The sequence below is a fragment of the Acinetobacter sp. P8-3-8 genome, assembly GCF_000214135.1.
Taxonomy (GTDB): Bacteria; Pseudomonadota; Gammaproteobacteria; order Pseudomonadales; family Moraxellaceae; genus Acinetobacter.
Genome location: NZ_AFIE01000005.1, coordinates 1 through 115,343, shown reverse-complemented (window position 1 = coordinate 115,343; position 115,343 = coordinate 1). Strand labels below are relative to the sequence as shown.

The window sequence follows — 115,343 nt, the reverse complement described above, 5'->3', positions numbered from 1 at the left end:
TTTGACTATACCATCATCATCAGCGTATACAGGCAACTCCATTTTCATTGCTTCAATAATGGCAATGGTTTCGCCTTTTTTAACAGTCTGACCTGTTTCGACAAAAATCTTCCAAATATTCCCTGTCATTGAGGCATTTAAAGGCAAGTAATCACTATAGTCAGTATTGTCCACACACATTTCAATTTCAACAGGTACATCAAACTCATCTTTCCAACGTTCTACTTCTGTCGTAAAGGCTTGTTGTTGCTGCGCTTTAAATGTCGCAATGCTATCTTTTTCATTCTCTAAAAATTGCGTATAAGCAGCGAAATCAAACTCTGTTTCTTCAATTTTAATTTCTGCTACACCATTGGCAAAGTCAGCTCGAAATTGATCTAACTCAACTTCTGATACTGGATAATATTTGATTTGATCAAAGAACCTCAAGAACCATTGTTGATCTCCAAACTGTTTATTTTTCTTAAATTTATTCCAAATTGGCACAGTTCGACCAATGAGCTGGTAACCACCGGGAGAATCCATTCCATAAATACACATATACATTCCACCGATACCTACAGTCCCTTCTGCTGTAAAAGTCCGTGCGGGATTATATTTTGAACTGAGTAAACGATGGCGAGGATCAATCGGCACGGCACAAGGTGCTGTTAAATAGACGTCCCCCAGTCCTAATATAAGATAATGTGCATCAAAAATAATCTCTTTAACTTGTTCACGACTTTGTAAGCCATTAATTCGTTGGATAAAATCAACATTGTTCGGTAACCACGGCGCTTTTGCACAAACACTTTCTTGATACCGCTCAACTGCACCTAATGTGGCTGAATCTTCAAATGCCATCGGTAAATGAATAATACGTGAAGCAACTTTAATTTGACTCAAATCTCCCATACGTTCTTCAAGACTGAATAGGAATGCAAGCAAATCCTGTTGAGAAAATTTTAAACCATCATATTTAATTTGAAGCGAACGTACTCCGGGAGATAATTCTAAAATTGCCTCAATTTGTGCCTCTTCAATCATTTGTATTAAACGATGCACACGTAACCGTAGCGCAAGATCTAAAATATTTTCGCCATATTCCAACAAGATATAGCTGTCCCCTGCCTGACGATAAATCGCTTTTGGTGCAAGTGTGGTCGCTTCTCGTACTGCTAGAATGCTCTCATATTGAGCTTCTTCAATTTCAAGATTTGGTAATTTTGGTGCTGTAGCAAAATTTTCAATTCGATCAATTTGTTGTAGTTCTAAATGATTTGCTTGCTCAACATTAAGTGGGAAGAAACTGATCGTATCATCTGCCTTTAATTGCCCTACTTTCCATAGCTCTGCTTTGGCAATGGTTACAGGACAAACAAAGCCCCCTAAACTTGGGCCATCTTTGGCTAAAATCACAGGAAAATCACCTGTAAAATTAATCGCTCCAATCGCATATTCGCAATCATGCACATTTGAAGGATGCAAGCCTGCTTCCCCTCCATTTTCACGTGCCCAACTTGGCGTTGGACCGCTCAAACGTACACCTAGACGATTTGAATTAAAATGTACTGTCCATGATGATGCAAAAAATTCTTCAAGATATTCAGGTTTAAAGAAATCTGGAGCGCCATGTGGTCCGTATAAAACTCCAATTTTCCAATTTTTTGGATAATGAGGAATTAAATCTTCAGTCAACGCTAGTGGTTCAGCTATTGCCAATGGTAAATGCTCTGTTGGCAAATCTACATTCACCATTTTGATCATATCACCTGCACGTAAGGTGCGCCCCGCATGCCCACCGAAATTCCCCAATGCAAAAGTAGAACGGCTACCTAAATATTCAGGAACATTTAATCCATTTCGAACTGCTAAATAGGTACGACACCCTGATTCAACTTGTCCTAATTTTAAAGTTTGTCCAGCTTGAATATAAATAGGTTTCCAAAAATCAACCTCCACACCCTCTACACTTGCCTGACAAGGTGCACCAGTCAATGCCACAATATTTTCAGTATGAAATTTTAAAACTGGTCCTTGTAAAGTGAATTCAAAGCCTGCCGCTGCAGTATCATTTCCTACAATTTTATTTGCCAATTGGAATGCATAATCATCCATTGGGCCTGAAGGCGGTACGCCAATATTCCAATATCCAACACGTCCCGGATAATCTTGAATTGAACTTTGTGTGCCTGCCTGTATGACTTCGATGACATTTGGAACATAGCTAAAATCATCGAGCATCCGTGTCCAAATTTGCATGTTTGCAAAACGCTCATCTTCAACCACACTCAATGCGTAGTCTAAATTGGTACTGATTCCACTCAAGCGTGTTTCTGCAAGTGCTCGTTTTAACTTAGCAATCGCAGCTTCACGGTTTTCTGCATGAACAATAATTTTGGCAATCATGGGATCGAAATATTGTGAAACTTCAGTACCCGTAGAAACCCATGTATCGACTCGAATATCTTCAGGAAAGAAAACGTCTGTGAGTACACCTGGACTAGGTTGAAAGTTTTTCGCTGGATCTTCTGCATAAATCCGAACTTCAATCGCTGCACCTTGCGGTTGGATATTTCCCAATTTTTCCCAGTCTAATGCATCACCCGCAGCAACTTTTAACATGCATTCGATCAGATCTAAACCTGTCACCATTTCAGTCACAGGGTGTTCAACTTGTAATCGTGTATTCACTTCCAAGAAATAGAATTCATCACGTGCTGCATCATAGATAAACTCTACCGTGCCTGCACTGCGGTATTTTACCGATTGCCCAAGTTGAATAGCAGCTTGGTGTAGTTTTTGACGTGTCTGTTCTGGTAAATGAGCAGCAGGTGTTTCTTCTACGACCTTTTGATTACGGCGTTGTAATGAACAATCACGTTCACCGAATGCAACCACTTGACCTTTGCCATCACCAAAAATTTGCACTTCGACATGCCGTGCTTTATCAACAAATCTTTCTAAAAAAACGCCTGCATCTTTAAAGAATTGTTCCCCTAAACGCTTTACACTTTCGTATGCTTCTTTGAGTGCATCCGCATCATCACAACGTGTTAAACCAATACCACCACCGCCTGCGGTACTTTTTAACATGATTGGGTAGCCAATATTTTCAGCCGCTTGTAAAGCCTCATCTAAACTATTCAGTAATCCAGTTCCGGGTGTCATCGGTACATGAGCGAGTGCAGCCAATTCACGAGCACGGTGTTTCAAACCAAATTCTAAAATCTGTTCTGCTGTTGGCCCCATAAATGCAATTTGATTCTGCTCACATGCACGAGAAAAATCAGCACTTTCAGAAAGAAAACCATAACCTGGGAAAATAGCTTCTGCGCCCGAATCTTTAGCCGCTTGAATTAATTTTTCGATACTTAAATACGTATCCGCAGGTTTCACGCCACCCAAAGATATTGCGATATCTGCATCTTGCACATGTTGTGCATAACGGTCAGTTTCAGAATAAACAGCAACACTGGTAATGCCGAGCTTTTTTAAAGTACGAATAGCACGAACAGCAATTTCACCACGGTTTGCAATTAATACAGTTTTAAACATTGAATTTCCCCTAAATTTATCGTTCTTGATTTTTTGCTGGGTTTAAATTTAATTAGGTGTTTTTTTCAGTCACAGGTTGATTGAGCGATTGGATATAAGCACGCCATCCTCCGAAAGCACTGATGTCTTTGGCATCATTCAAACCATATGGTTCACAAATAAAGCCTTTCACCCATCGCCCGTCTTCTAATTCGACATTGCCCATGCCCAAAGGTGTTGGAATCTCAGCAACAAATTCGCCAAAACGTGCTTTTGGAACATCCCATAATTCAACAATGATCTTTTTCCCCGAAGCATCATCTTTACGAGCTAATCCGGGTTTAGGCGGAACTGTGCCATTCAATGCATAAAGTGCATATTTGTCTGAAGTCGCTGTGGTTTCGATATGTACAGCATTGCGTGTTGTCAGTTGAAAATTGAGTGGCATACCTGTGAGATGTGCGCCAACGACAGCAACACGAATATATTGGGTTGATAATGGCGCAGGCGTATTTTGTAAGTTTTGCAAGCTTTGAAATTTTTGTAATTGCAGTGCTTGATCCAATGCGCCTAAAGGCAAACCCAACTGTTGTTGCCATGCTTTGCCAAAATGCGCCAAAGCAGCATCATGCCAAGCAGGTGCAATGAAGGTGATTCCAAAAGGCAAGCCATCTGCTCTAAAACACGCTGGAACGGCCAATGCGCTTAAATCCGCCAAATTGGTAAAATTGGTATATGTTCCAAAGTGTGAATTATTTTCAATCGGTGCTTCTGCCATTTCTACAAGTGTATGAATTGTTGGCGAAGATGGGACAATTAAGGCATCGAATGATTCTAATTGTGATTGAATCTGCCGTGCCAAATCTTGCTTTAAATACTCAGCTTGATAAGCATCTATCGCTGAATATTCAAAACCTTTTTGAATGATTGTAGAAACCGTTGGATCAAAAGCATCTGGATGTGTCGCTAATAAATTTCCAACAGCAGCCGTTCGCTCTGCAACCCATGCACCTTGGTAAAGCTGTGCAGCCAATGTTGTGAATGCAGAAAAATCAATACGAGTAATCTTGGCATTCATTGACTCAAGTTGTGTTAAAGCCTGTTTAAATGCTGCTTCAGATTGTTGATCGCCAAAAAATTCAAGCTGATCAGGAATTGCAAATTTGAGCTGCGTTGAGAATCGAGCTGGTGCAAGACTTGGATTTTTACGTGAATAGCTATCTTGTTCATCATAGTGTTCAAGAATATTTGCAGTAAATTCAGCATCTTTTACTGTTAGTGCAAAAATTGAAATGCAATCTAGGCTTTTACAGGCAGGCAATAAACCTGTATTAGAAAAACGCCCTTTGGTCGGTTTTAAGCCGACAATATTATTAAATGCAGCAGGAACTCGCCCAGAACCTGCTGTATCTGTACCCAAAGAAATCGGAACTAAACCACGTGTAACCACACTTGCAGAACCTGAGCTCGAACCACCGCTGACATAATCTGAATTAAACGTATTCGGCACAGCGCCATACGGAGAACGTGTTCCCACTAGACCTGTAGCAAATTGATCTAAATTGGTTTTGCCAACAATGATTGCGCCTGCATTTTTCAACAAATCAATCACAAATGCATCTTTTTGCTTCACGCCTAAAAGCGATTTACATGCGGCAGTGGTTGCAAAACCTGCAACATCAATGTTGTCTTTGACCGCAACTGGCACACCAAATAAAGGCAACTCAAGGCCCTGCACACGCTTTTGTTTTAAAATTTGAATTTGTTGGTCGAGTATTTCAGTCGTTGCAATAGAGATCCATGCAGGGTCAGTTGGATTAAGACTCTGAACGAGTGTATAAATATTATCTAAAGTTATCGTTTGGCTTAGGTATGCATTTTTCCAATCTAAAATGCTCCATCCAGTTGTATTGATTTTTTGCATTACTGTATCCAATCTTGTATCCAAGTTTGAATTTGATAATGCAGAAGTTATGCCAACCTACCTAAACACTTATAAACAAAAGAATTAGACCGCTAAAGCTCAGCCAAGTAAGTTTTATTGCAGATCATAAATGAACCATTTTGAATCACCTTTGATCCATCAGTGCCACAAAATGCGCTCAAACGAACAGTGCTTTCTCATGCTGCAAACACGTTTGCATATATTCAGAATAAACAGAAAGTTTTTCAACAATATGCTCTGAATAAAACATATCCTCGATCAAATGTTTGGCTTGATCAAAATTATATTGATCACAATGTTGTAAAAGTTGCGCATTAATCTGAGAAAATTGACTACATAAATCACTATAAAGCGCATTTTTATTTTTAAACAATAAATGATTGATGTTGAGTGTCGAACTGTCTGGAATATATTGTTCTGCAAAAGTCTTGATTTGAATAATTCTCACATTAAAAAAAGATTCGATTTCTAAAACTTTGTGATGGTCTAACTTTAAATCTGTTATTAGAAAAATCGTTGAAACGTCTGCTCGACAGAGTGCTTTAATCAGATTGAAATAAATAAAATCTGAGTCACTCAACGCTAAATTTTGAATGTCTAAAAAGATATTTAAAGCATCTAAAACTTTATTCGGGTTTAAATTTTGCTTTTGCTCAGATGAATACTGTTGATCTGCCCGATAATAATGGTTTAAGACATTCATCACTGTCGGAGAGGTCGCTGTCGTATAAATTACTGTTTTATTTAAATTTGATAAAATAAAAGGTGCAAATAAATACGCCAAACTGGCTTGTTCAGGCAGTATTTTGCTTTGAATGATTGAATATGACTGAGTCTTTGAAAATTCTCGCAGCACTTTTGCTCTAAGCAATGTCGCTTCTAAATTTAAATAATATAATTCTAAAATATTCTGTGTTTTCGCAGATAAAGTCTTCTCATCCACAAACTCGGAAAGCGTTTTTAATTGTGTTGTAATAAACATTTCTTCACCTTGCTAGATATGCATGAATTGAGAGAGATCTACGAGTTTTAAGCCTATTCTTTATAGTAAGCACTTGGATAATAAGTACATTCACAATTAAGAATTTTATTTGCGTACACGCATAGCACTCAACTGATACATATCATTGTGGTGTGTAAAGGCTTGAAGATATAGCAACAAAAACAGAAAAAATATATATAACAGATTTATTGTCTAATCCTATATCTGTTATATTTTCTCACGAGATCTTCAACGTTCTGTTCAATGAATAAAACTGAATTTTAATTCTAATTTTGAGTAGCCTTCTATGTACAAATCTGAACAACTTGCGCTACATCTAAAACAACTCATTGAAAATAAAACATGGAAGGCGCATGAAAAACTTCCTTCTTTAAGACAGCAAGTCGAACAATCTGGTTTTAGTTTAATCACTGTAATGAATGCATATCAGGAGCTGGAAGCGCAAGGCTTGATTTATTCTAAAGAAAAATCAGGCTATTTTGTGGCTGAAAACCAAGAGTCGCTCATAGAAAAACATGTTGCTGTGAGTCACAAAATTGAAATTAACTCGATTGTATTCAAATATTTAAAATCTATTCAATCCGAACATATTATCCCTTTAGGGTCAGCATTCCCTAACAGCCAACTGCTTTATTCTGCAAAACTAATTCAGACACTAGGACAACTTGCCAAACAAAGACGCAGTTATGAGCAAACGCCAAGTTTACCCCCAGGAAACTATGAGTTAAGGAAAATCATTGCTCAACGGTATGCCATGCAAGGCATTCCGACCGATCCTTCAGATATTGTGATTACTTCAGGCGGTTTAGATGCACTGAATTTGTCACTGCAAGCTGTCACACAATCTGGGGACTATATTTTATTGCAACAGACCTTATTTTACGGTGCATGGCAAGCAGCTGAACGCTTAGGTTTAAAAGTGATCACCATTCCTGAACATCCTGTGGATGGCATTGATTTAGAAGCATTTGAACAGGCAATTCTTAAATATCCAATTAAAGTCTGTTTGATGATGTTAAATAGTCAAAACCCGATTGGTTTTACTGTAAGTGATGAGATTAAATTAAAATTGGCAAAAATTTTACATCAACATCAAATTCACCTCATTGAGGATGATGTTTATGAAGAACTGTATTATGGCAATAAAAAACCCTTATCAATGAAGTATTTTGATCAACAAAACCTTGTTTTACATTGTTCATCTTTTTCAAAAACTTTAGGTGCAGGCTTCCGTGTAGGCTGGGTCTATGCTGGAAAATATTCAGAACATATTCAACATATTCAACTGATGAGCACGCTGTCAGTTAACTCATTTATTCAGAATGCTTTGGTTGAATATTTATCACATCGTCATTATGAAAAACATCTCAAAACACTTCGTTCAACCCTGCAAAGATTGAAAAAACAATATTTCAGTTTTTTGAATAGCCATTTACCACCACAATGCAGTGTTGAATATTACCCTTCGGGGTATTTTCTATGGATTGAACTTCCTGAATATTTGGACAGTACCTTGATTTATCAGCGACTTTTAGAAAAAAATATCAGTGTTGCACCGAATATTTTATTCAATGCAACCACACAAAATAAAAACCATATTCGTATCAACTGTTCATTTGAAATCAATACTCGAATTCAAACTGCACTGGAATTACTTATTGATGAATTACAACAACATATCACCCTATATCTTAAAGAAATTGAATAACTTAGATTTGAACTGATGATAATGACGTGAAAAAGCAAATATAACTTTAAAAATGACCAATAATTTACTTTAACCTGAGTTCGAGAGAAGATATGTTTCCAACTATCTGATACGCGGAAACGTCAGTCGCATTGTTCGAGGCAGGACTACATCTGTAATATACTGTTTTTGCGATATATTAGGTACTTGATAGTGTCTGTCGAGTTGGCGACTGACAAATGGTTTTGCCTACTTTTCCCGAAAGAAAAGTAGGTCGAACCGAAGGTTAATCATTGCATTTGACTTTTAAACGGTAAGACTCCGCTGTGCCTGATCTATCTTTTCAATAACTTACATCAAAATTTATCCCGAACTGACATTACTTTAAAAGAATTTCTATTTTTATAACAGATAAAATATTTTAAGCACATCTGTTATATTTTTTTTCTTAAGTTTTGTATCTACCGAACAACCGGTCTACATCACATAATGGCTTCAAGATAAGCATTCAGAGAATGATGTGATGAATAACGATCAAAGCCCAAAAAAACCTCAAAAATATGCTGATAGCTCAATTTCAGACAAAGATTTCAAGCGTATGATTGTTTGGTTTTCAATCTTCTGCGGATTCTTCATGATTGGTGTTATTGTTTCAATTGGTGCAGATTCTGCAAATATGCTACTTGTTCCATAAAGCATTATGAGTAGCTAAATTGATAGCTAAGCAAAATTAATAAGCAAGTAAGCCACAGGTTTACTTGCTTAACGTTTTTCAACATCCTACACAAAAACTCACTACATTTCATATTGTAGAAATTAAGGTGTTTCCGTTTGATATGCCTTAATTAATCCTCGAATTTCAGGTAAACATGAACCACAATTCCCACCTGCTTTTAAACATGCCGTGACTTGTTTTTCATTGGAAATATTCTTTTCTTTAATGGTTTGAATAATTCGGTTCTTACCCACTTTAAAACAACTACAGACCAATGGCCCTTCACTCTCACCCATCGACATGGCTTGACCTGCAAGTAAAGCTTTACGATGCATTGCACTTAAACGCTCACGTTTAAATAAGCTGGCAACCCAATCACGATCAGGCAGCAACGCTTTTGGTGCGATATACAAACTCGCAATCAACTGACCATCTTGTAAAATTACACAATGGCTAATATGTGCAGTTTGATCTTCGAGATTAAGCCACTCAAAACTTTCATCTTCAAAAGGTAAAAGTCTTTTGAGTTGTGCTGTCGTTTCAGTAAATCGTCTTCGATCTGCCAATTCATAACGTACTGCTTTTGCAGTTTGAATTTTTGTCCACCACACCGTATTTTCAATGGTTTTATTGACAATATGTTCAAAGCCTTTACGTACATAAAATACACCTTGCCATTGAGTATAAAATGGTTGAATCATCACAGGGGTATGTTTAAATTCAGGTTCTCCTGAAATCGCATCGACAACAGGATTCACCACTTTTCCTATACGTGCATCCGAAGCAAATTGATCATTCCAGTGAATAGGCGCAAATATCTGTCCACGGCGAATATTATCACTTAGGACTGTACGCAAAACACATAGCCCCCAAGCCGATTTTATTTCAACGAGATCCCCTTCTTTCACTCCATATTTCAACGCATCATTGGGGTGAATTTCACAATAAGGTTCAGCCTTATGCGTACTTAGATTTGCAGATAATCCTGTACGAGTCATGGTATGCCATTGATCACGAATCCGTCCTGTATTCAGAATAAGTGGATATTCACTATCTATTTGATTTACAGGATCAATCGCTAGAGTTGCTATAAATTTCGCTTTGCCATCGGCATGACTGAAACGACCAGTTTTAAATAATTGGGCAACTTCGCCATCTGGTTGATTTTGATTTAAAATAGGCCATTGCACAGGCTCAAGTTGCTGATATTCTTCACTTGAAAGATCAGTTAAACCCTGTAAATTGAAATAGCGAAAAATTTCCGTAGCCAAATTTGTTTCTGGAGTTAAACTTGATAAAGTCGTTGCATTTTGATTCGTTACATTTTGATAAGCAGAAAGTTGCGCATGTTCCTTGAAAATGTCATGACTATTTGCAAAATCAAAACCTTGAAAGCCTAACTTTTTAGCCACTTGCGAAACAGACCACCAATCTGCCTTGGCTTGTTCTGGAATGTCTAAAAAAGCACGTTGTCTTGAAATACGGCGTTCTGAATTAGTGACTGTACCATCTTTTTCGCCCCACCCTAATGCAGGCAATAATACATCCGCATATTGTGTAGTATCAGTGTCTTTGCAAATATCAGAAACGACCACAAACTCACATTTATCCAAAGCACGTTTGACTTGATCAGCATTAGGCAAACTCACTACAGGATTGGTCGCCATAATCCAAATTGCTTTAATTTGACCGCTTTCAACTGCTTCAAAAAGATCAACTGCCTTTAACCCTGCTTGTTTGGCAATGGTTGGGCTTTGCCAAAACTGTTGAACCAATTGTTGATGCTGTGGATTATCTAAATCCATATGCGCAGCAAGCATATTGGCAAGCCCACCAACTTCACGCCCACCCATTGCATTGGGCTGTCCTGTCATCGAAAATGGTGCAGCACCTAAATAACCAATTTTCCCAGTTAATAAATGACAATTGATAATGCTATTGGCTTTATCAACCCCACGAGAAGATTGATTCACCCCCATGGAAAACAATGTCATAACTTTTTTAGTTTGTGCAAATTTCTCAAAAAAGAGTTGTAATTTTTCCAATGAAATTCCAGTTTTGACTGCAACTTCATTGATATCTGCTTCTGATTCTGCACTCGTTAAAGCAGCACTTAAACATTGTGTATGCGCTCCAACAAATTCAGCATCAACATGACCATTTTGATGTAAATATTGTAATAAGCCATTGAATAGTCTGACATCCTGTCCAATCAAAATCGGTAGATGTAAATCTGCTGCCTCACAGGTTGCTGTAAAACGTGGATCAATCACCACCACAAATAAATCACGTTGTTCTTTGGCTTTCATGATGCGTTGATACAAAACAGGATGGCACCATGCTGTATTTGAACCAACTAAAACCACCATATCCGTATGTTCAAAATCATCATAACTTGCAGGAACTAGGTCTTCGCCAAAAGCACGTTTATGTGCTGCCACTGCTGAAGACATACACAGTCTTGAATTGGTATCAATATTGGCTGTACCGAGGTAGCCTTTTACAAATTTATTGACGACATAATAATCTTCAGTCAATAGTTGCCCAGAAACATAAAAGGCGATACTGTCTCGACCATATTGGTCGATATAATGTTGAAATTTATTGGCAATGAGATCCGTTGCTGTATCCCAACTGGTGATTTCACGATTGGTGATTTCTTGATGTGAATTGCGTCCTAACATCGGATGTAAAACACGTGTTTCTAAGCCAATCGTATCAGCTAAATTACTGCCTTTGATGCAAAGTTTGCCGTAATTTGATGGATGATTTAAATCACCTAATACAGATACTTTTTGCCCTAAAGCAGTTTCTTGGACGGTTGCTGTGACGCCACAACCCACACCGCAATATGGGCATGTGGTTTGTGTGGTTTTAATCATGTTTTCTGTGGAGCTATGCAGTTCCATTACAGGGATACTATTCATTTCTGCTTCGCTCCTGATAAAGCTTTTATTTCCCCTCCTTTCAGGAGGGGGTAAGGGAGGTTTTATATTAAAAATCCCCCTCATCCTAACCTTCTCCCTGAGCCATATATGGCGCAAGAGAAGGGACTTCAATACCTAAATTGTTTAGGGTTAGAACATTCCACTCTTTTAAAAAGGAATTACGGAGACTACTTCACCCTGCTTTCTTTAATGCAAAATCCTTACCAAATAACAATTTATTGCGGATCGAAGAAATTGGGGTTTGATCAGAAATAAGTTCTGCGTACCAAACACCATCTTCTGTATCACCAAATAGCACAGCACCGACTACTTTATCTTTTTGAATAATAATACGTTTATAAATTTGACGTTTTTCATCATTCAAAATAATGTCCTCAAAATCTTCTTTAGGCTCACTATTTTCTAAATCAATCCGACCTGCTGAGAACACATCACAACCACTGACTTTTAATTGTGTCGGAACTGTAGGTGCTTTAAAGGTTAAACTGCCATGTTCAGCCAAATGCGATGCACAAATAAATGCTTGCCCCCATAAAGGCTCAACCAATCCAAAAGTTTGATTACGATGTTCAATACATTCACCAACAGCATAAATACTTGGGTCATAAGTTTGCATGGTGTCATTCACCAATACACCACGATTACAACGTAAGCCTGCGCTTTGTGCCAAAGCCATATTTGGACGAATACCTACAGCAAAAATCACTAAATCTGCATCTAAAACAGTGCCATCTTTCAGTCTAACTTGGCTCACATGACCATCTACACCAATCAACTCTTCAGTATTGGCTTCAGTGATAATCGAAATCCCTTTTTGCTCAATACTATGACGTAACATTTGGCTGGCTTTATGGTCTAACTGACGCTCCATAATGCGATCCATTAAATGCAAAACAGTTACATTCATACCACGCTGTTTTAAACCATACGCCGCTTCTAAACCTAATAATCCTCCACCAATCACCACCGCATTTTTTTTAGATTTAGAATAATCAAGCATGGTGTTGACGTCGTAAATATCACGGAAACTCAATACGCCGTCTAAATCTGAGCCTTTTACAGATGGAATAAACGGTTTTGAACCCGTTGCTAAGATCAAACGATCATAATCGACCATCAGACCCTTTTCGGTATATACATGCTTACGTGGACGATCTATACGCACCGCAGGATCACCTGCGATAAAACGAATATTTTTATCGCTATACCATGCATGTGGATGCAACATAATGTCATCGATGGTTTTATCACCCGACAATACTGGTGACAACATGATACGGTTATAGTTCCCCCATGGTTCTTCACCAATCACGGTTACTTCATAACGATCTGGCGCCATATCCAATAAGTCTTCCAAACAACGCATACCAGCCAAGCCATTTCCAATCAGAACCAGCTTCATTTTTTCTTGTGAAGTACCGTTATTGGTAATATAAGTTTTTTGCGGTGTTGGGCTAATCAAGACACGACCATTATCAATTTTGCTTGGAAAGACTAAAAGTTTTTGATCTTTATCTTCTAAACAGCGTCCTGTTGCCAAACTAAAATGCTGTTTGTAAATCGGTGATGCAACAACTCGCTCGCCTTGTAAATCACCAATAATGCCACGTGACATGACATAAGCTTTGCTGAATGGATCTTGGTTGCTCAAAGCATAAACACGCTTTTCACTGCCTACCCTAAAAATTGCAATTTGCTGATCGTTGAGCAATGCCCCAACACCTGTGTTAGGTGTAATATCATCCAATGCACAAATATCTAACCAATCTAACTCATTCATATCTTTTAAAATTGTCATCATCTTTATCCTTTAAACTTTTTATCTGACCTACATTTTCTCTTCCACTTTGGTTTTAAAACATTGATTAAAACCAAAGCTCAGGGAGAAAACAAAGAGAATTAGAGAATGAAAAGTTTGCATACCTAATTTGTTAAGCTTCAACTACAGGAATACGGCTACTATCACGTTCTGCTTCAGTTTTCGGGCGAATTTGCCCACGGACTTCTGCAAATTGAATATGCGGATCTTTCTGTTGTTCAGCTTTCGCATTGATAAAGGTAACGAAGCGTTTACGCACTTCTGGATCTTCAACTGCCGTGCGCCATTCATCTTGATATGTACCCACCACATGACTCATACGATGTTCAAGTTCTGCTGCGACACCAAGAGAATCGTGAACAATCACATCTTTAAGATAGTCCAAACCACCTTCCATGTTGTCACGCCATACCGACGTACGTTGTAAACGATCTGCCGTTTGGATATAGAACATAAAGAAACGATCGATGTACTTAATTAAAGTTTGCGTATCTAAATCTGAAGCCAATAATTCAGCATGACGTGGTTTCATTCCGCCATTACCACAGACATATAAATTCCAACCCTTTTCAGTCGCAATCACACCCACATCTTTACTTTGCGCTTCGGCACATTCACGGGTACAACCTGAAACTGCCATTTTTAATTTATGTGGTGAACGTAAACCCTTGTAACGATTTTCAAGGAAAATGGCTAAGCCAACAGAGTCGTCTACACCATAACGACACCATGTACTGCCCACACACGATTTCACAGTACGTAGTGATTTACCGTAAGCATGTCCTGACTCAAAACCAGCAGCGATGAGTTTTTCCCAAATTTCAGGGAGTTGATGAATTTGTGCACCGAACATATCGACACGTTGTCCACCTGTTAATTTGGTATACAAACCATATTCTTTGGCAATTTGACCGACCGCAATCAAACCATCAGGGGTCACTTCACCACCTGCCATACGAGGCACAACAGAATAAGAACCATCTTTTTGAATGTTGCCCAGATAGTAGTCATTGCTGTCTTGTAGTCCTGCATGACTTGGTTTTAAAACGAAATCATTCCAACAAGACGCTAAAATATTTGCGACCGTCGGTTTACAAATATCGCAGCCTAAACCATGACCATGTTGTTGAATTAGATCGTCAAAGCTTTTAATTTCATTAACACGGACCAAGTGATACAACTCTTGGCGTGAATATGCAAAGTGTTCACAGATATGATTATTAACCGTGACACCTTGACGTTGTAATTCAGATTTTAAAACTTGGGTCACTAATGGTGCACATCCACCACATGCTGTCGCTGCTTTGGTACATTTTTTCAATGCACCCAAAGAGGTTGAACCCTCTGCAATCGCACTACAAATATCCGCTTTAGATACGTTATTACATGAACAAATCGTTGCACTATCAGGTAGCAGATCTACACCGCTTCCACCTGATTTACTCGATGATTGTGCATAACCTGGCATGATTAAACTTTCAGGATTTTCTGGAATTTCTAACCCATTCAGCATCATTTGTAATAAGTCGTTATATTCTTTGGCACAACCAACGAGCACTGCACCCAATAACTTATTTTTTTCTGCATTGACGACGATCTTTTTATAGACCATCGTATCTTCATCTGCATAAAAATAACTGAGCGAGTTTGGTGTCATGGCATGAGCATCGCCCACAGATGCAACATCAACACCCATCAATTTCAATTTGGTGCTCATATCTGCACCAGCAAACTCATTACAGCTTTGCTCCATCACATGTTTCGCTGCAATACGTGCCATATCATAGCCCGGTGCAACTAAACCATAGATTTTGTTATTCCATAATGCACATTCGCCAATGGCATAAATATCAACATCAGAGGTTTGACAATAATCATTGATGACAATACCGCCACGCTCACCTATGGCTAGTCCGCTTTGACGAGCCAATTCATCACGTGGACGAATGCCTGCCGAGAATAAAACGATATCTGTTTCAAGTTCAGAACCATCACCAAACTTCATCACATGTGTAGTATGTACACCATCTTCAATTGATGAAGTTGCTTTTTGAGTATGGACTTTCACACCTAAATTTTCGATTTTTGAGCGTAAAACCTTACCGCCTAAATCATCAATTTGGACTGCCATTAAGCGTGGTGCAAATTCAACCACATGGGTTTCTAAATCTAAATCACGAAGTGCTTTTGCTGCCTCTAAGCCTAATAATCCACCGCCGATGACCACGCCTTTTTTGGCATTCAAACTTGCAGCACGGATTGCATCTAAGTCTTCTATCGTGCGGTAAACAAAGCAATTCTGACGATCATTACCCGGAATAGGAGGAACGAAAGCATATGAACCAGTTGCAAGGACTAATTTGTCATAACTGATTACATCGCCATGATTTGTAGTAATCAGTTTATTTACCGTATCAATCTCTGTTGCTTTCGTATTTAAACGAAGATCAATACCATGTGCATCAGCAAAGTCTGCTCGGCAGAGTGTCAAATCTTTTGCTGATTTACCTGTAAAATATTCTGTTAAATGTACGCGGTCATACGCCAAACGTGGTTCTTCAGCCAAAATGGTAATTTCAATTTCATCGCCTGCATTTTCCAACACAGATTCAATGAATTTGTGTCCAACCATACCGTGACCAATCATTACTAATTTCATGTCATTCCTCCTCAATTCTTTTCGTTATTCTTTGGCTTAAATACTTTGCTTCGCACTTGCTGAAGCATTTTGTTCCATACTGTTACGTTCAAGCACGGCAGCCTCAAACAACTTTTGTTCTTTCTCTTTATGTTCAACTGAGAAGCGAATCATCAACACACAACTTGCGGCAATGACAACCAAACCACCTAAAACCATCAATGTTGTTTGAATATCCAACATGCCTTTCAATAAGAATCCTGCGGCAACTGCTCCCACGTTCCCACCTGCACCAATGATGCCTGCAACACCACCTAGCGCATCACGGTCAATGAATGGAACCAGTGCATAAGTTGCACCACATGCCATGTGAGTGAATAAGGCAAATACTGTCATTGCAAGGATGGCAAGGACTGCTGTATTCATTTGTGAGAATACGATCAGGAATAAACCTTCCATCAAAATCATGGCGAATAAAACTTTAGTACGACCATCCAAACCTTTTTGAGTTGCCACTTTGTCTGAAACAATGCCACCTAGTGCACGAGCGAATAGCGCCAGTAAACCAAAGATCCCCGCAGCCATACCCGCTTCTTTTAAACCAAATTTAAAATGGTCTACGTAGTACATCGCGACAATGTTATGAATGAAGATTTCGATTCCGAAACATGCCGCATAAGCGCCAAATAAAATCCAAACTCGGTAGTTTTTTGCAGCATGCATCAAGATTGCAACACCACCTTTTTTATCACTTCCAACACTGACACCTTGCGCACGAAGTTCTTTAAAATCACCTTGTGGACAGTCTTGAGTAAATTTCCAGTACATCAAACCCACGATCAGCATCAATACACCCGGAACAATCAGTGCAATTCTCCAACCCATCGCTTGTTCAACACCGAACATCACCAAAGCACCCAACATCAAAGGCATAAGCACTTGTGTTGCGCCACCACCTGCGTTCCCCCAACCTGCTGTAGCTGCATTTGCAGTACCTACAACGTTTGGCGCAAACATAATACTGGTGTGGTATTGCGTAATCACAAAACTTGCGCCAATTGCACCAATCAGCAAACGGAAGAAAAGAAAGGATTCATAACTGTTGGCAGACGCTACGCCAAATACTGGGATACTGCCGAGAACCAACAATGCGGTATAGGTTTTACGTGGGCCGTATTTATCGCATAAAGGGCCGACGACTAAACGCACTAGAATCGTGATCGCCACTGCTGCAATATTGATATTGGCAATTTGATCTTTGGTTAGATGGAATTCACCAGCAATCACTGGCATGAGTGGTGCACAAGCAAACCAAGCAAAGAAGCAGACAAAAAAGGCGAGCCAACTCATGTGGAAGGCTCTCATCGCTGCGCTGCTGAAACTGAAAAGACTTATTTTTGTTGCTTTTTTAGCATCTAAATTTGAAGACATGGCCATCTCCTACCGGAACTGAACGTATTAAGTTATCTGCTATGCGGATTGCTGCACACCAGAGTCGATCAGAACGGACGTCGTTGGCCGTCTTACAAATTTTATTAGAGTCGTCTTTGACTCAAGGTGAATTAAGCAATCTGCGTGCCAACATTTTAATCAACAAATCAAGATATTGTTTTTAATACATAAAATTATTTTATTTTGAATATTGATAATTTTTAGACCAACAATTTATTTTTAGATCATCCTCAATAGCAAATTCACTCATGCGATGAATGGGCGCATTTTGCCACATTTAAGTGCATTTTAAATTTAAACACATACTAAAACTTGCCACCCCCCCCAATCTATTGTTATATAAGGCTTGGCATCTTTATTGCTTTATAATGTGCAATTATATGCAGGCTTTTCCTGAAGCATCATGTCAAAACTAAAAATAGCTTTAATCGATGATGATTTTGATCGTGCAGAGTTCGTTAAACTCACTTTAATCGAGCATCAATTTGATGTGGTCGCGTGTTTGATGACTGATCAACTCGATTTATTTTATCTACAACAAATTCAAGCCGACGTTATTTTATTAGACATGGATCATCCACAACGTGACATTATTGAAAGTTGTGTCAGTCAATTTGATCTACCGACCGTGTTATTTACTAAAAATAGCCATAAAGAAACGATTAAGAGTGCCATTGAAGCGGGAATTACCGCTTATATAGTCGATGGAATACAGCCTGCAAAATTAGACAGTATTTTGGAAATCGCGATTGAACAATATAAAAAACACAAGAAATTATTGAATGATCTACAAGATACTAAAAGTAAATTGGCTGATCGTAAAGACATTGAAAAAGCAAAAGTTTTACTGATGCAATTACATCATATCAATGAAGAACAAGCTTTCGCCCTGTTACGTAAAAATGCCATGAGCCACCGTATGACCATTGGTGAAATGGCACGTCGTTTATTGGATGCACAACTGTTATTACAATCACAAATTAAGGAGCAATAATATGTCGAATTTAGAAAAAACTGACATTCGATTAGGCTATGTTCCTTTACTTGACTGTATTGCGATTCTTTGGGCAAAGCATCAAGGCTATTTTGCAGACCTCGGTTTAAATGTAACGCTAATCAAAGAAGCATCTTGGGCAAGTTTACGTGATCGTCTGGCTTTTGGATTTTTAGATGCTGCTCACTGTTTGTCTGCTATGCTCCCTGCTGCGACTTTGGGTGCAGATCAATTGGGTATTCCATTTCAAACTCCTTTAATTTTAAGTAACAGTCCAACTGCAATTAGCCTCAGTCAGAAATTATGCTTTGAACTTAATATTACAGCGGATGATGCTCCTGAAAGTTCAGCAAATAAAGTGGCCTATGCGATTCATCAACATCAAAATATTCGTCTAGCCCATGTTTTTCAGCATTCAATTCACCATTATTGTTTAAAAGAATGGCTTGCTTTGGCTGATTCACATACTGAATATAAACTTAAACTTTTAACCCTACCTCCACCCTATATGGTTGAAGCAATTTCCAAACAATTGATTGATGGCTTTTGTGTAGGTGAGCCGTGGAATATCCAAGCAGAACTTGAAGGTTTGAGTACAACAGTCTGTTCTGGTCAACAGTTTGCACCTCAAGTTGCCAATAAAGTTTTTGCTGTTACCCAAGAATGGGCAGCACAACATCCAAAGACCTTAAATGCGCTGTGCCAAGCCATTATAAAAGCACAAAATGAACTACAAACACTTGAATCTATTGATGATGTTTGGGACATGTTAATTGAATATAATATTATTCGATTTAATTGTTCTAAATTTATTCATGTGCAATCTTTCCATAAAATTCAAAATATTATTCAAAATCTTGTCCCACAAGATGTTCGTCCAAAAGCTTCAGACTTTGAATGGATGATTCATCAAATGCAGAAATGGGACAACTTAGAAATCAATGATCAAAAAATAGGAATGATTGCCAAACAATGTATTGTTGCTATTTAAAATCGTTTCGTTTGCGATAATCACGATAATTATTGAATCAGAAACCAATCCTCATCAAGTAAAATGTAATCACTGTTTTAATTTTACAGTGATTGATTCATTCATTTTTCATTTCAACTGAAGATGAATCTATTTTTAATTCATTGTTTTAATTGATATTCATAAAATAAAAATCATAAAAAATTTATTTTCATCCATGCAAAAAATAATTTAAAGCATAAAAGCACAGTAAACTTAGACTTAAATTCAATAATATTTTTTTAGAAATCAGTGCAAATACAATACACAAAATAGCGGTAAGGAAATAAGCATCCAATGGTAAAGAACGTAACTGTTCACCTTGAAAAAATACGATCGGCGCACAAATTGCAGTGAGTAAACATGGTGCAGAATACTGCAACATATTTTCGACAAATACGGGAAGTTTAAATGCAATTTTAGGTTCTAGGAAAAAATAACGATTTATGAAAACAATCAAAGCTAAGCTGAGTAATAAAATCCAAGTCATTTGTTATTCTCCGCCATTTTTCTGCTCATTTTAGTCGTCAACATTGCTGCTAACATTCCCAATAAACCTGACAATACAACGCCACCTTCAAAGTGAAAATATTTGAAAATACAGGCTGAAATTAAAGTGACGACTACACCCATCAAAGTGGCAATATTTTTAATCATCGGGACAATAATCAAAATAAAAACGGCAACAATTGAGAAATCTAAATGCAGACTTTCTAAATTGGGAATGGATTGTGCGAGTAAAATTCCAAATAAACTAAATAGACACCACGCTAGATAAAAACATAAACCTGCGCCCAATAAATAAGCAAAAGTACGTTGTTTATTTTCACCAATCCCCACTGCAAATAGTTCATCTGTCAGCAAAAAACCAATGATTAAGCGTTGCGGTGTAGAAAATTGAGCAACATCCTTACGGAAATTCAATGCATAAATTAAATGCTGACTGGTTAAAAAGAAAATCGTAATAATAATGGTAAATACAGATGCATTGGACATCACTAAACCAAGACTGACCAATTGTGCAGCGCCAGCAAAGACAATTGCAGACATTGAAAATGCTTGAGCAAAACTCAAACCTGCATTAATTGCCATAGAACCAGCAAGAATGCCCCATGGAAGCACTGCAATAGATAACGGTAAAATATCTATGCACCCTTGCAGAAACGCTTTTTTATTTAATGTATTTTGTGACATTGAGTGATTGGAAATAGGTTCAAATTGATGATTCATCGGCATCATCCATAACTGAGGATGATGCCAGTATGTTTTAAAATAAAGGCAAAAGATTGGATAAAATTGCTATTTTAACCTGAGTTCGAGATAAGATATATTCCCAACTAGATACGCGGGAACGTCAGTCGCATTGTTCGAGGCATGAGGAATATATTCCGCAAGATCTGTAACATACTGTTTTTGCAATATATTAGGTACTTGATAGTATCTGTCGAGTTGGCGACTGACAAATGGTTTTGCCTACTTTTCCCGAAAGCCTTGCGAGGTAGTACCTCTCAGGTCGAACCTGAACAAGATTGAAATATATTTCAAGCGAAGTGCAAGACGAAGTGGGTTAATCCTTACATTTGACTTTTAAACGGTAAGACTCCGTTGTGCATGATCTATCTTTTCAATAACTTACATCAAAGCTTATCCCGAACTGACGTTATTTTAATACCATTATTTTGCTACTGTTTTTAAATGCTACAAAGTATTGAGATATTGCGAAGGTGTTACCCCCATGGCTTTTTTAAAATGACGATTAAAATGGCTTTGATCCGAAAAACCTGTATTCTGCGCGGTATTCGCAATACTCAAACCCTGTTTTAACAACTGCCGAGCTTTTTGCAAACGTGCTTGAACCAACCAACTGTGTGGTGGCAGACCTGTATATTTTTTAAATTCACGTAAAAAATGCCAAGGACTGATTCCGACATAACTTGCGAGATCGCTGAGAGAATAATCATGTTCAGGAAAACTACTGAGTAACTCCTTGACCATTTCTATTTTTCTTTGTGCCTCAGGCAGCTCCGCAGGGGTTAATTTTGCACGACCATAACGACTAATTAAACGCGCTAAAGTTGATAAATACATGCTTTCTTTCAATAAAGCATTGTCCTTTTGTTCTAATAAATCAAAGAGTAAAGAAAGTTGTTGTGCCAAACCTATATCATGAACGACAGCATTGGGAAACCACGGTACGCTATTTTTAACCGTGAAAAAATCTTGACCAACTTCCAAAAGCATTTCAGGTGTTGGATAAATCGCACGATATTTCCAACCAGATTCTACAGCAGATGAACCCGTATGAATTTCATCTGCGTTAACTAAAATAATATCGCCTTTTGGTGCAGTATGAAGCTGTCCTGTACGGTAAAAACTTTGCGCACCATCTTCTATCACACCAATACAATAGCCTTCATGCACATGCTTAGAAAATTGTTTATGGTGATATTGTGCTTTTAACAATTCTAATCCACCCAATTCCTTGAGGTGAAAATAGTTTGCCCACTCCTGCATGTTTCTATTCAGACTTTATAGGTTATTTTTAAAATAGCATGATTCTAAAAAACGTATAGAACAAAATTGCTATACGTCTTAATTTCACGTTTCAATATCTGTGCTTTTACTTGGATGATTCCTAAGAAGCCATTCTCTATCACTGATACGTTTGACCGTCATGTTTTAACCAGCCATTTTCATGGCGATGGTTTGGATCACGATGAGTCCAATGAATCACACCACCCTGATTGCTATATTCATATTCACCGAAAAACTCAATAGTATCGCCTTTATGTAAATTGGCGACACGTGGTGCTAAATCAATATTATGTGCCACTAAAACAGTTAAACCATTCTCTAGTGCGAGAATAAACTTTTGATGACGTGAGCCATCATTATCATCACGTAAAATAGCTTTGACTCGTCCAACGGACTGCACTTGAACATTACTTAATTTCCGTTGATAAGATTGGCGAATAACTTCAAGACCATGTTGACTTTGGCTATTCGCATATCTGTCATTTTGATCATTACTCGCAACAGATGGATTCGAATTTTGTATTGTAGGATTGCTTTGTTGATCTGAATATTCAACTTTAGGCTGTTGAACTGATTCATTTTTTTGTTGATTTAAATCAATTCCAAAATAGGCAGCGATGAATACTGCAATTACAGCTCCAATGCCTAGTTGAGTTTTATTGGCCATACATTTAACAATTATGATAATAAGATATTGATGAATTATAGAAGAATCAGAGAAATTTTATGTACTTAATCTTTTAAAATCAGCAATTTTATTATTCAAATTTTAACTATCTATTTTAAATAAAAAACCCCTCAAAATTTGAGGGGTTTTTAATATTTTTACTGAATCAGTAAAAATTATTGAGCAGCGGCAGCAGCCTGAGCAGCAGCAACTTCATCAGCAAAGCTCATTTCAGCTTTCTTCTCAATACCTTCACCTACTTCGAAGCGAACGAATTGAACAACTGTAGTACCAGTTGATTTTAATACATCAGCAACTTTCTTGTCGTTGTCGATCACGTACATTTGACGCTCAAGAACAACTTCATTCAAGTATTTTTCAACTGAACCAGTAACCATTTTTTCTACGATGTTTGCTGGCTTACCAGATTCAATCGCTTTAGCTTCTGCAATTTCTTTCTCTTTAGCGATAAGATCAGCAGAAACGTCTTCAGCAGTAACTGCAACTGGGTTGAATGCAGCAACGTGCATAGCAACACCTTTACCAGTTTCAGCAGAACCTGTGTAAGAAACAACAACACCAATTTTTAAACCGTGTTTGTAAACTGCAAGGTTTTCACCTTCAACAATTGCAGCACGACGAACTTGGATGTTTTCACCGATTTTTTGAACAAGAGCAATACGCGCTTCTTCAACAGTTGCACCATCTTCAAGTTTAAGTTCAGCAATTTTAGCAGCATCAGTTTCGTTTGCAGCTAAAGCAGCAGCAGCAACTTTTGCAGAGAAACCAGCAAAGTTTTCGTCTTTAGCAACGAAGTCAGTTTGACAGTTTACTTCTAAAAGAATTGCTTTGTTGCCTTCTTGAACGATCGTGATAGCGCCATCAGCAGCAATGTTACCTGCTTTTTTAGCAGCTTTTGCTTGACCTGATTTACGAAGGTTGTCAATCGCTAATTCGATGTCACCAGCTGCTTCTGTTAATGCTTTTTTGCATTCCATCATTGCAAGGCCAGTACGGTCACGTAATTCTTTTACCATGCTCGCAGTAACTGCAGTCATGTTGTTCTCCTAAATACGGTAGAATATGAATCTGTTCAACAAAAACGGCCCAAAGTGTACTCTGGGCCGTTTTGCTTTCTCGACGCTTAATTTGTCATCATATATTGCAAAAATGACAAGCTTGCGTCAAAACGCATTAAGCCTCAGGAGCTTCTTTCGCAGCTTCTTCGCCTTTAGCTTGAGCATTCGCTTGAGTTTGAGCGTATTCTTTACCAGCAAGAATAGCATCAGCCATAGCAGAAGCATAAAGTGTTACAGCACGGATCGCATCATCATTACCAGGAATAACGAAATCTACGTTATCAGGGTTAGAGTTTGTATCAACGATACCAATAACTGGAATACCTAAGTTTTTAGCTTCTTTAATAGCGATCGCTTCGTGATCAACGTCGATGATGAACAATGCGTCAGGTAAACCACCCATGTTCTTAACACCGCCTAAAGAGCGTTCAAGTTTTTCCATTTCACGAGTACGTTCTAAAGCTTCACGTTTAGTTAGTTTAGCAAAAGTACCGTCTTGTGATTGAGTTTGAAGATCTTTCAAACGGTTGATTGACTGACGAAGAGTTTTCCAGTTAGTCAACATACCACCCAACCAACGGTGATCTACATAAGGTTGACCAGCGCGTTGAGCTTGTTCACGGATGATGTTTGAAGCAGCACGTTTTGTACCAACAAACAATACTTTGTTCTTTTTGCTTGCAAGATTGTTAACGAAATTCAAAGCATCGTTTAACGCAGGAACAGTATGTTCAAGGTTGATGATGTGAATACGGTTACGCGCACCAAAAATGTATTGACGCATTTTTGGGTTCCAGAAGCGAGTTTGGTGACCAAAGTGCGCGCCAGCTTGAAGAAGGTCGCGCATGCTTACGTTGTAATCTGCCATTTTCTTTACCTTAAAGTTTGGGTTAGGCCTCCATATGTCCGCATTCTCCACCTCAAGATTAAAAAAAACTTCAGGCACCCAGAGCAATGTGACGACATATGTGCGGATTTTTAAATTACCCTTATCAAAATTCTCGTTAACTGTTCATGAAGAAAGTAACGAAAAGCATTTGATAATTTGGGCGGCTATTTATACCATAGTCACATACAAATTTCCAAAAGTTTTTAAAGATCATGAACAGTACTTACGAAGCGCCTCGTCGATTAATCAAAACCGCAGATGATATTGAAAAAATGCGCGTGGCGGGTCGATTGGCTGCAGAAGTTTTGGATATGATCAAACCGCATATCAAACCAGGTGTAACAACGCTTGAACTTGATACGATTTGTCATGATTATATCGTGAATAAACAAGATGCTATCCCTGCATGCTTAGGCTATGGTGCTGCACCTGGTCGTGCTGCTTTCCAACATGTGATTTGTACTTCAGTGAATCATGTCGTGTGTCATGGTGTTCCTTCTGAAAGTAAAATTTTAAAGAAAGGCGATATTCTCAATATTGATGTGACTGTGATTAAAGATGGTTTTCACGGCGATACCAATATGATGTATATCGTTGGCGGTGAAACTTCAATCCTCGCAGATCGTTTATGTAAAGTTGCTCAAGAAGCCATGTATCGTGGTATTGCAACGGTGAAGGCAGGTTCAACTATTGGTGATATCGGTCATGCCATTCAACGTTATGTTGAATCTGAACGTTTCAGTGTAGTTCGTGAATATTGTGGTCATGGTATTGGTACTGTGTTCCATGACGAACCACAAGTGTTGCATTATGGTCAACCAAACACAGGTATGGTTTTAGAAGAAGGCATGACCTTCACGATTGAACCGATGGTCAATGCTGGTGTTTGGCAAACCCGCTTGATGGGTGATAAATGGACGGTGGTGACTAAAGATCATAGCCTATCTGCACAATATGAACACACTTTACTTGTTACAAAAAATGGTGTGGAAATATTAACTGCTCGTCCTGAAGAAGACTTGTCACGTTTTACAAAATAAAAAGTCATTGACTGAATAGCCGTCATTACCATTCTAAAAGGTCACTTCCGAGTGACCTTTTTTTATCATCAAGTTTAAATTTAAAATATAAATATATGTTTTATAATAAAATATTTATAAAAATCAATTCATAAAAAATGTAATAACGAGGTAACAAACTTACATGATCCAAGCACTTTTTAAACCCGATGATAAAACTTCGAGCTAAATTACACATTTGTGAAAAGAATATCCCTTCAAAAACAACAATATTTTTTTATCCAACTTATCAATAATGAGCGCTTATAAAAATTAGTATCAATTTTGGGACATGGAGTCCAATTATGAATAAATCGTTACTTTGCCTTGTTGCATCGTGCTCATTCACGCCCCTGCTCAGTCATGCAAGTTCGCCTTATTTTAGTTTTAAAGATGGCGATGGATTTAAACGCTTTTCTGTTTCTGTCGGCGCACTTTATGTCAAACCAACAGGAAAAGCGCAACCCTTTCAAATCAATACTGCTGTTGCCGAAGGTGAAAAAGCAGGTGTCGGTGATGTAAAAGTTGACTCGGTACTCGATGCAATTGATGAAAGTAAAACTGGTGCGACTGCGAAAAAGAATTTTTTAAAAACTGCCGTAGATTTAGATGCGCTCGGGTTATTGTCATATAAAGATGAAAATGGAACGAAATATTTAAAGTCAAATATTGCAGGTGAAGCAACCATCGATGGACTGTCGCATTGGGAATCAAAAGGGACAGGACTAGAAGCAGACGATGTTGCAACACTTGGCATCATGTCGAATTATTTCTTTACAGATCATGTATCCCTTGAAATCAAAGCTGGTGTCCCACCTAAAGTTGATATTAAAGGGAAAGGCAAAATCTACGCACCACTCTCAGGTATCGCAAAACCGAGTGGAATTGGCGCACTTGTAGGTGATTTACCACTAAAAAAAGATATTTTGATTACTGACTTAGAGGCACATGAAAAAGCAGCTTCTGCACGTGCTTGGACGCCAGCCTTTGAGTTCCAATATCATTTTGGAAAAACAGGTGTCAATAAATTCCGCCCTTATATTGGTGTCGGGATGATGTACGCTTATTTTAATGAACTGGAAATGAATAAAACCATTGAACAAGACTTGGTCAATGCAGGCCATATGATCATTAACATTAAGGAAAATCAAGCAGGTGCAGCATTAGATGGTAAAAAAAGCAGTGGTAATCCGAAGGTTAAACTAGAAGCTGATGATGCATTTGCTCCGATTGCAACGGCTGGATTTACTTATGACTTCAATGACCATTGGTTTGCAGTCGGTTCAGTTTCTTATGCACAGCTAAAAGGAACAACCAAAATCACCATTTCAGATGATAAATATGGTAATTTAATCAATGCCAAAACTGATATCGAAATCAATCCAATCTTGGGTTATGCAGGGGTTGGTTATCGTTTTTAATTTCAATTTTAGTTTTTAATTTCAATTTTAGTTTTTAATTTCAAATTTAGTTTTAAATCTAATTTCAAAACAGGGATAAAAACTTCTTTGAAATTGAAGTCTTAACGACCTTCGGGTCGTTTTTGCTATTTAGCTCTCAGATAAAGCTCAAAAATAGTGATCTATTATAAAAATAAGCTTTCATCACAGCGTTTTGACTGCACATGAATCATAAAAATTTATCAAATGTTAAAGGATTAGCCTATCGTCACCAGAGATTGAATCAACTACAATTACTTTTAGAATGCTTTAAAAATAATTGACTGGATGACTTATGTCGCACATTACGGATGATACCCGCTTTTCTAAGCCGCTCATTTTTATGCTGATCGGAAGTGCTTTTATTTTAGCGCTGTCTTTAGGTGTACGTCATGGTTTTGGGCTTTATCTTGTGCCAATGAGCAATGAATTTGGTTGGAGTCACCAAGTTTTCAGCCTCGCCATTGCTATACAAAACCTACTTTGGGGTGCAATGCAACCCTTTACAGGCGCATTAGCAGACAAGTATGGCAGTAAAAAAGTGGTTATTGCAGGCGGTGTGCTGTATAGCATTGGCTTGCTCATCATGTCAGTCAGTTCAAATGCGCTTTTGCTCGATTTTAGTGTCGGGATCATTATTGGTTTAGCATTATCTGCAACATCTTTCTCAATTCTACTTTCAGCCGTAGGTCGAGCTGCCCATCCAAGTAAACGTAGTATGGCCATGGGTATTGCCAGTGCTGCGGGTTCTTTTGGGCAATTCATTATGTTACCAACAACATTGTTGTTAATTAAAAACTTTGGTTGGTCATCTGCCTTAGTCATTACAGCAATCTTGGTTGCACTCATTGTTCCACTGGCATGGATGCTCAAAGCACCAATGTATGTTGCACCCAATGCAGTCAGCCAAGTTGCAAAACCAAGTTTATCTTTCAAACAAATTTTGAAGATTGCGTTTAATCACAAACCCTTTTTATGGTTGGCTTTTGGTTTTTTAGTCTGCGGTTTCCAAGTGGTGTTTTTAGGGATTCATTTACCAGGCTATCTGATTGATCATGGTTTTGATGCTTCGACTGGAACAATATTCTTAGCATTGGTTGGATTATTTAATATTTTTGGGACGTATACAGCAGGATATCTTGGCGATAAGTTTTCAAAACCACATTTATTGATGGGTTTATACGGTTTACGTGGTGTTGCCATTATTGCCTTTCTTGCACTGCCTTTGAGTATATGGACAATTTACGCTTTTGGTATCATCATGGGTTTATTATGGTTATCTACTGTGCCTTTAACCAATGGCATCGTTGCCAATATGTTTGGGGTTAAGTACCTCACCACACTGACAGGCATCGTATTTTTTACCCATCAAGTTGGATCATTTTTTGGTGGCTGGCTGGGTGGTTTAAACCATGATTTAACAGGTAATTATAATGCAATGTGGATCTGTTCGATTGTCTTGAGCCTTTTAGGCGTTATCGTACACTTCTTTGTCAATGAGGAGGCTATTGTTGATGATTAATTCATTATCATCATTCTCATGGTTAAAAGCCGTCTTGTGGATTGGCTTGCTTATCATTTTCAGTCTTGCTGTTGTGCTTTGGATGAATACACCTGATTTATTTGAATATTTTAATATGGCCTTTTGCGCTCATTAAAAGTCTAAAAAGAATATCTTATTTTTAATTTAGGGCATTCTTTGCATTTTTCTAATTTGATGAATGTCCAATTTTTTAAACTGCTCAATCAAATATTCTAAAAGCGTTCTGACCGCAGGCAACATGCCCAATCTTGAAGTATAAACCACATAAATCACACCTTTAGGTAGGTGCCAATCTGGCATCACTTCGACCAGCGTCCCTTGATTCAATTCTTCTTTTGCATACACTTTGGGTAAAGAAGCAATACCTACACCCTTTAATACCGCAGCTTTGATCGCAATAAAATTATCTGTTCTTAATTTTGGCGAATATTCAATGTCGTGAAAAATATCTGTTTCTCCGCTTTTCTGCATCAGCCATACAGGTTTAGGATGTTCAAAACCGATACTGGGTAATGTTGTCAGATCTTCTAGTTTTTGCGGAATAGGATAACGCTCGAATAACTGTGGAGATGCAACCAACACATGCTCCCATGCATCAAGTTCTCTAACGATAAGTTCACTATCTTCCAAAGGAGTGCTACGGACTCGTAGAGCTAAATCTATACCCTCTTCAATGAGGTCAACACGGCGATTGCTTGCCAATAAATGAATCTGAACATCTGGATACTGTTGCATAAAATCGGCAACCATTGCCCCTACAGGCATGTTCACTAAAGCGACTGGACAAGAAATTCGAATTTGCCCAGAGGGTTCATTTGAAACTGTGCTTTGGATAAAATTTTCTGCTTGATTGACGTCTGCTAATATTTTCAAACAATGTTCATAAAATTGTTGCCCGATTTCGGTTACGACAAATTTTCGAGTATTCCGTTGAATCAAACGAACACCTAATCGTGTTTCTAATTCAGAAATACGGCGTGATAACTTAGATTTAGTAATTCCTAAGTTTTCACTGACTTTAGAAAACCCCTGATATTTAACAACTTGGACAAAATAGTAATAATCATTAAGATTTTGCATCACCACAGCTCCATGTCTAAAATGAACAGTTGTCACTAACTTCCGATCCTATACGCTAGTGGAACATATAATTTAGAAAAATCATAATGAAAACCCGCTTATTTATAGTGAATGGAAAATTTACATTGAGTCATCATTCTGCTATTTCTAAGTCATCTATTCTTCGCTTGCTCAATGAATTATGCATTTAACTTTATATCATTTAGTGCAATCACGATCGCAACGCATTCTGTGGCTATTGGAAGAATTAAACTTAAACTACAATTTAAAAATTTATCAAAAACACATTTATGAAAATCAACATGATGAATTAAAACAACTGAATAAATTTGCTCAATTCCCTACCGTACTCATCTCTGAGAATGAGCAAACTTCTTCCACAGTATTAACTGAAACCGCAGCAATTGCAGACTATTTAAGTTACGTCACTCAACAATTGGGAATACAATATTTATCAGCTCAGGAAATCATTGATTTTTATTTTTGGAAGAATTTTTCTGAAAGCAACTTCATGCCCAACTTGGCACTGAAGCAGATTTTTAGCCGAATTGTGCAACGGACACCTTTCCCAATCCATTATCTTGCTCAATTTTTTAAATATGCTTTTGATCAGGGATTTTTAAACAAGACGCTCCATCAGCAAATGCAAATGATCGAGCAGCAACTAGCGACCCATACATGGATTGCAGGTGAACATTTCACGATCGCCGATATTCTATTGTGGTTTCCATTACAAGCTTGTTTTGAACTGGATACTGACTTTCAAAGATATTCTGAAATTCAACGTTATCTTTTACAAATACAAAGCAGACCTGCCTTTCAAACTGCTTTAAAGAAAGGACAATGGTCTGCTCCAGTATTTCAAAAATATTGGTCAAATGCCTATTGATGCTAAATCATTAGCTCAAAGCATTAAGCCGATTTACGTGAATTCACACGACCTTGAAGTACGGCTTTGACATTATTTTTTGCATAGTTTAAAAACACTTTCAATGGTGAAAGTTTCGGATTCGGTTGTTTGCCTTGAGCAATGGTTTTAAATTGCGCCGCATACCAAAGGACTTCCATAATCGCCATTTTATCGATAAACGGAATCCCCGTTTTAATCGCTTCAACGGCATAACGCACATCACGCCCTTCAATCAAACTATTGCTTACATCAGGTTCTACTGCCAAAGGACGTGCAAGACCAATAAACTCACATGCACCACTATCCAATGCAGCATTCATGCCTTGTACGGTACGGAAACCACCTGTCACCATCAAATGACATTTCACTTCTTTGCGAATATTTTCAGCAAAATCTAAGAAATACGCTTCACGAGCAATGGTACTTTCTTTACGTTTATCGGCTTTTGCACCCGCCATTGCAGGTGCTTCATATGTCCCACCTGAAATTTCAATTAAATCAATGCCCGCAGCGTCTATGGCTTTAAAAACCTGCACCACTTCTTCTTCAGTGATTCCACCACGTTGGAAATCTGCTGAATTCAGTTTGACTGATACAATAAAGTTTTCAGAGGTTTTAGCACGAACAGCTTTATAAATTTCTAATAAGAAGCGCATTCTATTTTCAATAGAACCACCCCATTGATCTTGACGCTTATTGGTCAGAGGTGAAAGGAATTGGCTAATCAAATAACCATGTGCACCATGTAATTGCACACCTTCAAAACCTGCTTTTTCACAAATACGTGCTGCTTCTGCAAAACGTTGAATAATATCTAAAATTTCATCTTCACGCAGTGCACGTGGCGTACCAAATGTACTTGCCAGCATTGGGCTAAATGGTACAGCTGAAGGCGCAACAGTTTCTTTATTTAAACCCCTAGGACATTGACGACCTGGGTGCGACAATTGAATCAATTGCACCATGCCGTATTTCTTACCTACATCTGCCCACTCTTTTAATTTTTCTAAATCATGTTCAGTTTCAATAGCAACAACACCTGGCTCATTTTTCGCCTCGATATTGACCATGACATTGCCTGTAATTGCACAACCTAAACCACCTTTTGCCCAAGCTTCATATAAACCTAGATGTAAATTGTTCGGTTGAGCTTCACGATTCGCCAAAGCTTCACTCATTGCTCCTTTGATAATACGGTTCTTAAATGTTGTATTTTTAATTTGAATCGATTGTGCAAGATGGCTCATGATTAAGTCTCTTATTGGCTTGGCTTATTGGTTAGAGCATTTGCTCTAAATTAATTGTGCGTTAGATTAAGTTTAAATTTGACAATGGGTTTTGTCAAATTTATAAATGTCGCAAATTAATACTGACTGGCTGCAATTAATTTTTTTGTATAATCGTGCTGAGGCTGATCAAATAAGGCTTGTGTGTCTTGAAATTCAATCAATTTTGCATCTTTCAGAACCATCACTTGTTGGCAAAGTGCTTTGACGACTTGCAAGTCATGACTAATAAATAGATAACTCATTTCATAGTCTATTTGTAACTGGCGCAGTAATTTAATCATCGCCTGCTGAGTCGTTCGATCCAATGCCGAAGTTGGTTCGTCTAAAATCAATAATTTTGGACGTAAAACAATGGCACGAGCCAAGGCAACACGTTGTCGTTGACCACCTGATAATTCATGTGGAAAGCTTCGTCGATATTGAAAAGAGAGTTCAACTTTTTGCAGTGCTTCATTAATACGAATATCAATCTCAGTCGGTTTTAATTTTTGTAATGCCAAACCTTCACCAATGATTTGCTCTACGGTCATACGTGCGTCTAAGCTACTCATCGGATCTTGGAAAACCATTTGAAAATTTTGTCTCAATGGGCGTAATTTTCGTTCATTCAAACGACTTAAATTTTGATTCAATAAGAAAATATTGCCTGAACTGTCTATCAATCTCGAAATTGCTAAAGCCAAAGAGGTTTTACCAGAACCACTCTCTCCGACGATACCAATCGATTCTGCGCGATTCAATCTTAAATCTAAGGGAGCAAGGGCGACAAAATAATCTTTCACTCGATTGAATATGCCTTTCCTGATTGGAAATCTCACCGCAATTCGATGTACGGACAAGACCAAACTACTTTGCATTGGTAGTGGATTGGCTTCTCCAAAGTCATGATCTAATAAAAATTTTGTATATTCCGCTTGAGGATTGTTAAAAATTTCTTGGACTGTACCCTTTTCCTCAATACAACCATTATTCATCACAATCACTTGATTGGAATATTTTTTCACTAAATTTAAATCGTGGCTGATCAGAATCATGGCCATTTTATGATTTAAGATCAAAAGTTGCAGAAGATTTAAAACCTGCGATTGCAAAGTGACATCTAGTGCTGTGGTCGGTTCATCCGCAATAATAATTTCAGGCTCTAAAGCCAAGACAGCGGCAATCAAAACACGCTGTTTTTGTCCACCTGAAAGCTCATATGGATAACGATTTAAAAGTTCTTGTGGCTCTGCAATACCGACATCGCATAACAAGTCATAAACACGCTTACGGACTTTTTCTTTTGGCATACCTTGTATCAGCAAGGGTTCGCCAATAATTTTGACCACGGTATGCAAAGGATTCAATGCCGAAGTTGGTTCTTGAAAAATCATCGCAATTTTTCGACCACGAATTTTCTGTAATTCAGGTTCAGGCATTCCCAGTAAATCTTGACCATGATAAAAAGCATGACCTGAAGCTTTTAAATTTTCAGCCAATAAGCCCATGATCGCTAAGCCACTCAGTGATTTCCCTGAACCGCTTTCACCGACAATGGCAACGGTTTCACCCGCATGTAAATCAAAATCAAGACTTTGAACCAATTGTTGTTGTGCATTTCGAATCTGTAAATTCTGTACAGACAATAATAGTTCTGGCAACTCTGGGTTATTTTTGGCGTCTTGGATCGAATGCATCTCGTGTCGCCTCCCCGATATAAATCAATAAAGATAAAACCAAAGCTAAACTAAAAAATCCTGATAAAGCCAGCCACGGCGCATTTAAATTATTTTTACCTTGCAGTAATAATTCACCAAGTGATGCTGTATCTGGAGCTAAGCCATAACCTAAAAAATCCAATGCTGTTAAAGCAGTAATATTTGCAGTCAAAAGAAAAGGAAATTGCGACAAACTTGAACTGATCACATTCGGAAGAATATGACGGAACATGATTTTTAAATCATTGACACCTAAGCCTCGTGCAGCTCGAACATAATCTAAATGTCGTGCTCTGAGAAATTCAGCACGAACCAAACCGACCAAAGACGTCCAGCCAAAAAGCAGCATGATCAAGAATAACCAATAAACATTCGGTGTAAACATACTGACTAAAATCATCACGATAAATAAAGTTGGTAAGCCCCCCCAAACCTCTAAAATACGTTGTCCAATCAAATCAACCCATCCACCATAATAGCCTTGAATCGCCCCGACAACGATCCCAATCAATGAGGCAAATACAGTCAAAGCTAAGCCAAAAACCAAAGAGATGCGTAAACCATATAAAAGACGAGCCAACACATCACGCCCTTGATCATCTGTACCTAACCAATTTTGTGCTGTGGGTGGTGATGGAACGGGTACAGCTAAATCTAAATTTGGAGTTTGATAGGAATAACGAAGAATTGGCCAAACAGCCCACCCCTTTTCATCAATCAAACGCTGAACAACAGGATCACGATAATCAGCTTCTGTTTCAAATACGCCTCCAAAAGTTGTTTCTGGATAAGTTTGAATCACAGGTACATAATAATGTTGATCATATTTCACCAACAAAGGCTTATCATTGGCAATCCATTCAGCAGCTAAAGAGAGGATAAAAATCAAAATAAACAGAACAAAGCAAAAATAACCTAAACGATTCTGTTTAAATTTTTGAATACGAGCCTGCATCATCGGTGACATTATTCGGCACCTCTCGAATCAAAATTAATCCGTGGATCGATAACTTGATAAAGCAGATCTCCGATCAATCTCAAGACCAATCCAAATAGAGTCAGCATGAACAATGTGCCAAAAATCACAGGATAATCACGCTGCTGAATTGCTTCAAAACCGAGTAAGGCAATACCGTCTAAATTAAAAATAATTTCAATAAAAAGATTACCGATAAAAAAGGTACTGACCAATGCTTCGGGCAAACCCGCAACAATCACTAAAATTGCATTACGAAAGACGTGTTTGTATAAAATTCTATTTTCAGTAATACCTTTGGCACGGGCAGCCAATACATATTGTTTGCTCAACTCTTCCATAAAAGAAAATTTAGTCAGATACGTTAAACGTGCAAAGCTACCTAAAACAATAGCCACTAAAGGCAGCGTCATATGCCACAAATAATCTTTAATCTGTTCAAAAAAGCTTAAACTTTGAAAGTGATCTGAAACTAAACCTTGCAGCGGAAACCATTGTAAATAAGAACCACCTGCAAAAAATACAATCAGCACGATTGCAAAAACAAAGGCTGGAACGGCATAACCTACAGCCAATAATAATGATGTCGATTTATCGAAAAACATGCCATGTTGTTTGGCTTTTTTGATGCCTAAAGGAATCGCAATCAAATAAATCAGCAAAGTGCTCCATAACCCTAATGAGATGGTTACAGGCATCTTTTCCCACAACAGTTGTGTGACAGGTTTATCTTTAAAAAAACTCACGCCAAAATCCAAAGACATGTAGTTTTTAATCATCAAACAAAAACGTTTATAAATAGGCAAATCAAAGCCATATTGAGCTTTGATTTTATTCACCATTTCCTCGCTTAAACCACGCGCACCTTGATACTGACTTTCATTAATCGATGTCGATGAGCCAGCAATGCCACGATTCACTCCTTGAAAGTTTTCCACTTGTTGGATGGCTTGTTCGACTGGGCCACCCGGTGCGATTTGAATCACCGCAAAGTTAATCAAAAGAATGAAAAACAATGTTGGAATAATCAGCAAGAGTCTTTTGACTATATATATGCCCATTAAAAACGAAGTTCCTTGTGATCACATGTCATATCTAAAATATTTAATAGACCTCTTGCGAAAGTCAAAAATGATCAAAAAATAGCAGTAAAATCAATATTAAAAATTCCGTCTCCCTTTGGGATGAGGAATACCGTTCCGCAAGAGGATGAAGACGATTTATTATATAAATCCTCTCCCTAGCCCTCTCCTTTAAAAAGGAGAGGGAACTTCCATTGTGAATTAAATGTTCACCACAACTTGACTTACACAAAAGACTAATAATAGATATGAGGTAAATACAGCTTAATGATGAAAATTGTCAGTATAAATTAGATCAATCATGATCAGATTACCTATTTTTAAGATAACGCTCTACTTTATTCGCCTGATCAGGATCAGACCACCAATATTCTAAGCCCAAAGATAATTTAGGTTTAACCGTAGGTTGTCGATACATATTCCAATAAGCATACCAATTTTTATCATTACCATAGGTCAAAATTTGGTAATAACCTGCTCTCAACACTCGGTCTAAAGCTTTGGTACGAATCACCAATTGCTTACGATTAGGTGATTGAATCATTTGTTGAATCAATTGGTCAACCACTGGATTTTGAATACCCGAATAATTGTAATTCCCTACCTCGCCAGCGGCTTTACTGCCCCACATTTGTAGTTGTTCAACACTTGGCGTCAAAGACTGTGGCATTTCCATCGGTGTCATTTGAAAATCTGAACGGCGCATACGTTCAGTATATTGCGGATAATCAACTTGGCGAATATTGGTATCGATTCCAAGCTTTTTTAGGTTGCGGACATAAGGCAATAAAGTTCTTAAATCACCTTCTTGGTGGATTAAGAATTCAATACGTATCGGTTTACCTTGCCGATCAACCAATTTAGCGTTTTTAAAACGATAGCCTGCTTTCAACAAGATCGTGCGAGCGGTCAATAAATTTTGTCGATTAAAACCGCTAGCATCAGACACTGGATATTTCCAATCTGTCAAAACACCTTGACGCTGTATTGGATTCAGTTGGTTTAAATAAGGTTTTAGAATTTCGAGTTCTTGCGGGCTTAGTTTGCCCATTGCAGCCAATTCACTGTTTTGAAAATAACTTTCCAGACGAATATTTTGACCATAGAGCAACGCTTTATTGATCCATTCAAAATCATAGGCATAGGTTAATGCTTGGCGGAAATAGATATCATTAAATGGTGCTTTTCGAGTATTAAAAACCAAACTTTGAGTCAGTGCAGGTGTATGTACTTTAGAAATATATTGTTTGACCAGACCTGTTTTCACAGCGGGAAAAGTATAAGCCGTGACCCAATTTCGAGCTTTCTTTTCTTGATGCAAAGTATATTGCCCAGACTTAAATCCTTCAAAAGCAATATCAGGATTCCGATAGTAGACATACTTCAGTTGATTAAAATTATAACGCCCACGATTGACGGCTAAATCTTTGCCCCAATAATTTGGATTACGTTTATAAGCAATGCTACGCCCTGCATCGATATGGTCAATCAGATAAGGCCCTGAACCTAAAATGGGTTGTAAGGTCACTTTGCTATAATCTTTATTTTTCCAATCTGCTTTTGAATAGATCGCGATTTTCGCCAAAATTAACGGCATATCTGGATTATGATTGGATTTAAAAGACATTTTCACTTTATATTTTGATAAAACTTCAGTCTTTGCCAAATCAGACAAATACATTTGAAAGCCTAGATTCGCTTTACTTTGAATCGTATCAAATGAAAATTTAACATCTTCTGCGGTAACAGGTGAACCATCACTAAAATGAGCTTTAGGGTTCAAATGGAAAATGACGAATTGAGTCTTTTTCGGATCATAGCTGACTTTTTCAGCCAACAATGGATACAACACCCCTGGCTCATCTAGCGAACTATCCATCAGGGTATCAAATAAATAATTGACCCCATCTGTCGCACTGCCCTTACCATTCAGACTATTGAGATTATCAAAAGTCCCATTGCCCGCCATGCTGATAAAGCCACCTTTCGGTGCATTGATATTTGCATAGGGCATGGCCTGAGCATTGGCATATTGGGCAGTATTATGTATGGCAATGTAGGCAGTCGTCTGAACAGCTGCCTGTACATTAAAACCAAACACACAAAACCCCAATGTAGGCAGAATTAAACCTACAGCAATGCTCAAACGCATGAGCTGATTTCCTTTAATCTCAACTAATCTAAAATGATTTTAAATTAAAGGTTTGGGACTTTAATTACGGTACCAATACGCAAAGAAGCATTTGACTTCATATCATTCATTTCAGCAAGTTCATTGGTATCGATACCATATTTACTTGCCAAACGAATTAAAGAATCACCGCTTTTGACTTTATATTCAGTTACTGTTTTAGGAATACGTAAAGTCTGTCCACGTTGTAAACCTGCACGAGCGCTTAAATCATTTAACTCAGCCAATTCTTGAACTGACATACCAACACGACTCGCAATCGCATTCAGTGATTCACCAGATTTGACTGTATAGCTTTCAGTATTCTTCGTTGAAGCTTTTGAAGATGATTTTGCCGAAGCTTTTAACTCATCCTTATCTTTTTCTTTAGATAACGAGGATTTACTGGGTAATTCCCCATCAATTTTTAAGCGTTGTCCGACTTGTAAAGCCTCATTACGACTCAATCCATTCAATTCGCTTAAGAATGACAATTGCAATTTATACTTTTTCGCAATACTTGCCATGGTTTCGCCAGACTTCACGATATGCGTATCTTTGCTCGATACTTCTGATCTCTCATCATCCTTGCTATTTGATCTGTCTTTGGTTGTAGGCTCAGCAGTCCCTGTTAATTTCAGTTTTTGACCAACAAACAAACCTGAATTACTTTTTAAATTATTCAAATCTGCAATTTGATTGACTTGCAAATTATACTTATTGGCTACAGCAATCAGACTATCACCCGATTGAACTGTATAAGTGTCAGGCGTTGAACTACCCGCAGGAATTTTAATCACTTGTCCTGCCATTAAGCCTTTAGATGCTGATAAATTATTGAGCTCTGCCAATTCAGACAAAGTCATCTTTGATTGAACTGCAATACTGGTTAATGTATCGCCACTTTGCACTTTGTAATTTTCAGTCTTATACGCCACATCCGCTTTTACATTTTTAAACTTAGTTTGGTCGATGACTTTTGATTCAAGCTTTGACTCTTGCTTAGCATCTTCATCTTTGACTTCATGCAATGGTACATTGATTTTTTGGCCAACATACAAGCTACTTGCAATATCCAAACCTGGGGTTAAGTCTGCTAGCTCATGCACTGACAAAGCATAACGATCTGCAATGATTTTTAAATATTCACCACGTTTAACCACATAGTTTTTAGTTTTGATTTTCGCAACAGGCTTAGAGGTATCTGCTCGTGTAACCGTTTTATTAATTTCAGACAATTTATCGTCAGAAGTATCTTTTAATTTTAACTTCTGCCCAACAAATAAATTACTGCTGGTATTTAAATCGTTATAACTCGCCAATTGCGAAAGCGATAAATCAAACTGATTGGCAACACTGGTTAGACTATCATTCGGTTTAACCACATAAGTTGTCGGTGAATTGTCACCCGATTTTCTCGATGTCACAGGTGCATCAATTTGTGGTTTCGCATCATATAAATATAAGGTTGCACCTACGAATAAAGTCCCGTTTGGATCAACTTGGTTCCATTTCGCAATATCACGCCAGTTCACGCCATTTTTCAAAGCAATTGTCGCTAGAGTGTCGCCCGGAAGCACGGTATAGGTACTGCGTTTACCTTTCGGTGGTTCTACTACAACTTCAGTATCAGTCTTTTTAAAGCTTTTATCTTGATTCAGCTTAGCTTCTTCAGAATTTGCAGGCGTGGTATCCGCCAAACCTTTTGGATAAGCAAAGCCGACAATATTTTCTTTACCCTGAACTTCTGCAACAGATTGACTGGTTTGAATTGCAGTGAGTTTAATCTTGCCATCATAAGGATCAACAATTTCTGTGCCTTGTGGTGCAATCGCCTTAATTTCCTTAACGACTTCTTCTTTTTCAGCTTGTGTCGCTTGTGGTTCAAGTACCTGTTTAACCGTTTCTTTGTCCCCTTCAGCTTGAATTGCAGCAAGAATTTTTGATTTTTCTTGCGCTGAAATTGGTGGTTCAACTGCTACTGGTTTCACATTGGCCGCTTTAGTCACTGCAACAGGAATACGAGGTGCACTCGGCACATCGGCATTCGCCGCAAATCGAGCCAAGGCATCTGAACCTTGTGGGGTATTTTTTAATGTTGTTAATGGGCTTGCAGAACTGGACGTTGTTGTACTTGTATTCGATGTTCTACTTGCTGTTAGAACAGGTGGTGCAGTTCTTGCTGGATTAATCGTTTGTGTAACTGTCGAAGTGACAGGTGTCGGCGACAAAGTTGTCGTTGCCGTTGTTGGCCCATTATTACTTGCCCATAAACCACTACTTGAACTTGGTTTTAACGCTTTTAATTTAGAATCAATCGTTGGGCTTACATCTGCTGGAATCAAAATACGCAAAGTACTAGATGCATCAATAGTTTCACCACGATGCCCCGGATTTAAAGCATACAGTTCTGCACGGCTTAATCCAGTAAGCGAGGTAATTTGATTAAGCTGAACACCTGCTTGAACAGGCACTTCTCTAAAATGCGCACGGTTAGCAATCGGCGGTAAAGACACCCCGTATTTAGATGGGCTTTTAATAATTTGCGCTACAGCCAAGAAACGTGGCACATAGTTCATGGTTTCTTGAGGTAATCTCAATGACCAATAATCTGTTGGCAACCCTGCTGCTTGGTTACGGTTAATGGCTTGTTGAATACGCCCTGGGCCTGCGTTATATGCAGCCAAGGCCAACTCCCATGATCCAAATTGATTATACAAGCTCCCTAAGAACTCGTATGCCGCACGAGTTGATTCGACCACATCACGGCGACCATCATACATACTGGTTTGTCTTAAACCGTAAATTTTCCCTGTACTTGGGATAAATTGCCACATCCCTGCTGCTGCTGCACTACTGGTCGCAGCAGGATCGTATGAGCTTTCAATAATCGGTAATAATGCCAATTCAGTCGGTAAACCACGGCGTTCTGCTTCTTTCACTGTATGATAAAGATAGCGAGAAGCACGCGCACTCAAACGATCAATATAAGGTTGACGAGATACAAACCAACTACGTTGCGCATCAATACGTGGGTCCCAGTGATCCTCATCCATTTTAAAACCAACAGTCATACGCTTCCAAACGTCACCATGTTTTAAAATAAGTAAGCGATCGCCTTCTACAGCGCGCATATCTGTTGCAGACAGTAAATCTTCAAGTGAATCTAAACTGCTCGCATCTAACATACCTGTTTGTTTTGAGGTTTGAACTTTTGAATTAGATGGAGTCGAGGAACAACCAGTAGTCAAACCCACTGCGGCCAATGCAGATGTTAATAACGATAATTTAAAGAAAACAGACGCAGTAGGTTGCCACACCATTGTGGTAGCTTTAGACATAAGGGTTCCGAACAACATTTAGTAAATTATTTTATCTCTGCCATTTTAGTAGAGCTATAGACTCATACAAGGCAAAATTTGAATGCGAATTGCATACAAATGTTACAAGAAATTAAAAAAATCTCAGTTCATGCGCAGAAAACGCTGATTTGCGTATACAATAAATTCTTAAACCGCTATGTTCAACTCTTTCTTCACTTTCATTGGTTATTACTATGTCACAAACAATCACTCTTTATGTCGATGGGGCTTGTAAAGGCAACCCAGGTCCAGGTGGCTGGGGGGCATATATCATTACCGAAACCGAAGAACATAAATTGTGTGGTGGTGAGTTAGATACAACCAATAACCGCATGGAATTGACCGCAGCAATTGAAGGTGTTGCTTTTTGCCCTGTCGATGCCAAATTGATTATTTGGACAGATTCCAATTATGTGAAACGCGGCATCACTGAATGGATCACAGGTTGGAAAAAGAAAAACTGGAAAGATGTTAAAAATCCTGATCTTTGGCAAAAATTAGATCAAACTTGCCAAGGCCGTGAAATTGAATGGAATTGGATTAAAGGCCATGCGGGTCATGCAGGCAATGAAATGGCTGATCAATTGGCAAATTTGGGTACAGAGCAAACATTAAAAGCAAAATCACCCAGCCGTTCTGTCACAACGACACCAGTCACATCCGTAAAAAATATTTCTGAAACCGATCAGATGGATCAAGGTAAAAAAAAGTAGAGAATGATTGGCTCTTTGATGATCCATTCGGCTTTGATTTAGTCGAAGACGAGGAAATGATCGAGGCAACTACGGATGAGTCAATGTCGCTTGATCCTGAAAATAGTGATACTAACCAAACATCAATTGAAGCAAATAAAGTAATGACTGAAGAAATAGCAAAGACTGACGATTTAAGTTCTGAAATGCCAAATTCAGAAAATGCTGTTGATCAAATTGAAAATATTGAAGACATTCAAAATTCAAATCGTTCAAATACTGTTTCGAACACCCATCCACAGATTGTGATTACCCCTGCGACACTCCAGTTACAAGGTCCTAAACAATTTATTCTCGATACGGAAACCACAGGTTTTTATTATCAAGACAGTGACCGAATCGTTGAAGTCGGTGCGATTGAAATGGTCAATCGTAAACTGACTGGAAGTTCGATTCATATTTATATCAATCCTGAAAAACCCGTGGGTGATTCAGAGGCGATTCACGGTATTACAGATGAGTTTTTAAAAGATAAACCTAAGTATGCTGAAATTGCACAAGTATTATTTGACTATTTAAAAAATAGTGAAATTATTGCGCATAATGCAAGCTTCGATATGAACTTCTTAGATATGGAGTTCAAACGCACGGGCTTACCTGCTTTGTCTGAAGTCTGTGAAGTCACCGATACTTTGGCAATGGCGAAAAGTAAGCATCCGGGACAGAAAAATTCGTTAGATGCTTTAGTACGTCGTTATGAGATTCCACAACGAGATCGTACCTTCCACGGTGCGTTACTCGATGCTGAAATTTTAGCTGATGTCTACCTTGCCATGACAGGCGGACAAGTATCTTTTGACATGGATGCGATTTCTGCACATACTGAGCACGGTCAAGGAAACGTGATTCGACAAAAGCTTGAACTTGATCTTCCAGTGATTGCACCTTCGAATGAAGAATTAGAGGCGCATGAGAACTGGGTCAAACAATACCAAGAGAAATACGGGGAAGCCTGCATTTTTGCAAAATAAAAGTGGTGTTAAATCGCTATTTTGTTCTGTAAAGATTTCATTCTTCAGCTATATTAAAACTTAGAAAAATTAGCCTTAATTATGAGGCTAAAAATAGAACATTTAGATACCCTGGATAGGTGCAGATCAATGTCTTACCAAACCTCTATACATTTTGATCCGACAGCATTACTTATTATTAAAAAAGAAGTCGATAATTCAATTCTCCAAGTAGAGTCAGCTGTCAGTAGCTTAGTTGAAGATCAAACATTACCTTTCGGTATTGATGATGCATTGAGTCAATTGGAGCAATGTGCTCATGTACTCATGCTGATTGATATGCCTCAAGTGGCCAAAATTACGGAATTAGCTGCACAGCTGATGCGTAAAATCATGCAAAACCCGCGTGATATCAATACAGAAGAAGTGATTGCCTTGAGTGAAGGCACAACCATGCTCAAGCGTTATATTGAGTTTAGTTGTTTACGTGAAGTTAAAGTACCGCAGTTTTTACATGATTCATTGAATCATTTAGAACAAGTATTGGGTCTTGAGTTGACTCCTGAAGGTCAAGCCATTGTTCCTTTATTAGATTGTGTTACGCCTCATTTTAATCTTCCACAAGCGCCTGAGTTAGAAAAATCAGCGTATGTGCATAAACTGTATAAGTTGTCTTTACACAAATTGTTGAAACAACAAGAAACTGAGCTTGATTTGCAAGGACTTAAATTAGTCGGTGCATATTTAGAAAACTTTGCAAAAGATCAACCAAGTGCGCAATATTGGGCATTGGTTTCTGTTGCTTTAAGTCGCATTGAAAACGTTCTACTGAATGATGCACGTCTAAGAACGCTGATCGGCGTTGAAACCAATATTTCATTGTTCTTTAAAGATCAACAAGGTTTTAAAGCCTCTGTTTTAGACACTGCCAATATCCTCAGTATTTGTATCAGTCAAGAAGATGATATTTCTCAACATATTCGTGAACAGATCAATGTTGGTGAAGATATTCTGACAGACACGCAACTGCAAATCTTTAGTCGTCATTTGTATGGTCCTGATTTTGATACCATTCATACTGTTAGCCAATTGATTACGGATGAAATGTCACAAATCCGCAATGACATTGAGTTTAACTATCAGAATATGACCACGGAAAAAGCTCAAGAACTGAAAGTGAAGCTGAATGATCTCGCTCATGTTTTCAAAGTTTTAAACTTAAATGAAGCCTATATCGAGCTTAAACAGCAAGCAGACCTTTTGTCTCAAGAAAATATGTTGAAAGATGATAATTATGTTCAACAATTGATGAATAGCATTTTATCTGCAATGAACTCAATCGGTATTTTAGAGCGTAATTACACATCGAACCGTTTACAGTTAAAAGTGAATAATCTACAAATTTCATTAGATCGTTTAGATGAAGCACACACCGCTTTATTGACTGAAACTAAAAGCACTGTGGATTTAACTGCGCAAACACTGATTCAATATTTGCAAGATAATCAATCAACTAATTTGGAAACGGTTCCTTCTCAATTGCGAGAGATTGGTGGCGCTATGCTTTTCCTTTCTGCAAAAGATGGTCAGAAAGCTTTGGTGGATGCAGCAAATTTTGTACAAGCTAAACTTGCTAAAGAAGAAGGCTTTAATGCTCAGCAAATTAACAATTTGTTAGATGTATTGGCCAGTGCAGATATGATGATTGAAAACCTACAAAACAAACAACCTGTTTTGCAGGCAATGTTTAATGTAGCATTAACCAGTAGTCAAAATTTAAAATCGGTTGCCTAATGTCTGAATTATCACTTGCTTATATCTTTCATCAACACCAACTTCTCGTCGATGAAAACTTACAACTTCCAAAAGTTGAAAAATTAGCAAGTGATATTAGTTTTAGCTCGGGTGATCAAATCGTTGCCCGAGATCTTTTGGCAGAAGATAAGATTCCAACTGGCTATCAACTTATCCCGATTCGCCAGCTGATTTCTCAGTGGACAAAGCCACAATTTGAACAAGCGAGCCGTGCATTACAACTGTTGGAATGGCGTAGAAATCATAAATTTTGTAGCCATTGTGGACATGAAACAGAAGTCCACCCTGTTGAATATGCAATGGTTTGTCCAGTATGTCGCTATCATCAATATCCTCGTGTGCAACCTTGTATTATCACGGTGATTACCCGTGGTAAAGATGAAATTCTGCTGGCAAAAAATGCAAAAAATACCAGCAATATGTATGGTTTAATTGCAGGTTTTGTTGAAGTTGGCGAAACACTAGAAGAAGCTGTGAAAAGAGAAACATTGGAAGAAGTAGGTTTGCACGTCAAAAATGTAACTTATCTCTCCAGTCAACCTTGGCCATTTCCAAGTAACTTAATGTTGGCTTTTAAAGCTGAATATGAATCAGGTGAAATTGTGTTGCAAGAAGAAGAAATTAGCGATGCTCAATTCTTCAAATTTGATCAACTTCCCGAAACACCATTTTCAGGCAGCATTGCACATGCCATGATTGAGCATGTGATTCATAACACGCCAATGCATCAAGATTGAGTTCACAACTGAATTGATAAACCAAAAATTATGAATAAAAAACACCGAGCGATGGCTCGGTGTTTTTTTATTGCTAAGTGCTTTTATTTAAGCGCTTTTATTACTGATTGTTTTTAAATGTATTGTCTAAAATATTAATAATTTCAGAACGTGTTTTAAAGAATCGACTAAATAAACTCGACACACTTCCCATAATTGAAATATGCCCTGTTTTTGGAATCACTCGTATTTCGCAATGATTGCCCTTCTGCTCAAGTTGCAATTTAAAATCTAAAGAGTTTTTGTCTTTCACAATTTGATCATTTTCAGCCAACAGCAAATAATGTTTAACTTTATTGGTTTCAACAAAATAATAAGGCATCACTTGTTCAAAAGGCACGGTTTGGTCAAAGGCCGCTTCCGCTAAAGGATCACCTTTATAATCAAAATGATAAGGCCCAGCAATACCAATCATTGCTTTAATATTATGCTTGATTTGTAAATCATAATGCTGCGGGTGATACAACAATGAAGCAATATTAAAAGCACCCGCAGAATGCCCCATCAATGCAATATTGGTTGTTGATATACCCAGTTTATTTTGTTGTTGTTGCAAGTAATTTAGAGCCACAGCCAAGTCAGTGACATAGCTTGGGAACTTGTGTTCAGGTGCCAGATGATAATTCATCACCGCAACATCATAGCCAAAACGACTAAACGCTTCACCTACAAACTTATAAGCACTTTTATCACCATGTGTCCAAGCACCGCCATGAACAAAGATAATCAGCGGTTTATGTTTATTTTGATTTGAAATATACAAATCTAAACGCTGTCTTGCTTTCAAACCATAGGCAATATTTGGCTTAATCGAATAACCTTTTTTCGGGGTTAATCCATTGATCGTAATACTACCTAAATCATATAAACGAAAATCTTTATATTGTGATTTAAAGCTTTCCAGTTGTTTAAGAACTTTATCTTTTAAAGGTCGCAACCTATTGTTGAATAACATTATTGCTTGGCTCAGTAGCATTTGGATCAATCGCAACTGGAGTCTGAACTTCAGGTTGCGTATTATTCACGACAGGTGCTGTAAATGATGATGACTGAACTGAATGATTTCCTTGCTCGATATTATCAATCAAAGTTACAATTTTAGTCACATTTCCAACTTTTTGTAGCACATCATTTAAGTCTGCGATTTCCGCATTATTTAAACGTCCGAGTACATATAACACGCCATCTTCAGTATGAATAAGCACTTTATTGTCTGAAACAACAGGCGCTTTCATAATCAAACCACGTGTATTGGCTGTTACACTCGCATCTTGCATGATCGTGCTATAACCAATTTGGTTACCGACAGTAATATAATTATGTACTGTTTTCACATCACTCATGGCACGTAAATTATCTTCAGCCAATTGCTTTAAATGTACATCAGGCACTTGTCCTGTTAATAATACATTGCTATGAAAGCTGTTGATATTAATACGAGATTCTTTAAAACGTGCGTCGAGTTTATATAAATTTATTTTGGCAGTACGCTCAATAGAAGAGTCAATGAATACCTGACCTAAAGATCTAACACCACTTTCTGTTCCCACAGGTGCAGAACCTGTGCCACCTGAGATAAAACTTGCGCAACCAGACAAACTTGCTACACACATCATGGTTATGACAATACGCTTTAACACTCAGCAAAACTCCTATTGAATTTAGCGTATAAAACTCTCCTTGTTGTTATGGAAAGCCTACACACTAAAATATTCTATATCTTTTAAATAACTATGCTTGAATTTTCAATCACAGATTAATCAAGTCCGGATCTAAAGTAAATGCATTTTCAATCCAAGCTTGATCATAAGAGATTTGAGTAAAGTCTTGCTGTACGTTTTTTGCAATTTTATGATGTAAATCAAAACTGATTACATCAAAACGACAATAGTATTGTTCATAATGCGGATGGTCTTGTAAAAACTTCAGTGCTGTTTTAAATAATTTCTTTTGTTTCGATAAACTTACCACCTCAAATGCTTTACCTAACTGAGTCGGTGTTCGCGCTTTTACTTCGATAAAAACTAAATTATTTTGATATTGGGCAATAATATCAATTTCCCCAAATCGAGAAAAATAATTCAATTTTAAAATTTCATAATGCTGTTTTAACAAGATACTTGCAGCCTCTTGTTCAGCCCATTGACCGAGCAGATTCTTTGCCATGATGATAAATACTATAATTCTCTGTGATCTATAAGGCGCTAAAATATCGAAAGAACATCTAAAGAAAACCTAAAAGTGATAACTACAAAGCGACTAAATTACTTTTAGAACGTTCAAAACATTGTGGAATACGTTCAACTCGATTACCGTCAATTCTTATTTTTCCAGTACGCCCATTAAAGGTTAAATTTTTAACTTTTGGCTGAAGTACAAAATGCTCAGCAATATGCCATGCATCCCCCCCAAATGCATACAATCGTTGATAAGGTAATGATGTCGGTTTATCTTTATATGCCCGAACCACATCTTTCCATTCTGCAATATACAACGCAGGCACATCACAAAACTTCATCCCTTTCGGTAAAGCCTTTTTCTCATTCACAGCAATTGCTTGCGTATAAATATTTTTCTTCTGTAATTTCTTTAAACTGGACAACCATTCATTTGAACCCAATAACAAAACGCCTTCATTTTTTGCGCGTACTTTCGGCATTTCATCAACAGGATCAACTTCTCCCCGATAGTTTAAAAATAATGCATTTAGAAAGTTAATCGATTCAGCCTCCGTGCCTTTCTCACGAACAACATAGAGTTTTGAAACATGATCACGATGAACATAATCCAACAGCGCTAAAGCATCATCATTTTTAGACAGGCTATATTGCCAAACATTTTTATAGCTCGGATCAACCTCATTTAACGCCAAGACAGGTACTTTAGGTTTTAACTTAATTAAAGCCTCAACATCTGGTCGTGCCAACGGGCCAATGATCATTTGAGTCTTTTTATTGACATCCTGCTTTAAAATTAATTTGATGGCTTTTTGATCTGAATTGACAAATTTTAAAGGAATATTGTTATTCCCTATTTGATATGTGCTTAATATACCCTGTTTGATACTTAAACCTGCTCGCGCCATTGGGCCAGTTTCGGGTAAAATAACCAAAACCTCTGCATGAATTTGGGTTGTAAATCCAACTATTCCGAGCAACACCATTCTTTTTATACAATTCAATACTATTTTATTCTTCATGGAGAACCTTATGAGTGCTCAATTATTTGTCGTAGCGACCCCAATTGGGCACTTAGATGATATGACTTTTCGTTCTATTGAAATTTTAAAGTCTGTTTCAGTGATTGCGGCAGAAGATACTCGTCAATCTGCTCAATTGTTAAAGCACTATAATATATCAACTCCGCTCACAGCGTGCCACGATCACAATGAAAGTAACAAAATTGATATACTTATCGAAAAATTAAAAAATGGTGATGATGTTGCACTTGTCAGTGATGCAGGTACGCCACTGATTAGCGATCCTGGTTTTAAGTTAGTTCGTGCTGCGCAGGAAAATAATATCCGTGTGATTCCTGTACCGGGTGCATGTGCTGCAATTGCAGCCTTGAGTGCTGTAGGCTTGCCGAGTGATCGCTTTAGTTTTGAAGGCTTTCTTTCATCAAAACAGTCACAACGCCTATTGCAACTCGAAAAATTAAAACATGAAACTCAAACCATGATCATCTATGAAGCACCACATCGTATTTTAGACAGTGTGAAAGATATGGCGAATGTGTTTGGTGCGGATCGCCCAGTTGGTTTTGCTCGCGAAATTACAAAGACTTTTGAAACTATTAAAAAAATGACGTTGTCAGAATTGGTCAGTTTTATTGAGAATGATCGCAATCAGCAAAAAGGTGAAATTGTATTGGTGATTGGTGGCGCACCAACTGAAAAAGATCTAGATCAAGAAAAATTGGATAAGCTATTACTACGATTACTTGAAGATCTTTCAGTTAAAGCTGCTTCACAATTGGCTGCGGATTTAACAGGGATTAAGAAAAAAATTGCTTATCAACGTGCTTTAGAATTGACTGATAAAGCATAAGCGCATCACAAAAATAATTCAAAAACTTTAAAATCCTCCCCAACCCTCCTTTGAAAAAGGAGGGAGTGTCAATTTATCAAATATCCTGAACTGCTTAATATCAACAATATACATTCAAAATCATTAAGATTTATTCAATCTCAATGCATTAATCACTACAGACAACGAACTCAGTGACATCGCGACTGCTGCCAACATCGGTGTCAGCAATAAACCTGTCAATGGATAGAAAATACCTGCAGCGACTGGCACACCTAAACCATTATAAACAAAGGAGAATGCAAGATTTTGCTTCATATTGCGTACCCCTTGTTTCGCCATATGCAAAGCATCTGCAACACCACGAATATCACCTTTGACCAAAGTCACTTGCCCTGTTTGTTTGGCAATATCTGTGCCTGTACCCATCGCAATACCGACATCTGCCTGTGCTAAAGCAGGTGCATCATTGATCCCATCTCCAGCCATTGCCACCACTTTACCCTGAGCTTGATATTGTTTCACAATATTCAATTTTTCAGTTGGGTCACAGTTGCCATACACATGTTGAATACCCAATTCTTTTGCCACCAATTGTGCATTCTTTTCGTGATCACCTGTTGCCATAATCACTTCAATCCCTTCGGCATGTAGCTGATCAATCACCTGTTTAGCATTGGCTTTAATCGCATCGTGAATGGCGATATAAGCTAAAACTTTTTGATCTGTTGCTAAGAAACTTAATACATTACCCGTTTCTCTTATCTGCTCGATTTGCTGTAGCGTATCTGCATCAATGTTTAAATTCAGGTTTTGTAAAAGCTTTTGACTTCCGACATAAACCATATTTCCATCAATTGTGCCTTTAACACCAAAACCAGTCACATCCTCAAAATCATTCACTTGAATTAAATCTTTTTGCTCAACCAATTTTGTTAAAGTCTGCGCAATCGGATGCGTTGAGTATTGCTCCAAAGAAGCAATCCAACGCTCTGCTTGTTGCTGATCAATTTGATCAGATAACAATTTAATTTCTTTTAAACTCGGCTTACCTTCAGTCAATGTTCCTGTTTTATCGACTACAACGACATTCACTTTACTTAATGCTTCAATCGCTTCAGCATTTTTAAATAACACCCCTTTTTGCGCAGCACGACCAGTGGTTGCCATCACAGACATCGGCGTTGCAAGCCCTAAAGCACATGGACATGCAATGATCAACACGGCGACAGCACACATTAAGGCTAAATCAAAATTCGCCCCACCAAACACCATCCATGCAATAAAAGTTAATGCACTGATCGCTAAAACAATCATGACAAAGTATTTGGCAACTACATCTGCCATTTTTTGTAGTGGCGCTTTTGAACGCTGTGCATCTGCCACGATTTGAATCATTTTTGCAAGTGTGGTTTGCGTACCAACCGCTGTGGTTTCGATACGAATTGAACCTTGTTGATTGACTGTTCCGCCAATCACATGATCACCCTTTTCCTTTTTCACAGGAACAGGCTCACCTGTCATCATCGATTCATCAATATAGGTTTTTCCGTCAAGTACAATGCCGTCTAAAGGCACTTGTTCACCTGATGAAATCTGTAAAATATCACCTTGTTGTATCTGTGCAATATCAACTTCAACAGCTTGCCCATTTTCAATACGTTTGGCTTTATTGGGTTGTAACTTGAGCAAAGCACGTAAAGAATCCGCTGTTTTAGAACGTGCTTTCAACTCCATGATTTGACCGAGTAAACTCAAAGACACGATCATACACGCAGCTTCAAAATAGACTGCAACGCCATGTCCAGTCTTGGCTTCCATCGGAATCAGTGATGGGAAAATGGTTGCCACTACACTGTAAATAAATGCTGCAAGAATCCCGACACCGATCAAACTCCACATATTTAAATGCCAAGTTTTATAAGACGTCCAACAACGCTCTAAAAATGGCCAACCTGCCCATAGCACCACAGGAATAGATAGAACTAACTCAATCCACGGCTGAATATGCTGTGGAATAAACGCATGAATATGCGAACCCATTGCCAATACAAAAACGATGAGTGTTAATGGCAAAGTTTTCCAAAAACGATTCGAGAAGTCGACCAATTCAGGATTTGGCCCCTCATCCAAACTCGGTTGCATAGGCTCTAAAGCCATACCACAAATCGGACAAGTTCCCGGCCCTTTTTGAACAATTTCAGGATCCATTGGACAAGTAAATAACACATCATCCATGCCTTCTGGTGCAGCACGCTGATCCATCGGAATCAGATAAGGTTCAGGATCATGTTTAAATTTATCCAAACAAGAAGGATGGCAAAAATAATAAGTTTGACCTTGATAATCAGTTTTTAAATCTGTGCTTTGATCAACCGACATTCCACAAACAGGGTCAATTGCAGTATTGCTCTGATCTACATGCTGACTATGCGAATGATGTTCGTGCTTAGCTCCTGAATGATTGTGTTGCTTATGATTTCCACCACTGCAACAACTTGATGTTTTAACAGGCTCAGGCTTTTTCCCACCACAGCATGCAGCACTTTGTGGTTGAACTTCTTTTATTTGAGTTTCAGTTAAAGGTTTCACTTTATTGCTACAACCACAGCCTGACTTTGCTTCGACTTGTGGATCGAGATATTGTTCAGGGTTTGCCGTAAGTTTATTCAAACAACCATTGCAACAGAAATAATAAGTTTCACCCTGATAGCTTGTATGTGGTTTGCTTAAATCAGTCACGGTCATTTTACAGACAGGGTCAATGTATTCTGCTTTCGTTTCAGTTTTGGTTTCTGTTTTAGCTTCTGTTTTATCACTACCACAACAAGACGTTGTTTTTTCAACTGCCACTGTTTTGCCACCACAGCAAGTTGAAGGCTTAACCTGCTGATCTTTTGACTCAGTTTTTTGCTGATTTTTTTGCAAATCATTTTGTAAATAGCTTTGCGGATTTTGCATAAATTTCTGTTTGCAACGATCACTACAGAATAGATATTTTTTATTTTCAAACTCAAAAGAATGCGCTGAGTCTTCAGACACATTCATGCCACACACAGGGTCAGTTTTAACCACCTCTAATGTAGATCGATGCCCCGAACAACAACTTGATTTTTCATGATCACTCATCAGACTCACCTATTTTCTTTCTTGATTGTGTTAAGATAAACTCTGTACCTAGGTACAGAGTCAAGTCTTTTATGAGGTTTTTATGATCACCATTGGAAAACTTGCAAAACAATGTCACGTGAGTGTGGAAACGATTCGTTATTACCAACGGATTGGTTTACTACGTGTACCTGAAACCACATCAAGCTATCGTTATTACAATGAACAAGATGTTGAAACATTGAGTTTTATTCAGAAAGCCAAAGATGCGGGCTTACAATTGAGCGAAGTTCAAGAGTTATTAAACTTACAACTGAATGACCGTGAGCAAGTTCGCCATGTGATTCAACAACGCTTAGAGAAAATTGATCAACGTATTGGTGAGTTAGAATCGCTCAAAACTCGTTTAAGCACATGGATTGATGAATGTAAAACAACCACTGAAAATTGTTGTCCAATTCTCAAAGAATTAAAACAGTAAATGTTTAAAGTGAATATTAGAAATGCTCACCTATGCACTTTTTAATATTTTAAGGTGATTCAATTATTCTTTATTCTTATCATCAATGAGCACAAAGAACGCTAAGCAAGGTGCAGAAAAAACTAAATTTTTTTGAATTATTCTAAATTCTGCCCTTTGCTTTGATTACACTATAACCACTTAGTAGACTTCATTTTTGATATGACTCAGCAAACTGCTACTTTACGCCAAAGATTAAGAAAACAACGTCGAAGCCTCAATCGCTTTCAACAACGTGTTTTTGCAACGCAGTCCTTACACAAAATTTCTCGACTGGCTGAATTCCAATCTGCACAAAAAATCGGATTATATTTAGATGCTTTCGGTGAAATACAGACAAAAAAAATAATAGAACTATGCTTTGCACTGAATAAAAGTGTTTACTTGCCCATGATTTGCAACATGAACCATCACTTGGTTTGGGTAAAAATTTCACGAAATATTTATCGTAATAAACGTTTCAGCTTACACGCTTTGGGAATGCTTGAACCGATGGCAAGTCGTGGCATTCATGTGTCACATTTAGATTTGTTAATCATGCCCTTACTTGCCTGCGATCGTTATGGAACACGTATGGGAATGGGGGGTGGATTTTATGATCGAACATTGGCTTCAGCACCACACAAACCTTATCGTCTAGGCTTAGGGCATAATTTCCAATATTTAGATATTCACTTAGAGCGTCACACTTGGGATCAAGCTGTAGATGCTTTTATTTGCCCTGCTAAGACTTATCGTTTTAGAAGAAAACTGTAGTTAAAAAACTCAGTTTTCCAAGTGTATCCCTAACAATAAATCTTCTCTTTTAAATGGGAATATAGGCCTCATATTCCCCATACTGTATATTATTTTCCTTAAAAATATCGTCTGAGAATAGACTAATGAAAATAATTGCTCTGACAGTTTAGCCAATTCAACAATAAAGACCCAATATAGAATCAAGGACTTGCAAATAATTTCGCTTTTTATTCGGCAACGCCCTTGTAATTTTTAAAATAGCAATCACTATAAAAAACATGGCAACACCGTTGTCACTCATTAGGAGTGCCCATGTCTGAGATTATTATGAATCAAGAAAACTTAGAGCCACAGGTTCCAAGTGTATTACCGCTTTTAGCGTTACGTGATGTCGTGGTTTATCCGCACATGCAAATTGCGCTATTTGTAGGTCGTGAAAAATCGATCAATGCAGTTGATGTGGCTCGTAACAGTGACAATTTAGTATTTGTGGTTGCACAAAAAGATTCGCTTACAGAAGAAATTGATCACGACAACTTATATCAATACGGTACTGTCGCGAAGATCGTGCAAGTTGTGAATCACGAAAACGATGAAAACTGTATAAAAGTATTAATTGAAGGCTTACACCGTTCTAAGCTGGTTGAAATCATTGATAATGGTGAATACCTCTCTGCTGAACATGCATTAAGCCCGATGACTGTTGATGTCAATGCATCAACTCAAACAACACGTGTTGAAGAATTACGTGCGCTATTTGCACAATATGCAGAAGCAAAATTACGTAATGCACGTGAGTTGATTGCTGCGGCAAACAAAATAGATGATTTATTGCAATTGTTATTCTTTGTCGCAACTCGCGTTCCATTGAATATTGATGTAAAACAAAAATTCTTGGAACACGATGAGTTCGAAGCGCATCTGCAAGAGTTAATGACTTATTTGTTACAACAATCTGAAGAACAACAGATTGAGCAAACATTGCATGACTCTGTAAAACGCCAAATGGAGAAAAACCAACGCGAATACTTCCTCAATGAAAAGATGAAGGTGATTCAGCGTGAACTTTCTGACATGAATGGCGGTGCTGAAGATGATGTTGCAGAAATCGAAAAACGATTAGCTGAAGCTGATTTACCAGAACACGTTCGTAAAAAAGCTGAAAACGAATTCCGTAAACTGAAAGCAATGCAACCTGCATCAAGTGAAGCGGCTGTGGTTCGCAACTATGTTGAGGCGATTTTAGATACGCCTTGGAATAAAGCGAGCAAAGTCAGCATTAACTTGCCGAAAGCACAGGAAATTTTGGATACAGACCACTACGGTTTGGATGAAGTCAAAGAACGTATTGTTGAATACTTAGCTGTTCAATCACGTGTCAAAAAACTTCGTGGTCCAATTCTATGCTTAGTTGGTCCTCCAGGTGTGGGTAAAACCTCACTAGGTGAATCAATTGCCAAAGCCACAGGTCGTGAATTTGTTCGTATGGCTTTAGGTGGCGTACGTGACGAAGCCGAAATCCGTGGTCACCGTCGTACTTATATCGGTGCGATGCCAGGTAAAATTGTGCAGTCTTTGACAAAAGTTGGCGTGAAGAACCCACTGTTCTTACTCGACGAAATTGACAAAATGGCACAAGACTACCGTGGCGACCCTGCTTCTGCTTTGCTTGAAGTATTAGATCCATCACAAAACAGCAAATTCAACGATCACTATTTAGATCTTGATCTTGATTTGTCTGAAGTGATGTTCATCTGTACTGCAAACAGCATGAACATTCCAGAGGCGCTTTTAGACCGTATGGAAGTGATTCGTCTACCGGGTTATACCGAAGATGAGAAAGTCAATATTGCAGACCGTTACCTTGTTCCAAAAGCAATTAAGAACAATGGTTTACGTGCTAAAGAATTGACTGTTCATGAAGAAGCGATTCGTGACATTGTGCGTCGTTATACACGTGAAGCGGGTGTGCGTAACCTTGAACGTGAAGTGTCAAAAATTGCACGTAAAGTAGTGAAAGAATCTGTAAGTAAGAAAGCGAAAAATTTACATATTGATGTAACTGCTGAAAACTTACCAGAATACTTGGGTGCACATAAATTTGACTACGGCATGGCTGAAACTGAAGCTCAAATCGGTCGTGTAAATGGCTTGGCTTGGACTTCTGTCGGTGGCGAATTACTCACCATTGAAGTTGCAGCAGTCAAAGGTAAAGGTAAATTCATTACAACAGGTTCACTCGGTGACGTAATGAAAGAATCGATTACCGCTGCAATGACCGTTGTGCGTACACGTGCTGATGAATTGGGTATTGAAGCTTCTCGTTTTGAAGAAACTGACGTACACGTGCATTTACCTGAAGGTGCAACACCGAAAGATGGCCCATCTGCAGGTTTAGCATTGACCACTGCGCTTGTTTCAGCATTTACAGGTATTGCGATTCGTCCTGATATTGCAATGACAGGTGAAACCAGCTTAGGTGGCCGTGCAATGCGTATCGGCGGTTTAAAAGAGAAACTTTTAGCTGCACATCGCGGTGGTGTAAAACTGGTCTTTATCCCACAAGATAATGTACGCGATTTAGCTGAAATTCCACAAAACGTGAAAGATGGTTTAGAAATTAAAGCAGTGAAAAGTATCGATGAGATTCTTCCACTTGCATTGGTTGAACAACCTAAACCATTGGTTAAAGCACCAATTGTGAAAGCCGTTGACGATAGCAAAAAAGCTGCCCGTCATTAAGCTAGACTCATAAAACTTGATACAAAATTAAAGAGCGCTACGGCGCTCTTTTTTTCTTTATAAATCTGATAGATGACAAATATTCATATAAATAAAATCACATAATATGCCTTCACTTACAATATTCAAATTTTACTATTCATACTTTGCCACATAATAAAAAAGCTTCAATACAATACTGAAAAATCACCACATCAAAAACAAAAGGAATGTTCTCATGTCAAATCCAGTCTGTTGGTTCGAAATCTATGTCAATGATATGAATAGAGCCAAAAAATTCTATGAAACACTACTTCAGTTACAACTTACCCAACTGAGTGATCCCAATGATACGACAATAGAAATGTGGACCTTCCCTTCGGATATGCAGCAATATGGCGCAACGGGTTCATTGGTCAAAATGGATGGCATAGCTGCAGGTGGAAATAGCACCATCATTTATTTTAGTAGCGAAGACTGTGCCATTGAAGAAGCCAGAATTGAAACTGCTGGCGGAAAAATTCACCAAGCTAAAATGGCGATTGGTGAGCATGGTCATATCGTATTAGGCGTCGATACTGAAGGTAATGTTTTTGGTATTCATTCAATGAAATAATCAAACCAATACAATCGCTAATACAATTCAGTCAGTTCAGTAATTGATATAAAGTATTATTTTGATATTTCAAATTACTTGAAAATGTGTTTAAATTTTAATCACAATATTCATCAGGAACACTTGAATAATATTAAAACAACGCCATCTTAATATTAAACATGTAGCTGATTTATCGTTTTTAGTTGATTAACTTCTAAGCGATTCTCCAGACGATTAGAGGTTAAAACACAGTCTAAAACTTTTAAGACTGTGTTTTTTTATGTGCTGTGCAAACACATTTTAATTCACACATCGCACTTATTTATTCTTTTCTAAAAGTACATAAGCTAAACCATTGACCACTTCGGCCATTTTATTTAAATTCAGTTTCTCAACCGTATCATCCTTGGTGTGATAATGCTTATTTCTAAAAAAAGCAGTGTCCGTGATCATCATGGCTGGGATTTCAAAATTCCAATAATTCAAATGATCTGAAAAATCTACACCTTGCACAAAGGATGGAGCAATTAAGCGCTGACAATCCAATTGTCGAATTGCTTTCATCGAATCACAATAATTTTCACCTAAATCTCGTGAACTAAAATTACTGACTGCGCCGATAAAATTACCATGGTTAGGATAAAACAAAGCTAACCCTGATGGATATTCCTGTATAGGCTTATGATTAAAATAACCAATCATTTCTAAAATATATACCGCCTGAATCTGATCTTTTTGATTTAAAATCGATTTTGCATGAACATAACTGCCCATATTTTCTGTTCGGAAATACGGTGGTTCTTCTAAAGTATAAAATACGAAATCGACATTCTGCTTTAAACGTGTCTTATTGATTGCCAAAATACGTGCAGTTTCAATCACACCTGCGACACCCGAAGCATTATCATCCGCACCTTTAAAATTTCCGTACACATCATAATGTGCACCAATAATGACTTTCTGAGCATTCCCTGTCTGTAAATGGCAAATCACATTGCGATAGGTTTTACCTGCGACTTGGTAAGGTTGATATTCACAAGGAATTGCAAACTGTTCAACGCGTTGTTTGATATATGCCGCAACACGATCTAATTCTTGCGTATTCTGATAATTTCTAAACGCGTCTGGTGCAATAATATTGTCTAAATAATCCTTTAAACGATAAGCATCCGCCTGACGATAAATATTGCTATCTGCATCACTACTTATTGAAATACAGCTCATTAAAATAAACATGAGCCGTTTTAAAATCGTATTAAACACATCTTGAAATTGCATCGATGAACCCAATTTTGAATATTAGCCATATAATCGTTTGTTATTTAAAAAACTGTCCTTGTTCTCATCCTGAGAATAATCAATATAGCGTTATAATAGCCTATTGCCACGTTAGAAATTGTTAATATGAAAATCCGTATTCTTACCATTGGACAAAAAATGCCTGCTTGGGTACTTACAGGTTTTGAAGACTATTTCAAACGTATTCAACCTTTTGTACAGACTCAGATCCTTGAATTACCTATGGCAAAACGAGGTAAAAATGATTCAGAAGCAGATATTTTAAAATACCGCCAAATTGAAGGTGACAGCATACTGGCAGCGGTCAAACAAAATGAAGTCTTAATCGCACTTGAAGTGGGCGGTCGTGAATTCAGCACTGAAAAATTAGCTGAAACTATGAAAGGCTGGATGCTTGAAGGAAATGATGTGGTTTTAGCGATTGGTGGACCTGATGGGCACTCTGAAGCTGTGCGTAAAGCAGCCGCTTGGCATTGGTCCTTATCCAAACTCACCCTACCTCATCCTATGGTTCGCGTCATGCTGATTGAACAACTTTATCGAGCAATGAGTATTAACCATAATCATCCTTATCATCGGGCAGGTTAAGCATTGATTTAATCTGCACTACTGCAATTGATAGCTGATAGCAACGTTGCATAGATGCAACATTCTGTTGAAATAAACAGGCTTATATCATTGCTGAAACTTTGAAATGATTGTTGATAAGAAGATTGCTGATAGCAATTAAACATTTCGAATATCTCTGATTTTATGATGTTGAAAAATATGAGAGATATTGTTGTGATTAATTGTGAATGAATGATTCAAACTTCAATCAGTAATTGATTATTTTGAATAAGCAACTCAAAAGATTTAACTCAATTCAGATGAAATCCCGTTTTGCACACACTGTTTTAGGCGTATTGATATGAATTTACAAACACTCCCCGGTTTATTTATTTCACACGGCTCTCCTATGCTCGCACTTGATCCAGAACAAGTGGGGCCTGCATTGCATCGTTTAAGTTTAAACTTACCCAAACCGCAAGCCATTATTGTGATGTCTGCACATTGGGAAAGTAATGCGCTCGAAGTAAATACAGGTGTACGTCCTGAAACTTGGCATGATTTCAGAGGATTTCCGCCAGCACTTTACGAAATGCGTTACCCTGCTCCGGGTAATCCTGAGCTTGCAGAAGAAATTCTACATTTATTGGCAGAAGCACATATTCCTGCGCATGCGAATAGCACCCGCCCTCGTGATCATGGCGTTTGGATGCCGCTATTACACATGTATCCTGATGCTGATATTCCTGTGGTTGAAATTTCTCTACCTATGAATATGAATGCTGACGAAATCTATAAAATAGGGCAAACACTTGCGCCTTTACGTGAAAAACAAATTTTATTGATCGGTTCAGGCAGTATTACCCATAATTTAAGAGAATTGTCTTGGAATGGTGATAATAACAATGTCCCTGAATGGGCATCGACATTCCGAAATTATGTGGTGAATAAATTAACCCATAGCCAATATGATGCTGTTTTAGACTGGCAAGATATTCCCTATGTCGAAAGAAATCACCCAACGATTGAACACTTTGCCCCTTTATTTTTCTCAATGGGTACAGGGCCTCGCTTTAGTATTGTGCATAGTAGTTTTTCTATGGGTGCATTAGGCATGGACATCTATCGTTTTGACTAATGATATATAAATGATTTGCATGTGAATAATGATTTACATGTGAATAATCATTAAACAGATAGATAACACTGTGTTAATAATCGTTTAAGTTTTAGCTGAATGGATACATATTGAAACTGAATTTATAATATGTATCCACATCTTTTAAAGATGGATGCTTTATTCTATATCTAGGCTTTTTTAAACGTGATTAAAATATGAAATTCAAATATTTAGCTTTGGCAATTCTTCCATTAGCGCTTGCAGCATGTCAATCTGGGGATATTCAAAAATTAGGTGATACTACTGTGAAAGTATTACAACAACAAAGTAATGCCAATCAAACTTTAACTGCATATCAATGGTCTTATCAGCCTGCGGGAACGACAAAACCGATTGTATTAAACTTCGATGAACAACGTCTAAGCATCGCAACAGGCTGTAATACACAAGGTTCTTCTTGGAAGATTGAGAATGGTTTGCTTTCAGTAGGAAGCTTAATGAGCACTCAAATGATGTGTTCACCTGAACTGATGAAACAAGAACAAGCTTCAGCTGCGTTATTCCAAGATCGCAAAGTACCATTTGTACTCGACACAACTGATGTTGAAAAACCAACATTGACTATCGTTGCTCCAACAGGTGAAAAATTTATATTTACAGGTCAAATGACGGCTGAAACAAAATATCAATCGGAAGGTCAAACCATTTTCTTAGAAATCAGCCCTGAAACTAAAGAATGTTCAGCGGGTGTAATGAAGAAACAATGCTTGCTCGTTCGTGAAATTAAATATGCAGACAATGGGGTAAAAACCCAAGTTGATAAAGATTGGACATTCTTCTATGACGAGATCGATGGTTTCACACATCGTCCAAATGAACGTCAAGTGGTTCGTATTAAACGCTATGAAATCAAGAATCCTGCTGCTGACCAGTCTAAATATGCTTATGTACAAGATATGATTATTGAACGTGAATCTGTAAAAGGAACGCTTTAAGTTCATTCTTTATATTCACCGAATGTAATGAAAGTGCTTTTTATTATTAGCTTAGTACAGTATTGCTATCATGTTTGGCGACATGGATGTCGCCGTTAGGTGGAGGTACAGGACGTACCTCTCACCTAACTAAGGATTTTTGTAACTTTTGATCCTTCAAAAGTTAGAAATACCTACGCAAATCAATCTAAACTTTTCAATGTATTATGTGGTAGTGAATATCTTTATCATTATATTCACCACTACCTTTTGCAGAATAGTATAAATTCAGCAAACTTTGATCATATAAATTAAAATACACCCTGAGCGAGCATTGCATCTGCAACTTTTACAAAGCCTGCGATATTTGCCCCATTGACATAATTTACAGTGCCATCTTCCTGAGTTCCATATTTCACACAGTTACGATGAATTTCTTTCATAATCGCATGTAAGCGTTCATCAACTTCTTCAAATGTCCAACCCAAACGAATCGCATTTTGAGACATCTCAAGACCAGACGTTGCAACACCACCTGCATTCGATGCTTTCCCGGGTGCGTAAAGAATCTTCGCTTCAACAAACTTTTCAACCGCATCCAGTGTAGAAGGCATATTTGCACCTTCAGCTACACAAATCGTGCCATTCGCTAAAAGTATTGCGGCATCATCTGCATCTAATTCATTCTGAGTAGCGCAAGGTAATGCGATATCACACTTGATTGACCAAGGACGTTGTCCTTCCAAATACTCAAAACCATGCTTAGAAGCAAACTCAGAAATACGACCACGTTTTACGTTTTTGAGTTCCATCACTTCTGCAAGTAATTCATTGGTAAAGCCATTTTTCAGATAAACCGTACCATTCGAATCTGAAAGTGAAACCACTTTCGCCCCCAAATACATGGCTTTTTCTGCGGCAAATTGAGCGACATTACCTGAACCTGAAATAGTCACAATTTTGTCTTTAAAGCTTTCACCACGTGTTTTTAGCATTTCTTCAGCAAAGTAAACTGTGCCAAAACCTGTTGCTTCAGGACGTGCCAAAGAACCACCAAACGACAAACCCTTGCCTGTAAATACACAAGAAGTGTCATTGCTGAGTTTCTTCATCATACCCGCCATATATCCAACTTCACGGCCACCTACACCAATATCGCCCGCAGGAATATCCGTATTTGAGCCTAAATGACGATATAGCTCTATCACTAAAGCTTGGCAGAAACGCATGATTTCACCTTCAGATTTACCTTTTGGGTCAAAATCTGAACCACCTTTACCACCGCCCATAGGCAAGGTCGTCAAAGCATTCTTAAACGTTTGCTCAAAGCCTAAAAACTTTAAAATAGACAGATTCACTGATGGATGAAAACGCATTCCCCCTTTAAATGGACCAATCGCAGCATTGAATTGAACACGAAATGCACGGTTAACCTGTGTTTTACCTTGATCATCGACCCAAGCAACACGGAACTGAATCACTCGTTCAGGCTCAACCAATCGTTCCAGTAAACCATGTTCAGCATACGCTGGATGCTTCTCGATGAATGGCCACAAACTGGTCATTACTTCTTCTACAGCTTGCAGAAACTCAGGTTGATTTGGATCACGTGCTTTAACGTAATTTAAGAAGTCATTTAGGTTAGTATATTTCAACGCACAATCCTCAGAAAAGGTGGATCAAAACTGGGCAATAATTTTAAAAAGATACATTTTGGCGCAAAGTATTTAATCCCTTTTATTCAAGATTCACAACATTTTTTCAATATTTTTAAAATAATATTTATTTTCAATAAAATAATTTTAGAAATCATAACTTTTAGTATATTTATTTAGTCTATTTTTTAATGATTAATCGCATATTATCGCATTATTTTAGATCATTTTTAGCTCTATTTTAGGTCAATAAAATACAATAAAAATATGTTAAAATGAGCAAAATATCCTTCTTTGATCTCCCTTTTAGGCTCAGCAAATTTTTATCTGATGAATTCGCAAATTTCTCTCATCCAGCAAGTTGATGCACTTCTTCCTCAAACTCAATGTGGTCTCTGTGGTCATCGGGATGGCTGTCTTCCTTATGCGCAGTCTATTGTTCTTGGTGAGGATGCCAATAAGTGTGTTCCTGGTGGTCAACCCGTTGCTGATGCGCTTGCAGAACTACTCAACCGTGCGAAACTAACTGCGGAAGAAAGTGTATGGCCAATACAGATGGATGGGCGACCACAGCGTATGAAAGCAGTCATTCGAGAAGATGAGTGCATTGGTTGCACCAAGTGCATAAGCGCATGCCCAGTGGATGCGATTATAGGTTCTGGTAAATTAATGCACACGGTACTGACTGACTTATGTACAGGCTGTGAATTATGTATTCCGCCTTGCCCAGTCGATTGCATTGATCTTATTGAAGATATTCAACCTATACCCAATGAAGAGCATCGTGTTTTAGAACAGAATGATTTAAGAAATCGCTACTATGCGCATATTCAACGTGAGGAAAAACAACGAATTCATCGTAAAGGGCCAGTAGTACGTGCTGAAATTGATACACAATTATTTGCGCAATTTTCTACACAAGTCCAAGCTGTTCCATCTATAGAAATCAGTCAAAAAATAACTGAAACTCCCCCCCCGATTGATGCTAAAACCACCATCGAATTGGCAAAACTTCGTACTCAAATTAAAAAACTTGAAAAACAATTGTCTGTCCGAGCAGATGATAAAAAATTAGCGCAATTGAATGAATTGCAACAACAATTAACGACGCTACAGAATCGTCATTGAGGAGAATGTTGTGGCTGTTAAAAATATGACAAAAAAACAGATTCAAACTTTTTTTGAAATTTTACGTGAACAACGTCCCCATCCTGAAACTGAGTTGAATTATTCCTCGCCCTTCGAGCTATTGGTAGCAGTCACTCTTTCAGCTCAAGCAACGGATTTAAGTGTCAATAAAGCAACCGATAAACTCTTTCCAGTAGCGAATACTCCTGAAAAAATTTATGCACTGGGTGTGGATGGCCTGAAAGAATATATAAAAACCATTGGTTTATATAATTCTAAAGCTGAAAATGTGATCAAAGCCTGTAAAATTCTCATTGAAAAGCACCAGAGCCAAGTGCCTGATAATCGTGCTGATTTAGAGGCTTTACCCGGTGTAGGACGTAAAACTGCCAATGTGGTACTCAATACGGCATTTGGTCAACCGACTATGGCTGTAGACACCCATATCTTCCGTGTGGGGAATCGTACAGGTTTAGCTGTTGGTAAGAATGTTTTAGAAGTTGAAGATCGCCTCATTAAGGTGATTCCAAAAGAATTTATTTTAGATTCACATCATTGGTTAATTTTACATGGACGTTATTGCTGTATTGCACGTAAACCTAAATGCGCTGAATGTGTGGTTTCGCATGTATGTAATTGGCCTGATCGACATGAGTTTGGGGCGGTGAGAGAAATTAAGTTAAAATGAGCTATCGATTGATTAACATTGATCATGACATACTATACAAAGCTTATTCCCATCTAAATCTCTGAAATAAGCGCCATAATAATTCTCGTGATATTCAGGTCTAAGTCCTGGTTTACCTTCAGACTTTGAGCCTAAACTAATCGCAAGGGCATAAATTTCATCTACTTTTTTACGTGACTGTGCTGTAAATGCTACCATTTGCCCATTACCCTGCAAATGGAGTTCCTGATTGTATGGTTTTTTAATAATAAAAAGCGGTCGAGGTTCTGGTGATGATTGCCACCCAGCCCAAGACTTCTCTAGTTCAATGAATCGATTCTTAATGTGTAATGCATCCATGATTGGCATATAAAATTTTAAAGCACGCTCGAAGTCTGTCACACCTACAATGATATGGGAAAACATATACACCTTATTGAATTATTAATAGTTTCTGAATTTTTATTGAGTGGTAATGAATCAAAAATCCATTTAAACAAAATAGATTCTTAATTTAACACTTTTACTTCTTACAATGATTCAATAATCATAATTTGTAACTAAACTGGCCATTTTCTATTTCCAGAAAAACAATAATTTTATAAGATACAATTTGATGAAAGTGACAATTTAAAAAACAGAAATGACAAAAATAAATATTCGACGACTCAATATCGATGATGCAAATGACTTCAGAACAATTCGACTTTCAGGACTTAAGCATAATCCTGAAATGTTCGGCTCGACCTATGCAGTTGAATCACAAAGACCCTTAGCGTTATTCGCAGAACGCATTGAAAGAAGCGTTATTGTTGGGGCTTTTCATAAAAATCAAATTGTTGGTGTCATTATTTTCCTTCAAGAAACAGGCTTAAAAAATGCACACAAGGCAAATATCTATGGCTTTTATATTGAACCACAATTTAGAGGCCAAGGCATCGCAACACAACTTTTACAAACTGTTCTGAGCTATGCACAAGATTGTGTTGAACAAATTATGCTTTCGGTCGTATCAACCAATGATCTCGCCATCCAGCTCTATAAAAAGCATGGATTTCAAATCTATGGGACGGAACCACGTGCAATGAAAAGTGAAATAGGTTATCAAGATGAAATTTTAATGGTCTTGTTCTTAAATAAAGACGCACATTAATTTGCGTCTTTATTTCACACATCATTTTTAAAATGAAACTTTATTAAAACACTACTTCTTATTTTCTAACTATTTTTTTAGCTTTTCAAGTCGCTTATGTTCTTCCGCGACTTGCGGATGTACTTGTTGTTGTCCAGCTTGAGATCGCCCAGATTTACGCATTTCACGGCGCTGTTGCAGTTCTTCTTTTTGCGCTTTGCGAAGTAGCTTAAAACTTAAAAAAAGTAAGCCAAATAAAAAAACAATACTTAAAATAACCAAGGCAATTAATGCAATTTTCATTGTCTACGCTACTCTAGTAAAAAAAGAGACCTAATATGAATCAGGTCTCTTTGATTGTCAAAGCTTTAAAATCATGCTTTGAATACAGTCTTATTTATCTAAGATTGCAAATAAATCTTTTTGAACATCTTCAATTGCACGCAAGCCATTTAACTTGTCATACGTCGGTGCATTTTCACCAGAAGCTGCACGACCTTGGTAGAAACCAACAAGTTGTTCAGTTTCAGTATGATAAGAACCTAAGCGCTTACGAATCGTTGCTTCTTCATCATCAGGACGTTGAACAAGATCTTCACCCGTTTCATCATCTTTACCTTCCACTTTAGGCGGATTATAAATTGTATGATAAACACGACCAGAAGCAGGATGCTGACGACGACCTGAAAGACGTTTTACGATTTCTTCATCAGGCACATCAATTTCGATAACGTGATCAATCGTGATACCTTCTTTCTCTAAAGCATCAGCTTGAGGAATCGTACGTGGGAAACCGTCAAAGATACAACCGTTTACACAATCAGGTTGTGCAATACGTTCTTTCACTAAACCAATAATAAGTTCATCAGAAACTAAACCGCCTGACTCCATTACACTTTTAGCTTTAAGACCTAATTCAGTACCTTCACGAATCGCAGCACGGAGCATATCACCGGTTGAAATTTGTGGGATATTGTAGCGCTTACAGATCAACTGAGCTTGTGTACCTTTGCCTGCTCCAGGTGGTCCAAGTAATATAATGCGCATAAAAAAACATCCTCATTTAAAACAATATGTATGATACCGTTTGCCATGACAAATTAAAATTTGTCATCGGAATGGCATCTAAATTATATGAAAGCCACAAACAAATGTATTAAACCTGCAAAAAATCCAGTGACACCGCCCAATACAATCAAAATCCATTCGTCTTCCCTAAAAGCGGGACGTAATAAGTTCTGAAACTCTGTCGGTGTTAATTCACGAATACGTTCTTTAAACATCTGAAAGATTTTCTTTGCACGGCTCGCATTAAACGCAGGGTCGCAAACAGGTACCATCGTAATTTCAATTGATCGATCAATCAAGTCTGTCTTGAGTTTTGCGTATTCACTCGGACCTATTGACAATTGCAAAGCAGTACGAATTAACGGTGATTCCATAATGACATTCACATGACGTTTGATAATACGTCGTGTTTTGTCCTTTTTGGGCCCATACATCATTTCACTCATAATCGATTTTAACGTAATCAGGTCTTCTGTGACTACACTTGCAAAAACATCAGAAACTTCTTCTTGGCGCTTCATAAAAGCACCTTGCACATTATACGTCCCGATGCGAGGAATGACAGGCTTAATCCATGGAAATTTACGATTTTTAGTTAATTCAAAGAATTGAGGATAACGAACGTAATGCGGTTCAACAGGGTTAAACACCATCCAAATGGCAATCCAGTTAGTCAAGAAGCCCCAAATTGCCGCGAAAAATGGAACTGTCCAGTGTTGTGGCACGAACACATAAACGAACATTTGGAAAATACCAAAGAATGCACCAATGAGTGCACTAATATGCCAAATGAAGTTAATTTCTTTTTGTCCCACTTTAAGGAACATATAAACCATTAAACGACGATCGCCTTCCATTTGACGGACAATCATTTCTTTCATGTCAACCAAAGATTCAACGCTCATGGTGAGCTCAGTCACCAAATCTTTTAGAATCCCTGGCATTTGCTTATGCGCTTGACCGTAAATTCTTCGTTTAATTGAATAAGGCAGGTTTTCCCACAATGTCGCATTACGATCAATCATCACTTCATCGATCAAATGCTCTAACTCAAAACCGACTTGTTCACCAATGATCCGAGCCATGTCTTCAGGATCCATCGCTTCAAGGAATTCCTTGAGTGATCCTAATTTAGACAGCGTGTTATCAGTGATAATACCAGAGATACGTCCAGCTTTACGTGGCACAATACCCTGCCAACCCACGGGTAATGGGCCGATGTGAAAACCCCAGAATTTAATTGGATAAAAAACCATTTTCAGGGCCATCCACACGTGAGCCCATGTGACAAAGGCTGTTACGGGGATGATACTTAATATGGCAAGATGATCTGGTCGGGCTGTAAAAGCGTGCCACAAATCACTAACGTATTCCAACATGCATGACTCTCGTATTTATTTCTATATTTGCGGGCAAAAGATATTCATAACATCATCATCAATTTTAAAAGCCTAGACTTAATGTGTACGCAAATTGTATTTGCGGTCTAGTTTCTACGATCATCTTGCCATTTTTATCATGTAGTTCACTACCTGCACCCATACCAACACTGAAAGTACTGATACGTTCTTTATTTAATAAGACGTAAGACAAATCACCACCTGCACCGTATTGAACTTCATCTTTTCCATCCACCGTCTTACTTTGCAGTGATCCACCATAAATACCTAAATAGAAACCATTCTTATCTGTTCCATTCAATGCTACAGGTATGCGGTAACCAATTTGCCCACCAAACTTATGATCATCATTGTAAAATGAACCCAGTTTAACGTAAGCAATACCATAAGGATTTACCCACTCACCATTTAAGTGAATCAATCTTTGCGTAACACCAGCTCCAAAATTCCATTTAGATGCGTCTTCTGGTTTAATTTTCGCTTCTGGTAAAAGCTTTTCCACATCTCTTGGTAAACTATCTCTCGTATTTGCATGTGCAAAATTCCCAACTGCCACAAGCAATAATAAGGGAAATATTTTTTTCATTATTTTCTCCATTACCCCTAACCTTTTACTTAGGTCGAATTTATTTATCCGTAATTTTTTGACTTTAACAGAATTATTTTACAACTCATATACAAATCACTATAAATTTGCTGTCTACAAAGTCAAAGCTCTGTATATTTTTCATGAGAATGTGAGGTTTTTTATAATTAACCACATTTTTGGGGTAAAATGTTTCGCCCCGCAGTTATCCCTCTTTTGAGTACTTTAAGCCGACGACGTATGAAGCAGCAGTTTCCTCTTAAAAATGTTCAACAAGAAAAACGCATTTTTCGCAGTCGTGTTTTTTTTGCGATTGGAATCGTGTCATTTTTTATGTGTCTACTGGTTTCACGTTATGCTTATTTACAAATTTTTCATCATCAAGAATTTAGTGAAGCTTCTGATAAAAACCGTATTCGTTTACAACCGATCGCACCTGCGCGTGGCTATATTTATGATCGGAATGGTATTTTACTCGCAGATAATTATCCGGTTTTTACCGCAACACTCAGTCGTGCGGATGTAGAAGATATTGATGATACTATTCAGCGTCTTACCCCGATTTTAAATATTACCCAAGATGATATTGATCGTTTTAATAGCCGAATAAAAACGTCAAAGAAAACAGAACGCGTCACTTTAAAATTGAATTTAACTGAAACAGATATTGCACGTTTTAGCGAAGTGAAATTTCAGTTCCCCGGTGTCAATATTGAAACTCAAATGACACGTTATTATCCACATGGCGAATTATTTGCCCATGTGATTGGCTATGTCGGACGAATTAACGACAAAGAACTCAAATCAATTGATAAAGAAAGCTATGCAGGAACCAACCTGATTGGGAAAATTGGTGTCGAAAAGTCCTATGAAGAATTATTGCATGGTGTACCGGGTTATGAGTCGATTGAAGCAGATGCACACGGTAATGTCCTTCGTCATTTAGGACGTAAAGAATCGACCCGTGGTAATGATTTATACTTGTCATTGGATTATGGTCTACAAACAGTTGCTGCTGAGCAGCTTAAAGATCGTCGTGGTGCAATTGTTGCCATTGACCCACGTACTGGGGAAATCCTTGCTTTAGTTTCGAGCCCTAGTTTCAATCCTAATTTATTCGTTACAGGCATTAGCACAGCTGATTATAGTGGTTTACGAGATAATTTAGACCAACCTTTATATAACCGTGCTGTGCAAGGTTCTTATCCACCAGGTTCTACCATTAAACCTATGGAAGCCATGGGCGGAATTCATTATAAAACTGTAGATTGGAATACTGCTATTTCTGATCCAGGTTATTTCCATTTACCAGGCGATTCACATAAATTCCGTGACTGGAAAAAAACAGGTCATGGTAGTGTCAATATGCACAAATCTATCGTTGTGTCTTGTGATACTTATTTCTATATCCTGTCTTACCAAATGGGTATTGATAAGATGAATGCATGGATGCGCCAATTTGGTTTTGGTGAAAAAACTGGCGTAGATTTACCAAGTGAAAGTACAGGTTTATACCCAAGTCCTGAATGGAAAATGCGTACCCGAAAAAGCAAATGGTTAAAAGGTGAAACCATTTCTGTGAGTATTGGTCAGGGTGCATTTACCGCTACACCTTTACAATTGGCAATGGCGACGGCAATTACAGCCAACCACGGTGCGCATGTCATTCCACACGTACTTCGTGAATCTAAAGGTGCAAAAAAACATCCTGTACTCAATGCGCCGACAGGTAAAATTAATTTCAGCGGAACAGATGCCGATTGGGTCAAAATGCGCGATGCAATGGTGGATGTGATCCAAACTGGTACAGGACGTGGTATTCGTACACCGATGTACCAAATCGCAGGTAAAACAGGAACAGCACAGGTTAAAAGTATTGCTCAAGGCAAACGCTATAACGAAGCACTTTTAACTGAGCGCCAACTCGATCATGGTTTATTTGTTGGTTTCGCCCCTGCTGAAAATCCTGAAATTGCCATTGCAGTAGTTTGGGAAAATGGTAAGCATGGTGGTTCGGCAGCACAACTTGCCCGTCCAGTATTTGATTACTGGTTATTAACACGCAAGAAAAAACCAATTGTACCTTTAAGCCATCAAGTCAGTGGTGGTTTGATGACTGCGGGGATTAAGCCAGGTGAATTACCAAGTGGCGACGTCTCATTATCGGCGAATCCAAATGCAGTGCCTAAGCCAAAACCGAATGCAACAACGCAACCTGCAACGCAGAATACTCCTCAGACCAATCATAGTAATGTAAGCACTCCTGCGAGTTCGACGCCGACACAGCAAGCAACTCCAGTCGCAACACAGGCAGATATTAGTGAATAATAGAATAAAAAATCAATTACGTATTATTGGTGGAGAATGGAAGCGTCGCGTTCTCCCCTTCGCTGATGTTGATGGACTACGCCCAACACCTGATCGTGTTCGTGAAACCCTATTTAACTGGTTAATGTGGGATATTCAGAATGCTCACGTACTAGACCTATGTGCAGGTTCAGGTGCGCTAGGCTTTGAAGCTTTGTCACGTGGCGCACGCCAAGTCATTATGGTCGAGCCAAACCCTAAGCAAGCCAAAGTATTGAAAGATAACATTCAATTACTTAAAGCTGAAAATTGCCAATTAAAACTGCAAACTGCACAACAGACGCTGCTTAGCCTGAATGAAAATGAACAATTTGATGTGGTATTTCTAGATCCACCTTATAGCCTAAACTTGTGGGAAGAATTGGCTGAAAAAGTAGATCAATATCTTAAAAATGATGCATTTATTTATGTAGAAGCAGATCGTCCTCTACATCAATTGACACTACCTTCGACATGGCAATTGCAAAAACAAACCAGAGCTGGCGTTGTTCATGCTGGATTATTTAAAAAGCAAACAGTATAAATTTCACAATAAAAATGGGCTGATTGAGCCCATTTTTAATGAAGATTACTTTATATATTGATTTATATTTTAGTCATCTCTTCGATCTCGACGATCTTTATCTCTTTCATGACGATCATCATCTCGTTTATGCTCCCAACGATTTCGATCATGTCGATCCCAACGACCATCAGAATCATGCCTATGCTCATGGCGGTTATCATAACGATCAGGATAATCATCATAGGGCGCAACAATACATCCTGTGAGTGAAATTCCAATTAAACTCAATAATGCTATTTTCTTGATCATGGCTGAACATCCTATTCGACTGATGAATATTAATTTACTGAATAATAATTTAACGAGATAGAATGGAGATCAATGCAAGCTTCTGTTTCAAGTTGTACAGCTTTCATCATTTTTTATTCATGATTAGAAAGCTTATCAATTTCACTGGACAGAATATTCAATTAATAAGTCAAAGTTCTTAGCCAGTAAAGACGTAATAACTGCCCACGATCATATGGGAAATTAGATATATATTCATAACCAATTTTATTTAACTGATTGATTTTAATTTCCATACCATAACCAAAAGAAAGAATAAGTTCGTTTCCACTTGTATTGGAATTGGTTGGATTTAATAGTGTATTTTTCAATTGTTGAACATTATAAGCTGTGTAATTGAAAATACGGACACGATCATTTTCATAAAATCCATTGTTCAAAATTGAATAATCATTCACCTCTTTATCATGTGCTTCAGCGAGTTTCTTCTGCTCGTCCGCTTGATCAAAAAAAGAACTTTCCTGTGTATCATTAAAATTACTTAGGCTATTTTCTTGAGTTTGAAGATTAAATAAAGGCGCTGTTTGAAACGGAGGAAACTCTTCAATCGTATTATTATTTTTATCAATAAATTGCGAATTCGGCCCTATTGCCGATTCTTGTTCTGCAAATACGAGATCAGCCGCATAGCCATATCCAATCATGCTAGATGATAGAATTAAGCTACTGATGATCCTTTTCATTTGCATTTCATCTTGTAAAAGATAATTTTCTAAAATATAGCACATTTACACTTTTAAATGAGAAGCCACCATTTAAACCCATTTGAGTTCCACCAATAGCATTTCAATTTCATTACATTTGCACACCTTAGCATAGTATTTACTGTTACTCGTAAGCACTTTTATTTCAATCAATATAAAAATAAGTTCATCATTTTATGTGGTATTTTCCCTCAATAGAAACAAGGAAAAATCGGCTCGTCTGGAGACTAATTTTTAATGCTATGATCAATATTTCCCTTTCTCAGTTGGGTTTTAATCATAGAAATACGTGATCAAATTATTCTTGTCACGGGTGGTGCACGTGGTTTAGGACTAGCCATTACCCATGTACTGATTCGTGAAGGTGCTAGAGTTGTTGTGAACTATTTCAATAGTGAAGAATCTGCGCAACAACTAGCCAAGGAACATCCTGATCAGATTTTTATCTACAAAGCTGATATTACTGATGCCGAACAAATCAAAACCATGTTTACAAAAGCTAAAATGCATTATGGACATGCCATTACATCGGTGATTAACAATGCTTTATTGTCTTTTAAATTTAACGGTGATCAGCGTCCTAAAGTTGAAACTTTAAGCTGGAATAACATGCAACAACAGTTAGATAGTGCTGTCAAAGCCATATTAAATACCACTCAAGCTGCTTTAGATGATATGAAAAAAGATCATTTTGGACGAATTATTAATATTGGGACAAATTTAGTTCAAAACCCTGTGGTGCCTTACCATGACTATACCGCTGCTAAAGCTGCATTATTAGCATTCACACGTACCACTTCGCATGATTTGGGACAATACGGCATTAATGTAAATATGCTGTCTGGTGGCTTATTACGAAAAACTGATGCCAGTGGTGCAACACCCGATCAAGTTTTTGATTTAATTGCCACATCAACACCACTTCAACAAGTGACTACGCCCGAACAATTCGCAGATGCAGTATTACTGTTCTTATCTCCTTGGTCACGTGCAGTAACGGGTCAAAATTTAATTGTCGATGGCGGTTTAGTCAAAGGTTAATCTGCTTAAATTTTCAGAAACAAATTCTTGAAGCAAAAAATGGGAGTCTATTGACTCCCATTTTCACATTTCAGATAGCGTTTAGGCTTTAGATTAAACTAAACCTTTGCTCTTCAATACTTCGTGCATTGTTGAACCAAGTTCAGCAGGGCTACGTGTATAAGCCATACCTGCTTTTTCAAATGCAGCAAATTTTTCTTCAGCAGTACCTTTACCACCTGAAATAATTGCACCTGCATGGCCCATACGTTTACCTTTAGGCGCAGTTACACCCGCAATATAACCAACCACAGGTTTAGTTACATTAGATTGGATATATTCAGCAGCTTCTTCTTCAGCAGTACCACCAATTTCACCAATCATGATGATTGCTTCAGTTTGAGGATCTTCTTGGAAAAGTTTTAAGCAATCAATTTGGTTCATACCTGGAATTGGGTCACCACCGATACCGATACATGTCGATTGACCTAAACCAAGCTTAGTTGTTTGAGCAACAGCTTCATACGTCAATGTACCAGAACGTGAGATGATTCCGATTTTACCTGGTTGATGAATATGACCTGGCATGATCCCGATCTTACATTCACCCGGTGTGATAATACCTGGACAGTTAGGGCCGATTAAACGTGCATTATTACCATAGGTTTCAAGGTAACGTTTCGCTTTCAGCATATCTAAAGTAGGTACGCCTTCTGTGATAACCACAATCAGCTCAACACCCGCATCAATTGCTTCGATTACTGAATCTAAAACAAATGGTGCAGGCACGTAGATTGACGTTGCATTTGCACCAGTTTCTTTTACAGCTTCACGCATGGTATTGAAAACAGGTAAACCAATATGCGTTTGACCGCCTTTGCCCGGTGTTACACCACCTACAACTTTTGTACCGTATGCAATCGCTTGTTCAGAATGGAAAGTACCATTCTTACCAGTGAAACCTTGTACCAATACTTTTGTGTCTTTATTTACTAATACGCTCATGATTGATACTCCTTACGCTTTCACTGCAGCAACAATTTTTTCTGCGGCATCAGCTAAACCGTTCGCAGAAATTAATTTTAAACCTGATTCATCAAGTAATTTTGCACCTAACTCAGCATTGTTCCCTTCTAAACGAACAACTACAGGTACAGTGACATTTACTTCTTGAACCGCTGCAATAATTGCCTCAGCAATCATGTCACAACGTACAATACCACCGAAGATATTGATCAGAACGCCTTGTACAGAAGAATCTGAAAGAATAATTTTGAACGCTTCAATAACGCGATCTTTGGTTGCACCGCCACCAACATCAAGGAAGTTTGCAGGTTGACCACCATACAGTTTAATGATGTCCATGGTCGCCATTGCAAGACCTGCACCATTCACCATACAACCAATGTTACCTTCAAGAGCAACATAGTTCAGGTCAAATTCAGATGCTTTTAATTCACGCTCATTTTCTTGAGATTTATCACGCATTGCTGCAATTTCAGGTAAACGATAAAGCGCATTTGAGTCGATACCCACTTTGGCATCTACACATAAAATGTCACCATTTTCACGAACTGAAAGTGGGTTGATTTCAAATAAAGCAAAGTCATTGTCTACAAATGCTTTATAAGCAGCACTCATGATCGTTACAAATTGGTTGATTTGCTTATCTTTTAAGCCCAATTGGAATGCAACATCACGTGCTTGGAATGGAAGCAATCCAACTAGTGGATCTACTTCTACTTTGATAATTTTTTCAGGAGTTTCTTCTGCAACTTTTTCAATTTCAACACCGCCTTCAGTCGATGCCATAAAAGTTACACGACGGCTAGAACGGTCTACAACCGCACCAAGATATAATTCACGTTCTACAGGATAAACGTCTTCACAAACAAGAATGCTATTTACAGGTTGACCATTTGCATCTGTTTGATATGTAACTAAACGAGTACCTAGGAGATTTTTTGCGTATTCAGCTGCTTCTTCTTTAGATTTAACAACTTTCACGCCACCAGCTTTACCACGTCCACCAGCATGAACCTGTGCTTTCATGACAGCGAATTTACCTTCAATTTGATCAAAGGCAGCTGCTGCTTCTTCTGGCGTTGTAATTAAAATGCCTTCTTGAACTGGCATACCATATTTTTTTAACAGCGCTTTCGCTTGATACTCATGTAAATTCATTTTTTACCTTTTACTACTTTTCACATTGTTATGACACACCAACGATTAGACATCCATCTCTCTAACCATTGGCATTTATTAAAATTTGTTCTTTTACCAACAGATAGTGATTCGATTTTGAATCACTATCCAAATCCCAAAAGAGCGGTCGAAACCGCTCCATTTAGATTTTATTTGCGTTTACGCTGAATTGCGTGAATCGCACGCCCATCAACAGCAAGTGCTGCTTCATGAACGACTTCTGAATAAGTAGGGTGACCAAAAGTCATCAATTGTAAGTCTTCAACAGAAGATACAAACTCAAGTGCAATCATGCCTTGGTGAACGATATCAGAAGCGCCTGGGCCAATAATATGCATACCCAATAGACGATCAGTTTTTGCATCTGCAACAAACTTCACGAAACCAGCAGATTCGTTTGCAGCTAAAGCACGGCCATTCACAGCAAATGGGAATTGACCAGTTTTAACTTCGTGACCTTTTTCTTTGGCTTGTTCTTCAGTCAAACCTACCCATGCCGCTTCTGGATGAGTATAGATGACTGAAATGATGGTGTCATAGTTGATTTGAGCAGCATGACCATGCATACGTTCAACAACCATTACACCCTCTTCCATTGCTTTATGTGCAAGCATTGGACCACGTACCAAGTCACCAATTGCATATACGCCATCAACAGAAGTCGCACACCAATCGTTTACGTCAACTAGACCACGATCAGTCAATTTAATGCCTGAATCTTCAGCCAATAAACCTTCTGCATATGCTTTACGACCAACACAAACGATTAATTTATCGAAAGTTTCAGTTTTATCTTCACCAGCTTGGTTGTATTGAACAGTTACTTCACGACCGTTGATTTCTGTACCAGAAACTTTTGCACCAATACGGATATCTAAGCCTTGTTTTGTCAAAAGCTTTTGATAATCTTTTGCCAAAGCTTTGTCAGCCATTGGTAAGAATGTATCTAATGCTTCAAATACAACAACTTCAGAACCTAGACGACGCCATACTGAACCAAGCTCAAGGCCGATTACACCTGCACCAATCACACCAAGACGTTTAGGTACTTCTTGGAATTCTAATGCACCAGTTGAATCTACAATTAGATCTTCATCAACTTTAGCCACTGGAATATTTACAGGAACTGAACCAGTTGCAAGGATCACGAATTTAGGTTCTAAAACTTGTACTTCACCACCATCTAAAGGTGTGAATTCAACTTTTTTACCAGCAAGTAACTTACCAGTACCTTGTAACCACTCGATGCCATTACCTTTCAATAATTGAGCAACACCGCCAGTCAAATTATCTACAACTTTATCTTTACGTGCTAAAAGTTTAGCCAAGTCAAGTTGTACATTTTCAACGGTGATCCCGTGAACATCCAAGCCATGAAGCGTATCTTCATAGTGATGAGAAGAATCAAGTAATGCTTTAGAAGGGATACAACCTACGTTTAAGCAAGTACCACCTAGAGATGGTTTACCTTTGTGTACACGTTTTTCGATACATGCAACTTTAAAACCAAGTTGTGCAGCACGAATCGCTGCTTCATAACCACCTGGTCCACCGCCAATTACAACTAAATCAAACTGTTGAGACATTTTTATCTCCATTTTTATCTCTACTAATACCCTTCTTTAAAAAGAGAAGGAATTTCCACAGGTCTGAATGATATGACTCGTGAAAGTCCCCCTTTGATAAAGGGGGATTTAGAGAGATTTTTAAATATAAAATTATAGGTCAAGGATAAGTTTAGCTGGTTCTTCAAGTAACTCTTTAACTGTTACCAAGAAACCTACAGCTTCTTTACCATCGATCATACGATGGTCATAAGAAAGTGCTAAGTACATCATTGGGAGAATTTCAACTTGACCATTTACTGCCATAGGACGCTCTTGGATCTTATGCATACCTAAAATAGCAGTTTGTGGTTGGTTCAAAATTGGTGTTGAAAGCAATGAACCGAAAGTACCACCATTGGTAATCGTGAAAGTACCACCAGTCATATCTTCGATAGACAATTTACCTTCACGTGCTTTAGCAGCATATGCAGCAATACCTGACTCAACTTCAGCATAGTTCATACGGTCTGTATCACGTAATACAGGAACCACTAAACCACGATCAGAAGAAACTGCAACACCGATGTCATAGTAACCGTGATAAACGATATCATCGCCATCAATAGAAGCATTTACAGCAGGATAGCGTTTAAGCGCTTCAGTCACTGCTTTAACGAAGAATGACATGAAACCTAAACGAGCACCATGACGTTTTTCGAACGCATCTTTATATTGCTTACGCATTTCCATGACTGGCTTCATGTTCACTTCGTTAAACGTCGTCAACATTGCAGTTTGCTGAGTTGCAGCAAGAAGACGTTCAGCAACACGCTTACGTAAACGCGTCATTGGAACACGTTTCTCGATACGTTCACCAACAGCTACGCTCAATGGCGTTACATTTGCAGCTGGTTTTGCTTGATGATTTGCAACGTCTTCTTTAGTAATACGACCACCACGACCAGTACCATCTACATCAGCAGCAGAAATACCTGTCTCAGTTAAAGCTTTACGTACTGCTGGCGCTTGATCTTGCACTTGAGCACGTTCTACTACAGGAGCAGCACCCGCTTCAGTTTGAGAAGAAGCTTGTTCAACTTTCTGTTCGCTTTGCACAGATTGAGTTTGAGCTGCGCCAGAAACAGCACCTTCTTCAAACATTGCAATCACTTCAGAAGAAAGAACCGTATCACCTTCATTTTTGATGATTGCAGAAATTGAACCGTCAGCAGGAGCAACAACCTCTAAAACAACTTTATCTGTTTCAATATCACAGATCACTTCATCACGTGAAACGGCTTCACCTGGTTGTTTATGCCAAGTTGCAATTGTTCCGTCAGCAACTGACTCTGGAAATACCGGTGCTTTAATTTCGGTTGCCATTATTTAGTTTCTCCTGATTGATCAGCTACGATCGCAAGTGCGTCATTCACGAGCTGAGCTTGTTGTTTTGCATGTAAATATGGTGAACCACAAGCCGGTGCAGCTGAAGCTTCACGACCTGCATAACTGATGCGAATTTGTTTACCAGAACTCATGACACCTTCATATAAACGAGGTGCGATGAATAACCAAGCACCTTGGTTCTTCGGCTCTTCTTGACACCAAACAAGCTCTTGAATGTTTGGATAAGTCGCAAGAACTTCAGCAATGCGTTTTTCTGGATAAGGATACAATTGCTCAACACGTACAATTGCGATATTCAAGTTTTGCTCACGGCGTTTTTCAAGTAAGTCGTAATAAACTTTACCACCACAAAGCACTAAACGTGTTACATCAGCTTTGTTGATTTGATCCACTTCATCAATCACAGTCTGGAATGTACCAGTTGCAAGTTCTTCCAAAGTAGAAGTTGCTAATTTGTGACGAAGTAATGACTTCGGAGACATGATGATCAACGGTTTACGAATCGGGCGAATCGCTTGACGACGCATGATGTGGAAAATTTGTGCAGGCGTAGTCGGTGTAATCACTTGCATGTTGTCTTCTGCGCAAAGCTGTAAGAAACGCTCTAAACGTGCAGAAGAATGCTCAGGACCTTGACCTTCAAAACCGTGTGGTAGAAGTAATGTTAAACCACAAACACGTTCCCACTTGGTCTCACCAGATGAAATGAACTGATCGATAACCACTTGCGCACAGTTTGCAAAGTCACCGAATTGAGCTTCCCAAATGATCAAGCTTTTTGGCAATGTTGTTGCATAACCATATTCAAAAGCAAGCACAGCCATTTCTGACAATAATGAGTCATAAATTGCAGTACGTGGCTGATTTTCTTTGATATGACACAATGGGATATAAACAGAACCATCAACTTGGTTGTGTAATTTCGCATGGCGATGCGAGAAAGTACCACGACCAACGTCTTCACCTGTCAAACGCACCAAGTAACCATCATCAAGGATTGTCGCATACGCTAAAACTTCTGCTGCACCCCAGTTTAACGGCATTTCACCTGTTTGCATTTTAAAGCGATCATCAATCACTTTAGCAACTTGGCGTTGCATAACGAAGCCTTCTGGAAGCTCACGCATTTTCGTACCAAGTTCTTTCAAACGCTCGATCGGGAAAGTTGTATCCCAGTCATCTGTATAGTCATGACCTAGATAAGGTTTCCAGTCTACAAACATTTTTTCATTTGGTTCTAGTACCAAAGCGTTTGCAACATGATTACCAGCTTCAAGGTCTTCACGATATTTTTCAACTAAAGCGTCTGCATCAGCACGTTCCAACACTTTTTCTTGTACCAATTTGTCAGCATAAAGCGTACGTGTCGTCGCTTTTTTGTTGATCACTTGATACATCATTGGTTGAGTTGCTGCTGGCTCGTCAGCTTCGTTATGACCACGACGACGGTAACAGAACATATCAATCACAACATCTTTACGGAATGTGTGACGGAAATCGTGTGCCAATTGAGAAACAAACAATACTGCTTCAGGGTCATCGCCATTCACATGGAAAATTGGCGCCTGAATCATTTTTGCGATGTCAGTACAATATTCTGTAGAACGTGCATCACGTGGATCAGATGTCGTGAAACCAACTTGGTTATTTACAACAATATGTACAGTACCACCAACCGTATAACCACGAGTTTGTGACATTTGGAAGGTTTCTTGGTTTACACCTTGACCTGCAAATGCAGCATCACCATGTACGATCACTGGCAATACATCATCACCACCAATATCTTTACGACGTACCTGACGAGCACGTACAGAACCTTCAACAACAGGCCCAACGATTTCTAAGTGTGATGGGTTAAATGCCAATGCCAAGTGAACTTCGCCACCTGGGGTCATTACATTTGAAGAGAAACCTTGATGGTATTTAACGTCACCAGAACCTTTTTTGTTCAGTGCTTTACCTTCAAACTCACCAAACAATTCAGCTGGGTTTTTACCCATGATGTTAACAAGTAAGTTTAAACGGCCACGGTGTGGCATACCAATCACAACTTCTTTACAACCTACAGCACCTGCACGTTGAATCAGTTCGTTGACCATTGGAATGAAAGATTCACCACCTTCCACACCAAAGCGTTTAGCACCAACGTATTTATTACCAAGGAATTTTTCTAAACCTTCAGCAGCAGTTAAACGCTCAAGGACATGTTTCTTTTGATCAGCATTGAATCCGAATTGACCACGCGCACTTTCTAGGCGTTGTTGAATCCAACGTTTTTCTTTGGTGTCAACGATGTGCATATATTCAGCACCAATAGAAGCACAATACGTCGCTTCCATTACGTTAACCATTTCACCTAGCGTTGCTTCAGATTTACCAATCGCAAGATTACCTGCATTAAATACAGTGTCTAAATCCGACTTGGTTAATCCATGTGCTGCAAGATCTAAATCAGGCACATCTTCACGTTTAGCCAAACCAAGAGGATCAAGTTTTGCTTTTTGATGACCACGGTTACGATATGCAGCAATCAGTTGTAATACGCCGATTTGACGACGTTCATGTTCAGTACTTACTTCGCTTTGCACGACAGGCTGAACACGACTTGAATTACGACCTAATAATAAGAATTGCTCACGAATATTTCCGTGTGGTTGATCACCTTTAGGGAATTTATCGAAATATTGACGCCAATCCTCACCTACTGAGGTCGGAGAAGAAAGGTACTGTTCGTAAAGCTCTTCAATATACGCTGCACTATCAGCGGAAAGTTCAGTGTCAAGACGCAGTGCGTCAGCAACTTCTTGCATTTGTGGACCCATTTCCTATTGCAAAAAACATTACAGGATGCCTTTTAAGCACTCCCATGATTGATCATGCCAAATCGGTAAATTGACATTCACCCACCAGGTACTAGTGACCACGGGGCGTTATAAACATTAGCTTGTACTAATGTATACAATGAATCATAACGCCCTCAATGGCATCATTACTCACATATACTCAACCGCAGTTGAGCAATTTTTTGCAAATCGACTTAGAAAAAACAAAAATTGGATTTGCCTTTTCTAAAGCGACTTATCAGATATGTTTATATATTATTTATAAACTGTTCTGAATCAGACTTATGTAGATAAAATGTACCAAAATACATGACATTTTTCACATATAGCTTTTTGTTAAATGCTAACATGAACTCACGCTTGGATTGATTTTTTTGACACATACCACTCATAAATTGGCGAAATACATACAAGAAATAATCAAATATCATCCGTCCATTTATATAAAAAATCTACATCAGCTATCATTTCACCTATTTCAACACAAAATCAATAAAAAAAGAGCGTACACCAAAATGATGTACGCCCTTTTTCATGCAGTATTAACCCGCTTGGTCGAGCAACATGCTACGGATATGACCGATCGCTTTTGTTGGATTCAAACCTTTAGGACATACAGATACACAGTTCATAATCCCTTTACAACGGAATAATGAGAACGGATCGTCAAGACGCGATAAACGGTCTTGAGTTGCAGTATCACGCGAATCAATGATGAAACGGTATGCATTTAACAATGCAGATGGACCTAAGAATTTATCAGGGTTCCACCAGAATGATGGGCATGACGTTGAACAACATGCACATAAAATACATTCATAAAGACCATTCAAATGATCACGCTCTTCCGGAGACTGTAAACGCTCCTTCGGTGGCGCAGGTTGATTATTGATTAGGAATGGCTGAATTTTGTCATACTGATCGTAGAACTGGTTCATATCCACAACTAAATCTTTAATCACAGGTAAACCTGGTAATGGACGAATCACGATTTTTTCAGGTAAATCGTTTAAATTCCATAAACAAGCTAGACCATTTTTACCATTGATGTTCACACCATCCGAACCACAAATACCTTCGCGGCAAGAACGGCGGAATGTTAATGATTCATCTTGTACTTTTAATGCAAGAAGCGCATCAAGCAACATACGGTGCTTATCAGTCAATTCTAGTTTAAAAGTTTGCATGTACGGTGCTTTATCCTTATCAGGATCATAGCGGTAGATTTCGAATGTACGAGTGCCTCTACTCATCTTTATTCTCCCAATTAGAATGTACGTGGCTTAGGTTCAATAGCTTCTACAGTCAATGGGCTGTAACGTACTGGCTTATATTCAAGATGATTATCACTTGAATACCATAAAGTATGTTTCATCCATTCATCATCACGACGACCATAAGAGTATGTCGGATGATCTGCTGGCAATTCATAATCAACCACTGTATGCGCACCACGACACTCTTTACGAGCAGCAGCAGAAATCAAGGTTGCTTTTGCGACTTCGTATAAGTTTTCAACTTCCAAAGCTTCAATACGCGCTGTATTAAATACTTTAGATTTGTCTTTTAAGTAGATATTGCGAACACGTGGTTCAATTGCAAGAATCTGCTTAACACCTTCATCAAGCAACGCTTGAGTACGGAATACACCTGCGTGATCTTGAACGATGTCACGAATTGCATCAGCAACTTCTTGAGCATTTTCACCAGAAGTCGACTCATCAAGATGACGAATACGCTTCATTGTATTGACTAAAGCAGTGGTAGGAACTGGAGTGTAATCATCACCGTGATGTTTAGTCACGTAATCGATGATGTGTTCACCAGCAGCTTTACCAAATACAACCAAGTCAAGCAGTGAGTTCGTACCTAAACGGTTTGCACCATGTACAGATACACAAGAACATTCACCAATTGCATAGAAACCTTTTACTGGTTTCGTATAGTTCATTTTACCATTGGTTGTATATTCTTTAGCTGCATGATCATAGCCCGCATGGAAGCCAGCTTCGTTCGCTTCAAACTCAGGAACAACCACTTGACCATGAATATTCGTAGGAATACCACCCATTTGATAATGGATTGTTGGTACAACTGGAATCGCTTCTTTCGTGATATCTACGTTTGCGAATTTTTTACCAATCTCAAATACAGATGGTAAACGCTTCATAATCGTATCAGCACCCAAGTGAGTCATATCAAGAAGGATATAATCACCTTTAGGACCACAACCACGACCTTCTTTGATCTCTTGGTCCATAGAACGTGATACGAAGTCACGAGGTGCCAAATCTTTCAAAGTTGGTGCATAACGTTCCATGAACGGTTCGCCGTCTTTGTTACGAAGAATTGCACCTTCACCACGACAACCTTCAGTTAACAATACACCTGCGCCCGCAACACCTGTTGGGTGGAACTGCCAGAATTCCATATCTTGTAATGGAATACCTGCACGAGCTGCCATACCAAGACCGTCACCAGTATTGATATATGCGTTTGTAGATGCACGGTAAACACGACCTGCACCACCTGTAGCGAACAATGTTGCTTTTGCTTGGAATACTGCGATTTTACCTGTTTCTTGGTCAATAGCAGTTACACCAATCACCGCACCTTCATCATCACGGATCAAATCAAGCGCAATCCACTCAACGAAGAATTGAGTACCCATTTTTACATTGCTTTGATAAAGCGTATGAAGAAGTGCATGACCTGTACGGTCAGCAGCAGCACATGCACGCGGCACAGCTTTTTCACCATAGTTTGCAGAGTGACCACCAAATGGACGTTGGTAAATTGTACCATCCGCATTACGGTCAAAAGGCATACCCATGTGTTCTAATTCATAAACAACTTTAGGTGCTTCACGACACATAAACTCGATTGCATCTTGGTCACCTAACCAGTCAGAACCTTTTACTGTGTCATAGAAGTGATAGTGCCAGTTATCATCTTGCATATTACCAAGAGATGCACCAATACCACCTTGCGCCGCAACAGTATGAGAACGTGTTGGGAAAACTTTAGTTAGGACAGCGACTTTCAAACCAGCTTGTGCAAGTTGATAAGAAGCACGCATACCTGAACCACCACCGCCTACGATAACTGCATCGAAAGCTTGGCTTGGAATATTTGAATAATCTTCTTTAGGGGTTATAGCGCCCATGACATCTTCCTATCAATTCGCCCAAAAAATCTGGATTGCCCAGATCGCATATGCAATAACAGCAATAATCACTGCCGATGTTAATACAATGCGTAAACCTGAAGCTGAAGGACCCATTTGACGAGTAGTCACATAATCTGTGAATACTTGCCACATACCAATCCAAGCATGCGCAACAAGCGATAAGACTGCCAATAAAGATAAAATCTTCATTGGTAGAGTCATCATAAAGCCGTTCCATTGTTCAAAGCTGAATCCACCATTACACAGAATCCAACCCAATACCACAACAGTATAAACAGCTAATACAACAGCACTAACGCGTTGGATATACCAGTCGCGTGAACCTGAACCCGTTAAACCTGTAGCACTTTTCATTAGAGAACAATCCATACAAATGATGCGACAACAGCGATCGCAGCCAAGATCAATGCGATAGTTGCTGCTACGCGGCCACTTTGAAGCTCTTCTGCAAAACCTAGGTCTGCAAGTAAGTGTTTAATACCCATAATGAAATGGAATAATAAACCAGCGACAAATACCCATACGACAAAACGTACAATAAAGCTATTGAAGACGGCTTGAACTTGAGCAAAACCTTCAGGCGAAGACAAAGACTTATCTAATAGCCACAAAAGTACCGGTACGAGTAAAAATACGATGACACCTGAAAGACGGTGTAGAATTGATGCAATAGCCACAGGGGATTTTAAGTTTACATCTAAAACTTGACCCATGGACAAATTGACAGGTCTGTTGCTTTTCACAGCGGGCATCCTGTAAGTAAAAACTCCATCCGGAGTTTGTTGGAATTAATTCGAAGGAAAGCTAGCATTGTCAGACAAAATCAATTGCCTGAACTTTAAACGACAACGAATTATAAAACGTCAACTGTCAAAACACAAACGATCAAAATCAGCTTTTCCTTTAAAAATCACTCAAATAAGAATCATTTACATTAACTTCAAAGCTAATTGATATAACTCTCCCTATCATTTCCAAGCTATCTCTTTATTTTTTATGAAATTTGCAAAAATCATTTTTATACATAATTGCAACTTATATTATTTTGATAAATTTAGACTAAAGCACAAGGTTACGGACAAAATCGTCCTAATATTTTTTATTCCATTTTGTTCATTATTTATTTACTTTTTGTTTGCTTCCTATACCCAACATGTTTATCAGAAATAATGCCTTATTTCCATTTTTAATATTCAACATTTTCTTTTATGATTTAATCTGACTGATTTCAATAAGAAAGAACAACTTAGTCTGTGAATAATTGACAATTTATATTTTAATTTTGAACAAATTGATTAAAACAAAAACAAATTTATAGATAATTTCCATGCCAGTTGATTACTTTTTAAACCACAAAGCTGATTATTTAAACTATTTTTTAATCAGTTAATCATTAAAATGAAAAAAAATATTTCAACACTCGTTTCGAACATTTTTCAATCAAAAATTATGACTCAATGTATGTAAGCTATGATATTTAGATGGTTTTAAGATCAACACTTGAAAATTATAAAATTACAAAAGCTGCTTAATAATCGTGAAAAATATTGTTTATGACCTAAACATTCTAATTATTTTTCTGCACCTTCCCTAGAATTTCCCTTATTATACTGACCGACACTGAAATGCGATGGTCAATTCAGTCGAAGTTTCGCAACTAACTTAGCGTTGAAACGTCATTTTTTCATCCATAAGTATAATTGACAAAATTTCAGTGCTCACTAAGCTTATTAGCTATTCTCGACCTGTCTAATTCGCGCATTAAAAGATGATTATGCGAAATTAGATACCACATTCACCAGGACAGGAGATCTATTGAATGTCTGAAGCAACTGGCAAAAAAGCCGTATTACAGCTTGATGGCAAAGAAATTGAATTACCAATTTACAGCGGCACATTGGGCCCAGATGTAATCGACGTTAAAGATGTATTGGCCTCGGGTCACTTTACTTTTGATCCTGGTTTTATGGCTACTGCTGCTTGCGAGTCTAAGATTACATTTATCGATGGTAACGAAGGTGTTCTTTTACACCGTGGTTATCCTATCGCTCAATTGGCGACTCAAGCAGACTACTTAGAAACTTGCTACTTACTTTTAAATGGCGAGCTTCCAACTGCTGAACAAAAAACTGTATTTGATGCAAAAGTTCGCAATCACACTATGGTTCATGACCAAGTAAGCCGTTTCTTCAATGGTTTCCGTCGTGACGCTCACCCAATGGCGGTGATGTGTGGTGTTGTTGGCGCACTTTCTGCGTTCTATCACAATGGTTTTGATGTTGAAAATGTTGACCACCGTGAAATCACTGCAGTTCGCTTAATTGCTAAAATTCCAACACTTGCTGCTTGGACCTATAAATATACAATCGGTCAACCATTTGTATATCCGCGCAATGACTTGAACTATGCAGAAAACTTCTTGTACATGATGTTTGCTACTCCAGCAGACCGTGATTACAAAGTTAACCCTATTCTTGCTAAAGCAATGGATCGTATCTTTACGCTTCATGCTGACCACGAACAAAATGCGTCTACGTCTACAGTACGTTTAGCTGGTTCTACTGGTGCTAACCCGTATGCATGTATCGCTGCTGGTATTGCTGCACTTTGGGGACCTGCTCATGGTGGCGCGAACGAAGCTGTTCTTAAGATGCTTGATGAAATCGGCACTGTAGAAAACGTTGCTGACTTCATGGAAAAAGTGAAAACTAAAGAAGTTAAACTTATGGGCTTCGGTCACCGAGTTTATAAAAACTTCGATCCACGTGCGAAAGTAATGAAAGAGACTTGTGACGAAGTGCTTAGCGCGCTTGGTATCAACGATCCACAACTTGAGCTTGCGATGGAACTTGAACGTATTGCGTTGTCTGACGAATACTTCATCAAACGTAACTTATACCCTAACGTAGACTTCTACTCAGGTATCATCCTTAAAGCGATTGGTATCCCGACTGAAATGTTTACTGTAATTTTCGCTCTTGCACGTACTGTTGGTTGGATCAGCCACTGGTTAGAAATGCACAGCGCACCTTACAAAATCGGTCGTCCTCGTCAGCTTTATACTGGCGAAGTTCAACGCGATATCAAACGTTAATTCGTTTTACGCTGATCGAACGGAAAAACCACCCTCTTGGGTGGTTTTTTATGAGAAATTTAAATTAAAACATCACAAATTCAGAAGAACATGCATAGAATAACAACAGCATTAAAAAACCAATTCCAATCGATACAAATGATAGAAGTTAAATCAAAATGAATAGCAAAGACTCACTCGAAAAACTTGAATTATTACGTACCCAAATGCAAAAACATCAGATTGATGCTTTTGTTGCCATGAGCGCAGACCCGCACATGTCTGAATATTTGCCAGATTACTGGAAAATCCGTTTATGGCTCACTGGATTTACAGGTTCAGTAGGCACGATTGTGATCACCCAAGACTTTGCAGGTTTATGGGTCGATGGACGCTATTGGGTTCAAGCAGAACAGCAGTTGCTTGATACAGGTTATGTCTTACAAAAACAAACCGCTGAGGAATCATCAACCCATCTTGCATGGCTGGCAAAAAACTTAGAAAAAAATGCTAAGATTTCTGTGAATGGTCAAACAATTTCCGTGCAGCAATTTGATGCACTCAAGCAAATTGCTACACATAACCATTTTCAAATTGAAACTAAACTGGATTTAATTGATCAGATTTGGACAGATCGTCCAGCTTTGCCACAACAACCTATCTGGCAAATGCGTCCTGATTTAAATGCACAAACTCGCTTAGAAAAAATTTCTGCAATTCGTGAATCATTAAAGCAAAAAAATGCATCTGCACATTTCATTTCTGCACTGGATGATATTGCATGGATAATGAATTGTCGTGGCAGTGATGTTGAATATAATCCAGTGTTCTTGGCACATTTATATATTGATCAGAATCATACTGTCATTTTCATTGATGAAGTAAAGCTTTCACCTGAGCTTAAAACATTATTCAATACAGAAAATATTGAAATACAAGCCTATGATCAATCTCAGCATTTCTTGACTCAGATCAAAGACCAAACTGTTTTAATCGATCCTGCAAAAGTTTCAGTTTTACATGCGCAAGTCATTGAAAGTCAAAATCAACTGATCCAAGACATCAATCCAAGCACTTTATTTAAATCACAAAAACATGAATTAGAAATTGCACATGTGCGAAATGCTATGCAAAAAGATGGCGTTGCACTATGCCATTTCTTTCATTGGTTAGAGACTGCATTAAAAACGCAACAACCGATCAATGAACTGACGATCGATGAAAAAATCACAGCATTTCGTGCACAGCAAAATGGTTTTCTTGGATTGAGTTTCTCTACCATTGCAGGCTTTAATGCCAATGGTGCACTACCTCATTATCGTGCGACAGAAGAAAGTTATAGTGACATTCAAGGTAATGGTTTGCTCCTGATTGACTCAGGTGGTCAGTATGAAGATGGCACAACAGATATTACCCGAGTTGTACCGATTGGCGAACCAAGCTTTGAGCAAAAACGTGATTACACATTGGTTTTAAAATGTCATATTGCATTGGCGCAAACGGTTTTTCCAGAAGGTATTGCTGCACCATTATTGGATTCGATTACTCGTAAAACGCTATGGCAATATGGTTTAGATTATAGACATGGTACGGGGCACGGCGTCGGTTATGCGCTCAATGTACATGAAGGCCCACAGGTAATTTCGTATTATTCACCTGCGACAGTTTATACAAAATTACGTAAAGGCATGATTACTTCAAATGAACCTGGTTTATACCATGAAGGCAAATATGGTATTCGTATTGAGAACCTTGTGGTGAATCAGCCTAAAGTGTTTCAGAATCAAACTTATGGTGATTTCTTAGCATTTGAAACACTGACACTGTGCCCAATTGACCAAACTTGTATCGTTTTAGACTTATTATCTAATGATGAAAAAGCGTGGTTAAACCAATATCATCAAATGGTACGTGAGCGTTTATCCCCTGATTTAAAAGGCGAGGTTTTAACGTGGTTAGTCAATAACACTCAACCGATCTAATATTTTATTTTCCTATCAAAGGGCATAAGTTTAACGTCAGTTCGGGATAAACTCTGATGTAAGCTATTGAAAAGATTGATCAGGTACAGCGGAGTCTTACCGTTTAAAGTCAGATGTAAGGATTAACCCACTTCGTCTTGCACTTCGCTTGAAATATATTTCAATCTTGTTCAGGTTCGACCTACTTTTCTTTCGGGAAAAGTAGGCAAAACCATTTGTCAGTCGCCAACTCGACAGATATCATCTAGTACCTAATATATCGCAAAAACAGTATATTGCAGATCTTGCGGAATATATTCCTCATGCCTCGAACAATGCGACTGACGTTTCCGCGTATCATATAGTTGGGAATATATCTTATCTCGAGCTCAGGTTAAGTTTAATACCTATGTCCCTCAATAAACTTAGTCAAAAATTGAATTAACGCCCCCACTCCATTTTAGCCATATACGGACGTACTTTTTTAATACGTTGAATATTGGTTTTCTCAATTTGCGTCAATTGATTTTCCACATTGGTACTGCATGGCATATACCAATCATAATCTGCAAAACCTCTTGCAATGTCTTTATTTGCGAATGAATAACCATGACGTGCATAAATTTCGTTACGCATCCAATCAAGCTCTTCTGCTGGGATTTGTAAATCATCATCTTTTAACAAACGCTGTGATCCAGCAACATAATCCCCCTTATCACGCTGATAACGACATTGTTGTGGTTTTAAGTCGAAATATTTAGGCTTCACTTTAGCAGTGGTGGACTCCCAACTTGACTCTAAAACATTGGGTTGCTTTGAATTAACCGTAAAAGTAAATGTACCACTACTTGCTTTCGCCCCACTTTCCTGTGCTGTAATCTTATAACCTTGCGATGTTGCTTGGACTTTTCCAGTAAAATTCTGCTTATTCTTTCCTAAAATGCTATAACCTTTGACTTGATTACGATCGATAGATTGGATAAATACACCTATTTTTTGCTCGTCGTATTTCCCAGTCCAAGATTTTTGCAATTGTTGAATGTCCAATGCATAAATATTTTGCGCCAGTAATGCATTTATACTCAACATAGCAATGATCAGCTTTTTCATTGTTATTCCTATTTTTGTTGATGAATTATTGTGTTTAATTTTAATTGAAAAGAAAACTTTATGAATCAATCAAAATGTAAAGATTTTCAATCCTCTGATCGCTCACAAATTTTAAATTCCTAATGATCTTTTCACTTTTATGACATATAAATTATCTTGAGAGATCATTCATTGATTGATCTCAATTTGTAAATACTGTGCAATCAATCATGGGCTTTGATATGTTCGATATGAAAGCTATTTTAAATATTGACAATAAAGACCTTGGTTTGATCCCGTCTTTGATTATAATTTTCTTATAAAATTTAAACTTGTTCGCAGATGAGTCAAACCAAAACTTCGTATCAATACATCACATTGAATATTGTTATTTTCTTGTTCTATACATATTTGTGTTTTCTTATGGTGAAAATTTGTGCTGCCTATTTCCCATGGAATACGGAACAACACTTTCTTCTGCTCAAACAAGATGTTGTGAATACTCAACCATGGCTATTCGCTTTTAAAGTTCATGTAGTCACAAGTAGCTTTGCATTAATAGCTGGATTTACTCAATTTTTTCGGTTATTTAGAAGTCGATACCCGCAGATTCATCGGCTTAGTGGTTGGCTTTATATTATCACCATTCTCGCTTTCGCTTTACCCAGTGGTTTTATATTAGCGCTTTCTGCTGCGGGCGGAAAAGCCACTCAAATCAGCTTTATATTACTGAGTGTTTTGTGGGGATTTAGCACTGTTTTTGCCCTACGAGCAGCATTAAAAAAGCAATGGTTATTACATCGTGATTGGATGATTCGTAGTTTTGCTTTAAGTTTATCTGCGCTTAGCTTACGCTCATGGAAAATGGTTTTATATGAATTACAACCTTATTTTGACTGGCTTACACCTGTCCATATTTACCAACTTGAATCATGGCTAGGATGGGTCGTTAATTTATTGATTGCAGAATTGATTATTTTTAAATTGCATCAAAAATCCAAATGAATCAGATAAAAAAGCCTTAACTTGAATTAAGGCTTTTAAATTAAATGCTCATCTAAGCATTATAGTTTGTAGATTATGACGCCGTATTATAGTGTTTAAGATCCAACTCTTTTAACTGGCTTTTCAATTGCTTCAATGACCACGGCCACGCTGCAAAATTACGACCATTTTCATCCAAATAATAAGACTTACAACCGCCCGCATTAAACACTGTGGTCTGCAATTGCTTTTGTACTTTGAGATTGTGTTTACGAATCACATCTTTTTTAATCTCAAAATGAGTGAACTTCAGATCACGCATTTTCAATAAACCATTCACAATATAATCAATCTGCGCTTCTGCAATACCAATAAATGAATCATAAACCAAAATATTTGGCCCCAAGACTAAGAAAGCATTGGGAACTTTTTCAATACTTGCACCTAAATAAGCTTCAGGCGAACTCCCCTTCCAACGCTCTGCAAGGGCTTGACCCGTGGTGTCATACACACGTTTACCAATCGGTGGATGTGATACTTCAAACCCAGTTCCCCAAATAATCACATCAACTTCATGGCGCTCACCATTTGCTGCGATCACGGTATTACCATCAATTTCAACTAAACCATGCGGAATCAAACTGACATTATCTTGCTGTAATGCTGGGTAATAATTATTGGCGAACAATAACCGCTTACATCCGATAGCGAAGTTTGGTGTTACATCTTTACGTAATTGATCATCATCAATTTGTAGTTTCAGTAATTGCTTACTCAAAAAACTAATCGGTTCAAGCACTTTAGGATGACGTAAACCAAAGTTAATGCCATTTAAAATCTGAGCTATACTATTTCGCCAAGTTTGTTGAATGATTGGAAATTTAGCAACAATTTGCTTGGCTTTATCATTCAGCTCCATATCTGCTTTAGGCAATACCCACGGCGCAGTACGTTGAAATACAAACAATTGTTTAACTTTAGGCTGTACTTGTGGAATGAATTGAATTGCGGATGCACCTGTACCAATCACCGCAACACGTTTACCTGTTAAATCATAATCATGATTCCAACGTGCTGAATGGAACATTTCGCCTTTAAAACTTTCAATTCCTTTTAGTTTTGGCATTGAAGGTTCAGTAATTGGACCTGTAGTAAACAACACTGTTTTGGCTTGATATTGACCTTTAGAGGTTTCTAAATTCCAAATATGTTTAACTTCATCCCACTTGGCACTGATCAATTCATTGTTAAATTCAATTTTTTCACCCAAATCATATTTCTCAACTACCTCTTCTAAATAGCTGAGAATTTCAGGTTGCTTCGCAAATAAATGACTCCATTTATGGCTTGGCGAAAAAGAAAATGAATACAGCGCAGAAGGCACATCACAACCGCATCCAGGATAATTATTATCACGCCAAGTACCTCCAACACGGCTGGCTTTTTCAAGCACGATATAATCATGGTAACCCGCTTGCTTCATTTTATAAGCTGCTGCGATTCCTGAAATACCAGCACCAATCACAATGCTGTCATACGTATGCACTGGGATATCCTTTTGTGTTTCAGATACTTTTTTATTTACAGCTTTAGCAGTAGGTTGAGTCGTATTTTTAGCCCTTACAGTTGTTTGACGTTTTGTTTTCTCTACCGATTTACTTTGAGGTTCAACTTTAATCTCTGCTTTCGCTACACGTGATTTAACACTTTTAGCTTTAATATCTTGATTCGACACAGCTAGCACAGGTTGCGTCACTTGTTTAATTTCTTCAATGGTCGTTTGCTTTGACGTTTTTTCTGCCGTATTTTCTTTTGGCAAAGTGTCTAAAGTTTCTTGTGTATTCATATCGTTCTACTCAAATTCTATTTTACATACTTATTAAATAGTGGATAGCCGATCCCCAATGCCTTCGCATAGAGTGATGGAGAAGCGCGTTTTATCATCCAAAAAAGTTTCGCATCAGGTTGTGGAATGGTATACAGCTTGTCGGAATCCAAAGCATTTAATGTTTTAATCGCCACTTTATCACTGGTGATAAATGCATGATTCATCAGCAAATCATCAGCGAGACCTGCATAATGTCCTGGCAAACGTCCATTTTTCATAATATTGGTCGGGACTAAAGTTGGACACAGGACATTCACCCGAATCTTGTCTTTACGTAATTCGGCTGATAGCGTTTCCGAAAGCGCCAATACACTGGATTTCGTGACGTTATAAGCTGTCATTTCAGGTGCTGCGGTATACCCTGCTGCCGATGCAACATTGATAATCGCACCATAGCCCTGCTGTTTAAATTTAGGCACAAAATAGTGACAACCATGAATCACACCCCATAAATTGACATGCATACACCATTGCCAATCTTCAAGTGAAACTTCATCAAACTTGCCACCTAAACCGACACCTGCATTGTTGATGAGTAAAGTTACCGAATGATTCATCAACTTTTCTGCATCTTCAGCCAAAGCTCGTACTTGTTCTTTATTACCAACATCACATTGCACAGCAAAAGCTTTGCCTTGAGTTTGAGATTCAATCAGCCCTACCGTTTCTTGTGCCGCATCTAAGTTGATATCGGCACAAACAATTGTTCCACCACGTTTTGCCAATTCCATAGCAAAACTGCGTCCAATACCACTTCCTGCACCCGTGACAACAGCATAAGCTTTGTGGCTTGGCTTAGGTTTTTTAGAAAAAATTCCCATTGTTTTAATCCATTCAATTTTTAATTTTGTAGGCGTGACATATCCGTCTTACACACGTAACGCAGGAGTAAATTCTTTGGTTAAATATGGTGTGAGCAAGCCTGTTTCAGGATGCAGTAATTTCTCTTTATAATATTCAAGAAATACTGTTGTATCGTGGTCATTCGGATGAAAATCAGGGCGTAAATAATCAAAAATATGTTTTAAGCTACTACCGTATACGCCGTCTTTTAATCCGAAGATCAATTGGAAGCTGTATGGCATCTCTTTCCAATATCGCAAGCTGATTAAATTTCTAGGATTTCGATAAAATGGTACTAAAAATGAGGCAACAGAAATCAGCACTAAAATTGTGATTAATGCAGGGAAAAATCCAGCAATACGCAAAGCATAACTATTCGATAATGACTGGAATACATCAAAGGCTATATCTTTATGCTCTGATTCTTCCAGCATGTGCCACATCCAAATCGCACGTTGTTTTTCGTCTTGAGAACGGAAGAAAACTTCTTCGTGGTTCATCATGTATTCAGCCAAAACCGCCGTGAAATGTTCAATACCAGCCATCAATGACAATTTCATGGGTTGTGGTAAGCGATTAAAACCATAATCAAAAGCCCAACCTGCCCAAACACGAAATAATTCCACAGGCAAATCTTTGCCAATAAATGCATCATTCAATTCTTCATGCATTTTTGAATGAATGGCTTCTTGACCAATCAATGAAGTGACACGCTGTTTTAATAATGGATCACTAATGAAATCACGGTGATAACGTGCTGTATCAATCACTAAATCTTCACCACGTGTCAAAAAAATAGACAGCGATGCAAAGTAGGCACTTGCCAGTTCTGCATCCATATAAAATTTGTGATCGAGTTTTTCTGGTTCAAAAACAAACTTCATATGGCGAATAGGAATGATTGGAGATTGTTTATCTAAACTAAATGGAGCAGCAGCAAAAATTTTGGCAGCCGCTTTTCTAAATGGTTTGGTTAATTGCATGACAAATACTCTTTATTCGTTTATGGGAAATCCATTTCTCTGAATAAAACTCAGTTTCAAATTCAGAATTAAATTCAGCGTCTAGATCACCGTTTGAGTAAAAAAACTACTGTGATATAAAGAAATTAAGGCATGCTATGACAATAACAATTAGCATTTAAGGTCAATCGGTTTGCAATTTATGACTATTTCACTAGAGTGTCTGACAATTTTTTCTGCACATTGCCCCTACTGATAAGGAATGACCTAAGAGGATAATTTTGCTCTTTAAAGCATCCAAAATTGACATTGATAAATTCTGTTAAAAAATGTCGAAGAACACGATTTATGCAATTTGATAAATTTGAAAAATAAATTGAGAATGGATAGAGATCGAATCAATCCTAACTTTTCTAAAGCTGAAAAGATCAGCTAAATGCGCCTTTTAATACAGCTCTTTTATGATTAGACTGTCGATAATAATCTCAAATTGATGGTCAGTGGATTGATCAGGTTATTCTTTAAAATATCAATACCCATTCAATACAACACTTAAAGATAAATAGAATGAAGCGACATCTAAGTTTTAAATCTTTCAATGGTCTATGTATATGTTGAATTTCCTCCCACTCTTGACTCGTATTTTTAAATTAGACCAATTTAAAGTACGCGCATTGACGGAAGGTGAAATTCAAATGTGCCAAACTGTATTTGGTGATTTAATTGATTATGCAAAAGTAAAAGTTTTAAATCACCCTTACCTACCTTGGCAACCTGTTGGAATTTTAATGGCTCCGAATGGTTATATTCACTTAAAAGATGCTGATTATTGTGAAGACTTCTCCTGCCTAAGCCTAGCATATCAAGCTGTTTTTATTCATGAAATGGCACATATTTATCAACATCAACGCCATGAAAATGTCTTACTCAAAGGTGCAATTTTACAAACTGCATTGTATTTGAGTGCTGGGAAATATAATCCTTACCGCTACACCTTAGTCAAAGGCAAAAAATACTTTGACTACAACATTGAGCAACAAGGTGATATTGCAAAGGATATTTATTTAAATCGCATTGAAAATATAATCTTGAATCAGCCAGTTTCAAAGTAAATAACACACCTCAAAAACAGAAAATTTCCCTCTCCAATAAAAGCCATTCCAATAAACGTGAATTGAATCACAAATTAAAAACGTGTTGTTTTCATTCCGTTACAGAGCATCAAAATAATTGAAAAATAACTGGTTTCTGTTGAAAAAATGCACTACATTCGTGCTGTCAAGATCAGTGTTTTGAATAAACTTAAGGAATGACTAGCTTCTCACTTTTTTTTAGTTAAAATACCCGATATCTGAAATTTTTGCATTGCAAGAAAATAAAGATTTTTAATCATTGATGATGATTTTATAGTTTCGCCATTTGGCAATTTTTGTGTCTATATATGCACATGTTGAATAACTATATTTTTAAAAATCAACTAAATGCATGTAATTACCCTATTGGAATAGGATTTGGTTTAAATGAAAAGTTTTAAAATTGCACTTGCGCAATTCTCTCCATCAGTTGGTGATATTGAATCTAATGTTCAGAAGATGATTGAACAGGCCAATCAAGCCAAAAAGCAAAACGTTGAAATTATTGTTTTTCCTGAACTTTCTACCTTAGGCTATCCAGCCGAAGACCTACTTTTACGCCCAAGTTTAGCAAAACGTACTGTTCAAGCGTTTGAACAACTTGCGACTGTAAAAGATATTGTTATGGTTTTTGGTTTTGTAAACCTAGCCGAAGATGGTCATCGTTATAACTCAGCCGCAGTCATGAAAGATGGTCAAGTTCTAGGTGTGTATAACAAGCAAAACTTGCCAAACTATGGTGTTTTTGACGAAAAACGTTATTTCAATGAAGGTCATCAACACCTTGTATTCGAATACCTCGGTCACAAATTCGGTGTATTGATTTGTGAAGATATTTGGTCACTTACTACTGTTCAACAACTTGCTCAACTCAATGTTAAAAGTATTTTAGTATTGAATGCTTCACCGTATGAAGTTGGTAAACCACAACATCGTATTACCACCTTAAAAGAATTAGCTAAACAATTGAATGTACATGTGGTTTATGCAAACCAAGTGTGTGGTCAAGATGATTTAATTTTTGATGGTACAAGCTTTGTCATTAACAACACGGGGAATGTTGCATTCCAAGCACCAAGCTTTAAAGAAGACGTGTATGTTGTCGATTATCAAGTTAAAGAGAAAGCATACCAAGTTATTGAGTCTGCACCTCCTTTAGACACTATGGCTGAAATCTACCAAGCTTTGGTTTTAGCGACACGTGACTATGTTCAGCATTCAGGTTTCCCAGGTGTGATCTTAGGTTTATCTGGCGGGATCGATTCAGCATTGACACTTGCGATTGCAGTCGATGCGATTGGCGCGGATAAAGTTCAAGCCGTAATGATGCCTTATACCTACACGTCACAAATCAGTGTGGAAGATGCAACTGAACAAGCAAAACGTATGGGTGTGACTTTTGGTATTGCCGAAATTCACCCAATCGTAAATAGCTTCATGCAAACACTGTATCCATTCTTTGGCAATTCTCCTGCGGATACGACTGAAGAAAATCTCCAAGCACGTGCTCGTGGTACATTGTTGATGGGTTTATCTAACAAGTTTGGTAACCTAGTCCTTGCGACTGGGAATAAATCTGAACTTTCAGTCGGTTATTGCACACTTTATGGTGATATGGTCGGTGGTTTTGCAGTATTGAAAGATGTATATAAAACCATTGTCTTTGAATTGGCAAAATATCGTAATAGCATTGCTGAAACACCTGTGATTCCTGAGCGTGTCATCAGCCGTCCACCTTCAGCAGAGCTACGTCCAGATCAAAAAGACCAAGATTCTTTACCTGCTTATGATGTACTTGATGCTATTCTTTATGCTTATATTGAAGAAGACCAAAGCCAAGAAGACATCATTGCCAAAGGTTTTGAACGTGAAGTCGTTGAAAAAGTCATTCGTCTAGTTGATCGCAATGAATATAAACGCCGCCAAGGTTCAATTGGTCCACGTATCAGCTCACGTGCATTTAGCCGTGAACGCCGTTACCCAATTGTGAATGGCTGGAAAGCAGGTATATAAATCTAGTGGATTTAAATCACTCACCATCCCCTTCGAGCGTTGCTCAAGAATTTGCTCAGGCCTTGTTGCTTGAGCAAGTTCGTTTCATTAAACAACAATTATTAGATGAAAATAATTCCAAATATATCCAAAAATTTATCTCACAAGTTTATCAACACGCAGATCAAATTCAGTTGAAAAACATCATTCAACTTGAACAACTCCAAGCTGTTGTACAGAAATACGCTTTTGAATTAAATTTAGGTGCAGATATTCTTGAATTTATTGGGTTTTCTGCTCAAAAAATTCATCATTATGCAGTTAATAGTGATACGATTTTTAATGATTTATTGTCCGATGACTCTTTTGAACTTTGGTTACTTAAAGTCTTAGAGTTACAACAATTTAGATATTATCTGCAAGAAAATTTAGAACATAATCCACAAATACAACAAGTCAGCCTACAACTTGCGAATCAAATTGTGGAAAGCAATACACCTTGGTTAGATCAACTTCGCCAATACAATGTTAAACAAAATCGTTTTGGTTCTAAGATTTTAAATTTTATTCAAGATCAACAACAAAACATTGAACTCAAATTAGAACAACAACTGGCTACTGCAATTCGAAAGCAGATCAGTAATATCATTCTGCTACCAAATGAGAATCTGGCCAATATCGCAACGCATTTATGGACAGATATCAAACAACGCTCACTCAAAGAAACTTTTTCACAGTTTCAATCGATTGATTTTGAAGAATTCTTCATCCTTGTCTATGAGTCATGGAAGCAAGTGCGCCAAACGGATTATATGCAACAAGTCATTTTAAATGTTGTTGAGGCATATTATGAATATTTTGGTGATTGTAGCCTGCAAGAATTACTACTTTCTGTTGGTATCGATGAAAAAGATTTATTCATCGAAGCACAACGCTTTGCACCGCATAGCTTAACGGCATTAGAGCAGCATGGTTTATTGGATGACTTGATTAAATCATTAATTGAACCATTCTACCTAGATGAAAATACGCAACGCTTTATCGCAAATTATTTAAATAAATAAGCTTTTAAATAAGTTTGATTGTTCAAGATATACTGAATAGCGCTTTAAACCCGTCATAAAAATTATTAATATTCAAAATTTCTTTGCGTTCTCAAAATACGCAGAATGATAACTTGTTTTTTATCCTGATCAATCAGGAATGGTGCTCGATATGGTGTCCCCACCACAATAAAATCTCGCACTTTCCTACCATTCGTAAGATATTTTTCACGTACACGATTTGGATGTGTTGTTAAGGTATCTATTTTTCTTGTAATGTCTAAATAAAATGATTCAGCTTGTATCTCTCCCCATTCTTTCATACCGTAAATTAACATTTCTACCAAATCTTGCTCAGCTTCATTTGTATACACAATCTGATACATCATTTGTGCTTAGCCAATATCTCACGAGCTTTCTGCATAGCACGAGTATGTACAATATTTGCAGGTGTTAAGCGCTCAGGGTAAGTTTCAAGCGAATGGATGGCTTCCATAATTTTCTCTTCTTGCCCTTCCTCAAATGCCTCATGTTGATTCCTATCAAAAAGGCTTTCAAGATGAGTTCCTTTAACATCCTTCAAAGACACAAAAATCCCTACTGGTCGATTGTTTTTAGTCACGAGAACAGGCTCTCGTTGCATAGTATCTAACAATTCACCAAAACGTAATTTGGCATCTTTTGCGGTTATGACTTGCATAGTTACACCTATTTTCAAAAGTAGCTATTTTGTCTATTATGGTTACTTCATAAACCTTGGTCAATCAATATCGTAAACTAGAAATATACGACTCTGTGCGAATATGATTGCCCTGTTTTATGAAAAAGGTGTACAGGGTAAACCTTACTTTGCTGTTATTATTGTTACAGTGAGCATCCCAATTCTATTAGGCGCACAACGCTTTTATAAAATCTCTGAAATACAATTTAAAAGAATTGTGTTGAGTCTGCTCTTTGCATCAGGATACTTTTATTAGGTACTACGATTTTCATGTAAATATTTGCGGATATCAGTCAACATTGATTTTTAATTTTGACTTTTCAGTTGTGGAAACATTAAACAAATAATGTTTTGAATTTAAACATAACAATCAAATAAATCTGTTTATAAACATAAAATACGTATAAAATTTCACGATCCAATTCTTACACTTTTCAACGATGAAAACTTCGCTTTTATTCAGTGTCATCTTTCTTTTAACTGGATGTGTTATTGGCACTTCAAGCGAAATTAAAACTGCTGAAAAACTATTAAAACAATTCAAATGCAATAATATTGAAACCACAGAGCTTAGCCATAGTTCGATGACTAGCTTCCATGAACACTCACTTGCTGTGAGTAAAGAAAAAGCGACATCGTATGTGGAAAGTTATAAGTCTGGTAATGAATTATTTAAAATTCCTTTAGATCAAGTTGTACAGCAACAATATGATGTGTATAAATCAGCTTGTGAGTCTTTAGGTGGTGTACAACAAACAGAAACTGAAAATATACCACATTAAAATATTCAGTTTTTTTAACACCTAAAATGAGCATCTTAGATTAGCATTTCAAATACGTGGTTTAACCTGCTTAGGCTATTTTAGCGTTTGAATACGCCCCGTTCCGAATTTTTGGGGTAAAAAATATGGGTCAGTGTAAAACTTAACGCTGACCCTTATAAAAAAGACTTATTCTTATGATTTATATTACTTTTTAAATCAAAATTCAAACAACTTCTATTACTTATATAAAACGTGTATCTACGCTAAATAGATCCGGATGTTTTGGATTAATTTCTGCATAAAATGCCATGATTTCAGCCATATCCTTTTCATAATCTCCTGTAGGATAGACTATTTTACCAATACCCGTTTTTTTCTTCGCATAATCCATATACGCCAATGCAATTGGAACACCTGCGCTGATTGCGACGTGATAAAAACCTGTTTTCCAGTTTTCTTGCTTAGAACGCGTACCCTCAGGGGTAACTAACATGACTAATTTAGGATGAGTTTTAAATAGATCACTCATCAATTGCACCATGCTTGGTCGTTCTTCACCTTCTTTTTTCACACGACGATCAATCCCAATTCCGCCCATTGCACGTACAAAAGGGCCAAAAGGTAATTTCATATAACTGTCTTTAATGGTCAGACGAACATTAACGCCAAGCGCCTTTAATGCCAAGCGTGCGTAAAGTGCATCCCAATTACTCGTATGTGGTGCTGCAATCATGACGCATTGATCGATGGTTAAATCCCAATGATTGTCAATTTCCCAACCCATCAACCCCAAACTTTGTTCAGCTAATTTTTCGAACACAATACACACCAACAGATAAAATTTGCTGCGAATTGTACCAATGCACACTGAATAAAAAAGCTACTTTTGGCGAATAAAACAGCGATTAATATATAGGTGTATAAAATACAATGGACATTATTAATTATTTACAAATCAATAAAATAAATGAATTTTCACATGCTAATTATTTGATCTTAAAAAATACTGAATCCAATGTTTTTCTCTACAATGATTATCAAAATGTATTTTTTGCGGTTGAATCATAGGATTGGAATTATCAATCACCTGATAAGCAATCCAACTTTCTATACATGCTTCAACGAGCATAGCTTCACTGTCATTTTCAATGGTTTGCTGAAGGCGTGTGCCATCTGAAAATTCAAATATTTTAACGGTTTTATGAATTTGTATCGCTTGATCATTTTCAACAACAGTTGAATCGGTCAAACATTTCATTTGAAGGGAATCATGGTTAAGTTGCTGATTTATACGAGCAACATATTCTGCTAAATGGGTCATAAATTAGAAGATAAAAATTGCATATACATCAATTAGCAATAATTTGTGAAAAAATCCAGCCTTACTACATATTATATCAATTCATTACATGATTCTTATGTTGCTTAAAACATAGGATTTATATGCTAAAGTGAACTCAACCTGCTCTATTTTCGTAATTTTTTAATTTAGTCATATTGGTGAATATAATGAAGAAAACAGTAATAACGCTATCTGTTGCCACTTTACTCCTGACAGCTTGTGCCAAACCTACACATAATGCCGCTGAAGATATTCAAACAACACCACAAACTCAAGCTGCTGCAGAACATGAGGCTGCAACACCTACTGTAGATTCTGAACACAATGCACAAACGAGTTTAGACTGGGCGGGTGAATATACAGGTTTATTACCATGTGCAGATTGTTCTGGTATCGAAACAAAGCTCGAACTAAAACAAGATGGCACTTATGCACTTTCAGAAATCTATCAAGACAAAGGTGATGGTAAAGCATTTGAATCACAAGGAACATTCAGTTTTGATTCAACAGGCTCTATTATTACTTTGGATGAAAATGCTGAACAGCGTAAATTCTTTGTAGGTGAAAACTTTATTGAAGCTCGTGAATTCGAAACGGGTGAAAAAATTAATAGCCCACTTGCAGATCATTATAAATTGCACAAAGAGTTAAAATAAGCTGAGTTCGAGATAAGATATGTTCCCAACTATCTGATACGCGGGAACGTCAGTCGCATTGTTCGAGGCCGGGCTACATCTGTAATATACTGTTTTTGCGATCTATTTGGTACTTGATAGTATTTGTCGAGTTGGCGACTGACAAATGGTTTTGCCTACTTTTCCCGAAAGAAAAGTAGGTCGAACCGAAGGTTAATCCTTGCATTTGACTTTTAAACGGTAAGACTCCGTTGTGTCTGATCTATCTTTTCAATAACTTACACCAAAATTTATCCCGAACTGACGTTAAAATAAGTGGAGACGATGGATTCAAATCTTAGAATATTTTAAATTCAGATTTTAGCGATTAGAAATTGATTTAGGTTGCTTTAAATGATAAATATCTAGCCAATAAAAAACCCTGCTTATGCAGGGTTTTTTTGAATCATTCAGGAGGGATTAACCACCGAATTGGTTCATTGTGTTTTTAGCATCATCGTGCGCTTTAAGAGCGTTATCACCAGAGAAGATTTCTTTGTGATCATCACCGATGTCAGAACCAGCCATTGCTTGGTGTTTAACACATGCGATACCACCACGAATTTCTTTACGTTGTACGCCAGCAACATAAGCCAACATACCTTCAGAACCGAAGTAACCTTGTGCAAGCTCATGAGTAGAAAGCGCAGCAGTGTGGTAAGTCGGAAGTGTGATCAAGTGATGGAACACACCAGCTTCACGAGAAGCATCTGCTTGGAAAGTACGGATCTTAGCATCAGCATCAGCAGCTAATTCAGAAGCATCGTACTCAGCGCTCATTAATTTAGCACGGTCGTAAGCAGAAACGTCTTTACCTTCAGCAACCCAACGGTCGTAAGCTTGTTGACGGAAGTTTAAAGTCCAGTTGAATGATGGGCTGTTGTTATAAACAAGCTTAGCATTTGGAACTGTTTCTTTAACACGGTTAACCATGTGAGCGATTTCTTCAACGTTTGGCGTTGCAGTTTCGATCCAAAGAAGGTCAGCACCGTTTTGTAAGCTAGATACGCAGTCAAGTACAACACGGTCAATTTGAGTGTCAGCACGGAACTGATATAAGCCAGAAGCTAAACGCTTAGGACGGTGTAATTTACCATTACGTTTGATCAAGATTTCATCTTCTTGAGCATCAGCAATGTCAATTTCAGTTGTGTCTAAGTAGCTGATATATTGAGAAGCGATGTCACCTGGCTCTTTAACCACTGGGATTTTTTGAGTCAAGTCAGCGCCTTCAGAGTCAGTACGCGCAACGATGATACCGTCATCAAGACCCATTTCTAAGAATGCATAACGTAATGCATGGATTTTAGCGATGAAGTCTTCATGTGGAACTGTTACTTTACCAGCTTGGTGACCACATTGTTTAGCATCAGATACTTGGTTTTCGATTTGAAGCGCACAAGCACCAGCTTCGATCATTTTACGAGCAAGTAAGTAAGTCGCTTCTTCGTTACCGAAACCAGCGTCGATGTCAGCAATAATTGGCACAACGTGAGTTTGGAAACCGTCGATTTGAGCAGTGATTTCAGCAGCTTTAGCAGTATCACCAGCTTCTTGAGCTTTTTTAAGCGCACGGAACAAATCGTTTAATTCTTTCGCATCAGCTTGACGTAAGAAAGTGTAGATTTCTTCGATCAATGCAGGTACTGAAGTTTTTTCGTGCATAGATTGGTCAGGAAGTGGACCGAATTCTGAACGAAGAGCAGCAACCATCCAACCAGAAAGGTAGATATAACGACGTTCAGTTGTACCGAAGTATTTTTTGTTCGCAATCATTTTTTGTTGAGCGATGAAACCGTGCCAGCAACCTAATGATTGAGTATATTTGCTAGAATCAGCATCATAAGCCGCCATATCACGACGCATAATCGCAGCTGTATATTTAGCAATATCTAAACCAGTTTTGAATTGGTTTTGCATTTGCATACGTGCAGCATCTTCTGGGCTGATATCGCGCCAAGTGCTACCGAATTTTGCTTTTAATTCGCGGATTGCATCAATCGCTGTTTGATATGTAGACATGATATTTTCCTGTAATAATATTAGGATTTCATCAATCGAAGGGCCTAATCCGCTCGCTATTTGATTGTTCAGACTTCGAGCACTTCGTTGTTATGGGCCTAGCTTAGTTTGACTACACCAATTAATCCAATATTCTCAGTTAATTTTCAGTATTTATTTAAAAAATATGTAGATCAAAGTCGTATTATAATCACCAGTGAATCTCATAAGATTTTATTTATTAACACTTTTATTTATTTCCATACTTTTACAATGTGTTTGAAAATAGTCCATTCCTTTACTTTTAAGGTCATTAGACTTAAGTCTGAACCTGTAACAAAATAACTCGATTGGCTCATTTTTAGCGATATAATCTGCGATTATGACGAGAATCCAACCGAATGCTTGATTTAAATTGATTTGAATCTCATCAAAAAAGATCAATACATTTAACAATTAGGTTCGATTTGTCAGATTTATGAAAATAAGATGACTTAAGACATGAGTTTATGGCTGTATGAATAAGTCTGATTTTCAAGTTGTCTCTTTAGCTTCAGATGAAATTTATAATGAATAAATTAAAAAAATAACATGATGTTTTTTTCATCTGCTTTGCACACAAGACCATTTCCTTATGGCATAATTCAAAATGATTTCAGAATTTTATTTTCGGTATTTATTTTATGAATCTGGAGCGGGTCGACCTTAACCTTCTAATTTACCTTGATGTTCTTCTACGTGAAAAAAATGTAACTCGTGCAGCAGAGCAGTTAGGCGTTACCCAACCTGCAATGAGTAATATTTTACGTCGTTTACGTAACTTATTTAATGATCCACTTCTGATCCGCTCATCTGAAGGAATGACTCCAACAGAACGTGCTTTAGAATTACAACCTCGTATTCGTGATGCACTGTCCGACTTGTCCATGATTTTGGAACCGCGTACAGAGTTTCGACCTTATACATCCAATCGTGTGTTCCGAATTATGACTTCTGATTATGCAGAAGCAACTTTGGTACCTCGTTTGGTGAAAGCATTACGTTCCGAAGCACCAAATGTCGTTCTAGACTTCTTAACACCAAGTGATGTGTCTTATCGTGACATGGAACAAGGTAAAGTTGATTTAGCGATTAACCGTTTTAATGAAATTCCACAAAGTTTCCACCAAGTCTTGGTCTGGCGTGACAGTTTTTCATGTTTATTGAATAATAAACACCCTGCTGCAAGCAATTTAAACCTTAAAAGCTATTTAGATGCACAACATATTTGGGTTTCTAAAACAGGTATGGGCGTTGGTTTTGGCGTCAACCCTGAAAAACAAGCGGGTTTGGGATGGATTGATCAAGCTTTAGAGCGTATCGGACAAAAACGTAAAATTTCTGTATTTACGCGTCATTATCAAATGCCTGCACTTTTGGCATCCAATGTTGATTTGATTGCAACATTACCGACACGTATTGCTCGTTTACAAGCCAAAAGCCAAAATCTACTGATTAAAGATCCACCATTTTATATTCCTGAATTTGAATTAAAAATGGCATGGTGTCCTTTACTTCATCATCACCCTGCGCATCGTTGGTTAAGACAATTAATCCTCTATGTTGCACGTCAAATGATTGAAGAAGAAAATCGGGAATTTATGCAGAATAATTCGCATTTTTCTCAGTATTAATCGCAATTATTGTTAAATTCTTATCATTTCAAGATTATACTAATTCCAAGTCGGTAGTGAGTTACTCACTACCACCTTCTTTTATATGTTAAGTTATTGTATTAATAATATCTCATTATAATGATGATCCACAGGTGGATACGTGAGCCTCTTCCAGAATATCGTAATCATCGTCATTCTCATTGCAGGAGCAGGTTTTTTATCTTTAACCGAAATCGCACTGGCTGGTGCGCGTAAAGTTAAATTAAAAATTCTTGCAGAATCAGGCGACGAACGTGCGCAAAAAGTCTTAGATTTACAGCAAAATTCAGCGAACTTTTTTGCTGCCTCACAAATTGGCTTGAATGCTGTCGCTATTCTTGGCGGTATTTTAGGTGAAGGTGCATTTAGACCCTATTTCTTTGAATTGGTTTCTCGTTTCTATGTCGGCGATTGGGCTGAAACAATCAGTTTTGTTCTGTCATTTACTCTAGTCACATCACTGTTTATTCTTTTTGCAGACCTCATGCCAAAACGTTTGGCCATGATTGCACCTGAAAAAATTGCTGTATCTGTCATCAATCCAATTCAAATTTTTATCATCATCTGTAAACCTTTAGCATGGTTTATCAACGCAATTGCCAATATGTTATTTCGCTTATTTAAAGTGAATACCACACGTGAAGACAATATTACCTTTGATGATATTTCTGCTGTGATGGATGCAGGTGCGCAAGCAGGTGTTTTACAAAAGCAAGAACATCATTTTATTGAAAATGTATTTGAACTCGAAGAACGTAACGTCCCATCGAGTATGACCACTCGTGAAAATGTAGTGTATTTTACCCTCAAAGAATCTGAAGCGAGTATTCGTCAGAAATTGGCTGAATACCCATATTCTAAATTTTTAGTCTGTAGTGAAAATATTGATGATGTGATTGGCTATATAGATGCTAAAGATATTTTAGTACGTATTCTCAATAATCAATCTTTACTACAGTTGAATGAAAATACCATTCGTACCGTTTTAACCATACCAGATACTTTAACGCTTTCTGAATTATTAGACCGTTTTCGTTCAACCAAAGAAAAATTTGCCGTCGTAATCAACGAATATGCCTTGGTTGTCGGTGTCATTACTCTTTCAGATATTATGATCACCGTAATGGGCGATTGGGTAACTCCGATTGATGAAGAACTGCAAATTATTAAACGCGATAATAATTCATGGTTAATTGAAGGCAGTACGCCTATTGAAGACATGAAACATGCCTTAGCCATTGATGAAATGCCTGATGAAGAAAGCTATGAAACCCTTGCTGGCTTTATGATGTATCAATTACGAAAAATCCCTAAACCTGCGGATACAGTGATTTTTGGCGGTTATAAATTTGAAGTGGTCGATGTTGATCATTTTAAAATCGATCAGCTTTTAGTGACTCGTTTACTTGAAAGACCTGAACTCGAGTCAACGGAAGAATCTTAAAGCATTCTCTATTTTAATTTTATTGTTAAATTCGTATTTTAAAAACCAAGCAAATGATATTGCTTGGTTTTTTAGTTTTATGATCATATTCATTCAAAATATATGCGCTTTGGATCATCAAACTGTATTGTCAGCACACTTTTTTATGAGAGGCGATACAACAAACCTCCCTAATCAAAAGCCTTTCCAGCACATAAGCAATTTTTGAATAACGATATATAAATTTTAGAAATGCGACAAATGTTTAAAAAGTACAAATTAAAACTAATTAAAATTAAAAATGTTTAAAATCAATTTATTAATATTATGCACCAATTTGGGATCGAAATTTGATGGCAAATATAAATCTATGTTTCTTAATAACTATTTATTTAATAAATAATAGTAAATTCAATATTTTTTTTATATATTTCCATTTTGTTTATAACTCTTTAGCATCACTCACCACCAGAACAAAAAAGACTTTGCCTAGTAAAAGTCTGACTCAAGGATTGAACCATGTTAACCGTATTAGGTTTGGGCATGATCTTGTGCTTTATGTACTTGATTATGTCTAGACGAATGACTCCACTTGCCGCTTTAACACTTATTCCTATTTTATTTGCTCTCATTGCTTACGGTCTTAGTTTTTACGTCGATAGTTTGGCGCACATTGAACTTAAAGAACTCGGTGAAATGATGCTTGAAGGTGTGAAAAAACTTGCACCTACTGGCGTCATGTTACTTTTCGCTATTCTTTACTTTGCCATCATGATTGATACAGGTTTATTTGACCCTTCCGTCAAATTCATCCTTAAATTGGTGAAAGGTGATCCGCTGAAAGTTGTGATCGGTACAATTACGCTCACAATCATTGTTTCTTTAGATGGTGATGGTTCAACCACCTATATGATTTGTGTTGCAGCAATGCTTCCACTCTACAAACGATTAGGTATGAGTCCATTGATCATGGCATGTTTAATGATGCTCGCCAGTGGAATCATGAACTTAACCCCTTGGGGAGGCCCGACCGCACGTGCTGCCAGTGCCTTGCATGTAGATCCAAGTGATGTATTTGTACCGATGATTTTACCGATGGTGATCGCAATCGTTTGGTTGTATTTCCTAGGTTATATGTATGGTCGAATGGAACGTAAACGTTTGGGGATCGTTGAACTAGACATTAGTCATGGCGATGATATTCAAATCTCGACTAACCCTGAAGCTAATCGTGCACATTTAAGATGGTTTAATGGTTTATTAACACTCGGATTAATGATCTGTTTGGTAAAAGGCGTATTACCAATGCCGATTCTATTTATGGTCGCACTATGTATCGCATTAGTCGTGAACTATAAAGACATCGACATGCAAAAGAGTTTAGTTGCTCACCATGCGGGCAGTGCATTGAATGTTGTCGGCATTATTTTTGCGGCAGGTATTTTCACTGGTATTCTGTCTGGTACAGGTATGGTTGATGCTATGTCTAAGGAATTGGTCGCGATTATTCCTGATAGCATGGGACCTTACTTAGCACCCATTACAGCGATTGTGAGTATGCCACTCACCTTCTTTATGTCGAATGATGCATTCTACTACGGTGTATTACCTATTCTGTCTGAAGCAGCAAGCCACTACGGCATTACGCCAGTTGAAATGGCACGTGCTTCTATTGTTGGTCAGCCTGTACACTTACTTTCACCATTGGTTCCTTCAACCTATTTATTATGTGGTTTGGCGGGGATTGAATTTGGACAACATCAAAAGTTTGCAATCAAATGGGCAATTGTGACCTGTCTAGTGATGTTAGTAACAGCGTTGGTGTTTGGTATTTTCCCACTATATTCAACACTGGGTTCTTAATATCTTTGATATATGAATCAATAATTGTCTTGTCCTAAAATATGTAAAAAAGCACCATTCAATGGTGCTTTTTTTGATGCTGTTGCCTATTTTAAAATAGGTCTAATACATAGAGTAGCAATGTATTTCCTCAGCTAAATTGATGTTTAATTAAAAACTTAATTACCACCATAAAGATGAATCAATTGATCAAGTACCGCTTGATAATGAATTGAAATATCATCTGCTAAAATTTTATAAGCACTGTCGAACTGAACCATTGGCCAACCTTCTTTCCAAAACGGAAAAATATTGTGCAAATCACGGGTTACCGTTGCATCTTCACGAATAATTGCTTGCGCAACTTGCGATAAAACCTGTGCAGTTTCAGCGCCATCAATCGCTAAATAATCGATACCACGTACTTTTAAAATTCGGATACGATCTTTTTTATAACGAATTTTTTTCGCCTGAGCTTCATTTAAATCTAAAGCCAAAGACACAGCTTCAACAAACTTCTCTTCAAAGCTGTCATGCAATGCAACCAATGCGCGTTTATGTGCTTCTTGACGCCCTGCTTTTCCACCATCACGAATGATTTTTTGTGCTTCGACATCCAGTTCATCCGATTTCATCGATTGTAGAACGTCTAAAATTTCAATATCACTTAATGATGAAGAAGAATCTGTCATGGGAGCCTTAAAACAATGAGATAAATAGAATGACTATTTTCGCATAATTTTAAAATTAAATCAGAGATAATACAGATAATGTTACGCTGACTGGATAAAGCAATCTCCACTTCAATAGTTGATCAAAATTTAAAGTGAATAGTGTGAATGAGACAAACGACAAAAGATGGAAATTATTCGGCTAAGTTATTTGATTCCTATTGTTCGAAAATTAAATTATTTTTCACATAAAATATATGGGTACACAATTCTGCACTTTCTAAGTCATTCAATTTTTGCTATTCATTATTAGACGATAAAAATGGAGAAATCGAATGAAAGCAGTTGCCTACAAGAAACCTTTACCTATTTCACAACCTCATGTTTTTTCAGATATTGAAATAGAAAAACCTACTGCAACTGGACACGATCTTTTGGTAGAAGTAAAAGCCATTTCGGTGAATCCTGTCGACATTAAAATGCGTCAACGTACTTCAAGTGAAAATGAAGCGTGGAAAATTTTAGGGCATGATGCAGTAGGTATCGTTCGGGCGGTAGGTGAACAAGTTCAACACTATAAAGTCGGTGATGAAGTCTTTTATGCAGGTTCAAATCAGCGCAATGGTTCGTATGCAGAGTTTCAATTGGTCGATGAAAGAATCGTTGGCTTAAAGCCAAAAACACTCACCAATGCCGAAGCTGCTGCCCTACCATTAACTTCAATTACTGCATGGGAAATGTTATTTGATCGTCTAAAAGTACAAGAATCTACAGATTTAAATGCCGTTATTTTAGTGATTGGCGCTGCGGGTGGGGTCGGTTCGATAGCCGTACAACTTTTAAAAACATTGACCAATCTTAAAGTCATTGCAACTGCTTCACGTCCTGAGTCCAAAGCATGGTTAAAATCCATTGGTGCGGATTATATTATCGATCACCATCAGCCCTTAGAACAGCAAGTGCTTGATTTGAATATTGGCTTACCTGATTTTATTTTTTCAATTACAGGTACAGCGGGTTATACCCAGTCGATTGCTAATTTAATTGCGCCACAAGGCCACTTTGGCTTGATTGATGACCCTGATAATTTTGTCATCAATCCTTTTAAAATCAAATCTGTAGCAATTCATTGGGAATCTATGTTTACCCGCTCTACATTCCAAACTCATGATATGCCACGCCAAAGACAGATTTTAAATCATCTCGCTGAATTGGTTGATCAAGGCAAAATTAAAACTACTCTTTCTGAAAATCTAGGTTTGATTAATGCTGAGCATATTGTGAAAGCACATACGCTGATCGAGAGCGGGAAAAGTATTGGAAAAATTGTACTAGAAGGTTTTTAGGCTTTATTTAAAGATTGTTAATCTAAAATAAACTCCTCGTTTCAATTGAAATGAGAAGTTTATTTTGGATCATAAATCAGCTAAATATGTATTGTATTTAAAGTACTTCAACCACAACTTTACCAATGTGTTCACCAGTATCCATACTCGCATGTGCGTCTTGGATTTGATCAAATTTAAAGGTTTGATAGATCATCGGTAAACATTCACCTTTTGCCCAAAGCGGAGCAACTTGTTGTTGTATGCCTTGTGCAATCTCAGCTTTTTCCGCAGTAGTACGTGCGCGCATGGTTGAACCTGTGATTGTCAATCGTTTCATCATGATTTGACCAAGTGAAATCTCTTTGGCTTTTGCACCAGCTAAGAAAGCGATATAAACCAAACGACCATCACGGCGCAGTAAGTTTAAGTTCTTTTCTAAATATGGCGCACCAACCATATCGAGAATGACATCCACGCCTTCATTGTTGGTCTTTTCTTGAATAACTTTTTCAAAATCTTGAGTTTTGTAGTTAATAGCATCGGTTAAATCGGCGATTGCTTGGACTTTTTCATCTGTACCCACAGTTGCAAAGGTCTTGATACCAAAGGCTTTACATAACATCAGTACCGTTGTACCAATCCCACTTGCACCACCATGTACCAATAGTGTTTCGCCTGCTTTTGCTTTCGCCATTTGGAATACATTTGCCCAAACAGTGAAGAATGTTTCTGGTATAGCCGCAGCTTGGACAAAGCTTACACCTTCAGGAATGGTTAATGTCTGACTTTGCGGAACGACACAGTATTCTGCATAGCCACCACCATTGGTTAAACCACAAACTTTGTCACCAACTTTAAACTGGGTGACATCTGCACCAACTGCTTCCACGATTCCTGCAACTTCTAAGCCTGGTACTGGGGTCACGCCTTTAGGCATTGGGTATAAGCCTTGGCGTTGTAAAATATCAGGGCGGTTAATACCAAATGCATGTACTTTTACCAAGATTTCATCCGCTTTTGCTTGCGGGATTGCAACCGTTTCATAAGCGAGTTTATCTACGCCACCGGGTTCTGTAATGATGACGTGTTGCATGGTTGCTTGTGACATGGTTCGCTCCTATTTCTTTCAATACTTTTCAAGTTTTATGTATAGAAACATAAAACTTTGTGGCTTTGAAGAATAGTGGACTTATGTATGAAAGATTTAAATATTTTGGGAATACAAATGATTAGAGAGTGAGCTGATTAATTGCAACTAATCTAATGAATTTGAATTTTTAATTTCCTAGAAACATATTCTAGATAGGGTTAGAAAAACAGCATAACCATCTTAGATAGAGTTAGAATAAAATTTATTTATAAAATTACCATCACTCGCTTTCTAGCTCTTGTTAAAGCAACATAAAAATTATTTCTCTCTAGAATACCCTTATAATAAAAATCATCTTTTTTAATATTACATTATCAAACTCAAGCCCTTTAGAAGAGTGAATAGTCATAGTCACATGATTATTTGTATTTTACAAAAAAATTTTTAGTAATATCTAACTTTTCTAAAAAAATATAATTTTTAAAAACCTCACCCTTAAAGTCATCATAATTTATCATATCTAAAGCTTCATTAAGAAATCTATCATCTTCAGTTTTTATAAATTCATTTAGATTCCTTCTTAGAATTTCTACATCTTTATTTACCATCCCATCTATATCAATATTTAAGTCATCTTCTAGATTATATACATAATAGTTTCTCTGAAATTTCATTTTTAATAAAGAAATTACCACTTTCTTTATATTCTCATTAACACCTATATCAAAAGATAAATCTTTTAGTATTGAAAACTTACCATCATAATCTATTAAGCTTTCATTAGTTTTCTTTAAAAAAACAATTGTTTCATATTTTAACTTACGAACAACACTAGTCAGTTGGTTTTCTTTAATTATTATATAACCCTCCCCACCATTATGCTTATCAAACTCTGGAAAAGCATAACTATTGGCAATTTCATTAACTATAGAATGACATCTAAAATTCCTATTTAACACATAATTTTCAAACCGTTCATCTTTAAAATAACTTAAAAACCTATCAGCATTTGCTCCTCTAAATGAATATAAAGTTTGATTTGGATCACCAACCATTAAAATCTTAATTCCACATTTTATAAAAATATCTATTAGTTCATATTGCTGGAAATTATTATCTTGTGCCTCATCAATGTAAATTGCATGAAATTTAGATTTTATAAAGTTTAATAAATTTTTCTTTTCACACAACTTTATAGCATGTTGCAACACAAAATCATTTATCCCTTTAGATCCTAAAATTATTTTTTTATTATATAAAATATTTAACCACTCTGAATATGTATCCGCATGTTTACGGAATGATTCCTCTAATTCACCTACAATTCTTGCATCAAAAGGGAAGATATTTTCAAATATAAACCCATGAAAGGTTGAAATTATAATAGAATCCGTTTTAATTTTATCAGTTAAATCATTTTTAGATTTGTTTGTAAAAGTGAGAATTACTATTTTCTTCCATGCATGGCTGTACTTTATTTCCCTATTTGCTTTTTCAATCAAAGTAGATGACTTTCCAGCTCCTGCACAGGCAGAAATTATTATATTATTCGAGCGGCTATCTAAAATTAAATTTTGTTCAGAAGTAAAATCTAATTCAA

Annotated in this window: 93 protein-coding genes and 2 pseudogenes (1 of these 95 running past the window's edge); 39 read left to right on the top strand and 56 right to left on the bottom strand. The window is 37.7% G+C overall.

The features are described 5' to 3' along the window. The 3 genes from uca to GGG_RS0104240 all read right to left on the bottom strand — a co-directional run. A protein-coding gene (gene uca, locus GGG_RS0104250) for an urea carboxylase (protein WP_010112556.1) crosses the window boundary here: on the bottom strand, window positions 1-3,537 show its 5' portion. Its footprint begins 63 nt before the window's first position; 3,537 of the gene's 3,600 nt are visible here — the first part of the coding sequence; it begins with the start codon at window positions 3,535-3,537; the stop codon falls past the left edge of the window. A gap of 52 nt (window positions 3,538-3,589) precedes the next feature. Beyond that, window positions 3,590-5,440, bottom strand: coding sequence for an allophanate hydrolase (gene atzF / locus GGG_RS0104245; protein WP_010112554.1), 1,851 nt, complete (start codon window positions 5,438-5,440; stop codon window positions 3,590-3,592). A 178-nt stretch (window positions 5,441-5,618) separates the two neighbouring features. Next, complete coding sequence (locus GGG_RS0104240; protein ID WP_010112552.1) at window positions 5,619-6,443, bottom strand: hypothetical protein; 825 nt, start codon at window positions 6,441-6,443, stop codon at window positions 5,619-5,621. Window positions 6,444-6,750: 307 nt separating this feature from the next. On the opposite strand from GGG_RS0104240, the gene GGG_RS0104235 reads away from it, so the two are divergent. Together GGG_RS0104235 and GGG_RS21150 are read left to right on the top strand one after the other, a co-directional pair. Then, window positions 6,751-8,172 carry a PLP-dependent aminotransferase family protein gene (locus GGG_RS0104235; protein WP_010112550.1) on the top strand — a complete coding sequence of 474 codons (1,422 nt, stop codon included), beginning with the start codon at window positions 6,751-6,753 and terminating at the stop codon, window positions 8,170-8,172. Window positions 8,173-8,674: 502 nt separating this feature from the next. After that, window positions 8,675-8,845, top strand: coding sequence for a hypothetical protein (locus GGG_RS21150; RefSeq protein WP_171057651.1), 171 nt, complete (start codon window positions 8,675-8,677; stop codon window positions 8,843-8,845). A gap of 122 nt (window positions 8,846-8,967) precedes the next feature. On the opposite strand, the gene GGG_RS0104225 is transcribed toward GGG_RS21150, so the two are convergent. The 4 genes from GGG_RS0104225 to GGG_RS0104210 all read right to left on the bottom strand — a co-directional run bounded on the left by GGG_RS0104225 (window position 8,968) and on the right by GGG_RS0104210 (window position 17,708). Then, entirely contained in the window at window positions 8,968-11,793 is a 2,826-nt protein-coding gene (locus GGG_RS0104225) for a nitrate reductase (RefSeq protein ID WP_010112549.1), read from the bottom strand. Between the two features lie 193 nt (window positions 11,794-11,986). Further along, a complete protein-coding gene (gene nirD / locus GGG_RS0104220) occupies window positions 11,987-13,612 on the bottom strand; it encodes a nitrite reductase small subunit NirD (RefSeq protein WP_010112548.1) in 1,626 nt (541 codons plus the stop codon). Between the two features lie 133 nt (window positions 13,613-13,745). Next, the gene (gene nirB / locus GGG_RS0104215; protein WP_010112547.1) at window positions 13,746-16,292 is read right to left on the bottom strand and encodes a nitrite reductase large subunit NirB; all 2,547 of its coding nucleotides are present in this window, start codon (window positions 16,290-16,292) and stop codon (window positions 13,746-13,748) included. A gap of 36 nt (window positions 16,293-16,328) precedes the next feature. After that, window positions 16,329-17,708, bottom strand: a complete 1,380-nt coding sequence (locus GGG_RS0104210) for an MFS transporter (RefSeq protein ID WP_171057650.1) — start codon at window positions 17,706-17,708, stop codon at window positions 16,329-16,331. A 418-nt stretch (window positions 17,709-18,126) separates the two neighbouring features. Here GGG_RS0104210 and GGG_RS0104205 point away from each other — a divergent pair, with 418 nt between their 5' ends. Together GGG_RS0104205 and GGG_RS0104200 are read left to right on the top strand one after the other, a co-directional pair. After that, window positions 18,127-18,717 carry an ANTAR domain-containing response regulator gene (locus GGG_RS0104205; RefSeq protein ID WP_010112544.1) on the top strand — a complete coding sequence of 197 codons (591 nt, stop codon included), beginning with the start codon at window positions 18,127-18,129 and terminating at the stop codon, window positions 18,715-18,717. Between the two features lies 1 nt (window position 18,718). After that, on the top strand, window positions 18,719-19,708 hold the full coding sequence (locus GGG_RS0104200) for a CmpA/NrtA family ABC transporter substrate-binding protein (protein WP_010112542.1): 990 nt from the start codon (window positions 18,719-18,721) through the stop codon (window positions 19,706-19,708). 190 nt (window positions 19,709-19,898) lie between these two features. On the opposite strand, the gene GGG_RS0104195 is transcribed toward GGG_RS0104200, so the two are convergent. The 6 genes from GGG_RS0104195 to rpsB form a co-directional block, all read right to left on the bottom strand. Next, a complete protein-coding gene (locus GGG_RS0104195) occupies window positions 19,899-20,216 on the bottom strand; it encodes an AzlD domain-containing protein (RefSeq protein ID WP_010112540.1) in 318 nt (105 codons plus the stop codon). After that, complete coding sequence (locus tag GGG_RS0104190) at window positions 20,213-20,920, bottom strand: AzlC family ABC transporter permease (protein WP_227500481.1); 708 nt, start codon at window positions 20,918-20,920, stop codon at window positions 20,213-20,215. The genes GGG_RS0104195 and GGG_RS0104190 overlap by 4 nt, the downstream gene beginning before the upstream one ends. Window positions 20,921-21,424: 504 nt before the next feature. Further along, a complete protein-coding gene (locus GGG_RS0104185) occupies window positions 21,425-22,240 on the bottom strand; it encodes an AraC family transcriptional regulator (protein ID WP_010112537.1) in 816 nt (271 codons plus the stop codon). Window positions 22,241-22,379: 139 nt separating this feature from the next. Beyond that, window positions 22,380-22,928, bottom strand: a complete 549-nt coding sequence (locus GGG_RS0104180; protein ID WP_010112534.1) for a DUF3465 domain-containing protein — start codon at window positions 22,926-22,928, stop codon at window positions 22,380-22,382. Between the two features lie 176 nt (window positions 22,929-23,104). Further along, window positions 23,105-23,986 carry a translation elongation factor Ts gene (gene tsf, locus GGG_RS0104175; RefSeq protein WP_010112532.1) on the bottom strand — a complete coding sequence of 294 codons (882 nt, stop codon included), beginning with the start codon at window positions 23,984-23,986 and terminating at the stop codon, window positions 23,105-23,107. A gap of 136 nt (window positions 23,987-24,122) precedes the next feature. Beyond that, the gene (gene rpsB, locus GGG_RS0104170; protein WP_004831703.1) at window positions 24,123-24,875 is read right to left on the bottom strand and encodes a 30S ribosomal protein S2; all 753 of its coding nucleotides are present in this window, start codon (window positions 24,873-24,875) and stop codon (window positions 24,123-24,125) included. 233 nt (window positions 24,876-25,108) lie between these two features. Between rpsB and map the strand changes: the two genes are divergently transcribed. The 4 genes from map to GGG_RS21145 all read left to right on the top strand — a co-directional run bounded on the left by map (window position 25,109) and on the right by GGG_RS21145 (window position 29,051). Continuing rightward, entirely contained in the window at window positions 25,109-25,936 is an 828-nt protein-coding gene (map, locus tag GGG_RS0104165) for a type I methionyl aminopeptidase (RefSeq protein WP_010112526.1), read from the top strand. A gap of 320 nt (window positions 25,937-26,256) precedes the next feature. Then, complete coding sequence (locus GGG_RS0104160) at window positions 26,257-27,375, top strand: OmpW family protein (protein ID WP_029574438.1); 1,119 nt, start codon at window positions 26,257-26,259, stop codon at window positions 27,373-27,375. A 313-nt stretch (window positions 27,376-27,688) separates the two neighbouring features. Then, entirely contained in the window at window positions 27,689-28,915 is a 1,227-nt protein-coding gene (locus tag GGG_RS0104155) for an MFS transporter (RefSeq protein WP_010112522.1), read from the top strand. After that, window positions 28,908-29,051: a hypothetical protein gene (locus tag GGG_RS21145; protein ID WP_010112520.1), complete on the top strand. Its 144-nt coding sequence runs from the start codon at window positions 28,908-28,910 to the stop codon at window positions 29,049-29,051. Before GGG_RS0104155 ends, GGG_RS21145 begins: the two co-directional genes overlap by 8 nt. Before the next feature lie 29 nt (window positions 29,052-29,080). Here the strand turns inward: GGG_RS21145 and GGG_RS0104145 are convergent, their stop codons facing one another. Continuing rightward, complete coding sequence (locus GGG_RS0104145; protein WP_010112519.1) at window positions 29,081-30,016, bottom strand: LysR substrate-binding domain-containing protein; 936 nt, start codon at window positions 30,014-30,016, stop codon at window positions 29,081-29,083. Window positions 30,017-30,197: 181 nt separating this feature from the next. Here GGG_RS0104145 and GGG_RS0104140 point away from each other — a divergent pair, with 181 nt between their 5' ends. Next, window positions 30,198-30,905, top strand: coding sequence for a glutathione binding-like protein (locus tag GGG_RS0104140; protein WP_010112517.1), 708 nt, complete (start codon window positions 30,198-30,200; stop codon window positions 30,903-30,905). A gap of 23 nt (window positions 30,906-30,928) precedes the next feature. Here GGG_RS0104140 and GGG_RS0104135 read toward each other — a convergent pair whose 3' ends face one another. The 6 genes from GGG_RS0104135 to GGG_RS0104110 form a co-directional block, all read right to left on the bottom strand. Then, on the bottom strand, window positions 30,929-32,173 hold the full coding sequence (locus GGG_RS0104135; protein ID WP_010112515.1) for an NADH:flavin oxidoreductase/NADH oxidase family protein: 1,245 nt from the start codon (window positions 32,171-32,173) through the stop codon (window positions 30,929-30,931). A 116-nt stretch (window positions 32,174-32,289) separates the two neighbouring features. After that, window positions 32,290-33,891, bottom strand: coding sequence for an ATP-binding cassette domain-containing protein (locus GGG_RS0104130; protein ID WP_010112513.1), 1,602 nt, complete (start codon window positions 33,889-33,891; stop codon window positions 32,290-32,292). Further along, entirely contained in the window at window positions 33,863-34,879 is a 1,017-nt protein-coding gene (locus tag GGG_RS0104125; protein ID WP_010112511.1) for an ABC transporter permease, read from the bottom strand. Before GGG_RS0104125 ends, GGG_RS0104130 begins: the two co-directional genes overlap by 29 nt. Then, window positions 34,879-35,949 carry a microcin C ABC transporter permease YejB gene (gene yejB, locus GGG_RS0104120; protein ID WP_010112509.1) on the bottom strand — a complete coding sequence of 357 codons (1,071 nt, stop codon included), beginning with the start codon at window positions 35,947-35,949 and terminating at the stop codon, window positions 34,879-34,881. Before yejB ends, GGG_RS0104125 begins: the two co-directional genes overlap by 1 nt. Before the next feature lie 331 nt (window positions 35,950-36,280). Next, complete coding sequence (locus GGG_RS0104115) at window positions 36,281-38,122, bottom strand: extracellular solute-binding protein (RefSeq protein ID WP_010112507.1); 1,842 nt, start codon at window positions 38,120-38,122, stop codon at window positions 36,281-36,283. 44 nt (window positions 38,123-38,166) lie between these two features. Further along, window positions 38,167-41,481, bottom strand: a complete 3,315-nt coding sequence (locus tag GGG_RS0104110) for a LysM peptidoglycan-binding domain-containing protein (RefSeq protein ID WP_010112505.1) — start codon at window positions 41,479-41,481, stop codon at window positions 38,167-38,169. Window positions 41,482-41,696: 215 nt separating this feature from the next. Between GGG_RS0104110 and dnaQ the strand changes: the two are divergent. The 3 genes and pseudogenes from dnaQ (at window position 41,697) to nudC (ending at window position 45,756) form a co-directional block, all read left to right on the top strand. Beyond that, a pseudogene (gene dnaQ / locus GGG_RS20410) lies at window positions 41,697-43,225 on the top strand (DNA polymerase III subunit epsilon). A gap of 129 nt (window positions 43,226-43,354) precedes the next feature. Then, window positions 43,355-44,998, top strand: coding sequence for a hypothetical protein (locus GGG_RS0104095; protein WP_010112503.1), 1,644 nt, complete (start codon window positions 43,355-43,357; stop codon window positions 44,996-44,998). Next, on the top strand, window positions 44,998-45,756 hold the full coding sequence (gene nudC, locus GGG_RS0104090; protein ID WP_010112501.1) for an NAD(+) diphosphatase: 759 nt from the start codon (window positions 44,998-45,000) through the stop codon (window positions 45,754-45,756). The genes GGG_RS0104095 and nudC overlap by 1 nt, the downstream gene beginning before the upstream one ends. 100 nt (window positions 45,757-45,856) lie before the next feature. Here nudC and GGG_RS0104085 read toward each other — a convergent pair whose 3' ends face one another. From GGG_RS0104085 to GGG_RS0104070, 4 genes are all read right to left on the bottom strand, one after another. Continuing rightward, window positions 45,857-46,750 carry an alpha/beta hydrolase gene (locus GGG_RS0104085; RefSeq protein WP_010112500.1) on the bottom strand — a complete coding sequence of 298 codons (894 nt, stop codon included), beginning with the start codon at window positions 46,748-46,750 and terminating at the stop codon, window positions 45,857-45,859. After that, on the bottom strand, window positions 46,734-47,435 hold the full coding sequence (locus GGG_RS0104080; RefSeq protein WP_010112499.1) for a BON domain-containing protein: 702 nt from the start codon (window positions 47,433-47,435) through the stop codon (window positions 46,734-46,736). Before GGG_RS0104080 ends, GGG_RS0104085 begins: the two co-directional genes overlap by 17 nt. Before the next feature lie 109 nt (window positions 47,436-47,544). Beyond that, window positions 47,545-47,961 (bottom strand): YraN family protein, encoded by a 417-nt coding sequence (locus GGG_RS0104075; protein ID WP_010112497.1) that lies wholly within the window; start codon window positions 47,959-47,961, stop codon window positions 47,545-47,547. 82 nt (window positions 47,962-48,043) lie between these two features. Further along, window positions 48,044-48,994 (bottom strand): penicillin-binding protein activator, encoded by a 951-nt coding sequence (locus GGG_RS0104070; protein ID WP_029574436.1) that lies wholly within the window; start codon window positions 48,992-48,994, stop codon window positions 48,044-48,046. A 10-nt stretch (window positions 48,995-49,004) separates the two neighbouring features. On the opposite strand from GGG_RS0104070, the gene rsmI reads away from it, so the two are divergent. After that, a complete protein-coding gene (gene rsmI / locus GGG_RS0104065; protein WP_010112493.1) occupies window positions 49,005-49,844 on the top strand; it encodes a 16S rRNA (cytidine(1402)-2'-O)-methyltransferase in 840 nt (279 codons plus the stop codon). Between the two features lie 123 nt (window positions 49,845-49,967). Here rsmI and GGG_RS0104060 read toward each other — a convergent pair whose 3' ends face one another. Beyond that, window positions 49,968-52,952 carry a heavy metal translocating P-type ATPase gene (locus tag GGG_RS0104060; RefSeq protein ID WP_010112491.1) on the bottom strand — a complete coding sequence of 995 codons (2,985 nt, stop codon included), beginning with the start codon at window positions 52,950-52,952 and terminating at the stop codon, window positions 49,968-49,970. Window positions 52,953-53,034: 82 nt separating this feature from the next. Here GGG_RS0104060 and GGG_RS0104055 point away from each other — a divergent pair, with 82 nt between their 5' ends. The 4 genes from GGG_RS0104055 (at window position 53,035) to GGG_RS0104040 (ending at window position 57,526) form a co-directional block, all read left to right on the top strand. After that, a complete protein-coding gene (locus GGG_RS0104055) occupies window positions 53,035-53,412 on the top strand; it encodes a MerR family transcriptional regulator (RefSeq protein ID WP_010112488.1) in 378 nt (125 codons plus the stop codon). A gap of 201 nt (window positions 53,413-53,613) precedes the next feature. Beyond that, window positions 53,614-54,207, top strand: coding sequence for a 5-formyltetrahydrofolate cyclo-ligase (locus GGG_RS0104050; protein ID WP_010112487.1), 594 nt, complete (start codon window positions 53,614-53,616; stop codon window positions 54,205-54,207). Window positions 54,208-54,501: 294 nt separating this feature from the next. After that, complete coding sequence (lon, locus tag GGG_RS0104045; protein WP_010112484.1) at window positions 54,502-56,931, top strand: endopeptidase La; 2,430 nt, start codon at window positions 54,502-54,504, stop codon at window positions 56,929-56,931. A gap of 217 nt (window positions 56,932-57,148) precedes the next feature. Next, the gene (locus GGG_RS0104040) at window positions 57,149-57,526 is read left to right on the top strand and encodes a VOC family protein (RefSeq protein WP_010112482.1); all 378 of its coding nucleotides are present in this window, start codon (window positions 57,149-57,151) and stop codon (window positions 57,524-57,526) included. Window positions 57,527-57,826: 300 nt separating this feature from the next. Here GGG_RS0104040 and GGG_RS0104035 read toward each other — a convergent pair whose 3' ends face one another. Next, window positions 57,827-58,744 (bottom strand): M28 family peptidase, encoded by a 918-nt coding sequence (locus GGG_RS0104035; RefSeq protein ID WP_171057653.1) that lies wholly within the window; start codon window positions 58,742-58,744, stop codon window positions 57,827-57,829. A 168-nt stretch (window positions 58,745-58,912) separates the two neighbouring features. Between GGG_RS0104035 and rlmH the strand changes: the two genes are divergently transcribed. The 3 genes from rlmH to GGG_RS0104020 all read left to right on the top strand — a co-directional run bounded on the left by rlmH (window position 58,913) and on the right by GGG_RS0104020 (window position 61,471). Beyond that, window positions 58,913-59,395, top strand: coding sequence for a 23S rRNA (pseudouridine(1915)-N(3))-methyltransferase RlmH (gene rlmH, locus GGG_RS0104030; RefSeq protein WP_010112479.1), 483 nt, complete (start codon window positions 58,913-58,915; stop codon window positions 59,393-59,395). 322 nt (window positions 59,396-59,717) lie between these two features. Next, window positions 59,718-60,494: a dioxygenase gene (locus GGG_RS0104025; RefSeq protein WP_010112477.1), complete on the top strand. Its 777-nt coding sequence runs from the start codon at window positions 59,718-59,720 to the stop codon at window positions 60,492-60,494. Between the two features lie 197 nt (window positions 60,495-60,691). Next, window positions 60,692-61,471 carry an META and DUF4377 domain-containing protein gene (locus GGG_RS0104020; RefSeq protein WP_010112474.1) on the top strand — a complete coding sequence of 260 codons (780 nt, stop codon included), beginning with the start codon at window positions 60,692-60,694 and terminating at the stop codon, window positions 61,469-61,471. Window positions 61,472-61,761: 290 nt separating this feature from the next. Here the strand turns inward: GGG_RS0104020 and gdhA are convergent, their stop codons facing one another. After that, window positions 61,762-63,105: an NADP-specific glutamate dehydrogenase gene (gdhA, locus tag GGG_RS0104015; RefSeq protein WP_010112473.1), complete on the bottom strand. Its 1,344-nt coding sequence runs from the start codon at window positions 63,103-63,105 to the stop codon at window positions 61,762-61,764. Window positions 63,106-63,402: 297 nt separating this feature from the next. Here gdhA and GGG_RS0104010 point away from each other — a divergent pair, with 297 nt between their 5' ends. Then, window positions 63,403-64,233, top strand: a complete 831-nt coding sequence (locus tag GGG_RS0104010; RefSeq protein WP_264650119.1) for an RnfABCDGE type electron transport complex subunit B — start codon at window positions 63,403-63,405, stop codon at window positions 64,231-64,233. A gap of 10 nt (window positions 64,234-64,243) precedes the next feature. After that, entirely contained in the window at window positions 64,244-64,921 is a 678-nt protein-coding gene (gene nth, locus GGG_RS0104005; RefSeq protein ID WP_010112469.1) for an endonuclease III, read from the top strand. A 12-nt stretch (window positions 64,922-64,933) separates the two neighbouring features. On the opposite strand, the gene GGG_RS0104000 is transcribed toward nth, so the two are convergent. Continuing rightward, window positions 64,934-65,326, bottom strand: coding sequence for a VOC family protein (locus GGG_RS0104000; protein WP_010112467.1), 393 nt, complete (start codon window positions 65,324-65,326; stop codon window positions 64,934-64,936). 217 nt (window positions 65,327-65,543) lie between these two features. Between GGG_RS0104000 and GGG_RS0103995 the strand changes: the two genes are divergently transcribed. Continuing rightward, the gene (locus tag GGG_RS0103995) at window positions 65,544-66,053 is read left to right on the top strand and encodes a GNAT family N-acetyltransferase (RefSeq protein WP_010112465.1); all 510 of its coding nucleotides are present in this window, start codon (window positions 65,544-65,546) and stop codon (window positions 66,051-66,053) included. A 69-nt stretch (window positions 66,054-66,122) separates the two neighbouring features. Here GGG_RS0103995 and GGG_RS0103990 read toward each other — a convergent pair whose 3' ends face one another. The 4 genes from GGG_RS0103990 to GGG_RS0103975 all read right to left on the bottom strand — a co-directional run bounded on the left by GGG_RS0103990 (window position 66,123) and on the right by GGG_RS0103975 (window position 69,086). Next, window positions 66,123-66,335: a hypothetical protein gene (locus GGG_RS0103990; protein ID WP_010112463.1), complete on the bottom strand. Its 213-nt coding sequence runs from the start codon at window positions 66,333-66,335 to the stop codon at window positions 66,123-66,125. Window positions 66,336-66,425: 90 nt separating this feature from the next. Further along, window positions 66,426-67,079: an adenylate kinase gene (adk, locus tag GGG_RS0103985; RefSeq protein ID WP_010112460.1), complete on the bottom strand. Its 654-nt coding sequence runs from the start codon at window positions 67,077-67,079 to the stop codon at window positions 66,426-66,428. An 83-nt stretch (window positions 67,080-67,162) separates the two neighbouring features. Beyond that, complete coding sequence (locus GGG_RS0103980; protein WP_010112458.1) at window positions 67,163-68,479, bottom strand: membrane protein; 1,317 nt, start codon at window positions 68,477-68,479, stop codon at window positions 67,163-67,165. Window positions 68,480-68,543: 64 nt separating this feature from the next. Then, complete coding sequence (locus GGG_RS0103975; protein ID WP_010112456.1) at window positions 68,544-69,086, bottom strand: hypothetical protein; 543 nt, start codon at window positions 69,084-69,086, stop codon at window positions 68,544-68,546. A gap of 240 nt (window positions 69,087-69,326) precedes the next feature. Here GGG_RS0103975 and mrdA point away from each other — a divergent pair, with 240 nt between their 5' ends. Together mrdA and rsmD are read left to right on the top strand one after the other, a co-directional pair. Further along, complete coding sequence (gene mrdA, locus GGG_RS0103970; RefSeq protein WP_010112455.1) at window positions 69,327-71,414, top strand: penicillin-binding protein 2; 2,088 nt, start codon at window positions 69,327-69,329, stop codon at window positions 71,412-71,414. Between the two features lie 4 nt (window positions 71,415-71,418). Beyond that, a complete protein-coding gene (gene rsmD / locus GGG_RS0103965; RefSeq protein ID WP_029574434.1) occupies window positions 71,419-71,976 on the top strand; it encodes a 16S rRNA (guanine(966)-N(2))-methyltransferase RsmD in 558 nt (185 codons plus the stop codon). Window positions 71,977-72,045: 69 nt separating this feature from the next. On the opposite strand, the gene GGG_RS0103960 is transcribed toward rsmD, so the two are convergent. Both GGG_RS0103960 and GGG_RS21215 read right to left on the bottom strand, forming a co-directional pair. Beyond that, window positions 72,046-72,267 (bottom strand): hypothetical protein, encoded by a 222-nt coding sequence (locus tag GGG_RS0103960; protein ID WP_010112453.1) that lies wholly within the window; start codon window positions 72,265-72,267, stop codon window positions 72,046-72,048. 161 nt (window positions 72,268-72,428) lie between these two features. After that, window positions 72,429-72,989, bottom strand: coding sequence for a hypothetical protein (locus tag GGG_RS21215; RefSeq protein ID WP_029574433.1), 561 nt, complete (start codon window positions 72,987-72,989; stop codon window positions 72,429-72,431). A 300-nt stretch (window positions 72,990-73,289) separates the two neighbouring features. On the opposite strand from GGG_RS21215, the gene GGG_RS0103950 reads away from it, so the two are divergent. Beyond that, complete coding sequence (locus GGG_RS0103950; RefSeq protein ID WP_029574432.1) at window positions 73,290-74,051, top strand: 3-oxoacyl-ACP reductase; 762 nt, start codon at window positions 73,290-73,292, stop codon at window positions 74,049-74,051. A gap of 93 nt (window positions 74,052-74,144) precedes the next feature. Here the strand turns inward: GGG_RS0103950 and sucD are convergent, their stop codons facing one another. The 9 genes from sucD to sdhC form a co-directional block, all read right to left on the bottom strand. Then, window positions 74,145-75,035, bottom strand: coding sequence for a succinate--CoA ligase subunit alpha (sucD, locus tag GGG_RS0103945; RefSeq protein ID WP_010112447.1), 891 nt, complete (start codon window positions 75,033-75,035; stop codon window positions 74,145-74,147). Between the two features lie 12 nt (window positions 75,036-75,047). Further along, on the bottom strand, window positions 75,048-76,214 hold the full coding sequence (sucC, locus tag GGG_RS0103940; RefSeq protein WP_010112445.1) for an ADP-forming succinate--CoA ligase subunit beta: 1,167 nt from the start codon (window positions 76,212-76,214) through the stop codon (window positions 75,048-75,050). 170 nt (window positions 76,215-76,384) lie between these two features. Beyond that, window positions 76,385-77,821: a dihydrolipoyl dehydrogenase gene (gene lpdA / locus GGG_RS0103935; RefSeq protein WP_010112443.1), complete on the bottom strand. Its 1,437-nt coding sequence runs from the start codon at window positions 77,819-77,821 to the stop codon at window positions 76,385-76,387. A 132-nt stretch (window positions 77,822-77,953) separates the two neighbouring features. Then, on the bottom strand, window positions 77,954-79,165 hold the full coding sequence (gene odhB / locus GGG_RS0103930) for a 2-oxoglutarate dehydrogenase complex dihydrolipoyllysine-residue succinyltransferase (RefSeq protein ID WP_010112442.1): 1,212 nt from the start codon (window positions 79,163-79,165) through the stop codon (window positions 77,954-77,956). Further along, entirely contained in the window at window positions 79,165-82,002 is a 2,838-nt protein-coding gene (locus tag GGG_RS0103925) for a 2-oxoglutarate dehydrogenase E1 component (protein ID WP_010112441.1), read from the bottom strand. The genes odhB and GGG_RS0103925 overlap by 1 nt, the downstream gene beginning before the upstream one ends. Window positions 82,003-82,577: 575 nt before the next feature. Beyond that, window positions 82,578-83,288 carry a succinate dehydrogenase iron-sulfur subunit gene (locus GGG_RS0103920; protein ID WP_010112440.1) on the bottom strand — a complete coding sequence of 237 codons (711 nt, stop codon included), beginning with the start codon at window positions 83,286-83,288 and terminating at the stop codon, window positions 82,578-82,580. Window positions 83,289-83,302: 14 nt separating this feature from the next. After that, the gene (gene sdhA, locus GGG_RS0103915) at window positions 83,303-85,201 is read right to left on the bottom strand and encodes a succinate dehydrogenase flavoprotein subunit (RefSeq protein ID WP_010112438.1); all 1,899 of its coding nucleotides are present in this window, start codon (window positions 85,199-85,201) and stop codon (window positions 83,303-83,305) included. Between the two features lie 12 nt (window positions 85,202-85,213). Further along, window positions 85,214-85,579: a succinate dehydrogenase, hydrophobic membrane anchor protein gene (sdhD, locus tag GGG_RS0103910; protein ID WP_010112436.1), complete on the bottom strand. Its 366-nt coding sequence runs from the start codon at window positions 85,577-85,579 to the stop codon at window positions 85,214-85,216. Continuing rightward, a complete protein-coding gene (gene sdhC / locus GGG_RS0103905; RefSeq protein ID WP_010112434.1) occupies window positions 85,579-85,977 on the bottom strand; it encodes a succinate dehydrogenase, cytochrome b556 subunit in 399 nt (132 codons plus the stop codon). The genes sdhD and sdhC overlap by 1 nt, the downstream gene beginning before the upstream one ends. A 1,067-nt stretch (window positions 85,978-87,044) precedes the next feature. Between sdhC and gltA the strand changes: the two genes are divergently transcribed. Further along, window positions 87,045-88,319: a citrate synthase gene (gene gltA, locus GGG_RS0103900; RefSeq protein ID WP_010112432.1), complete on the top strand. Its 1,275-nt coding sequence runs from the start codon at window positions 87,045-87,047 to the stop codon at window positions 88,317-88,319. Window positions 88,320-88,477: 158 nt separating this feature from the next. Further along, the gene (locus GGG_RS0103895) at window positions 88,478-90,280 is read left to right on the top strand and encodes an aminopeptidase P family protein (RefSeq protein ID WP_010112428.1); all 1,803 of its coding nucleotides are present in this window, start codon (window positions 88,478-88,480) and stop codon (window positions 90,278-90,280) included. Window positions 90,281-90,700: 420 nt separating this feature from the next. Here GGG_RS0103895 and GGG_RS0103890 read toward each other — a convergent pair whose 3' ends face one another. Next, on the bottom strand, window positions 90,701-91,369 hold the full coding sequence (locus GGG_RS0103890) for a YARHG domain-containing protein (RefSeq protein ID WP_010112427.1): 669 nt from the start codon (window positions 91,367-91,369) through the stop codon (window positions 90,701-90,703). 321 nt (window positions 91,370-91,690) lie between these two features. Here GGG_RS0103890 and GGG_RS0103885 point away from each other — a divergent pair, with 321 nt between their 5' ends. After that, complete coding sequence (locus tag GGG_RS0103885) at window positions 91,691-92,353, top strand: DUF2306 domain-containing protein (RefSeq protein ID WP_029574430.1); 663 nt, start codon at window positions 91,691-91,693, stop codon at window positions 92,351-92,353. A gap of 73 nt (window positions 92,354-92,426) precedes the next feature. Here GGG_RS0103885 and GGG_RS0103880 read toward each other — a convergent pair whose 3' ends face one another. From GGG_RS0103880 to GGG_RS0103870, 3 genes are read right to left on the bottom strand one after another with little or no spacing between them, the layout of a single operon-like run. Then, window positions 92,427-94,178, bottom strand: a complete 1,752-nt coding sequence (locus tag GGG_RS0103880; RefSeq protein ID WP_010112424.1) for an NAD(P)/FAD-dependent oxidoreductase — start codon at window positions 94,176-94,178, stop codon at window positions 92,427-92,429. Window positions 94,179-94,195: 17 nt separating this feature from the next. Continuing rightward, entirely contained in the window at window positions 94,196-95,041 is an 846-nt protein-coding gene (locus GGG_RS0103875) for an SDR family oxidoreductase (RefSeq protein ID WP_010112423.1), read from the bottom strand. 48 nt (window positions 95,042-95,089) lie between these two features. Then, entirely contained in the window at window positions 95,090-96,046 is a 957-nt protein-coding gene (locus GGG_RS0103870) for a metal-dependent hydrolase (protein ID WP_010112422.1), read from the bottom strand. 590 nt (window positions 96,047-96,636) lie between these two features. Between GGG_RS0103870 and GGG_RS0103865 the strand changes: the two genes are divergently transcribed. The 3 genes from GGG_RS0103865 to GGG_RS0103855 all read left to right on the top strand — a co-directional run bounded on the left by GGG_RS0103865 (window position 96,637) and on the right by GGG_RS0103855 (window position 100,214). Continuing rightward, entirely contained in the window at window positions 96,637-97,137 is a 501-nt protein-coding gene (locus GGG_RS0103865; RefSeq protein WP_010112421.1) for a hypothetical protein, read from the top strand. A gap of 408 nt (window positions 97,138-97,545) precedes the next feature. Next, window positions 97,546-99,171, top strand: coding sequence for an NAD+ synthase (locus GGG_RS0103860; protein WP_010112420.1), 1,626 nt, complete (start codon window positions 97,546-97,548; stop codon window positions 99,169-99,171). A gap of 5 nt (window positions 99,172-99,176) precedes the next feature. Further along, the gene (locus GGG_RS0103855) at window positions 99,177-100,214 is read left to right on the top strand and encodes a hypothetical protein (protein WP_010112419.1); all 1,038 of its coding nucleotides are present in this window, start codon (window positions 99,177-99,179) and stop codon (window positions 100,212-100,214) included. A 65-nt stretch (window positions 100,215-100,279) separates the two neighbouring features. Here GGG_RS0103855 and GGG_RS0103850 read toward each other — a convergent pair whose 3' ends face one another. Next, complete coding sequence (locus tag GGG_RS0103850; RefSeq protein WP_010112418.1) at window positions 100,280-100,582, bottom strand: type II toxin-antitoxin system RelE/ParE family toxin; 303 nt, start codon at window positions 100,580-100,582, stop codon at window positions 100,280-100,282. After that, window positions 100,579-100,893: a type II toxin-antitoxin system Phd/YefM family antitoxin gene (locus GGG_RS0103845; protein WP_010112417.1), complete on the bottom strand. Its 315-nt coding sequence runs from the start codon at window positions 100,891-100,893 to the stop codon at window positions 100,579-100,581. Before GGG_RS0103845 ends, GGG_RS0103850 begins: the two co-directional genes overlap by 4 nt. 142 nt (window positions 100,894-101,035) lie before the next feature. Between GGG_RS0103845 and GGG_RS21310 the strand changes: the two are divergent. Next, window positions 101,036-101,170: pseudogene (locus GGG_RS21310) on the top strand (sulfite exporter TauE/SafE family protein); the annotation flags it as partial. 184 nt (window positions 101,171-101,354) lie between these two features. Continuing rightward, a complete protein-coding gene (locus GGG_RS0103835) occupies window positions 101,355-101,696 on the top strand; it encodes a hypothetical protein (protein WP_010112416.1) in 342 nt (113 codons plus the stop codon). Between the two features lie 223 nt (window positions 101,697-101,919). On the opposite strand, the gene GGG_RS0103830 is transcribed toward GGG_RS0103835, so the two are convergent. Together GGG_RS0103830 and GGG_RS0103825 are read right to left on the bottom strand one after the other, a co-directional pair. Continuing rightward, complete coding sequence (locus tag GGG_RS0103830; protein WP_010112414.1) at window positions 101,920-102,498, bottom strand: 1-acyl-sn-glycerol-3-phosphate acyltransferase; 579 nt, start codon at window positions 102,496-102,498, stop codon at window positions 101,920-101,922. 162 nt (window positions 102,499-102,660) lie between these two features. Next, a complete protein-coding gene (locus tag GGG_RS0103825; protein ID WP_010112412.1) occupies window positions 102,661-102,999 on the bottom strand; it encodes a hypothetical protein in 339 nt (112 codons plus the stop codon). Window positions 103,000-103,187: 188 nt separating this feature from the next. Here GGG_RS0103825 and GGG_RS0103820 point away from each other — a divergent pair, with 188 nt between their 5' ends. After that, window positions 103,188-103,676: a copper resistance protein NlpE gene (locus tag GGG_RS0103820; protein WP_010112411.1), complete on the top strand. Its 489-nt coding sequence runs from the start codon at window positions 103,188-103,190 to the stop codon at window positions 103,674-103,676. Window positions 103,677-104,114: 438 nt separating this feature from the next. Here GGG_RS0103820 and GGG_RS0103815 read toward each other — a convergent pair whose 3' ends face one another. Further along, window positions 104,115-105,716, bottom strand: coding sequence for an isocitrate lyase (locus tag GGG_RS0103815; RefSeq protein ID WP_010112410.1), 1,602 nt, complete (start codon window positions 105,714-105,716; stop codon window positions 104,115-104,117). 662 nt (window positions 105,717-106,378) lie between these two features. On the opposite strand from GGG_RS0103815, the gene GGG_RS0103805 reads away from it, so the two are divergent. The 3 genes from GGG_RS0103805 (at window position 106,379) to GGG_RS0103795 (ending at window position 110,675) form a co-directional block, all read left to right on the top strand. Continuing rightward, window positions 106,379-107,368, top strand: a complete 990-nt coding sequence (locus GGG_RS0103805; protein ID WP_010112409.1) for a LysR family transcriptional regulator — start codon at window positions 106,379-106,381, stop codon at window positions 107,366-107,368. A 142-nt stretch (window positions 107,369-107,510) separates the two neighbouring features. Further along, entirely contained in the window at window positions 107,511-108,833 is a 1,323-nt protein-coding gene (locus GGG_RS0103800) for a hemolysin family protein (RefSeq protein ID WP_010112407.1), read from the top strand. Between the two features lie 498 nt (window positions 108,834-109,331). Continuing rightward, complete coding sequence (locus GGG_RS0103795; protein ID WP_010112405.1) at window positions 109,332-110,675, top strand: CitMHS family transporter; 1,344 nt, start codon at window positions 109,332-109,334, stop codon at window positions 110,673-110,675. 158 nt (window positions 110,676-110,833) lie between these two features. On the opposite strand, the gene GGG_RS0103790 is transcribed toward GGG_RS0103795, so the two are convergent. Then, entirely contained in the window at window positions 110,834-111,346 is a 513-nt protein-coding gene (locus GGG_RS0103790) for a hypothetical protein (protein WP_010112403.1), read from the bottom strand. Between the two features lie 314 nt (window positions 111,347-111,660). Between GGG_RS0103790 and GGG_RS0103785 the strand changes: the two genes are divergently transcribed. Continuing rightward, the gene (locus tag GGG_RS0103785) at window positions 111,661-112,671 is read left to right on the top strand and encodes a zinc-binding alcohol dehydrogenase family protein (RefSeq protein WP_010112401.1); all 1,011 of its coding nucleotides are present in this window, start codon (window positions 111,661-111,663) and stop codon (window positions 112,669-112,671) included. 97 nt (window positions 112,672-112,768) lie between these two features. Here GGG_RS0103785 and GGG_RS0103780 read toward each other — a convergent pair whose 3' ends face one another. From GGG_RS0103780 to GGG_RS19455, 3 genes are all read right to left on the bottom strand, one after another. Continuing rightward, window positions 112,769-113,761, bottom strand: coding sequence for an NAD(P)H-quinone oxidoreductase (locus GGG_RS0103780; RefSeq protein WP_010112399.1), 993 nt, complete (start codon window positions 113,759-113,761; stop codon window positions 112,769-112,771). 310 nt (window positions 113,762-114,071) lie between these two features. After that, window positions 114,072-114,152, bottom strand: a complete 81-nt coding sequence (locus tag GGG_RS21305) for a 3'-5' exonuclease (RefSeq protein WP_227500480.1) — start codon at window positions 114,150-114,152, stop codon at window positions 114,072-114,074. A gap of 10 nt (window positions 114,153-114,162) precedes the next feature. Next, window positions 114,163-115,343, bottom strand: a 1,181-nt coding sequence (locus GGG_RS19455; RefSeq protein WP_010112397.1) for a UvrD-helicase domain-containing protein, incomplete at its 5' end; no start/stop codon positions are given.

Coding starts and splice junctions, on each gene's coding strand:
- atzF (WP_010112554.1), bottom strand. CDS start 5,440: ATGCAAAAAATCAATACAACTGGATGGAGCATTTTAGATTGGAAAAAT.
- GGG_RS0104240 (WP_010112552.1), bottom strand. CDS start 6,443: ATGTTTATTACAACACAATTAAAAACGCTTTCCGAGTTTGTGGATGAG.
- GGG_RS0104235 (WP_010112550.1), top strand. CDS start 6,751: ATGTACAAATCTGAACAACTTGCGCTACATCTAAAACAACTCATTGAA.
- GGG_RS21150 (WP_171057651.1), top strand. CDS start 8,675: ATGAATAACGATCAAAGCCCAAAAAAACCTCAAAAATATGCTGATAGC.
- GGG_RS0104225 (WP_010112549.1), bottom strand. CDS start 11,793: ATGAATAGTATCCCTGTAATGGAACTGCATAGCTCCACAGAAAACATG.
- nirD (WP_010112548.1), bottom strand. CDS start 13,612: ATGACAATTTTAAAAGATATGAATGAGTTAGATTGGTTAGATATTTGT.
- nirB (WP_010112547.1), bottom strand. CDS start 16,292: ATGAAATTAGTAATGATTGGTCACGGTATGGTTGGACACAAATTCATT.
- GGG_RS0104210 (WP_171057650.1), bottom strand. CDS start 17,708: ATGGCCATGTCTTCAAATTTAGATGCTAAAAAAGCAACAAAAATAAGT.
- GGG_RS0104205 (WP_010112544.1), top strand. CDS start 18,127: ATGTCAAAACTAAAAATAGCTTTAATCGATGATGATTTTGATCGTGCA.
- GGG_RS0104200 (WP_010112542.1), top strand. CDS start 18,719: ATGTCGAATTTAGAAAAAACTGACATTCGATTAGGCTATGTTCCTTTA.
- GGG_RS0104195 (WP_010112540.1), bottom strand. CDS start 20,216: ATGACTTGGATTTTATTACTCAGCTTAGCTTTGATTGTTTTCATAAAT.
- GGG_RS0104190 (WP_227500481.1), bottom strand. CDS start 20,920: ATGTCACAAAATACATTAAATAAAAAAGCGTTTCTGCAAGGGTGCATA.
- GGG_RS0104185 (WP_010112537.1), bottom strand. CDS start 22,240: ATGCAGGAGTGGGCAAACTATTTTCACCTCAAGGAATTGGGTGGATTA.
- GGG_RS0104180 (WP_010112534.1), bottom strand. CDS start 22,928: ATGGCCAATAAAACTCAACTAGGCATTGGAGCTGTAATTGCAGTATTC.
- tsf (WP_010112532.1), bottom strand. CDS start 23,986: ATGACTGCAGTTACTGCGAGCATGGTAAAAGAATTACGTGACCGTACT.
- rpsB (WP_004831703.1), bottom strand. CDS start 24,875: ATGGCAGATTACAACGTAAGCATGCGCGACCTTCTTCAAGCTGGCGCG.
- map (WP_010112526.1), top strand. CDS start 25,109: ATGAACAGTACTTACGAAGCGCCTCGTCGATTAATCAAAACCGCAGAT.
- GGG_RS0104155 (WP_010112522.1), top strand. CDS start 27,689: ATGTCGCACATTACGGATGATACCCGCTTTTCTAAGCCGCTCATTTTT.
- GGG_RS21145 (WP_010112520.1), top strand. CDS start 28,908: ATGATTAATTCATTATCATCATTCTCATGGTTAAAAGCCGTCTTGTGG.
- GGG_RS0104145 (WP_010112519.1), bottom strand. CDS start 30,016: ATGCAAAATCTTAATGATTATTACTATTTTGTCCAAGTTGTTAAATAT.
- GGG_RS0104140 (WP_010112517.1), top strand. CDS start 30,198: ATGCATTTAACTTTATATCATTTAGTGCAATCACGATCGCAACGCATT.
- GGG_RS0104135 (WP_010112515.1), bottom strand. CDS start 32,173: ATGAGCCATCTTGCACAATCGATTCAAATTAAAAATACAACATTTAAG.
- GGG_RS0104130 (WP_010112513.1), bottom strand. CDS start 33,891: ATGCATTCGATCCAAGACGCCAAAAATAACCCAGAGTTGCCAGAACTA.
- GGG_RS0104125 (WP_010112511.1), bottom strand. CDS start 34,879: ATGTCACCGATGATGCAGGCTCGTATTCAAAAATTTAAACAGAATCGT.
- yejB (WP_010112509.1), bottom strand. CDS start 35,949: ATGGGCATATATATAGTCAAAAGACTCTTGCTGATTATTCCAACATTG.
- GGG_RS0104115 (WP_010112507.1), bottom strand. CDS start 38,122: ATGCGTTTGAGCATTGCTGTAGGTTTAATTCTGCCTACATTGGGGTTT.
- GGG_RS0104110 (WP_010112505.1), bottom strand. CDS start 41,481: ATGTCTAAAGCTACCACAATGGTGTGGCAACCTACTGCGTCTGTTTTC.
- GGG_RS0104095 (WP_010112503.1), top strand. CDS start 43,355: ATGTCTTACCAAACCTCTATACATTTTGATCCGACAGCATTACTTATT.
- nudC (WP_010112501.1), top strand. CDS start 44,998: ATGTCTGAATTATCACTTGCTTATATCTTTCATCAACACCAACTTCTC.
- GGG_RS0104085 (WP_010112500.1), bottom strand. CDS start 46,750: ATGTTATTCAACAATAGGTTGCGACCTTTAAAAGATAAAGTTCTTAAA.
- GGG_RS0104075 (WP_010112497.1), bottom strand. CDS start 47,961: ATGGCAAAGAATCTGCTCGGTCAATGGGCTGAACAAGAGGCTGCAAGT.
- GGG_RS0104070 (WP_029574436.1), bottom strand. CDS start 48,994: ATGAAGAATAAAATAGTATTGAATTGTATAAAAAGAATGGTGTTGCTC.
- rsmI (WP_010112493.1), top strand. CDS start 49,005: ATGAGTGCTCAATTATTTGTCGTAGCGACCCCAATTGGGCACTTAGAT.
- GGG_RS0104060 (WP_010112491.1), bottom strand. CDS start 52,952: ATGAGTGATCATGAAAAATCAAGTTGTTGTTCGGGGCATCGATCTACA.
- GGG_RS0104055 (WP_010112488.1), top strand. CDS start 53,035: ATGATCACCATTGGAAAACTTGCAAAACAATGTCACGTGAGTGTGGAA.
- GGG_RS0104050 (WP_010112487.1), top strand. CDS start 53,614: ATGACTCAGCAAACTGCTACTTTACGCCAAAGATTAAGAAAACAACGT.
- lon (WP_010112484.1), top strand. CDS start 54,502: ATGTCTGAGATTATTATGAATCAAGAAAACTTAGAGCCACAGGTTCCA.
- GGG_RS0104040 (WP_010112482.1), top strand. CDS start 57,149: ATGTCAAATCCAGTCTGTTGGTTCGAAATCTATGTCAATGATATGAAT.
- GGG_RS0104035 (WP_171057653.1), bottom strand. CDS start 58,744: ATGTTTATTTTAATGAGCTGTATTTCAATAAGTAGTGATGCAGATAGC.
- rlmH (WP_010112479.1), top strand. CDS start 58,913: ATGAAAATCCGTATTCTTACCATTGGACAAAAAATGCCTGCTTGGGTA.
- GGG_RS0104025 (WP_010112477.1), top strand. CDS start 59,718: ATGAATTTACAAACACTCCCCGGTTTATTTATTTCACACGGCTCTCCT.
- GGG_RS0104020 (WP_010112474.1), top strand. CDS start 60,692: ATGAAATTCAAATATTTAGCTTTGGCAATTCTTCCATTAGCGCTTGCA.
- GGG_RS0104000 (WP_010112467.1), bottom strand. CDS start 65,326: ATGTTTTCCCATATCATTGTAGGTGTGACAGACTTCGAGCGTGCTTTA.
- GGG_RS0103995 (WP_010112465.1), top strand. CDS start 65,544: ATGACAAAAATAAATATTCGACGACTCAATATCGATGATGCAAATGAC.
- GGG_RS0103990 (WP_010112463.1), bottom strand. CDS start 66,335: ATGAAAATTGCATTAATTGCCTTGGTTATTTTAAGTATTGTTTTTTTA.
- adk (WP_010112460.1), bottom strand. CDS start 67,079: ATGCGCATTATATTACTTGGACCACCTGGAGCAGGCAAAGGTACACAA.
- GGG_RS0103980 (WP_010112458.1), bottom strand. CDS start 68,479: ATGTTGGAATACGTTAGTGATTTGTGGCACGCTTTTACAGCCCGACCA.
- GGG_RS0103975 (WP_010112456.1), bottom strand. CDS start 69,086: ATGAAAAAAATATTTCCCTTATTATTGCTTGTGGCAGTTGGGAATTTT.
- mrdA (WP_010112455.1), top strand. CDS start 69,327: ATGAAGCAGCAGTTTCCTCTTAAAAATGTTCAACAAGAAAAACGCATT.
- GGG_RS0103960 (WP_010112453.1), bottom strand. CDS start 72,267: ATGATCAAGAAAATAGCATTATTGAGTTTAATTGGAATTTCACTCACA.
- GGG_RS21215 (WP_029574433.1), bottom strand. CDS start 72,989: ATGAAAAGGATCATCAGTAGCTTAATTCTATCATCTAGCATGATTGGA.
- sucD (WP_010112447.1), bottom strand. CDS start 75,035: ATGAGCGTATTAGTAAATAAAGACACAAAAGTATTGGTACAAGGTTTC.
- sucC (WP_010112445.1), bottom strand. CDS start 76,214: ATGAATTTACATGAGTATCAAGCGAAAGCGCTGTTAAAAAAATATGGT.
- lpdA (WP_010112443.1), bottom strand. CDS start 77,821: ATGTCTCAACAGTTTGATTTAGTTGTAATTGGCGGTGGACCAGGTGGT.
- odhB (WP_010112442.1), bottom strand. CDS start 79,165: ATGGCAACCGAAATTAAAGCACCGGTATTTCCAGAGTCAGTTGCTGAC.
- GGG_RS0103925 (WP_010112441.1), bottom strand. CDS start 82,002: ATGCAAGAAGTTGCTGACGCACTGCGTCTTGACACTGAACTTTCCGCT.
- GGG_RS0103920 (WP_010112440.1), bottom strand. CDS start 83,288: ATGAGTAGAGGCACTCGTACATTCGAAATCTACCGCTATGATCCTGAT.
- sdhA (WP_010112438.1), bottom strand. CDS start 85,201: ATGGGCGCTATAACCCCTAAAGAAGATTATTCAAATATTCCAAGCCAA.
- sdhD (WP_010112436.1), bottom strand. CDS start 85,579: ATGAAAAGTGCTACAGGTTTAACGGGTTCAGGTTCACGCGACTGGTAT.
- sdhC (WP_010112434.1), bottom strand. CDS start 85,977: ATGCCCGCTGTGAAAAGCAACAGACCTGTCAATTTGTCCATGGGTCAA.
- gltA (WP_010112432.1), top strand. CDS start 87,045: ATGTCTGAAGCAACTGGCAAAAAAGCCGTATTACAGCTTGATGGCAAA.
- GGG_RS0103895 (WP_010112428.1), top strand. CDS start 88,478: ATGAATAGCAAAGACTCACTCGAAAAACTTGAATTATTACGTACCCAA.
- GGG_RS0103890 (WP_010112427.1), bottom strand. CDS start 91,369: ATGAAAAAGCTGATCATTGCTATGTTGAGTATAAATGCATTACTGGCG.
- GGG_RS0103885 (WP_029574430.1), top strand. CDS start 91,691: ATGAGTCAAACCAAAACTTCGTATCAATACATCACATTGAATATTGTT.
- GGG_RS0103880 (WP_010112424.1), bottom strand. CDS start 94,178: ATGAATACACAAGAAACTTTAGACACTTTGCCAAAAGAAAATACGGCA.
- GGG_RS0103875 (WP_010112423.1), bottom strand. CDS start 95,041: ATGGGAATTTTTTCTAAAAAACCTAAGCCAAGCCACAAAGCTTATGCT.
- GGG_RS0103870 (WP_010112422.1), bottom strand. CDS start 96,046: ATGCAATTAACCAAACCATTTAGAAAAGCGGCTGCCAAAATTTTTGCT.
- GGG_RS0103865 (WP_010112421.1), top strand. CDS start 96,637: ATGTTGAATTTCCTCCCACTCTTGACTCGTATTTTTAAATTAGACCAA.
- GGG_RS0103860 (WP_010112420.1), top strand. CDS start 97,546: ATGAAAAGTTTTAAAATTGCACTTGCGCAATTCTCTCCATCAGTTGGT.
- GGG_RS0103850 (WP_010112418.1), bottom strand. CDS start 100,582: ATGATGTATCAGATTGTGTATACAAATGAAGCTGAGCAAGATTTGGTA.
- GGG_RS0103845 (WP_010112417.1), bottom strand. CDS start 100,893: ATGCAAGTCATAACCGCAAAAGATGCCAAATTACGTTTTGGTGAATTG.
- GGG_RS0103835 (WP_010112416.1), top strand. CDS start 101,355: ATGAAAACTTCGCTTTTATTCAGTGTCATCTTTCTTTTAACTGGATGT.
- GGG_RS0103825 (WP_010112412.1), bottom strand. CDS start 102,999: ATGACCCATTTAGCAGAATATGTTGCTCGTATAAATCAGCAACTTAAC.
- GGG_RS0103820 (WP_010112411.1), top strand. CDS start 103,188: ATGAAGAAAACAGTAATAACGCTATCTGTTGCCACTTTACTCCTGACA.
- GGG_RS0103815 (WP_010112410.1), bottom strand. CDS start 105,716: ATGTCTACATATCAAACAGCGATTGATGCAATCCGCGAATTAAAAGCA.
- GGG_RS0103805 (WP_010112409.1), top strand. CDS start 106,379: ATGAATCTGGAGCGGGTCGACCTTAACCTTCTAATTTACCTTGATGTT.
- GGG_RS0103795 (WP_010112405.1), top strand. CDS start 109,332: ATGTTAACCGTATTAGGTTTGGGCATGATCTTGTGCTTTATGTACTTG.
- GGG_RS0103790 (WP_010112403.1), bottom strand. CDS start 111,346: ATGACAGATTCTTCTTCATCATTAAGTGATATTGAAATTTTAGACGTT.
- GGG_RS0103785 (WP_010112401.1), top strand. CDS start 111,661: ATGAAAGCAGTTGCCTACAAGAAACCTTTACCTATTTCACAACCTCAT.
- GGG_RS0103780 (WP_010112399.1), bottom strand. CDS start 113,761: ATGTCACAAGCAACCATGCAACACGTCATCATTACAGAACCCGGTGGC.
- GGG_RS21305 (WP_227500480.1), bottom strand. CDS start 114,152: ATGACTATTCACTCTTCTAAAGGGCTTGAGTTTGATAATGTAATATTA.